Raw genomic sequence first — 115343 nt, forward strand, 5'->3', positions numbered from 1 at the left:
GCCCTGATATTAACAAGAGCATTAGAGCTAGAACCGAAAAAAGATGCGCGAGAATTTAACGATATACCTAAAGACCATCTCTATTTTGGGGTAATCGATCAGGTGCAACAAGCAGGTCTGTTTGAAGGCATAGATGGGAACTTCCAGCCAACTACGAATTTGACACGCGCTCAAATGGCAAAAGTATTAGTTCTTGCCTTTAATTTAACTTCATCGAATAAAGATACTTTCGAGGATGTGCCAAAAACACACTGGGCACATAACTTTATCGCTATACTTGCAGGAAATGGGATCACAATTGGAGATAATGGCAACTTTAGACCAAATGATCCTGTAACACGTGCGGAGTTTGTAACATTTTTGTCTAGAGCTTTGCATCAATAATTAAAAACCTCACCAATGGCTATCCATAAAGCTTTTGGTGAGTTTTTTTGTTCAAATTATTAACATTACTCAATAGTGCGTAAGGATGTAAATTATTATGCTAATAGAAAAGGAAGTGTTTCTATTGAAAATCGTTCGTCTTGCCTTCTTCATATTATTCTTAAGTTTAGCTTTTGTATCGATTAAACTTTCAATTAAAACGGATGAAAGGAATTATGATTGGCGTAATAACTCTGATGGTACAGTGACAATTATTCATTATAATGGTCCACATATTGAGTTTCCCTTTCCAAGCCGTTTAAATGGCAAAAAAGTTGCTAAAGTAAGTTCAGGAATTTTTGAGAAAAGGGATATTTACAGCTTTTTACCGAAAGTTTATTAGTTAAAGACGTACCCTGTGTCAAAAAAAGAAATGTATTGTCTTTCTCATCATTTTCTAATTAGACTTTCACCACTTGTATCGTATACGATGAAAAGAAAAGGCGAAGGACGGATTCGACATGACACATCGAATTTTAATTATAGAAGATGAAGAGAATATTGCGAGAGTGCTACAACTGGAGCTTCAATTTGAAGGATATGAGGCAGCAATGGCTCATACAGGAGCAGAAGGCTTACTACAATACCGTGAGCAGCAATGGGATTTAATTTTACTTGATATCATGCTACCTGAGATGAGCGGTATTGATGTGCTAAAGCGTATTCGTGCAACAGAATCCCAAACACCTGTTATCATGCTAACTGCTAAAAGTGAAGTAGAGGATAAGGTAAAGGGCTTGGATTTAGGAGCCAATGATTACGTGACAAAGCCTTTTGAAATTGAGGAGCTACTGGCACGAATTCGCAATGCACTACGGTTTTCGCAGAAGGTAAATCCAAAGCAAGTTGCACTTACATTTGGCCATTTATCGATAAACGAGCAAACAAGGGAAGTTGTGTATTTTGATAAGGAAATTCAGCTGACACCTCGTGAGTATGATTTGTTGTTCTATTTACTAAAGCATCCTAAACAAGTACTGACAAGGGAGCAAATATTAGAGGCTGTGTGGGGCTATGATTATTATGGGGATACAAATGTTGTGGATGTTTATATACGTTATGTACGGCAAAAGCTTGAGGCTGCTAATCCAGCACCTCTTATCCAAACAATTCGAGGTGTTGGATATGTGCTAAAGGAACATAGTTATGAGACTTAAAACAAAAATTCATCTACTAACAACATTGCTTATGCTAGTTATTATAGTGGCAACAAATAGTGGAATTTATTTGTTGTATGAGAAATTTGCCTATGATACGGAATATAATCAGCTCCAGTCACGGGCAAATGATTTAAGCTCTACACTGAGTCAGTTAAATGCACAAACCAACTTACAGCAAGTATTAAGAGCTTATATGCCAACAGATGGTTCTGTTTATATTTATGATGGTGAACGCTTGAAAACAAAGGTTCAAGCTACCCTTGAAATGCAAGAAGTCCCTGCCATTACCTACACTATGCCTGCTATTTGGATCGACGGAACGGTAGTGGACATAACATTACAGCAATCTATGGAAGAAGTAGAACGGACATTAGATTTGTTAAAGGTCATCTTAGTTGTTGTATCTGTCGTGGCAACGATTCCAATTTTCCTAGCGAGCTTGGTACTTGGGCGACTTATTTTATTACCGCTAGAACGTTTAAATGAGACCATGCGCAAAAGTGCATCTACTGGGAAATATGAAAAAATAGATACTACAGAAAAAGGTGGGGACGAGTTAATAAACATTAACCGCACTTTTAATATAATGATGGAGAAGCTTGAACAACATTATCAAAAGCAACAAGAATTTGTATCAAATGCCTCTCACGAGTTAAAAACTCCTATAACTGTCATTGAAAGTTATGCAAAACTACTCCTAAGAAGGGGTTTTGATAATCGTGAGGTTGCTCAGGAATCCTTACAGGCCATTGCCAATGAATCATCTCGTATGCATGAAATGGTGTTGCAATTGCTAGAACTAGCTAAAAACAAAGAGCAATTGGACATTCATTTCGAACAACTAGAGCTTGCCCCTTTCTTAAATAAAGTAGCTTCACAAATGGAACAGGCTTATCATCGAACATTTAGAATTGATGCGCAGATACCAAAATTTATTAATAGTGATGAAAAAATATTGAAGCAACTACTTTTTATTTTGCTGGATAATGCTAGGAAATATAGTGAGGATGAAGTACGTATTCAAGCCACTGAAACAACCAACCATGTACGTATTACCATCCAAGATTTTGGTATTGGTATTCCAGTCGAGCATATTCCTCATTTGTTTGAGCGTTTCTATCGTGTAACAGAGGATCGTAATCGTAAAACAGGTGGTTCAGGGCTAGGGCTAGCAATAGCACACGAACTGGCACAACAATTAGGTATAACGATAGATGTGAAAAGTAAGCTAGGGGAAGGCTCAAGCTTTACTTTATGTATACCAAAGGAGGGACAGCAATGAAAAAGTGGATGTTAGTAATTGTTGTTATTATCCTTCTTTGTAGTGGAGTAATTTGGTTTGTTCAACATCGTTATTTTTACGTTCAACCTCTTAGTGAAGCGCAGGCTATTCGGCATATTGAGACTATCTACAATGGTCATGTTACACAGGTTGAAAAACAAGGAAATAACTTTGAAATGCTTTTTACGCGTGACGATGTCAAGTATGCAGCTATACTCGATGTTACGACACAACAGGTGACTGATCTAATCCTGAAAGAAGGACATAGTAAATTACTTTTAACAGAAAAGCAGATCAGACAAATGGTTAAAAAGGAATATGGAGATATAGAAAGCGTTATGCTTACAGACTCCATTTACACTGTACGTGTTGAAAATGAGGAAATTCAAAAGGATTTAACGTTTGATGGTTATACTGGCGAACTACTGGCTGAGAAAAAGGTTGAGCCACAAGAACAACCTATCGAAGAGCCTATTATTACTGAACAACAGGCCATTCAAATAGCTCTTAAGCAATTAAAGGGTGAAGTGGATTCAGTTGATTTTGAAGAAACCCCAGAGGGTGGTTACTATTTAGTTGAGATTGAAACGCAGGAGGACGAAGCTACATTTCAAATTCATGCTGTTTCAGGAAAAGTACTGTCTGTAACATGGGATGACGATCATTAAATCATTCTCATGAAATTCTAATGTTTCTCTTATTGTTCTATCATCTTCAATTGGTAAGCTAAGTTTAGATAAACCAAAGGAGAGATGAACATGAAAAAAATGATCATGATTCCAGCACTAGTAATTACACTGGGAGTGGGTGCAGCGATTGGCTCGACGACTTTATTATCAGGAAATGCCCAAGAAAAAAAGGTCTTATCCATGCAGGAAATTGAGAAGAAGGCTCTAGCGGTAGTGGATGGTACAGTTGCCAATATCGAATTTGACCAAAATCAGTTTAGCTCTAATTATGAAGTAGAGGTGTATACAGATACAGAAGAATATGATTTAAAATTTGATGCTTATAGTGGAAAATTGCTCAAGCAGAAAAAGGAACGTCTAGATGACGATGATTGGGATGATCATATTCCTGCTACGACTGCTACAACAAAAATAATTACAAAAGAGCAGGCTATCAAGACAGCCCAAACAAAAGCAAAGGGTAAAGTGACAAAAATTAAGCTTGATGATGGTGTATATGAAATTGAACTGAAAGACGGTCAATATGAATACGAAGTAGATGTGGATGCAGTCTCTGGGAACATTATCGACTTTGAACAAGGCTTTGATGACTAATATAATGAGCTGTCTTGAAGGTAGAATATACCTTTAAGGCAGTTTTTATTGTTTATATTGTGGGTATTGACTAGGTATTCAGGAAATTTTCTTTAAGAAGCGGTTATTTATATGTTCAAAAAAAGCCTATGCTTTTACTCAAAAAAGAGAAAAATTTTCTTCTTTACTTTTTCAATTAGCAGGCGTAATATGACATCATTATAAAAGTTTCAAATTTCTAAATCGCTGAAGCAACTAAACGCGGGGGAACCAATTTTGATGGATGGCATAGCCATTCTTGGGGTGAATCTCTTCCTTGTGGAGGAGTAGGGCTACTCAGGCCCGAATCCGACAGCTAACCTCGTAAGCGTTAAGAGCAGAAAAGTGGAGCTTGGCAGACGGATGAGCGTCTACAAGTCTTATTTAGTGATGACTTGTAGGCGTTTTTTGATGTAATTTAGAAAGGCGAAACACATTCTATGAAACTAGAAGGTGTTTATCAATGAAATCCTCATTCAAACGTTATGTAATCGGCAAACCATTAAGATCCGATGCGTTAGGGGAACAAAAGCTAAGTAAAACAAAGGCACTGGCCATATTATCATCAGATGCATTGTCATCAGTAGCCTATGGACCAGAACAAATTTTAATTGTCCTAATGACGGTAGGTACAATGGCGTTTTGGTATTCTTTACCTATTGCCGCTGGAGTGGTTATTCTACTCGTGGCACTGATTTTATCCTATCGTCAAGTTATCTTCGCCTATCCACATGGGGGAGGCGCCTATGTCGTATCACGAGAAAATTTAGGCGTGAATGCAGGTCTTGTTGCAGGGGGTTCTTTGCTTGTTGATTATATTTTAACGGTAGCAGTAAGTGTGTCGGCCGGGACAGATGCCATTACATCTGCATTTCCAAGTCTTCATGCTTATAATGTACCCATTGCTATTATATTTGTGATTTTCTTAACGATTTTAAACTTGCGAGGTGTAACAGAGTCAGCCTCTATCTTGGCGTACCCAGTTTATCTATTTGTAGGCGTTATGCTGTTGCTAATCGGGATTGGGCTCTATAATGTGGCAACTGGACAGGTGCCTGCAGAGCTACATCCAAAGATTGGCACACCAGTGGCAGGGATTAGCCTATTTATTTTATTAAAGGCATTTGCTTCAGGAAGCTCAGCGTTAACAGGAGTAGAGGCTATTTCTAACGCTATACCTAATTTTAGAAATCCTGCCCCGAATAATGCTGCTAAAACGCTTTTAGCAATGGGCGCCATTTTAGCCGTTTTATTCATCGGGATTGTTAGTCTAGCTTATTTTTATGGCGTTGCACCAACAGCAGAAGCAACAGTCGTTTCCCAACTAGCAGAAGCTAGTGTTGGTCGGAATTTTCTTTATTATATTGTACAGGGGACAACGGCAATGATTTTAGTACTTGCCGCAAACACAGGATATTCAGCATTTCCCTTGCTTGCTGTGAATTTATCGAAGGATGGTTTTATCCCACGAATCTTCCAAATTCGTGGGGACCGTCTTGGCTATTCAAATGGTATTTTAATGCTAGGTATTGCAGCCATTTTTTTAATTATACTTTTTGACGGGGCCACAGAGCATTTAATTCCGCTCTATGCAGTAGGCGTATTTATTCCCTTTACATTAGCGCAAACGGGAATGATGAGAAAATGGTGGCGCGAAAAACCTAAAGGCTGGGTAGCAAAATTTACGATCAATACAATTGGGGCTGCTATCTCTTTCATCGTGGCAATGATGTTTTTTGTGACAAAAATGCCTCAAGTATGGCCAGTGTTTATCTTTTTACCAATTATTATTTTTGTATTCCATCGCATTAAGCAACATTATCAAGCTGTTGGAGAACAGTTAAGATTAAATCATGAGGAACTGGCTACTATTGAGGGGAATGTTTTCATTGTGCCAGTAGCTGGTATAACAAAGGTGGTTGAAAACTCCCTACATTATGCCAAATCACTTAAGGTTGATAAAGTGATAGCCTTTTACGTAGCTTTCGATCAAGCAGATGCAAAAGCTTTTGAAGAGAAGTGGAACGCCTGGCAACCTGATGTACGATTAGTTACCTACTATTCACCATATCGCAGCATTACACAGCCATTAATTAAATTTATTGATAAAGTAGAACATCAATGTACGAAGACAGGTCATAAAGTTACAGTTGTTATCCCTCAATTCTTACCGAAAAAAGGGTGGCATCATATGCTACACAACCAATCGAGTCTTCTTATTCGTACATCACTGTTATTTCACAGAAATGTCGTCATTATGACAGTACCGTTCCATTTATCAAAATAATGCTAGCAAGCTAGAAAATAGTCTGTTATAATCAGTACGTTGATTGAAAACACGAACGTTTACAATTAAAAAGTTCCAGAATACCATTAAATTCCGAAAAATCAAACTTTTTTTGGTGAGAGATAGTAGCCCTTACCGAATAAAGTGATAAATTGGTTATTCTGATAGTTTCATACAAATCCACTCATATAATAGCGAGAATAGGGCTCGCAAGTTTCTACCGATTTACCGTAAATGAATCGACTATGGGTAGCAATGCTTTTAGAGAACTTCAATTTAATGATGTTTTCTATTCATTTCGACGTTTTTGCGCTGAATGCTTTGCTCCACTCGTAGCAGAATGGAATCAAAGTATTCAGCGTTTTTTTATAATTTTTTACGAAAGAAGGATATGAAAGAAATGAAGTTATTACAAGACAAAATTATGCAAGAGGGTAAAGTATTATCTTCATCCGTATTAAAGGTTGATTCATTTTTAAACCATCAAATTGATCCGATGCTAATGAAGGAAATTGGTCATGAATTTGCAAATCGTTTCTCTGATCAAGTGATTACAAAGATTTTAACAATAGAATCTTCAGGTATTGCCCCATCCGTGATGTTAGGCTTAGAAATTGGCGCGCCTGTCGTGTTTGCTCGTAAACGTAAATCATTAACTCTTTCAGATAACCTTTATTCTTCAAAGGTACATTCATTCACAAAAAATGAAACAAATGAGATCTCTGTCTCACGTAATTTCTTAAGCGAAGATGACAATATTTTAATCGTAGATGATTTCTTAGCTAATGGTGAGGCTGTCAAAGGCTTACTTGATATTGCTGCACAAGCGGGTGCGAATGTTGTAGGAGTTGGAATTGTTATTGAAAAGGGCTTCCAAGATGGCGGAAAACTATTGCGTGAGCAAGGTGTTCGCGTTGAGTCATTAGCAATAGTAGATTCTCTTGAAGATGGCAAAGTAACATTTGCTACGGAGGCTCGCGCGTAATGAATACCTTTAAATCGACTGCGCTAGCGATTCAACATTTACTTGCAATGTATGCTGGAGCCATCTTAGTGCCACTGATTATCGGTGGGGCAATTGGCTTCGATTCAACACAAATGACGTATTTAGTAGCGATTGATATTATGATGTGCGGGATCGCTACACTTTTACAGGTTTATTCAGGTAAATTCATTGGTATTGGCTTACCTGTAGTACTTGGCTGTACATTCACAGCGGTAAGTCCAATTATTGCGATTGGTACAAACCCAGAGCAGGGTATTACGGACATTTATGGTTCTATTATTGCCTCTGGTGTAATTGTAATGATAATTGCGGGCTTCTTCGGCAAGCTTGTGAAATTCTTCCCACCAGTCGTAACAGGGTCAGTTGTTTCAATTATCGGTATTTCCTTATTACCAGTAGCATTAAACAATATGGCAGGTGGACAAGGTGCTGAGGATTTTGCCTCTGCTTCTAATGTAGCTTTAGCCTTTATTACATTGGTTATCATTTTAGTCGTTTATCGCTTTTCTACGGGCTTTGTTCGTGCTATTTCAATTTTAATAGGATTAGTAGTAGGTACTGTTTTAGGTGCTTTCATGGACAAGGTGGATTTCACCCCAGTTGCAGATGCTAATGTATTTCACATGGTACAACCTTTCTACTTTGGCATGCCAACATTTGATGTAACGGCGATTATTACCATGACACTTGTAGCAATGGTATCTTTAGTAGAATCATCTGGTGTCTATTTTGCGCTAAGTGATATTTGTAATAAAAAATTAGATTCAAAAGATTTGGCTCGTGGCTACCGTTCAGAAGGTCTAGCTTCAGTAATCGGTGGTATTTTCAATGCCTTCCCATACACAACATTCTCACAAAACGTGGGACTAACTCGTATGTCAGGCGTTAAGGACCGTAAAGTCATTTACATCACAGGTGGTCTACTTGTAGCATTAGGCTTCCTACCAAAAATCGCAGCATTAACAACAATTATTCCAACGTCTGTACTAGGTGCGGCAATGCTTGCGATGTTCGGTATGGTGATTACACAAGGTATGGGAATGCTTGTACCTGTTATGAATGAATCAGCGGAAAACGCAATGATTGCAGCGATTGCAGTAAGTTTAGGTGTCGGTGTATCCGTTGTTCCTGGCATTTTTGATGCACTGCCAACAAGCGTTTCAATCTTAACGTCAAATGGTATTGTTTGTGGTTCAGTCACAGCGATTATCCTAAATATTTTATTCAACATGATTGGGCCTAAGCATAAAAAAGACCCGATGCACGGGGAAGTATAAAAAGATATAAATAACATTCATCTAAATATTTTACATATTTTGATGAAAAGAAAGTGATACCTACTTTTATCTATTGATTTAGATTTGAGGAGGTGTCACTTTTTTGTTGTTATGGATTGTATGTTTTAAACTATAGATTATGATTTTAGTTAAAATTTGTTCCGTTAAAATAACTTTAGACTGTCATAAGGAATGTTTAACATTAGACTAAAAGGGAATTTAAAATAGAGTTGTTGAAATGGCATGTAACTCTCTCTTTCAACATATACTTATATAAAACTACTCTCAGAAAGGTCTAGCACAAATGCAAAGTATTGTTTTAATTTTAATCCTACAATTAGTATATGTACCTTTTTTAACATTACGAACAATATTTTTGGTAAAGAATATCACATTCCTTGCAGCGATATTTGGTATGCTGGAGATGTTGGTGTATGTATTTGGCCTTTCACTCGTTTTCAGTGGGAAGCAAAGTATGTTATCTATGGTTGTCTATGCAGTTGGGTTTGGATTAGGTATATTTTTAGGAGCAAAAATAGAACGAAAGCTAGCGATAGGCTATGTTTATACAACCATTAATACGCAAAATAAAAATGAAGAGCTTGTGAAATTTCTTCGCCACGAAGGGTTTGCCGTCACGATTTATATAGGAGAAGGGCGAGATAGTAACCGCTATAAATATGAGATCTTAACGAAGAGGAATCGTGAAGGAGAGCTCTTTCAAATAGTAGAGCAATTTGAGCCGAATGCGTTTATTATCTCGTATGAGCCTAAATCATTTAAGGGAGGCTTTTTACTTGCTCGTATGAAGGCCAAGCAAAAATAATATTCAATATGAGAGGACCTTCGCTAAAGCGAAGGTCCCTTTTTACATTTTTGTTTCAACCCAGTTTTTGAATAAGTCATAATCTGTATAGACGGTTTCTTTGTAACTCATTGCTTGTAAAATTGTATGTTCTATAAATACATTTCGTTCTTTACCGATCGCTTTTAAAATCTCCTCCTCGCTGTGATAGGTAAAAACATGAGAATAATCGATGTCAGCTCGTGCATGTATTTTAGCGGCAATTTTCCCCATAAGTGATGTTGTTGTAAAGTAATCCTCTACATCCTGATAGTTTTTAGGCTTAATCTTCTTTTTATAAGGAGAACGTTCTCGAATATAAAATTCCTGACCATTCATTGTAATAAAGGCTAAATGTGGATCCTCTAAGTGGTGCATGGCTTTTTGAGTTCCAACTACTCGTGCTCCTTGGTGCTCATAATGAGCCCAAAACAGATCCTGGTAGGGAAGAAAGTAGGCAGGAATGGCTGTGCGTACTTCTTTCATTTCTAACACTAAATTTTCAACCCCTGATGCACCCTTTTCATCTTCCACTAAAATATAGTAACGTTTTAAACCGATTGAAGCTGTACCAGATCCATACTTATAAGCTATGTCCCTAATTTTATATGTAGAAAGTGCGTTTGAAATGGCACTGTATTCCTCAGCAGTGACTGGTTGAATTTCTTCATTCCATAAGAAAGCGCGCTCGCCGTCTTCATTGAGATACGTAATATCCTGTAAAAAATGGGATCGTTGGCGTTTCTCAAGCTTTTTCAATAACCTCTTTGCGGGTCCCTTGGTATTGTTCTTTGTGAAAATGAGTGTTAGAGGATCATCCTGTTTACGCTCAAATCGTTTTAGTTGATTGATATAACTATTAAGAAAATGTTGAATAGCCGTTTCTTGGGTTGTCTTATGTAAGCCTTGTTCTTCTATATAAAGTGCAATACTAATACTCATACGAATAATATCGTATAAATATGAACCGACATAGCCCTCATCGAAATCATTGACATCAAAAACAATGGAGCCAGCTTCATTTTGAAAAGCACCGAAGTTATCCATATGCATGTCACCTTGAATCCAAGTCGGTTTTCTATCAGGAGTATGGAAGATTGAAGCGGATTTTGTCATATCAAAATAAAAGAGATAGGCACTTCCACGGAAAAAGCGAAAAGGACTTTCAAGCATTTTACGGTATTTCTCCAAGCGCTGTACCTCTGTTAAGCGCATTCGTTGACCATCAAACTCTTCAAAGATTGTTTCCAATTGTTCTTGTCTTAAAAAAGTTCTAGTATGTTTAACTTGTTCCAATAAAGCATGCTCCATATCATAATCCCCTTTGTTAATTTAAAATTTATCTGTATATACGGAAATAAATTGAATAAGTTTCGAAGAAATTTAGCAAATGCACTCGATAAAAATGGCTAATCATCTAAGGTTATTTCATAACATGTTCAATAACCTATTTTCATACTATAAGACATGCATAGACACGGAGGGGGGTTGTATGTATTTCTTTACAAAAAGTCTAGTCATTATAATAGGAAGTATTTCATTGTCGTTAGGAATAAACTTATTTTTAACGCCCTATGAAATTTTAGATGGGGGAGTAGTAGGGTTAGCGCTAATATTACATTATTTATATAAGCTCCAAATTGGTTTAATGATTATTATCATTAGTATTCCAATTTTTATTATTGCGTGGTTTAAATATAAAACCTATTTTTACAATAGTATACATGGCTTACTAACGTCTTCCTTCATTATCGATTTTTTAAAGCCTGTCCGCAATCTTGTGCAAATTGATGCGCTCTATAGTGCCATTCTTGGAGGAATACTTGTAGGCTTTGGTATTGGTCTAATGCTGCGATTTCAGACAAGCACAGGGGGGACTGACTTGATAGCACAATTTATCTGTGATAAAACGGGTATCAATGTTGGGATATTAATATTTTTTATTGATTCCATCGTGATTGTTATAGGTGGCTTCCTCCTATCAACCTCGACCTTGCTATTATCTATAATTACAGTGCTAGTTGTGGGGATTACGACAAGCATTATTACTAGTCGAGTTTAATAAACATAAAAAAAGTTCCAGTATAAACTGAAACTATTTGGGGGTCTGATTATCGAGTGCTTTCATTAGCTTCTTTTTTGGATGTGCGGGTTTCACTTCGGCAATTAGTATAGCTAGTAAAATAAGGACGGCACCAACGACCATACGGCTTGTTAGCATTTCATGCAAGAAGATAACGGATAAAACCATGCCGAAAAAAGATTCCGTTGATAGTATAATCGCAGCCTTTGTGGCAGTTGTATATTGATTGGCCACATTCTGGAAAAGATAAGCTATTGTCGTAGAAAAAATCCCTAAATAAACAAGCGAGTAAATTGCCTCTTTTTCAAGCGACGTAGGAATTTCACCTTGACTAATGACAACAAGAACACCTATAAAGGATGCTGTGAGAAACTGAATAATAGTTAGAGCAATGGCATCTTCTTTTTGAACAAAAAGGTTTGTACAAAAGATATCAAAGGCAAAAGCAACAGCACAAGCTAATGATAGGGCATCACCTATATTCATTGTCAATGAGCCTTGTAATGATAAAAAGCCAATGCCCACAATTGCCATTATCGAACCAATGATTTCGTAGCCATCGATACGCCGTTTATAAACGGCATATGCTATTAAAGGAACAATAATGACATTAACTGCGGTTAAAAAGGCATTTTTAGAGGGTGTTGTATATTGCAGTCCGACTGTTTGAAGGGCAAACGCTATATACAAAATCGTACCTAATAAAGCTCCCTTCCAAATTACTGATCTCGAAGCCTTTTTTAAGCGGGCGCCAAATAAAACGGTTAATATGATTGAAGCTAATAAAAATCTGCCAGCCATTACTTGATATGCTGTTAAATATTCTAGAGCAATGGCCGTTACAACAAATCCACTACCCCACACGATTGCAGTAACTAATAACATGCCATCAGCTATGTAAGTTTTCATGTGTTCTTCCTCCTAACTTCAATAGAATAGCATAAGAGAGAAGAAAAGAATTTGATTTTATTTCTAAATATTCAGGCGTTTTTTTGTACTTATTCCAAAGCGATTAGTCACTGGTCATTTTGCTATGTAATAAGTACAATTTAACGGCTGTAGCTAGGCGTTCATAAAAAACATAATCATTATCTATGGGTGCTACTAGCTGACGTATTTTAGCCATACGATAGCGAATTGTATTTGGATGACAGAATTGTGCTACAGCAACTTCCTTAATATTTCCTTTTTTAATGATATAAGTTATGGCGGTCTCCATTAAGTCTGGATCAGCCTTATCATCAAGTAGAGGGACTAAAAAGGAGCTAACATAGTCCATAGCGAATGTTGCATCTTTACGGTATAACTCGATTAATAAACAATCAGACGCGAGATTCTTATAATGACAGCTAGGGAGCATATCGATTTCAGCGAAAATATTGGCAAAAAAAGCTTCGCGTAATGCCATTGGGAATCCAGTCTGGGTATCATTACAACTGCTATAGCCGAAAGTGATTGTATCAGTGGGTATGGCATATAATGCTAGCCATTCATGTAAAACCCTTTCAAATTGGAATTGCTGAGATGGATGTGTCATGATGATAAATAGACTTTTTTTATAAGAACAAATCATACCCGATTTTAATAGTGGCTCCAACGAGTAAAAGGGCTGCATCCAGTTCGGATGGATTGTGTCACCAGCTCGTAAATTTGCTATAAATACATATTTTTCAAAGGGCTTATTGAGCTGTTGTAAAATGGATTTGATTTGCTCCTGTGTTACATCTTCCTCCACTAACCTTCGTAAAATCGTTTCTATAAAATAGGAATAATCCTGTGTCTTAGCATAAGCCATCGTTTCTAAAATGATTTTTTCAAAAAACTCATCTCCACCAAAGCGCAATATAGGGAAATTATGCTGCTCTGCATATGACAAAACTTCTTCAGGTAATTCCTTAAAAATAACAGGCTTATAAGCTAAAGCACTAGCCCCAAGCTCAATTAGATTTTTAACAGCATTGAATAAATACTCAGGCTTTTGCTTAGCAAATAATAAACTACTTAACACAACACTGTTGGGTGTAAAGATAGTATCTCTGACATGGTGGATGTCAGGTGAAAATTCAAAGTCTAATATTTCTACATTTTGAACAGCTTTATTTAAGCCATTGTGACCCGCTATAACAGTGAAGTCTTTGGTAATAGGTAATTGTAAAAATTTCTCTACATTCATGAGTGGATCATTGCCTTTCCTGTAGTAAGCTTCTAGCTTCTATTATAAAATTACTTGTTCATAAAAAACCATTAGTATGAATGCTAGCAGGTTTCCCCCACAAAAAAATCTGCTCATTCAGTGGTATACCGTGAAGTGAGCAGATTTCTAGTGCTTATCGTTTAGATATTAGCAAAAATATTTGGTTTTCTATTTCTCTGTGGATTTGCTTGCTCAACAGCATAGCCTACATTTAAAATGCGTCCTTCTTTAAAGGCTGGGCCAATAATTTGTAGACCTATTGGTAAGTTTCCTTTAAAGCCACAAGGAACCGAGAGTGCAGGTAAGCCTGTTAAGTTACTAGGGCCTGTAAAGCGGATAATATTATCAATTAAATCTACTTTTTGACCGTTTAACTCTGCAAAATCATCCCCAATTGTACTAGCTACAACAGGTAGGGTAGGGGAAATGAGCACATCTACCTTATTAAAAATCTCTGTAAACTCCTGCTTGATTTGACGACGTACCTGCTGAGCCTGCAAGTAATCGACTGCAGAAGGCAATTCACCAAGCTCAAATAGCAGACGAATATCGTCACCAAAATCTTGTGGTCTCTTTTGTAAATCTGAATGGTGTATAGCTGCTGCCTCTGAAAGAGACGTCACAAGCTCTGCCCATTCTGCATATTGTAGGGAAGGAATACGCACCACTTCTACTTTAGCGCCTGAATCCACTAAGCTTTGAATACTTGCTCTAACAGCCTTCTCTACATCAGCATCAACATTATTAAAGAAATATTCTTCATTGATACCAATCACTAGATCTTTGATCTTACCAGTAAGCTGCTTCTCATAGTTGTCTACTGGAACATTCACGCAAGTAGGGTCTTGATGATCAAAACCAGCAATGACTTCGAGCAAGCCCGCTGCATCCTTAACTGTCTTTGTCATCGGACCAATATGGTCTAAGCTCCATGCTAGCGGGTAGCAGCCGTATTTACTTACACGACCGTGTGTAGGTTTTAAACCTACAATGCCGCAAGCAGACGATGGAATTCGAATAGAGCCTGCTGTATCTGTCCCTAGTGAAGCAACACTTGCTCCAGCTGCAACAGCCGCACCAGAGCCTCCACTTGAACCTCCAGGAATTTTATCTAAGTCCCATGGGTTACGAACAGGGCCGTAATGAGGGTTGTTATTTGTAATTCCCCATGCATATTCATGCATACTTAATTTCCCAGTGAAAATAACACCAGCATCACGTAGCTTTTCAACCACTGTCGCATCATAATTAGAAACGAAGTCCTTATGAATTTTTGAGGACATCGTTGTTATTTTATCTTTAAAATACAAGTTGTCCTTTAAGGCCATAGGTATCCCATGATACATACCCTTATAATGACCTTGGAGAATCTCCTGTTCAACTTCTTTTGCCCTTGCTAAGGCTTCTTCCCGATAAAAAGCCATATAGGAATTAATTTTAGGCTGACTTTCCTCAGCAAAAGCTAAAATAGCTTTCGTTAATTCCACGGGAGATAGCGACTTTGATGCAAGTAAAGGTGCCAACTCTTCAACAGATTTTAAATGTAAATCAGTTGTCAATGTGATCACCTCCAGGAATACTACGTACAGCGATGTCTGCATCATCGATCGCAATACCTTCTAAATTGCTGCGAAGTGACTGCATACCTTCCCAGCGTGTTTTTAATAGTTCAAGGTGTTCAGGTTTCGGTGTAATTCCTTTGTTCTCCAATAATTGTTGAATAGACAAGCTCATTAACAGGATCCTCCCTTGAATAATTTTTATCTAAATAGGTTTCCCTATTAAGACCAATTCAGTAAAAACACAAAAAATATAATAGGTAATATAAACCTATTATTACAATCATACACTAATATCATTTTATATCAAATAAATTATTTGTAATAGTTTTAATATTATGAAATATTAACTAGAAAAGAGTTTTGTTAAAACCTATTGCTGGAACTTGCTCTTTTTACATTCGGTTCACAGTCTGTTTACAATCAAAGCGTACAATGAACCATAATAACCAATTGAAGAGGTGCAGGAATGGAGTCTGTAGTGGGACAAAGTATAAAAACAAGTAATATATTTTCTTTTTTTAAATATTTATATGGTCAGCATCAAAGTAGTTCGTTATATATGAAACGTTTAAAGGCATTGAAACAAATTATTCAACATAACGATTTACATACATACTTTCAGCCTATTGTAGATTTACAGTCACAGCAAACAATAGGATTTGAAGCCTTAAATCGACCATTACCCTCAACATTATTTAACAGTGTGGACCAGTTTTACGAGTTTGTAGGACAAACAGATTGCGTTTTTTTATTTGAATGTTTTTGTAGAAATCTTTCCTTGAAACGTTTCAAGGAACGTTTACACAAAGACTTGGTGAATAAAAACTTTTTAGTGTTCCTTAATATACATCCGAATGTTTTATTAGATAAAAAATATCACAGTGGCGAAACACTACAATTATTGAAGGAGCTTGGAATCAAACCTCAGCAAGTGGTTTTTGAACTAACTGAGCGAAGTGCAGTAATAGATTTTGTGGAGTTTGAACGTGTATTATCGCATTATCGATCACAGGGCTATCGCATTGCCGTAGATGATGTAGGATCAGGTTATAATAGTTTAAAAACGCTCATCTATTTAAAGCCGGAATTTATTAAGCTAGACCGTTCATTAATTCAATTCATAGACCAAAATAGTGAACAACAGCAGCTCGTCACATTGTTAATGAAATATGCTGAACAAGCCAATACTAAAATCATCGCTGAAGGGATTGAAAGACAAGAAGAGCTTGATTATCTCTATCGTATTGGCATTCATTATGCACAGGGATATGCGATAGGAAAGCCTGCAAAGGAAATATATATGGGGAAAATAAGGGTGGGTGACCATGAAGATAGGGGAAGTCATTGAGAAAGTTCCATGTATTGATGAATTTGTGAAAAATAAAGAAGTAGATGTACTTTTTACAAGTAATCCATCGTTGCGTAGCGTTGTTGTTGTGCGTGATGAAAAACCAATTGGACATATTACACGCACACATTTCTATCAAAAAATCGGTACTCGATATGGCTATCATTTATTAATGGAACGTCAAAATCAGCTGATGATAAAGAAAAATCCTTTAATCGTTGATCGTAATACACCAATCACAGAGGTTAGTACATTAGCTATGGCTAGACCTCCAGAGGATTTATATGATGATGTCATTGTCACGAAAAACAATCTTTATTATGGCATGGTTAGTATTCGAGAGTTATTGTTAAAGCTTGTTGATACACAAGTAGCCATTGCAAGTTTCCTGAATCCATTAAGTAGTCTTCCAGGCAATAAATTAATCGATGAAAAATTAGAAGAAGCATTACAGCTATCGCAATATAGTTTAATCTATTTTGATTTAGATCACTTTAAATCCTACAATGACACATATGGCTTTAATAAAGGCGATAAAATTTTACGGTATTTAACAGAAATACTAAAAAGACATATCTGCGGCGTAGAGGATTTTTTAGGACATATTGGTGGAGATGATTTTGTAGCCATTCTACCTTATTACGAGGTAGAAAAGATGTGTCAAAAAATTATTGATGACTTTGATGCCAAAATACTTAGTTTTTACGAGTTAGAGGATCTAGCATATGTTCAGGTGGCTAATAGATCTGGCGAACTGGAACCTTTAACATGCACATCTTTATCTATTGCCGTTATTACGAATGAATATCAGTATTTTGACTCTGTGGAACAATTATCCAATGCGGTAACACATGTAAAAAAGCAGTGTAAAAAAATAGCTGGTAGTTGTTACCTCATTAATCAACAAAAAAATTATTTTGTTCATTAGCAAAATATGTTAGATTTGTGGATCTAATATGTAAAATATATGAAAATTTAAATAAAATTGATATATATTTTGGTTACAGGAGGTTTAGATGGATTCAAGAAAACTGCACATTTGGCAACCTGTCACTTGCTTAAAAAGAGCCCAAATCGTTAATGCCACATTGAATTATACAGATTGAGGACTATGCTTAACATTAATAGATCGAAACAATGCAATAAGATGTCACCTATTCAAGATTATGTTTGTTCTTTTCGCTATACTGGAGAAATCCCATGATCTGATTTAGTAGACATGGTCACTAAAGCCATGACCAAGAACAATCTAAAAATTCTTCAGCAGAATGGTTTGATCAACTCCAGTGGATTGGAAGCAAAGAAATTCCTACCGTAGAACATCATATCTACTGCTATAATGACGGTGTGTTTGACATCATTAGTGACTACGAACCAAGATTTGTAATTAGAAATAATGCTTAAAAGGCTGCCCCTGCACTGTTAAAAACTAACAGTATAGGGGCAGTTACTCATTTGTCACCAAATGTAGTGGCATTGATTAAACTAGCTATACATTTACAAACATTTTTTATGAGCTTTTCCATGATTAATCCTTTGCCAGAGGATGATTGTTACGCCATTTTTCGGGGTATAATCCTTAGCAAGAAAGCATTTTGTTATAGGAATTTATTAATCTTAATAAAACATACTTGAATTATAGGGATTATGGGTATATAATTCGATTACATTATTATAAAACATCTTAGGAGGCATTCCATTGTCGAATTTACAAATCATTCTTAACGTAGCAGTGTTACTTGTGTTCGTTGGAATTTTATATGTTATGAATAAAAAGCACGTTAAGTTTTCTAATCGTGTTTTTGCCGGTTTAGGCTTAGGGATTGTACTTGGTCTTGGACTTCATTTTATTTATGGTCTCGATTCTGAAGTATTAGCCAAAACAACATCTTGGTACAATATTATCGGTACTGGGTATGTGAAACTGCTCCAAATGGTAGCAATGCCATTAGTATTTATCTCCATTTTAATTGCATTTACTAAAATGAAGATTGGTAAAAATTTCGGAAAAATGGCAGCACTTATTTTAGCCATTTTAATCGGTACAACAGCCGTTTCGGCAGCTGTAGGTATTCTTTCTGCAACAGTCTTTGATTTAGATGCAACACAAATTTTACAAGGTGACGCAGAAACTGCACGTGGTCAATACCTTGAAGAAAAAACAACGGGCTTAGCAGCTCCTGATTTACCAACACAAATTATTGAGTTATTCCCAGCAAATCCGTTCCTTGATTTAACGGGTGCTCGTTCTACTTCAACGATTGCGGTTGTAATTTTCTCAGCATTCCTTGGTTTTGCTTATTTACGTGTGGCACGTAAGGATGAGGGAACAGCAGCTACAATTAAAAAAGGCTTGGATGCCATCTATGCCCTTGTTATGGGTGTTGTAACAATTGTATTACGCTTAACGCCATATGGAATTCTAGCGATTATGGCTCGTACGGTAGCAACATCTGATTTTGGAGCTATCTATAATTTAGGTAAGTTTGTTATTGCTTCTTATGTAGCACTATTTATTGTTCTAATCGTACACTTATTAATCATTACATTAAGTGGTTTAAATCCATTTACGTATTTGAAAAAATCGGCAGAAACATTATTATTCGCCTTTACATCACGTTCTAGTGCTGGTACTTTACCGATGAATATTAAAACGCAAACAGGTCGTCTTGGAGTATCTGAGGGGATTGCAAACTTCTCAGGCTCATTCGGATTATCAATCGGTCAAAATGGTTGTGCAGGTGTATATCCTGCGATGTTAGCCATTATGATTGCACCGACAGTCGGCATTAATCCACTTGACCCTGTGTTCATTATTACAGTTATTGCAGTAGTAGCAGTTAGCTCATTTGGTGTAGCAGGTGTTGGTGGTGGTGCAACATTTGCAGCTATCCTTGTATTATCAGCACTTGATTTACCAATTGCTCTAGCAGGTGTATTAATCTCTGTTGAGCCTTTAATTGATATGGGTCGTACAGCGTTAAATGTAAGTGGTTCAATGACTGCTGGTGTTACAACAGCGCGTATTACTAAAGAATTAGATACAGAAATGTATAATAATAAAGAATTAGGTGCTCAAGTAGCAGACCTATAAGGTCAAAGAAGCCCCGTTAAAGTTTTAACTTTAACGGGGCTTCAGCTGCTTTATACGATTTTTACATAAAAATCTTTACCGTTGATTAATTCGGATATCTCAATATTATAATTTTGTTTATAGTAATCATAAATATTGTAGGCTAAACCGGAGTGTCCATTCAAATAGGTTCCCTTTTTAATCTCTTTACGTGGATTATGGAAATCAAAATATAAGCGTGAATCATGACTCATTGTATTTAAAATAGCAATAAATTCTTGTTCTTCAATATGAATTCCCCGTGTATACCGACATTCTCTACGATACGTATCATGTGACACATTTACGGGAGAAGCTTCAAGAATCATTTCAATATGTTTATTCAAATGATGACAGCTCCTTTCAAATTATAGGTAAAAACCATAAGAACAATCAGCTTTTATTACTTCTAGTATATAATTGTCAGAAAATTATATCAATATTTTTCTACCAGTTTTGCTGTTGAATTTCTTCAGCTATTAATTGTAAGTCATAGGCAGTTACTGTTAAAAGATTATAATCATGGGACTCCATATATTTTTCTGCAAGCCGTTTGATATATTTGGGTGAACCCTCATTTTCTTCATCATAAATTAATAAAAGTCCATCTGTATTTTGGATAATAAATTTGTCCTTCTCAATAAATTGCCAAGGAGCTTCATAGGGTTTTTTGGTCACGCTTGTGACAAAATCAGCTTGGGCAATTAATGCTTGATACTTTTCTTTTTTATGATCTTGCCAATTTTTCTCTTGCTCTAAAAAAGGTGTGATCACGGCGTATTTTAAAAGTGGGAATTCTTTTTTTAACATTAAAACAACTTCAGCACTCCAAGTTTCTACGCCCTGCTGACCGCTGATAATAACCCATTCGAGTCCTTCATCAAGCAGTGTACGTAGATGAGCTTCCAGTGCTTTCTTTATGATGACAATACCGGGATGTTTATCATTAAAGATACCAAGCTCATGTGGTTTATAGCCAGTAATCATAATACGCTGTAACAACAAAATACCTCCTAAGCTGTATAGTTGTAATACTAGTATACAGCAAGGAGGCAAATGAAATCGATATTGTCTATGAAAAGGCAAATAGTGTTAAAATTACTGCTACAGCTGCACAAATGCCTAAAAACCACCATGAGTCTGTAAAGTCTTCTTTTGTGTCACTATTCATAAAAAATATTCCTTTCTAATTTGCTTGTTTGAGAGGTTTTATTTTACTTGACCAGTCCAAGACCAATTTGTCCATATTCGTAAAATTGTTTCAAATGGACCACGTTTAAATTTCTTTAAATAGGCAAGGCTGAAAACACATTGCAGGCTATAAACAACGATTCCGAAAAGGATTCCGCCAAAGACCCCTAATTTGCCATATAAGCCAAGGCCATAGCCATAAAAAACAGTTGTACAAATGATGGTTTGTAGTAAATAATTGGTTAGTGATAGTTTGCCAACGCTCTCAAATGCAGGAGCCAGTAGTTGAACTGGACGGGTGTTATAAATGTATGCTGCGAGGCAAACATAGCCAATTGCTAATAACTGGGAGCCGCCCATTAATAAAATAGAAGAAAATGCACTTTTACTTTCTATAAAACTTACACTTTTACATACGAGTCCTATAGGTACAAGGAGAGCACCTAGCTTATACCATTTCATTTCCTTATTCATCTCCACGAAGGCTTGCTTCTTAGCAAGCGCCATCCCAAACAGGAATAGTGGTGCGTAGAACATAGGTGCAAAAATTAATATAATGAAAATAAATGAAGAATCCTCCATTCCTGGTACTTCGGCATTAGCTCTAAAATCAAAAATTTCTAAGTAGCTGCCGTTAGCGTAAACATCATCCGCTTGCTCGATGTATGTGTCTATCTCTTTTTGTTCTTTTTTAGACGTTTCCATAGAGCCGTATGTTAACGCCGTAGTTAGTACAAATAGGATACCAGCCCAAATAAATAAAGTTTTTGGTTTACGATTAATAAATGGGATTAAAAATAACATCATACAGCCATAAGAAAATAGAATATCGCCTTCCCACAATAAAATAGAATGTAATAAGCCAAGGGCAATTAATCCTGTTGCACGCCGTAAAATAGACCAACGGCTTTTATTCTTTTTTCTGCGGATGGATTCAATTAATTTAATAAGTGAGAAGCCGAATAAAATAGTGAAGATGGGCATAAACGAGCCTTCAATCACAACTTTTACAAAATATAAAGCCCCGTTATCTAAGGTAGAAAGATTTTTTAATTCATCTTTGCCATACATCCCGAATTGGAAGATTAGCAAATTTGCCATTAAGATGCCAAATAAACTAAATCCACGCATTGTATCAATGAAAGTAACACGATTAGTTGTCATTGCGTTTTATCTCCTTAATTGGTTATCTTATACATATAATAAATAGGGAAGCTTATGGTGAAATAATGACTACCTTAAAGTAATCTTAAAAGTAGGTGAGGAAATGCAGGAAGCATCAATTTTAGTGTTAGAGGATGAACGTGCCATTGCTGAAATGATTGAAATCATTTTAAGAAAAGAAGGAATTAACAATATTACCTTATGTAATACAATTGAAGAAGCAAAAGATGAAATGAATACTAAAACATTTGATTTTTATCTATTAGATATCATGCTACCAGATGGAAGTGGGCTGGATATTGCGAATAGTATTCGAGAAAAAAGTGATGCCCCTATTTTTTATTTAACCGCAAAAAGTAGTGATGCAGATAAGCTTCGTGGTTTTATGAATGGTGCAGATGATTATATTACAAAACCATTTAACCCCTTAGAACTTGTAGCACGAGTAAAGGTGCAGCTAGTCCGTTATATGAAGAAAAAAGGTGTACCAGAAAATCACATATTTACTTGCAGCCGTTTTACATTTGACATTGATGCAGCAGAAATTGAGGTAGACGGTGTAAAGGAAATAATCAGTGGTCGCTTGTTTCATTTATTAAAATATTTATGTGACAATGCAGGGCAAGTGTTATCAAAAGAGCAAATATACGAACGTGTATGGGGTGATTGTTTATTTGATGATAATACAGTGATGGTACATATAAGAAAGCTGCGAGAAAAAATAGAAAAAAATCCTGGAAAGCCAACATGCATTATTACTGTCAGAGGCATTGGCTATAAGCTTGTTGGGGACATTTCTTCATGAAGCCTGCTGGAAAATTAACACTCCGCTTTGTTTCGTATTTCATCATATTCTATCTATTGATCATTTCAGGTTTTATTATGAGTTTGGTGTTTTTTGCTATTTTTATCAATGACCGTGTTGGTGACAACATTCATGTGATGAGCTCCTTTGAAATCGAAGATGATGCAGTTGTAGAGCAAGGGAAGACAGTTAAAATTGCTGATTATTTAGTGAAGAGAGCTGAAGAAAATGTTGGACAGCTTTATTTATTTGATCCAACCATGACGATTGTTGATTATACAGGAGATACATGTGGTCTATGTGGAAAGTCAGATAGTGAAATATTGGCATTGCAGCAACCAGGCATGCATACATGGGAATTGCCGAATTACTACTTATTATTTCTTCCAACTACTCCTGTGCAACCACTTTTTGAGGATGCGCTTGAAAACTGGACAGCGACAGGGGACATTTCAGCTGTAACACGGCAACGTCTAAAAGAAAATAAAGCTAGTGTTGAAATTTATGACGAGCAATGGAATCGGATTGAGGTCATAGGCGAACGTTATGAGAAGCTAAATAAGCCACAATTACTAGAGGAAAAATACGATATTTTCGAGCATGCGGAGCTGAAGCAAAGTACAGCCTTAGCCAACGATAGGACATTTGTTGTAAGAATGCCTAATCCATCGTATAAGCCATTTGAAGAGCCTTTTAATAAGGCAATGGTACTGTTTGTTTCTATCTTCTTTGGGGGACATATTATTTTGCTGTTGGGCGTTATTTTCTTATCTATTAGTATTTCACGTCAATTCGTACGACCACTTGTCTATGTGATATCGCGCATTGAGCGACTTACCCAATTCGATTACAGTGAGATTAGTGACAAAAAAATCCATCATAAAAAGACAGGTAAGTTGAAAAGAAAATTTAAACTGTTTCAACCAGTAGAAGAGTCACTCAATCACTTATCAGAGCGACTTGATTCAAATGAAAGGCAAATCAAGCATGCAGAGCAATTACGGGAGGAGTGGATAACAGGTTTATCGCATGATTTAAAGACCCCGTTAAGCTCAATTTACGGTTATTCAACGATGCTGGCATCGGAGGATTATGAGTGGACAAAGGATGAGATGCGTATTTTTGCACAGACCATGCAGGAAAAGGCAACCTATATGGATGCACTTATTCAGGATTTGACGTATACGTATCAATTAAAAAATAAAGCCATACAGCTAGATAAAGTGGTACTGCCGCTAGCAACATGGCTACCACAATTTGCAGACGAACAGGTGTGTGTGAAGGTGTATGGTGATGTGTTGTTACAAGCGGATGAGCTTTTACTCAAGCGAATAATGGATAATTTAATTACCAATGCGAAAAAATATACCCCTGAAGGCACGAAGGTAATTGTGGAAGCACAACATACTGGTAAAGAAGTAATGCTTACCATTGCTGATCAAGGACCTGGTATTCCACAGGAGGAGCTCGATAATCTATTCGAACGCTATTATCGAGGTACGAATACAACAGACGATATAACAGGAACAGGGCTAGGACTAGCCATAACGAAGCAGCTCATTGATTTACACAATGGCACAATTAGTGTCCGTTCAGGTCAGGATGGGACAATCTTTGTGCTAAAATTTCAATGTCATTAAGGTGAATCTCTGAGCTTTCTTAAGACTGTACAAAGGTCTGTCATAGAACTTAATTTCATTCAACAGAGTAAAGAGGTATCAAAGTGTTCATTTGATACCTCTTTTTTTATTTATTTTTCGTACATCGTTCAGCGGGCTGTTCAATTTTTACGTAACGCCATAAGTTATTGGCGATGTCACGGGCCTCTGCGATATGTTCTGTGCCGACGAAAGCCTTACGGAAAGGTGTAAGAAGTGATTCGATGATAAAAAGCTTTGGTTTTTCTTTCTGCAATTCTTCTAATAAGAATTGTGCATACTCCAAACCTTCCATTGTTTCGTTATTCGATAATCCCTTTGTAAATCCTTGTAGTTGTTCAATAACCATTCCTTTTGTAACGGTTTTATAGTTCACGACATTTTGAATGGTATTGATCATTTCAACACTTACGATAATCTCTTTTGACTCAAGCATAGTGGGTATAATTACGCTAATATTGCGCAATGCTACACGTACAATAGCTTCTCGATTGATATATTTATAATCGGCAATAAAGACAGCACGTAGAGTGAGGTTAATCATTCCAAGTGTTTGAACAGCACATTCATAGCTAATAGGGCTAATCTCTTCTCCAAAGACTTGTACTAGACGATTGGCGAGCCATTCTAGTTCTTGTAAATGGTAATTAATAATAATTTTTTTTAGTTCTTTATCTCTTGATTGGAAGATGGATTCGAATATCTGTACTAAATTATGTTCACGATTGACATACATGAGAACAGCGACTTGCTGCGTCAATACCTCTAAATCTGTAGGGTCTTTGCCATAAATGAGCTCATGGCGACGATTACTAGCTTCTTCGCGACCTTCATCTAAGATGGCGATTAAGCATTCATTTTTCGAAGTAAAATGATTATAAAATGTACCTTTAGAGATTTTAGCCGCATTGATGATGTCATTAATCGATGTATCTAGAAAGCCTTTTTCAATAAAAAGTTCACGTGCTGCTGTTATAATTTGTCTTTTTCTTTTGTTCATAACCTCACCTTTTTTATAATATTATACTCTTATTCTACACTTGAAACGCTTTTATATCAACGTTTATAAAAAATATAAACTTATTTGTTGAAAAAAGTAGACTACGAGTATAAAATAAGTTTTATCGTAAAACACAAGAAAGAATTGAGGGATATAAATGAATAGTGAGCAAACAATGAAAAAGCCCCCTTATGGCATGATAGCTATTCTATTTGTGGGTGCTTTTGTTGCTTTTCTAAATAACACATTGTTGAATGTGGCATTACCAACAATCATGAAAGATTTTGGGATCACCTATTCAAAAGTACAATGGTTAGCAACAGGGTATATGCTTGTGAGCGGTATTTTAGTGCCTGCTTCAGCATTCTTTGTGACACGCTTTAAAAATAGACATTTATTTATTACAGCGATGTCTATCTTTACAATTGGTACAATTATGGCAGGTTTCGCTCCTAATTTTGGCGTGCTGCTAGCAGGTCGTATGGTGCAAGCAGCCGGAGCTTCTAGTATGTCACCACTTTTAATGAACGTTATGCTAACAAGCTTCCCGAAAGAAAAGCGTGGGGCAGCAATGGGGATCTTTGGTTTAGTTATGATTATGGCGCCAGCAATTGGTCCTACATTATCAGGGTATATTGTGGAACATCATGATTGGCGTATGCTTTTCCAAATGATTATTCCATTTGCTTTAATTAGTTTATTATTTGGTGTTTGGAAATTAAGAAACGTGATGGAGACACGTGAAGTTCACTTAGATTTCCTTTCAGTACTTTTATCAACAGTTGCATTTGGTGGTATTTTATACGGCTTTAGTACTGCAGGAGATAAAGGTTGGTCAAGTCCATGGGTATATGGCACAATTACAATTGGCTTCATCGCTTTAATTATTTTCGTTGTTAAACAGCTGAAAATGGATGAGCCATTACTGGAACTACGTATCTATAAATATCCAATGTTTGCTTTAGGTTCTGTTATCTCAGTTATTGTCTCTATGGCAATGTTCTCAGGGATGATTTTAACACCAGCATATGTACAGTCTATCCGTGGTATCGAACCATTTGAAGCAGGCTTAATGATGCTTCCAGGAGCACTTGTCATGGGGATTATGTCACCAATCACTGGTAAGCTTTTCGATAAATTTGGTCCACGTGTGTTAGCCATTATTGGATTAACGATTACAACAATCGCAACTTTCGGTTTAACAAAGTTAGAAATTGATTCAAGCTACACATATATCGTATCGATGTATACAATTCGTATGTTCGGTATGTCGATGGTCATGATGCCTATTATGACAAACGGTTTAAATCAACTACCACAAATAATGAATCCACATGGTACAGCGATTAACAATACATTACAGCAGGTATCAGGAGCAATCGGTAGTGCGATCCTTGTAACATTTATGAATAATCGTACAAAAGTTAAAGCGGAAGAATTAATTGCAGAAGCCAAAGCGAATGCTGCACAATCAGGAGCAGCGCCTACAGCAGAGCAAATGCAACAAATGCAAGATCAGATTATGCAAACTGCCTTATTAGATGGTATTACGCATTCCTTCTTAATTGCAGCTGGTATAACAGTGATTGCAGTGGTACTTGCATTCTTCTTGAAACGCGTAAAAGTTGAAAGCGCAGCAGCGTCAATGGATTTAAAAAAACCAACTAAATAATCAAAGTAGCCCTAGTCAGTAAATATTTACTGGCTAGGGCTTTTTTTATTGAGTACACATGAAAAAAAATTTTAGGATTGGTGTTATTTTTCATCATTTTATTTTATATGATAATACTAATTTACAGAAAATTTAGATATTTAATAGTGGGGTGCTTCCTTGGTAGATGCATATATAACTGGCTTAGTGAAAGAACAGAAAATTCCAGGTGCTGTATTAATTGTTCAGCAGCAAGAAAGAAGGCTATTTTCATGCAATTATGGAGCCTATACTGCTGAGGATGGCAGCGAGCAAGCTATTTTAAGTAATACGTTGTTTGATTTAGCCTCCTTAACAAAAGTTGTCGCAACACTCCCAGCTATTTTACTCCTGATGAGTCGAAATCAAGTTTATATAACAGATCCAGTCCAAACCTATTTGCCTGATTTTAATTATCCTCTTATTACAATCCAGCATTTATTGCAGCATTGCTCAGGATTGCCAGCAGATTTAACACCTGTAGTTAAAAGACATCATAAGCGTGACATCCTGCAGGAGGTACTGGCAAGTGATGTAGTATGGCAGCCAAATGAACAAGTGCAATATAGTGATTTAGGTATGATTATTATAGGAAAGGTGATTGAGGAAGTTACTGGAATTTCATTAAAAAGTTTTGTAGAGCAAGAGGTTTTTAAGCCATGGGGCATGCATCATACATGTTTTCAACTGCCTGTGCATACAAGAAGGCTTGCAGCATCTACAGAAATGGTGGCAGGTCAATTTGTACAGGGAATAGTCCATGATGAGAAAGCTTTATTACTAGATGGTATTGCTGGTAGTGCAGGTTTATTTTCATGTGTAGAGGATTTAGCAAAGTATGCGGAAATTTGGTTGGGGATCAAGCAACAAAGTGTAATTCCATATGAATGGTTAGAGCTTGCCTATACGAAAACTTTTAAAACGAGGGGACTTGGGTTTGAAGTATGGGGAGGAGATGAAGCATCATTTTGTTTTGGTAGGAGGTGGAGCAAGGGCTCATTTGGTCATACAGGATTTACAGGCACGAGTATTTGGATGGACCCTGTAAAAAAGGCATTTGTCATTTTACTAACGAATGCTGTGCATTATGGGAGAAATACAAACATGGGAAGGATTAGAGAGAAGCTTCATACGATGATTTATGAAAAATTACTGATATGAAGGGTGGATCTGCTGGTATGAGACAAAAGAGTAAATGGTTATTGCTGCTTCTTTTATTACTCGTTGTGGGTTTAGTAGGCTGTAACACGAACGAGAAAATAACGACCTCAACAACACCTGATAATGAAGAGAAATCGAAAACTGAAGAGGTTTCGCTAACAATAGGGAGTTGGCGCACAGAAGATGTTGCCAAGTATGAAAAAGTGATTGCTTTATTCAATGAACAACATCCTGAAATACATGTTTCATTTAACCCAACTAAAAATACTGAATATAATACAGTCCTCAATACGGCATTACAGGCTGGAGAGGGTCCAGATATTTTTCACTTACGTCCTTATGCAGCTGGATTGAAGCTTGCGGAGGCAGGTTATGTTGAGAAAATAAACGGTTTAAATGGATTGAATGTATTTCCTGAAGAAGCATTACAGGCTTCTCGTGATGACCAAGGGAATCAGTACGGTGTACCAATTAACTTAAGCTCTACACAATTTTTCTATAATAAGAAGATTTTTAAAGATAATAATCTTGAAATTCCTACTACATGGGATGAATTCATAGCATTAAATGACCAATTATTAGAAAAGGGTATTACACCAATTGCAATGGGTACAAAAGAAGGTTGGCTATTATCGTTGCTACACGGTATTGTTGGTCCTGCTGTTTATGAGGGCAATGACTTTTACCAAGCAGTGCTCGCAGGAGAAAAGGATTTTACAGATCCGAAGTTTATTGAATCCATTCAAGTAATGAATGACTTGAAAAAGTATTTTCCTGTCAATTCAGAAGGCTTAGGAATGGATGATATCCGTACTTTGTTTGCACTAGAAGACGCGGCAATGTTTCCGTTAGGTAGCTGGGAAATTCCTGTTGTATTAGAAATGAATCCAGATTTAGATTTAGGTTATTTTCCTATTCCATCTAAAGAGAGTAATACAACAGTGACGACTTGGGTAGATGGCTCATTTGCGATCAATGCTAATTCGAAAAATAAAGAAGCAGCTAAAGTATTTTTAGAATTTCTAACAACTAAGGAGTTTGGCGATTTGTTTGTAAAAGAGTTTTCTATGATCAGCGCTATTCCAGGTATTACCTCTGACGATGCATTGTTAAATGCTATTAGTCATTCGACTGCAAATGAAGCAACGCCATATATGTGGGTAACTAATTTTACTGGTGGGGACCCAACAACAAAGAGCTTGCTTGAAAGTGAGCTACAAGGCATGTATTTAGGTCAAGTAACGCCTGAAGAGGTTGCCACAAAAGTACAGGAAAACGCTAAAACTTGGTTTACGCCATTTCAAAAATAATGAAAGCATCAAGTCAGTAGACCCCTGAAGTGCTATAAGGAGTTTAGGGGTCTTGTTGTTTCATGATTAGTAAAAGGAGGCTGCTCATGATAAGAGAATATACAGCTCCATCAGTAAGAAGGAGGAAATCGAGAGTAAGGTGGACTATCCATCTTTTCCCTATTCCTGCACTAATAATCTATGGGTTGTTTGTGCTTTATCCGATAATAGCGGCATTATCCTATAGTTTTTTTGAATGGAAAGGGATGGCTCGTGGTGATTTTATCGGTTTCCAAAATTTTGTGACGCTTTTTACGATAGAACCCTATGGCTCCATGTTTTGGAATGCCTTTAAACATAATGTCCTCTATTTTGTTGTGCAAATGATTGTGATGAATGGATTAGCCTTCTTTCTTGCCTTTATTATTTATCAAAAAATTAAAGGTGCAGAGTTTTTTAAGGCTGCTTTCTTTCTACCGCGATTATTATCAGTGATTGTTGTAGGTTTCTTATGGAAGCTCATTCTAAATCCAAATTTTGGTACTTTAAATGTCATTTTGGAGAAATTAGGTCTTGAAACTTTACAAAAGGCTTGGCTTGGTGATCCCAACACGGCGTTAATCGCCATTATTTTAGTCAATTGTTGGTTTGGATTAGGTTTTGGTGTCTTAATTTTTCTTGCTGGCTTTCAAGGGATCCCAAGTGAGTTAGTCGAAGCTGCAAAGTTAGATGGCGCTAAGGGTTTTACTTTATTGCGTACGATTTACTTGCCTTTAATGGTGCCATCAATTATGATCATGGGCATTTTAACATTTATCCAGTCATTTGAAGCATTTGAATTAGTATATGCAATGCAGGGCTCCATGGGAGAGCCGTACTATTCTACAGATACGTTAGCTGTGTTTTTCTATCGTTTAGCATTTGGTAGCTCTACCGCTTCTGGGGCAACAGCTATTGGGTTGGGTTCGGCGTTAGCTACAGTACTATTCTTATTTATATTAGTTTGTACCACGCTATTTTTACGCTTTGCCAATAAAAAGAATGTTCAAATGTAAGGGGTGATTATAGTGAAGCAAGGCGCTATTTGGGTTCGACCATTTTATTATCTTGTGGTGTTTACGGTGGCGACCATTAGTTTATATCCAATTTTGTTAATGATTTTATCTTCATTTAAAAAGAGCGTGGATATCTATAAAAATCCATTGGGTTTACCGACTAGCTTTAGCTTAGATACTTATCGTACATTATTAGCAAAAATTCCATTTACCACATACTTTCTAAACAGTCTAATTGTCAGTATTGTATCTGTGATACTAATAGTGGTTGTTTGTTCACTGGCTGCATTTTATATTGCTCGCTTTAAATTTTCTTGGAATCATGCATTGTTCTTTATTTTTTTATTAGGCATGATGATTCCTATAAAATTGGGGATTGTCCCGCTCTTTATATTAATGCGTGATTTAGGACTGATAAATTCCTTATGGTCTTTAATTTTGATGAACATGGCGACAGGTATTCCATTATCCATGCTGATCTTAACTGGCTTTTTTAAAACAATGCCTTATGAATTAGAGGAAGCAGCCCGTATAGATGGGGCGGGGAACTTAAGAGTTCTTTGGCATGTAATGCTACCGTTAATGAGACCTGCCCTTGGAACAGTGGTTATTATAAATTTTATTGCTTCATGGAATGATTTCTTCTTCCCGCTTATTTTTATTACAGAAAAAATGAAACGGACGATACCTGTTGGAATGATGTCACTTTTTGGTGAGCATTCGGCAGATTGGGGCTCTCTTTTTGCAGGTTTAACATTAGCTTCATTACCAATGATCCTATTATTTTTTATTGCCTCAAAGCAATTTATGGAGGGGCTGACGGCTGGTGCCATTAAATAGGGAATACATTATTGGGGTCGATGGTGGTGGGACGAGAACTCGTGCAGTGATTGGGACAAGAAAAGGGGAAGTGCTGGCTTTTGTTGAAGGAGCTGGAACGAATATAAAATCAACGCCACCTGACGAGGTAAGGCTACATATTATCAAGCTCCTTGCCACGTTACTACAAAAGATAGATGCAACAAATAATGATATTGCTGCGGTGTTCTTATGTGTGGCAGGGGGCGATCGCCAGTTAGATAAAGAACGCTGGGAGCAATGGATTAGCTTCCTTTTCCCTACTAGCTCCTGTAAGATAACCATCACCAATGATGCGGTAGCGGCACTTACTAGCGGCACATATACACAGCAAGGGCTCGTTGTGATAGCAGGAACGGGTTCCATCGTATATGCAGTTGGAAAAAATCATCAAGTTAGTCGTGTTGGAGGATGGGGTTATTTATTAGGAGATGAGGGCAGTGGCTACTATATTGGGCAAGAGGCATTGCGATTGATTACGCGACATTATGATGCTATTGGCGTGAATGAGGATCTGTTTACAGCGACTATTATGGAGCAGCTAGCATTAAAGAATCCTACTGAAATTATTACGCATGTTTATGAGCATCCACAGCCACGTGTACTCATAGCCTCCGTAGCTCGTGTGGTGTTGCGTTTAGCAGAGCAAAATAATGATAGGGCACAAAAAATTATTGAACACGCTGCTCATCATTTAACTCATTTCATCCAAATAATGTTGAAAAAAGAGCCTCAGCTAAAAGGTGACTCTATTGTCCTATGTGGAGGTTTATTCGAAAATTTTTATTTTGTTCAATGCTTTCGAGAAAAATTACAGCTTGCTAAAATACCTAATCGACTAATACAACCAGAGGTGCCACCTGTTATAGGAGCTTTCGTTAATGGACTTCTCAGTGAAGGAATTCCAATCACAGAGGCTTTACAACGAAAGGTAAAAGGAACTTGGATGAGTATCCATGAAAAATAGTGTGGAGGGATTTGATTTCAATGGAACGAATGACAAAACTGACGACTGAAGGCTATCATCCAGATACGACAAATCTAGATTTAATGTCCACTATTGAAATTGTAAAGCTGATGAATGAAGAGGATAAAAAAGTACCATTAGCCATAGCAAAGGTTTTACCTGAAATCGAGCAGGCTGTCACAGCTGTTGTGGATGCACTAAAGAAAGGCGGTAGATTATTTTATGTTGGTGCAGGGACAAGTGGGCGAATTGGTTTGCTAGATGCCGTAGAATGTCCACCTACATTTAGTACATCACCAAAGCTTGTGCAGGCAATATTGGCTGGAGGAGCAGATGCAGTAATGATTGCCATAGAAGGTGCAGAAGATGATCTTTCATTAGGAGAGGTTGAACTACAGAAACAACAGCTAACAAACCGAGATGTAGTGATAGGGATTGCAGCAAGCGGTCGAACGCCTTTTGTCAAAGGAGCATTAAATTATGCTCAACAACTAGGGGCAAAAACAATCAGCTTAGTGAGCAACGCTCATTCTATTATTAGTAAGCATGCAGATATTGCAATAGAGGTGATTACAGGACCAGAAATTTTAACAGGTTCTACAAGACTAAAGGCTGCAACAGCTCATAAACAAATATTAAATATGATTACAACGACAACCATGATTAAGCTTGGAAAGGTCTATAAAAATTTAATGGTGGACGTTCATGCTAGTAATTTTAAATTGCGAGAGAGAGCCAAACAAATCGTCTGTGAGGTAACGGGAGTTTCTTATAGTCAGGCTGAAAGTGTTCTGGAGCAAAACAATTATCAAGTAAAGCTCGCGATTGTGGTGCTACTGACGAATACAACGATTGAAGAGGCGACGGAATTACTTGCTCAATCAGAAGGGCATGTGCGGAGAGCGGTGTCTCTAAAGAAATATTGATGAAGGAGGTACATGGATAACTTCCTTTTATCTAGAGATGGAGCTGGAAAAATGGAAAAAATAAATGCGGGTTTAATTATGCTTGCTGAAATGTGCGAAAAGCTTCCACTCTCCGAAAAAAAGGTGGCAAGCTATATATTAGCACACCCAACACAGGCTATAAAAATGACAGCGGTTGAACTAGGAGAGGCAAGTCAAACAAGTAGTGCCGCAGTTATTCGGCTGTGTAAATCGTTAAATATTAGTGGTGTTCAAGAGCTGAAATTGCGCATTGCTGGTGATTTACAACATGCTAAAGTTGAAGATCGAGATATTGAGGCGAATGAAGCGCTGCCATCGATTGTAGAGAAGGTAACGATGCAAAGTAGTGAAATTTTGACACAAACAGCTAATTTAATAGATATTGCTGAATTGGAGCGTGCCGTAACGGCCTTATCACAAGCCCGTAAAATTATATTTTTTGGAGTGGGTGCATCAGGTATAGCAGCAATGGATGCGGATCAAAAATTTTTACGAATCAATAAAAATAGTAGGGCATTTGTGGATTTGCATTTAGGAGCTACAGCCGTTGTCAATGCACAGAAGGGGGATGTGGTAGTAGGTATTTCCTTCTCTGGAGAAACGCATGAAGTGGCTAAAATCCTTGAAATAGCTGGCCAAACACCAGCCACTACAATTAGTTTAACGCGCTATGGTAGTTCACTAGTGTCTAGCCTAGCAGACATTTGTTTATATGTATCTCCCAATGTTGAAGCAACTTTTAGAAGTGGTGCCACTTCCTCACGTCTAGCGCAGTTACTTGTCATTGATATTTTATTTATGGGGGTAGTGACGAGTGCCTATGAGCAAACAGTGGATCATTTAGATGAAACACGTTCAGTTATTCAAAGGTTGCATAAAAAAGTGGCTAAAAGAAAAAATAAAATAAAAACATATTAATGTTAGTATGTTCAGACTGTAGACAAAAGCTATCGAGAAGTTTTCTCTCGATAGCTTTTGACATTTTTATTCTCAGAAATAAAAACGAATTCTGGTTTTAGGTATTTAGTTTAATATTTTTATAGATGTAATATCATTACCCACTTTTATCTCTTAAATCTTTCCTATAAGCAACAACATTGTATTGATATTTTGGATTAAATGGTAGGTGGGTTAGTCCATTTTGGAAAAATATATTTTTTAACCTAATTTTAACCTTGTTATTGTAATGTGCTAGGTAAAGCAATATTTTGTAAGGAGGTTTTAAGAATGGAACAATATGTTGGAGAAATTCGATTATTTGCTGGCGATTATGCCCCAGACGGCTGGGCTCTTTGTAATGGTCAACTATTATCTATTTCCGAAAATGAAATACTTTTTTCTTTGATTGGCACAACCTATGGGGGAGATGGTCAATCAACCTTTGCATTACCAAATTTTCAAGGCAGGGTTGTAGTACATCAAGGACAGAATCCAACTACTGGTACTACCTTTGTCAATGGTCAAATGGGAGGGGTGGAAACCGTCACTTTAATCTCGTCACAGCTTCCTGCACATACACATCAGGTAAAAGCTTCTTCTCTTGATGGCACAACCCCTAGTCCAGAAAATGCTGTTTGGGCAAAAAATATACAATATTCGACACAACCACCAAATGGCACAATGAATGCCGCCATTGTTTCAAGTGTGGGAGGAAACGCTTCTCATAACAATGTAATGCCGTTTTTAACAATTAGTTACATTATTGCTCTTTACGGTATGTATCCAACAGAATAGGGGGTATGAAGGATGAGTGAACAATATGTAGGTGAAATACGATTATTTAGCTTTGGGACAGTTCCAAGCGGATGGGCGCGATGTGATGGACAAATATTACAAATTAATACAAACCAAGCGCTGTATTCAATTTTAGGAGCAACTTATGGTGGTAATGGCTCTACGACATTTGCATTACCTGACTTAAGGGGAAGAGTCCCAGTTCATGTAAGCAGTAGCATCACACGTGGACAAAAAGCAGGAGAAGAGGCACATGTGTTAACAACTAATGAGATGCCGACTCATACACATATTATTAATGGTAGTTCAGAAAGTGCTACGTTGAAAGTGGCTACTGGAAATGTGTGGGGTACATCTGCTAATAATATTTATTCTATCAATCAACCAAACACTAATATGAACTTGCAAGCATTGTCAACATCAGGAAATTCACAGCCACATCAAAATATGCAGCCATATAGTGTCGCTAATTACTGCATAGCTTTAGTCGGAATTTATCCATCAAGAGATTAGAAAAAAGGGGTGGGCAAAGTGTCAGAAGCATATATAGGAGAAATTAGAATATTTGGCGGTAATTTTGCACCAAAAGACTGGGCTTTGTGCGATGGTCAGATAATAAACATTGCCTCGAATAGTGCATTATATGCTATTTTGGGTAACAGATATGGGGGAGATGGTAAAACAACGTTTGCATTACCAAACTTAAATGGTAGGGTAGCGCTTCATCAAGGAACAGGTGTTGGATTAACACCAAGAAGTGTTGGAGCATCTGGAGGTTCATCTACTGTTACATTATTAACCACTGAAATACCTAGTCATAATCATATTGTTACTTGTAACAATACTCAACCATCAAATAATGAGCCAACTGGAGCATTATGGACCGAACAACGAGGTAGAGGTTCTCTCCCGGTATATTCAAATTCAGTGAATACATCAATGAACGCCTTTGCTATCGATCAAACTGGGGGAAGTCAACCACATAACAATATGCAACCATATTTAGGACTAAACTTTATTATTTGTTTATATGGGGAATGGCCTCCTAAGAGTTAACGATTCATTAAATGAAGGGTGTGAAACCAAGAAGGAGAATATAGAATGGGAAAAAAGATATTAACCATAACCTTGTGTTTGCTGTTAATCGCTTATAGCCAAATGGTAGGAATAGGGTTCGTGTCACCTTTAAAAGTGGAGGCGGCTGCATGCGATTCGCCAGATTTTCCAAGTTGTATACAGGATTTAAGTCAAGCTTCGTGGAAAGATGACACAAATAATGGCTTTGTAGTAAGCGGTATTCCTGGTGATAATGGTATTGATCTATTCACGTATAGCAATGGATCACAATTTCCAGCTGGTTATTATTTTGATGCAGATGAATATTCACCACCAAAATCAATTAGAATTTCTGCTGGGGAAAGCTTTGCAGGCGGGATCTTCGATTTAAAATCAATAAAAATTAATACGATTAATAAACATCTTGAAAACGATGCATTGTCCTTAACAATTCAAGGGTATGATGGGGCAGGAAACCCAAAAGGAAATCCTGTAACTTTTAAGACAGTTGCAAATCATGAGCCTATTTATGATATTCCTATTAATATAGAAGGAATCAACTCATTTGTCATTACTGCGAGTGTAAATTTTATACCTACTGTACAGGCGGGACTATGGGATTTAACGTTTACCCAATTTACGATTGATATCCCAAATAATAATCCGCCAACAATTACAAATGGTGCTATAACTCCTTCAAATATTACTACCTCAGGCGTACAGCTGGACTGGGCTAAAGCATCTGATGATATAACAGCTCAAGAGGATTTAGAATATCAAGTCTATCAATCTAGTAGTAACAATATTGATACGGTTAATACCATAGAATTGAATGGGACACCTTTAGGCGGCTATACCAAAGATAGTAACTCCTTTAATGTTACAGGCCTTGCTGCCAATACTACCTATTATTTTAATATCATTGTCAAAGATACCGATGGCAATAAGAGTGCATATACGATGCAGCAGGTAACAACCCTTGCCTTAAATAAACCACCGACATCCAGTAATGGAACCATAGATGTAAACGAGGGTCAAGTGTATACATTTAATAGTACTTCCTTCGCATTTTCTGATGAAGATGCAGGAGATACTTTGCAACAGATTCAAATCTCTACTATCCCAAATAGCGGACAGCTCTTTCTTGATAGCAATAATAATCAGCAATTTGATGGTGGGGAAGCGATTACAAATGGTATGACAATCAGTAAGGCTAATTTAGATGCAGGTAATTTAAAATATATTACAGAAAATGGATCTTCTTCATCTTTTACATTTAAGGTAAGCGATGGTATTGATTTTAGTACTGTCTATACGATGAGTCTAGTCGTCAATGCACGTCCAGCAGTGACAATTTCAACAAATAAACCTAGTCCAACAAATAGCCTTCCAATTTTTATAGCTATTGTTTTCAGTGGGTCAGTGACAGGCTTTACGGTTGGGGATATAGAGGTTACAAATGGAAACGTGACAGCTCTGTCAGGAATTGGTAACACATATACAGCCCTAGTATCACCTATTACAGATGGAGCTGTGAAAATCAAAATTCCTGAAAAGGTTGTTGCAACTAGTGGAGGTGCATTAAATAAAGCATCAAATGAATTACAAATATTCTATGATAGTACACCACCTACTGATATTGAGCTCAATAATACTACTGTACAAGAAAAGAAACCCATTGGTACAACAGTTGGAACATTGGCGGCAGTGGATACAGGAAGCTCACAAACATTCACGTATTCATTACAGTCTGGAGATACAAGCTTCTTTACGATTGATGGGAATGTATTAAAGACAAAGGCAATGTTTGAATTCGATACGAAAAATAGTTATAAGATTACGATAAGAGTAACTGATGAGGCTGGTAATACGTTGGATAAGGAGTTTACAATCCAGATTACTAAAAATCATGCACCATCAGGTTCCATCATTGTTAACGGTGGACAAATCTCGACAAGTTCTATAAATGTTACCTTAAATTTGACGGCAACAGATTTAGAAGGAGAAGCGATAGAAATGCGCTTTTCGAATGATGGTATTACTTGGTCCAGTTGGGAGTCAAAAATATCTACGAAAAGTTGGACTTTATCCCATGGAGAAGGTAGTAAAACAGTTTATATGCAACTAAGGGATACTGCTGGCAATATATCAAATACATTCTCAGATACAATTGTTCTAGATACAACTCCACCAGTCATAACAGGGGTTACAAATAACGGTGTTTATAACACTGATGTAACGATTAGTTTTAATGAAGGAACTGCTACCCTGAATGGAGCAATCTTTTCAAGTGGCACTACAGTAAGTACATCTGGAAATTATACTTTGGTAGCAACAGATAGTGTAGGGAATACCACAACCATTACATTTGTGATTGATAAAGCTCTGCCAAAAGCTGTAGAGGTGGAGATCAAATCGAATAATCTGGATCCTACAAAGGCTAAGGTAGGAGATACGATCACCTTAACAATGAAAACAGATAAAAATATACAAGCACCTATAATTACCATTTCGGGGAAAGCTGCTATTGTAACAGGAGCATCCACAAACTGGCAGGCAACATATGTTATAGATAATGGTGATTTAGAGGGAACAGCACCTTTTACAATTAACTTTAAAGATCTGTTAGGTAATTCGGCAATAGAGGTAACGGACGTAACTGATGGAAGCTATGTCATTGTCGATAGCGTAAAGCCAACAGTAAAAAAGGTGACAATGGCTTCAAATAATGCTAACCCAACAGTTGCTAAGGTAGACGATGTAATCACAATCGACTTTGAGACAAGTGAGGACATTCAATCACCGAATGTATCAATCCTAGGACAAACAGCAAATGTCAATGATAAAGGTGATGGGGATGCTAAAACATGGCAAGCAAGCTATACGTTAAAGTCCACAGACTCAGATGGACCTATCAGTTTTACAATTGATTTTCAAGATATAGCAGGGAATGAGGGCTTACAGGTAACAGAGATTTCATCAGGGACAATTGTGATATTTGACAAAATTTCTCCTGAAATAACAACCTATTTCCCAGCGCATCAGGCAATTAATGTACAGCCTGCAGATAATCTTGTATTAACATTTGATGAAAAGGTCTTACCTGTAACTAGTAAAAATATTGTCATAAGAAATGCTGCAGATAACCAAATTGTCGAAACTATTGCTGTTACACAAGCAAATGTTTCTATCACTAATGAAACTGTGACAGTAAATCCTACATTGGATTTAGCCCATAATACTACTTACAGCATTCAAATTGACGCAGGTGCATTTACTGATGTAGCAGATAATGCGTATAAAGGTATTACTAATAATACTTCCTGGAATTTTACGACTAGTGCACTGCAAACATATACGGTTACGTATGACAGTAACGGGTCTGATGGGGGGATAGTACCAACAGATTCAAAGCAGTATAAAAATCAGGACACTATTACAGTACTGGGCAATACAGGTAATTTAATGAAAGCAGGCTATACATTTGTAGGATGGAATACGAAGGCTGATGGAAAAGGTGTTACTTATAAAATTGGGCAAACGATTCAAATGGGGAAAGGGAATTTGATATTGTATGCTTTGTGGTCTAAAAACAATGTACCAGGAGATGGAGGATCTTCAACGCCTAGTCCTACACCAACACCTGATCCTGTTGCACCAAGTAATCAGCTAAAGATAAATGTTGTAGATCAAAGTATGCCAGATGATGTGCTTCTCCAAACCGTGTTAACACGTGTATTGAGTAACGGTAGCTTTCAAGATACAGTAAACTTTACAGTTGCAAATGCAAACGAGTTTCTTCGGATATTAGGGAATAAGGAAGATAAAAGATCTCGACTTGTGATCCCTAATATGGAACCTCCAGCAAGTGAAACAAAGGTGATACTTGATAGAGATGCTGCTAAGCGATTAATAGAGGGTAAATCACATTTTAGTATAGCTATGGGAATGGTCAAAATAGATGTTCCTTTTACTTCAATGAATGATTTCAATGAAGACATTTACTTCCGAATTGTACCGATTAAGGATGCATTGCGGCAAAAAGCTATTGAGGATCAGGCTAAACAAGCTGAAATAGTTTTACAACAGGGTAATGGCGCTAATGTAAAACTCGTTGGTCAGCCAATATCTATCGACACAAATCTACAAAACCGTCAAGTAACATTGCTACTACCATTACCAGCGAATCTCACATCAGCTCAACGAGAAAATATGATGGTCTATGTAGAGCATAGTAATGGAACAGTTGAAATAATACGTGGGCGTTTTGCAGAATTTACGAGAGGGCAAACAGGTATAGTCTTTGATGTAGAGCACTTTTCTACATTTTCTCTACTTTATGTAGAACAAGCGCAGGAAGAAGTGCCACCAGAGAAAGAACCAATAGAGGTAGACAGCACATTTGCTTCCTATATTCACGGCTATAGAGATGGCACTTTCCGTCCGAATGTAAATGTCACTCGTGCCCAAATGGCAGCAATGTTGGCAAGAAACCTAAGTGACAATCATGTACCAGAAGCGTCTAACCTATTTTATGCAGATACAGCTACTTCATGGGCAAAAAACGATATTGAATATATTCGTACAGAAGGAATTATGCAAGGACGTCATGATCGTTCATTCGGGCCGAATGAAATGATTACTAGAGCCCAAATGGCGGTTATTGCTGTGAGATGGATTGATAAACAATGTGTAGAAGGGGCTACAGATACCTCGTATTGCGAAATAAATACAAGTGGAGAAACATATCGTGATGTGGCGGTCACACATTGGGCAGCAAAAGAAATCAATCGCATAAGTGCGATAGGTATAATGGTTGGCTCAGGCAATGGTGAATTTAGACCTGAAGAAAAACTAACACGTGCACAGGCAGTAAAGGTACTAAATCGAATCTTTAATCGTCCAATACCAACTGAGGACACAGAACAAATCTTCAAGGATATACCTAAAGATCATTGGGCTTACTTTGAGATTCAAGCAGCGGCAAAGTAAGATTAATAGAATAAGCACGCTAGGTGGATAATGCCTAGCGTGCTTTTAATTCGTTTGAAGAAATCAATTAATTTCTTATTTAAAATACCAGATGTAGAAGTTTGAATATAAATTCGATTGCCATCAATGGTATATACAGCTGGCTTTCTCTTCCCGAACACATGGATTCGAAGCATGCATGCTTTAAAGACGTTCCTCTGTTTGAGGGTCGAAGAAATGGATCTTTTCTTCCTTCATAAATAGGAAAACCTTGTCGGATGGATGAAAATTGTTATCAGCCTGTACTCGAGCAATAAAATTCTGATTTACTAAAGAACAATAGAGATAAGTTTCTGCTCCTAGTAATTCTGCAACATCAATCGTTGCAGTGAAAGTGTAAGGGGAAATAACATCAGTCATTTGTAAATCCTCAGGTCGTATACCCATAATAATCTCTTTCCCTAAATAATTTTTTTCCTTTAACAATGGTAAATGCATGGATGGGATAGGGAAGCTTTGCTCGCCTAAAAGGATCTCGGTATCTGTTAGACGACAGTGGAAGAGGTTCATGGATGGTGAACCAATAAAGCCTGCCACAAACATGTTAAGTGGTGTATTATATACTTCTTTAGGTGTCCCAATTTGTTGTATAAGGCCATCCTTCATCACTACCAGACGGGTAGCCATCGTCATAGCCTCTGTTTGGTCATGTGTGACATAGATCGTTGTCGTTTGAATTCGTTGATGGAGCTTCTGGATTTCTGCTCGCATTTGTACACGTAATTTGGCATCCAAATTAGAAAGAGGTTCATCCATTAAAAATACCTTAGCATCTCTGACAATTGCTCTTCCCAGTGCTACACGCTGACGTTGTCCACCAGATAGAGCTTTTGGTTTTCTTTTTAAATAATCCTCTAATCCTAAAATCTTAGCAGCTTCTTTAACACGACGATCTATTTCCTTTTTATCAACCTTTCGTAGCTTTAAGCTAAATGCCATATTATCATAGACTGTCATATGTGGATATAAAGCATAGCTTTGAAATACCATTGCAATGCTACGATCTTTTGATTCCACATCATTCATGAAAACATCGTCAATGTATAGTTCTCCCTTTGATATATCCTCTAAGCCAGCAATCATACGTAAAGTTGTGGTCTTACCACAGCCAGAAGGGCCTACAAACACAATGAATTCTTTATCATGGATATGCAAATTAAAATCAGTTACGGCCTGGATATTTTTATCGTAAATCTTATAGATATGCTCTAACCGTAATTCCGCCATACATACTGCACCCCTTTACAAGTCATATTTTCATTGTAAATGACTTTAGAATAGAGTGATATGGAAAGCTTGCACAGTGTTGAAGGCATAATTTGTGCAGTTGGTCTTAAAGTGATTCTAAGAAAATAATTGCGAGATAAACTTCTAGCCGATGGGAAAATTGCCGAATATCCTTTTGCGTCATTTGTTGAAATTTTTCTAAGCGATTTTGTAAGGTATTACGGTGCATATACATTTTTTTAGAGGCTAATGTAATGTTTCCATCACATTCAATCAATTTCTTAATTGTATGGAGTAATTCTGGCTGAGAAGTGGCTCTTTTTAGGATAGAGGAGATAAAAATTTCTTTCTCTTGATAGGCTAGATGCCGCGTTATATAAGGCACTAAAAGCTCTTGCTGTGTGAGTACATGCTTTGGTGTATAAGTCCAAATGGATGGTAGAAGGTGAACATACCAGTTAAATCGTTCCTTGGTCGTGGTGATGTTGTGTATAATATCAGAAACAAAAATTTTAAAATGAGTCTCTAAGTCTGCCATTATGGGATTAACATAATGAGTCAAATCTAAAAACTCCTCATTGTAGTCGATACACTCGATTATGACAAATAATTGTGGCTGAAGCGATAGCAGAATAATATCCTTCCCAAGTAAAGCTTCGAAGACTGAACGCAATAATGTAGGTGTTGTAAAGTCTTTATCAAAATGAAGAAATAACAAACGATGCATAGGAAGATTAGTTGGAGCAATATCTGTTTTATCTGTAAAATAATCAAGCCAAATCATATCATTGTTATCGTATAAGACAGTGGGGCCTGAGAATATTCGCAATAGCTCATATTCATTTTGTGTCATTGTGTGTATGGGAATTTCGTAAAGCTGATTGTCAAAATTAAATACATAATTTCCATCAGTTTTACCTGAGAAGGGGCTTAATAATGGGAAACGTTGCTGTAATTTTTGAAGATCCATACATGCCACTCCTTATATAATGTAATAAGGTTAATTTACTATAATTATATGATGAAATGCTTATAGTATTAATATAAAAAAACACGGACATGAGCATGCATGACAATCACACCTAGCTAATGTCCGTGTTATCTATTTAGGCATCTTTTTTAAATAACTTACCTGGCCAGAAAGCATATTTACCTAGTACTGTTGTGATGGCTGGTACAAGTAATGGCCTTACAATAAATGTATCGAGCAATACACCAATGGCTGTCACAACACCAAATTGAACAAGCACTTGAATCGGTAATGTTGCCAGTACCGCAAATGTACCTGCTAGGATGAGTCCAGCAGATGTAATAACGCTTCCTGTTCGGACAACACCTTCTTCTACAGCTGATAAATGGTCAGTGGTTTTACGCTTTTTCCAAATCTCTGAGATCATAAAGATATTATAATCCTCTCCGAGAGCTACTAAGAACACAAAAGCATACAATGGAATAGCTCCAGAAATTGCTTCGGCCCCCATGATATGATGTAAGATTAACCATCCAGCGCCTAATGCCCCAAAATAAGAAATTATAACAGTTGCTAATAGATAAACAGTTGCTGTAATAGAACGTAAATAGACAAATAATAATAATGCGATTAAGGCAATCATGGTTGGCATGATTACTGTTTCATCTCGCTTAGTTATTTGTTGTGTATCATATTGACTAGCTGTTTCTCCACCAAGCCAAACATGTTTTTCAGCGTTGTTGAGACCTTGTGCCTCTAGTATTTTAATAACCTCTTTTTGTAGTTCAGGAATATGAGCTAATGACTCCTGTGCATAAGGGTTGGCATTGAAATTGAGTTCATACAAGTGTATATTCTTATTTTTTTCGCCAATTTGTACATCTGCCACACTATCAATATAAGAGATAGCTTCTAGTTGTTGCTGGATATTAATATCAGTACCCTCTGTGTCTATTACTAATTGAACAGGTGCTAGTTCTCCAGGCGAAAAATTCTCTTCTATTAATGTAAATCCTTCTCTAGACGGCATATCTTTTGGGAAGGATGAAAGCAAATCAAATGTATATTGAATTCGCGGAACAAATGCCGCCAACCCTCCAAGTAAGATTACAGTTACAGCGATAACGACCCAAGGTTTATGGGTAACAAAATGACCAATTTTATGACTAACCTTATGTGAAGGCTTATGCTGTTTCTTGCCCTTTTTATTGGCCATTTCCTCCGTTCGAGGAGTGAAGGGGAAGAACGCTACTCGCCCAATAAGGACAAGAATTGCTGGTAGGACAACAAGTGCTGCGACCCCCATGACAAGCACACCAAAACTAAATGGTACAGCAAAGCGTTGAAATGCGCCATAATGGGCAAGACTAAGGGTCGCTAAACCTATAACCACTGTTAGGGCACTCATTAAAATAGCACCACCCGATTCTTTAACAGCTAGCTTCATTGCGACCGTCTTATCCTCAACATCAAAGAGTATTTCTCTATATTTTGAAATTAAAAATAAACAATAGTCAGTACCTGCACCAAATAGTAAAACAGTCATAATGGAGACTGCCTGTGAATCTTTATCTATCCATCCCTGTTCAGCAAAAAAACCAAGTGTCGGGCTAATCACACCATAGGCAAGCCCTACAACAATTAAAGGAATAATAGCTAGCAATGGAGAACGATAAATAATAATAAGTAATACTAAAACGAGTAATACAGTTGCGATCAATAGCTTCACATCTGCTTGTGAAAATAAACTGACAGCATCAGTGGCAATTCCCACTGGTCCAGAATAGCGCACATGGAGTGCATCGCTTGATAATTTATCATCTAATTGGACTTGATAGCCTTCCATTATTTTTGTCAGCTTATCTAAACTATCCTGTAGCATATCTGTTGCGACACCTTTTTCAAAAAACACAGGTGTAACAATTGTTGAACCATTTTCGGAAGCGGAAGCCATTAAAGCCTGAGGTGGCATTTGATCAAATGGTGGAACCATTGTTTGATGGGCTAAGGGCTTTGCTTGCAGCTCGTTGTATACACCTTGTATAGCCGAAAAATCATCAGGTGTTAAGCCGTTTTCACGATGCCACACCAACAATAGAGGTGTTCCAGCATCATTAGGAAATTGCTCTGCAATAATGGACGCAGCTTGCTCAGACATTTCGGTATTAGGTAAGTTTTTGCCTGACTCACTTTCTATACTATTGATTTGTGGCCAAGCAAATGAGAATACAACTACTAATAGCACCCAAAAAGCTAGTGCTAATAATCTTCCCTTTTTACTTGCAACCATTGAGCCCCATTGCTCAAGTGGATGTTTTTTCATCAAAAGACCCCCATTCATGTAAGTGATTTAATTATATATACTAGAAGGTTAATTAATCAATCCATAAATATTAATATGTTATAATATGTGTAAAAAGAATGCTTAATTAAGGAGGCGAACTTGTTGAAACAATCACCGCGTGTTCTCGGGAGACCTCGCCATGATGAAAATGCGAAACCTACAAAAGATATTGTCCTTGAAACGGCCACAAGACTTTTTATTAAAGAGGGCTACAAAAGTATTTCAATGGATGATGTAGCAAAGGCTTGTAACGTAACAAAGGCGACTGTCTATTACTACTACCCAACTAAAGGGGATTTATATACATCTGCTTTAATCGCTATGATGGATCGTATCAAGCTATCTATTCTACAAATTTTAGAGCAGCCTAAACCATTTAAAGAACGACTCGAACAGCTCGTTGAGGTTCATTTATCAGCCACTATCGATATTGATATGAAAAATTTTATGAAAGAGGCTACCATTAATTTATCGGAATCGCAGCTGAGACAAGTTCAAGCATCCGAAAATGGTATGTATCAAACAATAGAGCAGGCTATGCAAAAAGAGATGGAAAAGGGCACAATTCGAAAAGGAAATGCAAAGTTTTTCGCTCATAACTTTATGGCATTGATGACTGTAGGGTATTTTAAAGATGGGGATGGTAAAACTTTGCTAGGCTCAGTAGATGTGACGGCAAAGGAAGTAACAAATTTCTTCTGGCTTTCTGTTGAAAAACGTTAACACAAAATAGGTTTGTAAGAGGAGCTATCTCATTCATTTGGGATACTTCTTTTTTAGTGATGTAAGTCACAGACAATTAGAGTGATTCTTCATTATAGTGGGGGTGTGGCCTAAAAAGTAGTGGAACATCGTAAATCAAAAGAACCTATAATAGCATAAAAACAGTTTAATGGAGGAATGACAATGACAATTATACCAATCCAAGCAATGCTAGAAGAAAAGTCAAAACATATTGGTAAATTAGGGAGTATCGCTGGTGCAGATATTTTGAACATTCAATTGCGTGCAGGTGAAAAAATTCCTGAGCATCGTGCGGACAATGAAGTGCTAATTATTGTTCAATTTGGTGAAGTTCGCTTTATTGTTGAAGGTGTGGAAGAAATTTTAACACAAGATACAATTTTAACTTTAAAACCATCTGAAAAGCACAGCTTAGAAGCAGTTACAGACGTTCGTGTTATTGTCATTAAACTAAATTAAAATAAAGAAAAGCTCCTATATTCTAAAATCTGCTTTGTTAGCCAAGAGTGACACATTTCTATTGACACTAACAAAAAAGATTTAGCGTCCTTATTGAATATTACTAGAGAAACCTAAAGCCGTCGTTTATTCCAAAGAGAAGGGTATATAGAGATGACAGGAAAAAGAATTGTCAATAAAAATTATGATGCGTTGGAAAATTTATTATAGCAAGACAGTTAATAGTTGATGAAATCAATGAATTTTGAAAAGATTGTCGAAATTGTGATATAGCTCATTGAAATAATGTACAAACAGTCTTATAATGAAGGTTGTAATGTCACCAAGACAAGATAAGGATGGTATTATGATGCGCTTTTTGCGATTTAAAGTAAACATTGTAATAACAAGTCATACGAATCGCTATCCAGCCCTTGTGACTGGTGATTGTGTAAGATATACGCTGTAACGACTGTTAAGTTTTACCTTAATGGTCTTTTTTACATGTAAGCAATAAAAAATAGTACTAGTGATGGCAAAGGAGAGTTCAAAATGTCAGAAACGAATAACCAAACACAGGCTGAACAAGTAACTGTGAGTAAAGAGCAATTAGATGTACTAGATCAATTATTAAAGCCTGAAGTTCAAGAATCACTTACAACTTTAGTTGAGCAATTACCGAAGTTAACTGAAATGATGACATTATTAACGAAATCATATGAGTTTGCTCAAGCTGTTGCAACAGACGAAGTGCTTAAAAACGATACTGTTGGAGCAGTAACAGAAATCGCTGGTCCTGTAGTTGGCTCTGCGAAAAACCTTGCAGCAACTGCAATTGAAGCGAAAGACCGTGCATCTGAAAGCCATGAAGTAATTGGTTTATTCGGTCTTGTGAAAATGTTAAAAGACCCTCAAGTTCAAAATGTTTTCCGTTTTGTTAATGCTTTCTTACAAGTAAGCTCAGAACGCAAAGCCAAATAAGACTCAAGGTAAATTCAATTCGTAAGGACGGAGGATTAATTAATCATGTCAAAAGAAATCGTCATCTTAGGTGCAGGTTACGCTGGCGTTTTAACTGCATTAACAGCACGTAAGTATCTATCAGCTGATGAAGCTAAAATCACTGTAGTAAACCAATTCCCAACACACCAAATTATCACTGAGCTTCACCGTTTAGCTGGTGGTACAATTGCAGAAGGTGCTGTTGCATTACCACTTAAAAAAATCTTTAAAGGTTTAGATATTGACCTACACATTGCGAAAGTATCCAAATTTAATGTTGATACTAAAAAAGTTGATCTAGATAATGGTTATACATTAACTTACGACACACTTGTAGTATCTTTAGGTAGCCAAACAGGATTCTTTGGTATCCCAGGATTAGAAGAAAACTCTATGGTTCTTAAATCAGTAAATGATGCCAATAAAATCAACAAACATATTGAAGACCGCATTGAAGCATATGCACAATCTAAAGATGAAGCAGATGCAACAATCGTTATTGGTGGTGGCGGTTTAACAGGTGTTGAGCTTGTTGGTGAAATCGTGGACAACTTCCCGAAAATCGCTGCAAAACATGGTGTTAATTTTGCTGATCTTAAAATTAAACTTGTTGAAGCTGGTCCGAAAATCTTGCCAGTTCTTCCAGATACACTTATCCAACGTGCTACTGAAAGCTTAACTAAACGTGGCGTAGAATTTATTACAGGTACACCAGTAACAGGTGTTGACGGCAACGTTATTTCTTTAAAAGATCGTGAACCAATTGTTGCAAATACACTTGTTTGGACAGGTGGGGTAGCTCCACTTCCAATCGTAGGCGAATCAGGTCTAGCTGCTGATCGTGGCAAAGCAACGATTAATGAATTCTTACAATCTACATCTCACGAAGATGTCTTTGTTATTGGTGATGCATCGGTTGCCCTACCAGCTGATGGAGGTCGTCCACTATACGCTCCAACAGCACAAGTTGCATGGCAAATGGGTGAATGTGCTGGTTATAATGTATTTGCACAATACAAAAACCAAGACATGAAAGCATTCTCAGCTGTAAACTCTGGCACACTTGCAAGCTTAGGTCGTAAAGATGCTGTTGCTACAATTGGTGCGAGCAACACAGAGCTTAAAGGCCTTCCTGCAACATTAATGAAAGAAGCTTCTAATATTCGTTACTTAACACATATTAAAGCTTTATTTGGTTTAGCCTATTAAAAAACAAAACACTCACTACTATCACGCTATGTCGTTGTTAGTAGTGAGTGTTTGTTTTTTTCTTAAAATGTATATTAATTACTTTAAATCCAGTAAAATAAATACATATTCATATTCTATTTTCTGAGGTGATGGCTGTGTTAACAATGTTTCAATCAAAAAAAGTAGATATAGAGCAATTTAAGGCTAAAATTGATGAACTGAATGCAAAGCTGGATAAGAAAGATCATGAATTTCAAATTTTTTTAAATGAGTTACATAAGGAAATCATTGAAACTATTGAACAACATAACAAGGTAAATGACCAGCATACTATTTTAGGAGAAATGGTCGCAAATATTGTAGGAGAGTTTAATAAAGTGGAGGATAGCACAATTCAATCCAATAAAATTTCTGAAAATGCCCTAGATAAAGGCGATTTATTAATCTCTTCCTCGGATCAAATGATGACATTATCGGTTGAAAGTAAGCAGGCTGTTCAGGAGGTAGAGCATTTGATTGATGCGTTAGGAGAGCAGTCTCAAAAAACATCTTTAAGCATGAGTAATTTAAGTGAGCGCTCAAAGCAAATAGCGGAAATTGTTAATGTTATTGGAGAAATATCAAATCAAACCAATTTACTAGCTTTGAATGCATCTATTGAGGCAGCAAGAGCAGGGGAGCATGGTAAAGGCTTTTCGGTTGTTGCCGAGGAAGTTCGCAAATTAGCTGAAAATACGAAAACAAGCACAGAAGATATTGCTAATTTAACAAAGAAAATAGAAGAACAAATTGGACTTGCTTACGAGGATAATAAAAATAATATGCAGCTAGTAACGGAAGGCATTGATAAAAGTGCTAAAACATCAGTAAAAATTGATCAATTGCTGCATATTATGACAAATGTTCAAACGGGAATAAATGAGCTATTAGCTTCAATTAAAGAGCAGAAGCTATCAAACGAAGACGTTATGCATAAATTTAATAGGACGACAGCCTTATTTGATGAAACAAATCGCGTTCTAACAAGCCATATTGATGAATCAGAAATGGTAACAAAAAAATTATTAGAGGCAGTTGATCAAGTAAAGCATTTCCCAACTGAAAGATAGATAATCTAACTTGAATTCTATGGAAATCTAAAAAGGAAGAACCCTGCATAGCGGCAACTTTTCAACTTCTTAGTGACTACTACAGGGTTCATTTAATTATTTCAAGTCGCCAACTTTTTCTTTTAATGCGGCTAATTGATCTGGATAGTTTTTTTCAGTGATTTCATTCCACAATTCTGCATCTTTAATTCCACATCTTTCGGGAATAAAGACTGGGTCAAGACCCAACTTCTTTTGCTCTTCATAATCTCTTAATGTAGCTATACCTGGCTTTGTTAATAAAATAATAGCAATTAGGTTTAACCATGCAAGTGTACCTACACCGATATCAGCAAGATTCCAAGCAGTTGATGAGGAACGAATTGTTCCAAAAAAGATTGAGATAACTAGTAGTACTTTTACGACAATAGCAATAGTAGCAAAGTTTTTATTGTTTCTAAATAAGTAAGCAACATTACTTTCCGTGTATACCCCAAAAGCAAGCATAGTAGTTATTGCAAAGAAAAATACAGCGACAGCCACAAAAGGACTTCCTAAACCAGGAATGAATGAGTTAATTGCTTCTTGTGCGAATGCCGTACCTGCTTCAACTCCTGGTAGATTCTCAACTAAAAATCCCCCATTAGGATGGGCAATATTGTAACTGCCTGTGGAGATGATCATAATGGCTGTAGCTGTACAAACAAGTAGTGTATCTACATAGACCGAGAATGCTTGGACAAGCCCTTGTTTAGCAGGATGAGATACTTCTGCGGTACCAGCTGCCTGTGCCCCAGTACCTTGACCTGCTTCATTTGAATAAGCCCCTCTTTTTACTCCCCACATAATTGCATTTCCAAAAACAGCACCAAATGCAGCATTTAAATTAAAGGCAGAGCTGAAAATTAAAGCAAATATTGCAGGTACTTCTTTTATATTGATCAATAAAATAATGAATGCAAGAAGTATGTAAGCAGTTGCCATAAACGGTACAGCATATTCAGCAACTTTTCCAACCCTTTTAATACCACCGAAAATAGCAAATCCAAATATTGCAGAAACAATAATACCTGTAATTATTGGTGAAATCCCGAAGGCATTTTTTGTTGAATCAGCAATATTAAAGGCTTGAACACCTGAACCAGTGAAACCAGTTGCTATAATTGTAGCGATAGCAAATAATATAGCAAATGGCTTATTTTTTAACCCTTTCTCAATATAGTATGCTGGCCCTCCACGATACTCTCCTGCGATTTCTTGTTTCCAAACCTGGGCTAACGAGGACTCAATATAGGCAGCACCAGCTCCTAAAAAGGCTATGACCCACATCCAAAAGATAGCCCCTGGTCCTCCAAAATAAATTGCAGTAGCTACACCAGCTATATTCCCAATTCCGACACGTCCACCCAATGCCATTGCAAAGCTTTGAAAAGATGAAACGCCATTTGCCGAAGTTTTTCTATTAAATAATTGTTTAATCATATCTTTGAAGAGACGCAGCTGTGGAAACCTCATAATAAGCGAAAAGTAAACGCCAGCTCCTAAGCAAAGATAAACTAATGCGTTACTCCAGATAATCCCTGCTATTTTACCTGTTAAAGCGGCAAAATCCATATAACAACCTCTTTCTATTTTGTACTGTGTCATCTTAGATTATTAGGTAACAATTTAAATGAGAGGATATGAAAGCTATTTTGAATGAAGTTTCTTTTATTTAAAATAAACTTTTAATCAATGTATCAATCATAATAGGCATCTCTTTAAACGCACTATCCACATGCAATCGCTCTGTTTTTTGATGGGCATCCTTACCAAATGGACCGACATTTAAGACAGGACCTTGTAATGCCGCCATCTCTTTGAATGGAATATGATACGTATCGCCCCATACAGGTGTGTTCCGTTCAAATGCTAGCCACTCATTGGATGCATCTGAATAATTGACATAGCTTAAATCACAAATTCCGTTAAAGTAGTGGATCTGCTCCACCTCAATATCAAATGTTTGAGCTGTTTGCTTCATTAATTCAATCGACTGTTTCACTAATGGATGGTTGGATGAATTAATGGCTGGATAGTAAGGCGGTGCATATAACAGAACTGTGGCAGGTGCTAATTCCTGACAGCGAATCATGAGCTGATCCACAATACGAATGGATTTTTCACGATCATCCCATGCACGATGCTGCTGAACCTGGTGCTTAATCGCTTGTACTTCCTCAGCTCCTAACTTATGGATCGCATGCTCCAATAATGCCTCGTAGCGTAAGACCTTTACCTTGCCCACACCCTGAACATTTTCGCGTGTACAAATGTCCTGATAGTGCGCATTGCAAGCAGCCATTGCCTGTAACGCAACTTCCTCAAAAATAGCCATCACCTCAGCCGCTGTACGTTTTAACAAAAAGACATTGTAAAGTGCCGCCGCACGGTATGGTGTTTGTGTAGAATACTCCATTTTTAAATCTTTTAATTGTAGAGAGACGGGTAGTGGTGTGCTTTCGCCTAAATCTGTTTCACGGAAAAGGGGATTCCACTCCATATGCTGTGTCATATAGGAAGCGATAAAGGGAGCCGTCATCCCTTTTAATGGCTCACCAACATGTGTCTCTTTTCCGTAGAACAAAGCAGCAGGCATGATTTTACCAATTGTACCTGAATAAATATATTCATTCGTATCCGAAGGCCCTTGTGAAAACGATGGCTCACTATTTAAAAATAATTTATAGGTTAAGCCATGCTGTTCCCGCAGTCTCACCAGTTCCACAACAGCCGCTCTCATACCAGCAGAGTTGACTTCCTCATCAGGAACCGTTGTTAAAATTAAATTAATCGGCCATTGCTCAAAGCTTGCCTTTTCAATCAACTGCATGTGTAAGGCAAGACCCATTTTCATATCCATTGTGCCGCGTCCAAATAAATAATTCCCAGACGCCAAATCAATGCGAGCTGCCTCTGGTAAATCTTTTAGGTATTTAGGTTCCATTAGCTTTTTCGTTAGTTCTTCTGGAGAAAAGGCTAACGGCTCTAGTTCACCATATTCCTCCGTATGCACGGTATCAAAGTGACTGATTAACACAACGGTTTCAGTTGCGGTTGGGTGCTTATAGAAGGCTGTCACTGCATTTCTGCCAAGTCCTGCATCATGTAATTCAATCAAGTCTGGGTGCTTTTCAAAATATGGAAGCGTTAACAATTTATCTTTTAGTCGAAAGGCAAATTTATTTTCACCCTCCGTTAATGTACGGCTTTCCCAGCTCACAAGTTCACATAATAGGGCACGTAGTTTTTCGGGTGTATCCCACATAAAAGTATTCATGATTTTTTCTCCTTTTATAGAAAAGTTTTTTATTTTCAAGATGATATAAATAGATAATTAGTAGAGAAATACATATTTTTACCGTTATATATTTTTCACTATATGAAATTAAATCTACATGGTGGAATATAAATTCATCGTAAATGCAAAACAACAAATTGTCAATTTGAATTTTTGTGAATACTCGTAATTTTCTGCGCTAATTGAGTGGAACTATGTATATATTTCATGTAGCATCTATTTATATGCATAAAAATTAGTTAAAATAAAATGAAACTACATTTAAAAGCAGGGCTACATGTAAAAAATTGAAGGTACATAAAAATTTGATAATTTGCATGAATTTTAATTTCATAATGATCCTAGTAAAAGCTAAATGGATCTATAAAAACCTTAAGATAGTGATTATATGGGGAAATGAAAGGGAGTAATTGTAATGATTCAATCAATCGAAAGAGCAATGTTAGTTATAAATATACTGGCGAAGCATCCGAAGCGTTTTTTTACTGTGCAAGAAATTTTTAATGAAACAGACTTGCCTACTAGCACAATTTACAGATTATTATATACATTAGAGAGTTTTGATTTAGTAGAGAGAAATGAGAATAAAAAAGAATTTCGATTGGGGTATACATGGCTGCAACTAGGCATGAAAATGTATCATGAGACGGATATTAGAGAAAAAGCGCATCCTCTATTAGAAAACCTTGCATATGATGTTCGAGAAACAATCTATTTAAGTATTGCTAAACAGTTTGCATCCATTATTATTGATCGAATTGATAGTCCTAAAAATGTCCGTATTATTGATATGATTGGTGAAAAAATTCCATATCCTATAGGAGCTCCAAATAAAGTATTACTTGCGTTTTCTAAAAGCGATGTACAGCAACAATTTTTCCAACAACTTGAGGAGCCTGAGAAAGAAAAATTGATAGAGAGCCTCAATGATGTAAGAGAAAAAGGCTTTGCCATAAGCGTTGGAGAAAAAACAAAGGGGACAGTATCCATAGCAGCACCTATATTTGATTCAAATAAACAAATAATTGCAGCCATTAGTGCAGAGTGCTTTGAATATGATACAGATGCTGAAAAATTAGAAAGTATAACACAGGAAGTCATTAAAACTGCACAGCAGCTATCCTTTGAATTAGGATATATATAAGATTGCTTATTACGATAAAAACCATCTGATGTCAGTAATTAGTAGACATTAGATGGTTAATTTTTATATGAAAAGTGAGATTACTGTTGCTTGCTACTTATCAACCTTTTATAATAGTGGCTTTTCGAAGGTTTTATATTTAGCCATAGTAGAATGACAGCTACAAATGCCATCATAAAGGATGCACTAATGACAACTGAGCGTATAGTAATCCATTCAGCGAAAATCCCAAAAATAGTAGTAAAAATAATAATAAAAAGTGCTTCAAAAAATCCATAAATACTTCCTATACGACCCATGCTCTCAGAGGGAATATTATTTTGATAAAATGTATAAAATCCTGTATTCGCAAAGGCAGTTGCAAAGGATAATACAAAGCAACCTATAGCAGCTATAAGAAAGGAAAAGGATGAGGTAAATATTAAATAGCCCAGTGCTGTTACGAGAGACCCCATACCTATTAACCAAGAAGTTGGTATTTTTTCAACAATAACAGAGTTGGTTAGCGAGCCAAATAAAACACCTACCCCTGCGATACTGACTAAAATCCCATATTCTCCTTCGGATAAAGCTAATATCTGTGTTGCAAAGGCAGCCTCCAAAGAATCAGTAGCTGTCATCAAGATGATGATAGCACTAAACAACAAATAGACTACCATAACATAGGAATTTTTTAAGCTAAAGCGTATGACCATTTGCCAATCCAGAAGCAATACTCGAAAAAGGGATGCTTTTTCTGTACGATTAATAAATTTTTCAAGGGCTTCAATGTTCGGCATTTTGAACGTTATACAGGCTGATAGAAATAAAGCAATCGCGTTTAAATATATGGCCATATAGGGTGTTCCGACTGTGAACAAGAAACCTGCGATTGCTGGTCCAGTTAGAAATGCACCAGAGTCGAGTAAGCTGCGTAATGCATTAAAACGTTTCCTTTGTTCGACAGGAATTAACTTAGTGATATAAGTCATAGATGTCGGCTGATACATAGAGCTAGCTACTGTAATGAGAAAAACAAGGACATACATCCACAAGAGGCTAGAAAAGCAGGGGAGTATGACAATGAGTATAGATTGAACCAAATTTAGAAAAATCATTAGCTTTTTCTTATTAAAACGATCGATTAGGCTTCCTGACCAAAAATTAGTGAACAAGGAAGAGATCGCTCTTACAATATACAATCCAGAGACAGCCAGAGCAGATTCTGTGAGGTTTAACACAATTAAATTTAAGGCGATAAAATAAATCCATTCGCCAACACTTGAAACACCAATACTACATAATAGGATGGCAGGATAACGCCAGCTTTCTAAAGCTTTTCTCATATAAATTCCTCCTTAAGCAAAGTGACGATTTGCAAAATAAAAAACCCCACCTCCAAGACGATTAGTCTTAGGGACGAGGTTGTAGAATTTATATACTCACGTGGTGCCACCCTAGTTCACTATTATGTCACCATAATAGCCTTTTCAGTACGGCATAGAGCCTATGCTTATACTGTAACTCTATAACGGGAGTTCCCGTCGCACCATCATTCAAACAAAATCCAATGCGCTACTCCGAGGCTTGTTTCAATAATTCGTTCTTACTCGTTTTCAGCAATCCGAGCTCTCTGGGAAGAACAGCCTTATTTACTCTTCTCTTCAATGTATTTTTGCTAGTGTAGCATATGTACACGATTTTGGTAAATAGTACTATAAAAATATTACTAATTATTTTGTAGGAAGATTTTTAATTGTGTTATCAGCGATTGGCAGTGCTGTATGGATAAAACAGCATTCAAAGGAATTTCAAGTGAATGATTAAGGTCCTCAAAAACAGCAAGCTGAAGGGTAGCAAGTTGCGCTAGCTTCTCCTGTGAATAATGAGGGTCCGCTGTACCAATTGCTAAAAATGCATGTTTGTCTAATAGATTTGTCATTGTATGTTGAAGAGAAAGTAATGGGGTGAAAAGTACATAACGAGCAGGAATAGAAGGAGTCTGCTGCATATAATAATCGACAATAGGCATAGTACCTAAAGATTTTCCTAGATAAACGACTTCTCTATAAGGCTTTGATTGCAAGCTATTTTCTACAATAGGGTTGGCAACACGATAGACCATTTTTGATATGGCTTGGGAGTCCTGTTCGAATTGCTGTTGCTCAAATGTATAATTGATTTGGACGACATCATAGCCAAGTTCTAACAGTAATGCCGTAGAATAATAAAGTATAGGTTTATCATAGGTATAGCCCGTGCCAGAGAGCATAAAACATATCTTATCGCTTGTTCCATCAAAAAAATTGTAGGATATACCATTGTACATGGCGTGCTTAGGTTTGATTTTCATGAATATTCCTCCATCATTTCTATATATAGTATATAATTTTACCATAGCAAGGAGGGAGAAATTTATGAAGGCTATTATTATCAATGAATTTGGTACATCGGATGTTTTAACTTTTATTGATTGTCCAAAACCGACTATTTCTGAGGGTGAAGTCTTAATAAGGACAACCCATACAAGCGTAAATTTTGCAGATATTAAAAATCGCACAGGTAATAAAGCTAAAGCAAATTTTCCGATGGTTCTTGGTTTAGATGTTGCAGGGGTAATTGAAGAAGTTTTTAATGATAGCAGTGGTTTTCAAAAGGGTGACCAAGTTATCGCATTCCCGAAAAACGGTGCTTATGCAGAATTTGTAGTAGCAAAGGAACAACTAGTTTTTAAAATTCCTAGTGGGGTACCAATCGAGAAGGTAGCAGCTGTACCGACAGTTTTATTTTTATCATATATGTTAACACATCAAATAGCGGCCATTGGTCAGCAGGATGCCGTCTTAATTCATGCTGCTTCTGGTGGGGTAGGGACAATGCTTGTCCAAATGGCCAAAAGGCTCGGAGCTAAACAGATTATAGGTACGGTGAGTAATTTAGAAAAAGCCCCAATTGTTTATCAGCTTGGTGCGGATCATGTACTTACATATGATCAATTTAGTACAAATGTCAATGAACTTACAAAGGGTCAGGGTGTTGATATTGTGTACGATTCTATTGCAGGAGCTATCACCGAGGAGAGTTTAACTTGTTTAGCGCCTTATGGCACGCTTGTCCAATTCGGGAATAGTGGAGGAAGAGCAGGAAATATAAAAACAGCAGATTTACACAATAGCTGCCGCAATATAAAAGGATTTAGCTTAGGTACGACAAGAGCTTTGAAGCCAGAACTGTTACAACAGGTGGCGCAGGATATTTTCTCTTTAGTAAACGAAGACAGTTTTCAGGTGCCAATTGCTAAAATATTTGCCTTAGAGGAAATGAAAAAGGCTCATGAATTTATGGAAAGTCGTCAGCACCAAGGAAAAATACTTATTAAAATATAAAGCACAAAAAAGATGACACCCATATTTGGAGTGTCATCTTTTGTCGATCAACAATCTAGTTCAGTAAGTTTTTCATAAATACGTCTTTTACGATAAAGCATAATACCAGTTTCGGCTACATCCTGAATCATGCCTTTATTAGCATAGGCTCCAAAAACCATCCCTGCGATAGGGATCATTTGAAACAGCTTTTTCCAGCCTAGCTGATCACGGTATGTGTAAAATACCTCCTGCCATCCTTGAAGCTGAGAAATCATGTTATCTGAAGCCTTTTTTGAGCTATTTATAGTAGAAAGCTCCTGTAAGATTGCTTCTTTACCAACAATATCAGCAGAGGTAAATTGTAGACATTTTACAATAAAAATACGTTCCATTTTATCGTTCGGATCATAGCCATGAATAATTGCTATTTCTTGCAAAGTTTTTAGTGCAGTCCCTAAAATCATTGGAATATCAATAGCTAAAGTAAAGATGCCTCCAAAGCCAGTAGAGGCTCCTTGTACAGTAGCAAATTTCACACGTTCATTTTGTAATTTGTCACTGAGGGAGATCATGTCCTCTAAAGGAACCTGACCAATATCAGATATAGTTATAATATGCTGAGTGGAAGAATGGTCACGAATTTTTTGTATCATGGCTTGTTCATTGATTAAATACTTTCCACCGGACTGAATATAATTGCCTAGTTCATCTACCAATAAAGCAATTTTATTTTGGAGAAAGGCAGGTGTCACTTTATCTAATAATTTAAATGGTATTCTCCCTAATTTCTCCCAAAACCATAAATCTTTTTGATCTTTTTCCCACACTTGAATCTCTTGTAAATGCTGCTCTAATAACTCTCGATTCTCCATTATTGTCTTATCCCCTTATGTGTCCATTTAACTTTAAATACGAAAAAAACTATATAAAGTTTCGCTTTATTTAAATGAGATTTCGACAAACTAATGAATCACATGCTATTGCCAAACGGACGCAAGGAGTGCAATTCCTTCATTTATTTGCTGAAGTGTCAGTCCACCATACCCTATAATGATCATGGTTTCATTTGTTCCATTCTGATAGGAGGTAGAGCATGGATAGACTTGAACCCCTACCTCTTGAGCAAGCTGGATCGCTCTACTCTCGGTGAGATGTTGTGGTAGCTTGATGACTATATGAAGTCCGGATTTTTCACCGATTACTTGAAATTCATTTGAAAAATGTGAAGAGATGGCGGTCAATAATGCTTGTTGTTTTTTACGATAGATTGTTCGCATTTTTGCCAAATGCTTATCGAATAGACCTTGTGCAAGAAAGTCTGCTAAGACAAGTTGGTCTACTTTGGAGACAACCGATTTTTGCTCAGAATGAAAAGTCATAAACGGCACTACTAAAGACTTTGGAAGGATCATATAACTAATGCGTAAGGATGGAAGCAATGTTTTTGAAAATGTTCCGAAATAAATGACACGCTGAAGCTGATCCATTTTTGCTAAAGACGGGATTGGTAGCCCCTTATAACGAAATTCGGAATCATAATCATCTTCAATAATAAGCCCCGCGTTCGAGTTAGCCCATTGTAACAATGCCACTCTTCTTTCTATGGTCATAATCATGCCTAATGGAAATTGATGAGCAGGTGTTGTGTATAACATGTGAATTGGTGTTGCAGGGAGTGTAACCCCTGAATAGTCCACAGGAATCGCCTCTGTGGACAATCCACATTGCTGTAAAACGGCACGCACTCTTTTAAATCCTGGCTCCTCTAACCCAACGCGTATCGCAGACCCAAGAAAATGACAAAGAGCCTGAAGCTGGCTTTGTGTACCACTGTATATAAATACCTGTGAAGCATCACAGCTAACCCCACGAGAACGCTCTACATAGCGGGCAATCTCTGTGCGTAAAGTTGTCTCTCCCTCCCAAGGGCTTGTTGATAAGTTGTTACTATTAAAATGCTTTTTTATAAGCTTGTGCCAAGCAGCATAGGGAAAAGCCTCGTTATCCACATGTCCATTTGTAAAATCAAATTGTATATTGTTAGGGATATTGTTACTTGGAACAGATACATGCCGGGGTACTTGCTGTAGCCAATCAAATTCAAAGGGCGCAATAAAATAACCAGAACGCTCTTTACTATAAATATAGCCTTCTGCAAGTAACTGCTCATAGGCTTCCTTTATGGTGTGTACACTCACATTCAATGTTAGGGCGAGAGCTCGTTTAGAAGGCAGTTGTTCATGAGCAAGTAATTTTTTAGTAATAATCTTATGCTTTATTTCTTCATAGATTTGAATGTATTTCGCTAGATTGCCTGTAAATATAATGGAGAGCTCCAGATAATTTCCTCCTCCTCTGGTATGGTTGATTTTTTAGTAATTGGTTATATATATCATATCAATTTTACCGTTAAATAAGTAAAAAGGAGTGAAGTGTAATGGAATTTATAACATTAGAAAATGAAGTGGTTAAACTAAAGCCTTTAGAATTGAGCGATTTACCAGGAATTTTAGAGACAGGAAGTTATCCAGAAATTTGGTCACATATGTCCACAACCATAGAAAAAAAGGAAGATGTGAATAAATTTGTGGAAAACGCATTAAAGGCAAAAAACGAAAAAACAGAATTTCCATTTGTGATTGTGGATAAACAATCAGGGGACATTATCGGGTCTACACGTTTTATGGATATTGATGACAAGCATCAGCGATTAGAAATTGGCTATACATGGCTAACACCCGCATACTGGCGTACAGCTATTAATACTAATTGTAAGTATTTGCTATTACGATACTCTTTTGAGCATCTTCATTTACAACGTGTACAAATAAAAACGGATCATGAAAATATTCGTTCTCAACAGGCAATTGAGCGAATTGGTGCTACAAAAGAGGGAATATTGCGTAACCATATGATTCGCAAAGATGGGACAACTAGGCATACCGTTATGTATAGCATTACAATAGAAGAATGGCCACAGGTGAAAAAGCATTTAGAAAGTCTACTAGTGCAATTGGGATGTTAATAGGTATAAAAAGGGATTTATATAACCCGTAAAACCCTTTTTTCTTATAAAAAGTGTCAAAAAATAAAGGGGAGGGTAGAGTAGAGTACCGAAAAATTGAAAGAGGGTAATCTACTTGAAACCTAAATACACGTTAAGACAAATTTATGGTGATAATGCTGTGTATACACCAAGAACACCGTATAGCGATAATCCGTGGATGATGGATGATCCTCATAAGCTAGATGCTTTAACCTCAAGAGAAGTTGCTATTGCTGATATCCCCGTGCTAGTACACCGAGCAACACAAACAGAAAAGGCGCAAGAGCTTCATCAATTAGCAGGATTACCATGGGTAGAACAGCCTTATAGCTATGAGACTCAAGAGGAATATCTGGCACAGATCCAAACTTGGTGTAAGGAAGGGAAGACCATTGTATGTCAATATATACACGACCTGGAGCATATGGATCGTCAATGTTATTGGATGGATGCGGAGAAATTTAATGAGTTGAATACAAAAGCTTATATTGATCATTTAATCGATAGTAAATATGTGCCAAGTCGTCTAAATGTGGAGACGTATAGACTTTCAGATGCCATTAAAAATTGGCAGCCCCCTGTAGTATTAAAGCCTGGTGATGATTCGCCAACCTCGGGAGGATATGGCGTTACCATTTGTCATAATAAAGATGAATTGACGGAAGGTTTACGACAATTTCGCATGACAGGAACTGAAAGTATAATTATTGAGGAGCTTTTACAGACAAAGGACAACTATAGCTGTCAATTTGTTTACTCAGAGGAGCTAGGGATTCAATACTTAGGAGCTTCCCAGCAAATTACGGATGATAACGGCATTTACGAAGGGAATATCATTGTAGATAAAGTACCCGAAAAAGTAATTGAAGTAGGAAAGCATATTATGGAACGTGGCGTTGAGGAAGGCTTTGTAGGTGTGGCAGGCTTTGATTTAATTGTCACGGAAGCTGGTGATGTTCAAGCAATAGACTTAAATTTCCGCCAAAATGGTTCAACCTCAATGCTGATGTTTCATGATGCTTTAGGAAAGCCCATCAATAAATTTAGCTCCTATTCAGCACAAAGCCCACAACAGAATGATCATTTCTATCAAACAATTAAGAAATATATAGAAAAGGGTATGTTATTTCCTTTATCTTTCTATGATGGTGATTATTTTGAGGAGTCCGTCCCTTCAAGATTTGTCGGTGTATGGTATGCAGATACGTTAGAGGAAATTGAAAAACGGGAGAAGGAATTATTACCTGAAGAAAAGAATGGTCTTTAATCGACCATTCTTTTTTTATAGATAATTGCTGCGAAAATCCAAGAAAGAAGAGACCATACAATTATCGTAATCATAGGAATAAGAACATCTGCCATAGAATACTTACCTTCTAACGCCTCTGCTAAAAGTAATAACTGTGAGCTTGGTAGCCATTCAGCTAATTTTAAGATTGGGTATGCCGAAGATAGAGCTAAGGCCAGAGGACCAAATGAGAAGATAACCATTACAGGCAACACAATAATAGATGCTTCCATAATAGATTTAGCAAATAAACCACATATTGTACCTAGAGCAATATAAAACACAGCAGAAAGCAATAATGCAATTGCTAAGATAAAAAGGTTTGCAGGTTCGTAGCCAACTAGAAAAATAGCCATTGTTACAGATACAATTGTAACAATTAGAACAAACAGGCTTTTACCAATTAAAATATCTCCAAGTGAGGCAGGGGAGAGCATAAGACTGCGAAGAGTGTTTTTTTCCTTTTCTTCTGCAATTAAACTACATTGTACGTAAGTAGTCACTATGGAAAATGTCATGTTAATTGGTAGAAAATACATGCTAATAGTATTTGCACCTAATTGATTATATAAAAACGCCATTATAAGTGGTAGTAATACCATAGTTGATACGGCATAGTTACGTGAGAATTCCTTATAATCCTTCATCAATATAGCTTGAATACGTGTCATTGAAATATTCATACTAAATCACTCCCTGTTATTTGCATAAAAATGTCACCTAGTGTTGGCTCGTTTGTATAGATACGTGTAACTTGATCGGATTGCATCCATTGAAATAACTTCTCTGCATCTTGAGAACCATTTTCTATAATTTCCTGTTCACCATTTTTAAGCTCTACTGTAATAGTGTCAGAGCCAAATTCTTTTTTTAGATCTTTTGGAGCGCCGATTGCTCGGATTTTCCCTTTATGCAGGAAAGCAACACGATCACAAAGTATTTCTGCTTCGCTCATATCGTGTGTTGTTAAAAAAATTGTTGTACCCATAGCATTTAATTTTCGTAAGCCATTATATATATGTTGTGTATTTACTGGGTCCAAAGCAGAAGTAGGCTCATCTAAAAATAATAATTCGGGCTTGTGCATAATTGCACGAGCAAGTGTAACACGTTGAATCATTCCTTTGGAAAGCTGACTGATCTTTTTCTTACGTTCTGCATATAAATTGACAAAGTCCAAAGCTTCTTTTACAGCAGATGGAGATAGCTGATATAAATTACTATAAAGTATTAAATTTTCTTCAATTGATAGTCTCGTATACAAGCCACTATTATCTGTTAAAATACCAAAACGTTTACGATTTTGACTTTGCTTCATTTCAGATGCATGCTGCCCAAATAATAGAACATTACCAGCCGATTTATCTGTTTGTGCGGTTAATATTTTAATTGTAGTAGTTTTACCAGAACCACTTGGGCCAAGAAAGCCGAATATTTCCCCTTTTTTAATGGTAAAGGAAACATCCTGTAATGCTGTTTCATTATGAAAAATTTTTTTCAAATGTTGCACATCAATCACTGCGTTCATGTGTAACCTCCTGTTTGTTGTTGATGTCTACACTATAAACAACAAGGGTAAGGCTCACAGTAAAAATCATGTGAATGGCAGAAAAAGGACCTTTAATGGAATTTTATTAAAGGTGACAGGAGTCGATTATTTCCTGGGAAATCTACTAAATTCCGAGTATTTCCTTTAAAGTGGCCAATTTATTTTTCGACAGTGGAACAACTGTCTTTTCTGTACTGTTGAGTGCTAAGCTATAGCTATTGCGTGTCCAAGTAATAATCTCTCGAACCTTTTGTAGGTTCACAATATAAGAACGATGGCTTCTAAAAAAGCCGAATGGTGTCAATTTTTGCTCTAACTCATTTAGCGATAGAGTACATGGATAACCTTCACCTGCTACATAAATAGATACTTCTCCTTCAACACTTTCAATATAATCAATTTCGGGTGGATTAAATAAAATAATCTTTTCATTTTTCTTTGTTGGGATTTTATCTAGTCGAATTGGTGCATCTTCAAGAGGCTTTGGAGCTTGCTCAAGGCTACCCTCTTTTACGTCTAAAGTATGTAAGTCTGCCCCATCTAATCGATGTATAGTTGTACTTGCAACCATTAAGTCTTCTAGATTATTTGATAATAAAATGATAATTTTATGCTCTTTTGCGAGATTTTTTAATAACTGTTGGATAGTTTGCTTTGAAAATTCATCTATATTTTGAAAGGGTTCTTCTAAAATTTGAATAGATGCCGGATGTAGGTACATATTCAATAGTTTTAATCGCTGTTTTTCACTATTAGAAAGCTTACTAATTCTATTGTTTTTTTGTTCAGTAAGTTTAAAAAGCTTCAATATGTTCTCTGATTCATTAGTTGGACGGTTAAAAAGCTTTAAAATGAACTGGATATACTCGCGCGCTGTGAGTCGCTCATATAACGAGCTTTCACGAAAAGAAGTATACGTATCATCTCGTTTCATAAACCATTGCATTAATGTATGTATTTTGGAAACATCTGTATAGATGCCTATAATCGTGCCAGGTTGTAGAGAAAGATGGAAGCTTGGATAAATAACATTGCCTGCTTCAATATATGGATCAACCTGAATATCAATATTTTGTTCCACGTTTATTCCTCCTATAGCTTGCTAGCTTGTAAAAAGTATTGAATGTCGTTGAGTGCTTGCGAGTGGCTCAACTGACAGTAGTTTGAGTTAGAGGCATCCATAAAGCCATGTAAGCCTTGAAATTGTTTGATTTGAACATTCGGTATGCTTACAAGAGTATCCTTCAATGATTGAATATCAAAGCTATCTTCATGGCTAGGTAAAACAACCAAAGTTGGACAAGATGGAATGTTATCAAGGTATTGGCGGATCCGTGAGCCATATACACAAATAACACGGTGTAGGGGGAGTGTAGTTAATCTCCAGGCTAAAGTTGCACCTACACTATATCCAATTAATATTACCTCGTTGTAGTTTTCACAAGCCTCCAATATTTTTGGTGAAAGCAACTCAAGAGGAGCATCAAAGCCAACTGTCTGTAAGAAAAAGTCATAGGCTTGTTTTTCCTGGTCATATGGAAAGGAAAGCCCTTCTGGATAAAGTGAAATAAGGGAAACGGCAGTGTCCTCATCGCTATATATTTGTATTTGTTCTTCAATAAAATGATTAACTCCATAGATTTCATGTAATATAAAGATTTTTCTTTTCATTGTGCCCTCGATCTTTTTTCCAATAGTGTATCAAAAAGTAAGTAAAACGTATAATCTGCTTTTAGAATGAATAGTGCAAAAGCATAATGATGAAAATTTTTATGGACAAATACATAAATTTAATATCATCATTTTTTATAATTTTATTTGATAATGATTATCATTATCGTATAATGGAGTTAAGGAGGATTTTCCAAAGCAATATTTACATTTAGACATTTACGATTGAACTGTATGCAGTTGAGCTAGTCCAATTGTTGAGATAGTAATGACCAAATGAAAGGTGTGTTAGGAATTGTTAGAACTAGAATTGTATGATGTAACCATTATTGGTGGTGGGCCAGCGGGTTTATATTCAAGCTTTTATTGTGGTTTACGTGAAATGAAAACCAAGCTAATTGAATCACAACCACAGCTAGGCGGTAAAATTCATGTTTATCCAGAGAAAATGATTTGGGATGTGGGAGGTGTAACGCCTATATCAGGGGGGCAACTAATTAAACAATTAGTTGAGCAAGCCTTAACCTTTAATCCTTCTATTTATACAAATGAAAAAGTGCTGTCCATTGCTAAAAATGAAGATGGTATATTTGTCATCGCAGCAGAGTCAGGGAATATTCATTATTCCAAAACAGTTATCGTTGCTATTGGTGGTGGCATCCTAAATCCTCAAAAAATTGAAATTGAGGGGGCTGAACGCTTTGAAGTATCTAATTTAAATTACACAATTAAATCCTATGAAAAATTTAAAGATAAGGCAGTAATTATTTCTGGTGGTGGTAACACAGCGGTAGACTGGGCATTAGAATTAACGGAGGTAGCATCCAAGGTCTATTTAACTTATAGAAAAGATACATTGTCTGCACATGAGGCTCAAATTACAGAGCTTGCAAATAGTTCGATCGAATGCCATTTCAATTCTGAAATTACTAAGCTGATTGCAGACGATCAAGCAGGAATGATTAAAGCTATTGCTTTAACAAATCATGAAACTGGGACTGTAACAGAAATTCCTGTTGATGAAGTTGTTATTAGTCATGGGTATGTGCGTGATAAAGAATTGTTAGATAATAGTCCATTAGCCATTGAGCGCAAAAATGATTATTTTATCGCTGGTACGATTAATAGTGAATCATCGATCCCAGGCCTTTATGCTGCGGGTGATATTTTGAGCCATGATGGTAAAATTCATTTAATTGCAGCAGCCTTTCATGATGCACTTCATGCAGTGAATAGTGCAAAGAAGTATATTCAACCTGATGCTTCTGAGGGAGGTATTGTTTCTTCACATAATGACATTTTCAAACAACGTAATCGTAAGCTATTACAGGAAAGTTTAAAATAATCAATTTTAGGAGCACTAATATATTGTTGGTGTTCCTTTCTTTTTGTCTTGAGGTATATTTTAGAAGAAATACTTCTGATGGACTATCAATAGAAAAAAGAAAACATAACGCTGATTATGGAGTATATATAAGAAAATTATACAGAGAATATGATTGTCATGGAAACATTTTAATAAAGAGTCTATCTATTAGAGAAAAAAATGTTCGTCAACTCAAAAAATCTAAAATGTACCTGAGAAACTCTCATTTATCATTAAAGAATTTGCTGAAAAATCTCCAAAACAATTCCGTAAATAGATGAATTAACAAATACCTAATGAAAAAATAACTTTCATTAGGTGTTTTTCATCTAGAAATAACATAGCTTTTCCTTTTTTGGACACCCTAAACTAGAAAAAATGACATGGGGTGATGATCATGAAAATAGAAAGGTCGTCCGAGTGGGAAGAGGGCTTTATCGATCGATTAAATCATCTTGAAAAATGGGATAGCTGGACATTGTACAAGATGAACTATGATATTGTGAAAATGAAACTAATTCCTGATTTTACAGGATTGCAGGCTACAAAGTATTTACCTAATTTACAACCTTTGAAACACCAGTTAGAAGCAGCCGAAACAGTTATTGAACGTATGAATGGGAAAGCTATTTTAGCTGATGAGGTGGGGCTAGGTAAAACAATTGAAGCGGGCTTAATCTTAAAGGAATACCTTATTCGAGGTCTTGTGAAAAGAGCATTAATTTTAGCACCTGCTTCTTTAATTAATCAGTGGATTGAAGAGTTAAATATAAAATTTCATATTCCTGCTGTCGCATATAAAAAAAATTGCCCGATAGAGCGCTATGATGTCCTCATTATGAGTATGGATACGGCAAAAAAGAGTCCACATAGAGAGCGCATTTATGAGCAGGATTATGACATGATAATTATTGATGAGGCACATAAATTAAAAAATAATAAAACACAAATTTACGAGTTTGTACAAGGCTTAAAGAAAAAATTCTGCTTATTATTAACTGCCACACCTATTCAAAATGATATCTTTGAATTGTATTATTTAATCTCCTTATTAAAGCCTGGGCATCTTGGTAACTATGATGCCTTCCAATCGGCTTTCTCTGCTAGCAAGCATGATTTAGAACATGATGATTATTTAAAAGAGTTGGTTAATCAGGTAATGGTAAGAAATCGTAGGGAAGATACGGGGATTGATTGGACAAATCGTCGTGTTCAAATTGTACCGATTACATTTACGGACGAAGAAAGAGAAGTTTACGAAATGCTTGGCAACCTTCAAAACACAGGGTCATTTTCATTAATTACGTTGCAAAAAGAAATGTGTAGTAGCAAGGAAGCTACGGCATTAACATTAACGAATATGCTAGATGATCATGTACAACCACAAGAAATTGAAGCAATTATTACTAAATTAATGACCTTGGAAGTAAATTCAAAGGCGGAAAAGACATTGGAAATTGTTAAACAAGCAAATGACAAGGTTATTATTTTTACAGAATATCGTGCTACGCAAATTTATTTACAATGGTATTTACATTCTAATGGCATATCAAGTGTGCTATTTAATGGTAAGTTTAATAAAAGTAAACGAGATTATATGAAGCACCTATTTAAAGAAAGAGCACAGGTGCTCATCGCTACAGAGGCAGGTGGAGAGGGGATAAATCTTCAATTTTGTCATCATGTAATCAACTATGATCTACCTTGGAATCCAATGAAGCTAGAGCAACGTATTGGTCGTGTCCATCGTTTGGGACAGGAGCATGATGTCCATATTTATAATCTTGCCATTGAACATACAATTGAAGAGAAAATCTTAGAATTGCTTCATACAAAAATTGATGTGTTCGAGAAGGTGGTTGGCGATTTAGATGCCATTTTAACAAACTTTAAAGAATCTGTATAAGGTAGGGAGGTGCAGCTATGTATCCACAGCAAGTTCACCACTATTTAAAGGAATTTTTTATGGAGAATGACTGTGCAATTTTAGGAGAAGAGAATCATTATCTAACCGTTCAATTAACGATAGACATAGATAAAAGAATTATGAATAGGCCATTTTATTGGCAATATGTTGAAGCAACGAATAGTGAACCAAACCCAGCGCAAGTAACCTTTATTACCAATCAAACAGCAATGGCTGGTAACCTATTTGGGGAAGCTATTCATTACGGTTCTCCACGTTTAAATCAGATATTTGTAGCTACAAGAGAACTAGGAGCTTATGTTCAATTGTTTGAAAAAGTGGATCGTGATATGGGGCAGGTTATTTTAACCCCCTGGTTAGGTATTAACTTTAAAGTTTCGTATTGCTGTGATCGTACAAAAGAAATGCTTTACTCATTTGGCATTAATTTATTGACGGGCGTCATCAAGGAGGATTTTCATGAAACGATTTGTTCTTCGGACTTTAACATAGAACCTGAAGAAAATGTATTTCATGTGCAATATATTATTAAGCCTGCCAGAGCACTGGAAAGATTGAAAGCTACAATTGAGTCAATTATTGAGCAGGATGATCATTCTTGGGCAACGGAAGCACAAAAACGATGGCAACGTGATCAACGTGTATTAGATTATTTTTATGAGGATATAGAGGATAAACCAGAGTGTTATGAAATTGAAAGAAAAGCATTAGAGGAGCAATATGAAGCAAAAATTAAAATAGAAGTCATTAATGGGGGATTATTTTATCTCTTTTAAATGAGGAGCTGTCTGACAAAGGGACAGCTCTTTTTCTGCTTTAATGATCTTCAACCATGCTTTGAAGCTGAGCCAATTTATTATCCCAAAATAAATGAAAGTATTGGAGCCAATCTTCAATCTCCTTTAAACGCTCCCTATGCAACGTATAGATTTTTTCACGACCTTTTTTTTGAGCAGAGATTAGCTCCGCCTGTTCCAATATTTTTAAATGCTTTACAACAGCCGTTCGACTAATCGTAAAATGCTCAGTAATATTGGAAATAGGTCTGTCGCTTGCTGCAAGGAGCTGTAAAACGCTTCTTCTTGTGGGATCAGCTATTGCTTGAAAAATATCATACTTTATGGCTGCTTCAGTCATTAGAATTCAGCAGCCTCTTTTAATTTATGATTAATAATCATTGTCCATCCGTTATCCATATTAGTACGTACGGCTTCAGTAGCAGTGTTTGCTTTAGGAATAATATGTGAAGCTTCCTTCCAGCCACCATGTGTTAAAGTAAATTCAGTATGCTCGCCTACTTCTTTTAACTCAAAAGTTACGAACCAGCCATCTTGATCCCAAGCAAATCGTAGAAAGTGTGGTGCATCTACACGTTCTACTTTACAGGGTGATGGGCCGAACGGTGATTGAATAGTGAATTCGTATCCTTCGATAGGTTGAAAATCATTTGGCATAAACCAAGCAGCTATTTTGTCAGCTGTTGCGACAGTCTCCCAAACTTTTTCGATAGGGGCATTTAATGTAATTGTTTTGACAATATCCTGTAATTTTTCAGTCATGTTCTATTACTCCTTTTTCAACGTTATTAAGTCCACTAGCAGAGGAATCTGTATAAAATATAACCATAGGGTGTTATGAATATATAACACCCTACGGTTATATGTCAACGGAAAAATTTTGTATCTTTCTGTTGGACTTGGCGTATGTTACAATTACTTTTATAATTTTCTGACAGAAAGGGTGGGCGTAATATGGTCAATATATCTGTATTCTTAGTTATGTGCATTTTACTTATTATTTTACCTGGCCCTGATACAGCGATTGCAACAAAAAACACACTGACTGTAAGTAGAAAGGGCGGTTTACAAACAATCATAGGTTCTTGTTGCGGTTTATTAATTCATACTTGTGCGGCTGTTATTGGACTTTCGGCGATTATTGTAAAATCCGCCTATATATTTGCTGTTTTAAAATATGTTGGTGCGGTTTATTTATGTTATTTAGGAATCAAGACCTTGTGGACACTTCGAACAATTCGAACACAATCTCCAGTTGTAGACGATGTAGGAAGTATAGAACACAAATATTCCCACCAATCTTGCTTTAAACAAGGGTTTCTCACAAATGTGACAAATCCAAAGGTCGCCGTATTTTTCCTAACATTTCTCCCTCAATTTGTAGATGGAAATAGTGGAACATTTTTTCCTTTTTTAATAATGGGTCTAATTTACACAGCATTAACAATGCTATGGTTTATCTTCTACGTGTACCTTTTAGATCGAATTAGTGCATTTATGAAAAAGCCATCAACTAAGGCAGTAATTGAAGGATTAACAGGTGCAATATTAATTGCATTTGGCATTAAATTAGCATTAGAAAAAGCTCACTAAAAAATACACCACCTTATTAGAGTTATTTTTTACTATAAAGGTGGTGTATTTTTTGTTGGCACTTAATAAGATAAGGTCATTTCTCTTTGAAAAATTTTTATTTAAGTTGGCTTATATTTGTCAGTAGAAGGTTTTTAAGTCTTTCTTGTAAAAATTTTTTCTTTTCTGCACGCTTTTTATAGAGAGAAAAAGATTTTATAACAAATAAAGCTACTAGTATGATGACAATCAATAAAATAAATGAAAATAACATCGTAAAATCCTCTATCCAATTAGTTACATAGAAAGTTCGTTAGTAACAAAAATCTTATTCGTAATAACAAACGTTAATAATATATTTAAAGCAATTAATTTTGGTATGCCTTGTTGCTGAATAATAATGTGAGAAAACTTTAAATTAGCTATACGGTTAGCTAATGTATACTCCTCGGCTCCTGTTACTTGTCTACCATCGGGTGTACACCCTAAAACAAAATGCCCAGCATAAGAATTCTTGAGCACATAGGGATGCATGGATTGATAATGAACTTCCATGATCGTATCTGCTTCAATCATATAATGATGAGTTACTAGGAATTTTTTTAATGCGCCTTTTAGGTCAATGGCAATGGCAGTATCAGCTAGAATTGTCCGGAAATAAACAGGCACGATGTTGGCATGTTTAATATAAGGCTTCACTTCAATGCAAATTTCACCAGAATGTTGTACAAATAGCTGAACAATTGCTTGATGAATTCCATCTGTTAAAGTGACCATGGTATTTCCGAAATGAGCACTTTTAAAGAAAATACTGTCATCAGCAATATAGCCAACAGCAATATGACGATTCTCAATATGTAGCGATTTAGCTTTCACTCCTAAAACTTCCTCACAGTTTTTTAATTCATAAACATGTTGCTGAAATGTAAGACCTAAATAATGCCTATTAACTATTCGATTTTCAAGCAATTGCTTCAACATCTGTTACATCTCCAATCTTTGATAAATTATGACAATATTTATAATTGATTGTAGGTCATATAACTCTCAAAAAACTCTCCAAAAGTCGAAAAGATACGTATAATGGCAGGGGTGAAAATATCTAAATTTTATAGTTCAACACATTGCAAAGGATTAAAAAGAAAGGATGGAGAATTTATTGCTAAAGGGTAGTACTTGTAGATGCTTTTATAACAAATACGAATAAATGGAGAAGATAGTGATGGAATTAAGAGATTTAAAAGCCTTTATGGCTGTTGTTGAGCATAGGAGTTTTACAAAGGCTGCACATGATTCCTTTGTATCTCAGCCTTCATTAAGCAAAAGTATCAAAAAATTAGAAGAATCATTACAAGTTGAATTGTTGAACAGATCAACGCGTAATGTAGAACTTACTGACGCAGGTAGTATTGTTTATCATCAAGGACAAAAAATAATGCATGCTGTCCAAGAACTACATATTTTGCTAGACGATTTATTAAATATTAAGACAGGTGCTATCAAATTAGGAATTCCACCTTTAATTGGAACATTATTTTTCCCAGAAATCGCTAGAGGATTTCATCAGCTATATCCTGAAGTACATTTAGCGCTTATCGAACGTGGCGCAAAAATGGTAGAAATGCTAGTTGAAAATGGTGATGTTGATATGGGCATCGTTGTATTACCAGTAGATGAAAGGAAGTTTGCTGTTCAATCCTTTATAGAAGACCAGTTTTATGTCTTTATGAATGAATCTCACCCCTATGCACACCAGAAATCCATAGCTTTACAAGATTTAAAAAATGAAACGTTCATTATCTTTGCAGAGGAGTTCACGCTTCACGACTATATAATTAAATCCTGTGAAAGTGTTGGCTTTACACCTACAATCGGCTATAAAAGTTCACAGTGGGACTTGATTGTAGAGTTAGTATCCTCCAATCTAGGGGTTACATTGTTACCCCATTCCATTGCAGCTAAGCAAACAAATACCAATGTGAAAATAATTCCATTAGATGATTTTGAAATGCCGTGGCGTTTAGGGATTATTACGAAGAAAAATACCTATCAATCTTATGCATTAAAACAGTTACTTGAAATGATAGGTAGGAATGGTGAAAATAGATTTATTCGATATAGGAATAAGTAGTATTCTAATTAATTCCTTTACTTGTAAAATAGCAATGATGTAGAATTTTCCTTAATAAACGAGCAATTTAGGGAGGTTTCGAGATGGGGAATGGCAAGGTATGGAGTTCGTTTGAAGAGGCGATTGTGGATATTAAGGATGGAGATACATTAGCTGTAGGTGGCTTCGGGCTATGTGGTATACCCGAAAAATCAATCGCAGCATTAGTGCAGCAGGGAACTAAGGATTTAACCGTTGTCAGTAACAACTGTGGTGTAGATGACTGGGGATTGGGTCTACTATTAGCAAACAAGCAAATAAAAAAAATGGTTGCTTCTTATGTAGGAGAAAATAAGATTTTTGAACAACAATTTTTAAGTGGTGAGCTAGAAGTAGAGTTGACACCGCAAGGAACTCTTGCAGAACGTTTGCGTGCAGGTGGAGCGGGAATTCCTGGTTTTTATACAGCGACAGGGGTTGGCACACCAATTGCTGAAGGAAAAGAAGTGAAGGTTTTTGATGGCAAAGAATATATTTTGGAAGAAGGTATCGTTGCTGACTTTGCGCTGGTCAAAGCATGGAAAGCCGATAAGCTAGGAAATTTAGTTTACAGAAAAACATCACGCAATTTTAATCCATTAGCTGCTATGTCAGGGAAAATTACAATAGCTGAAGTGGAGGAAATTGTAGAAGTAGGCGAGCTAGATCCTGATCATATTCATACACCAGGGGTTTTTGTACAACGTGTATTATTAGGTGAAAATTACGAGAAGCGTATTGAGCGTTTAACGGTGAAGAAGGGGGAAGCATGATGGATACAAGACAAAAAATTGTTAACCGAGCAGTAAAAGAAATAGCCAACGGTATGAATGTCAATTTAGGCATAGGTATTCCAACACTTGTGGCGAATGCGATCCCAACCGATTATGACGTACTCTTACAATCCGAAAACGGACTTCTCGGTATTGGTCCTTATCCAGTAGAAGATGCAGTAGATCCTGATTTAATCAATGCAGGTAAAGAAACAGTTACGGCAGTTCCAGGGGCATCCTTCTTTGACAGTGCAGAATCATTTGCAATGATTCGAGGTGGACATATTGACCTTGCCATCTTAGGAGGTATGGAGGTATCTGAAACAGGAGACCTTGCTAACTGGATGATTCCGGGGAAAATGGTGAAGGGCATGGGTGGCGCAATGGACCTTGTCGTTGGTGCAAAGAGAGTGATTGTCGTCATGGAGCATGTGAATAAAAATGGTGAATCTAAAATAAAAAAACAATGTGAACTGCCACTAACGGGTAAAGGTGTCGTACATCGATTAATTACAGATTTGGCTGTATTTGATTTTACGAAAGAGGGCATGCAACTGATAGAATTAGCAGATGGTGTTTCTTTAGAGGAAGTAAAAGAGAAAACAGCTGCTTCTTTTAGCGTTGCTCTTATCCAATAACTTCAGACTTAGGACTGTTTCCAGCGTTATGGTCTCATTTTACAATAGTCTAAAAAGGGGATTTCATAACAATGGAACAGCAATGGACAAATGAATTAGCAGTCGCACAGGTGCGTGTGGCAAGACCAACCGATCAGCTAAAGGAAGTAGAACGATTTTACTGTGAAGGTGTCGGATTAAAGAAAATTGGTTCGTTTACAGAACATCGTGGCTATAATGGTTTAATGATTGGTCTTCCAGATGCAGGTTATCACTTAGAATTTACTGAGCATAGTGACGGTAGCCCTTGTCCAGCACCAAGTAAGGACAATCTTCTCGTACTTTATATCCCAAACAGAGATACCATTCGTCATATTGCCGAACGTCTTGCGCTCATGGGATATCCCGAAGTTGAGCCTGAAAATCCATATTGGGCTGAGAAAGGGGTAACCATTGAAGACCCTGATGGCTGGCGTCTAGTATTCATGAATACGGAAGGCATTTAAATAGAAAATTTTAAGCACGAGCACGTATGTAGTCTCGTGTTTTTTTGCAACCTAAAATACCCCTTGTAGTATATACTCTTTTTAGGGGGTTACTAAATGCAACGAATAAAGACATTAAACAAATGGTGCGAGGTTTTAGAGCAATCGAAGTTCAAACCTTGTCTTGTGTTAAAAATTAGCATGACATGTATAAGTAGTATTTCAGCATTAAAGGAATATAAAGAATTACAAACGGAATTGCCTAAATATCTTGTCATTGTACAAATGGATCGGGTAATTTCAAATGCTATTGCCTGTGATCTTCAAGTGAAGCACGAATCTCCTCAACTAATAATCCTGCAGGGTGGGAAAGGAATTTGGCAAGCAACTCACTACAAAATAAAGCACTCTCTTTTAGAAAAAGCTATAGAACAATATGTAAAAAAAGATACTCCACAATAGGCTGTGGGGTATCTTTATGTGATTAATCTTCTAAAGCCTCATCTTCATGATAATTTGTAGCGCTAGACTCGATATCGACCTGTAGATAATTGGCCCAGTCTATTTTGTGAAAATCCTCTTCACTAAAATAAATATTCAAAACCTCGGTCATTGTTTTGTCCCCATCAGGTTCAGTGAGAGGAGCATACCAAGTAATAGCAGGTGTCTTCACATTTTTTAATTTGGACAAATCAGCGAAAATTTTAGTAGAATCCTTTAGCATCTGGCTTTTCGATCCTTCTGTTACATCTGTATCTTGAATGGAAATTGTGACAACACCGTCTTTCGATTCATCAACAGAGAATTCGTTTTTCACAATCGCGCCTACAATATCTTCAACATTCGTATTTTGATCGACTGCCACTTCCTTTGGTTCAGCGCTCTTTCCACAAGCTACTAACAGTAGTGAAATAAAAACCAATAGATAAATTATTTTCTTCAATGTCATAACCTCCCTTGTTACTCCATCTATGCGCAAAATGGGAGGGAATTATACAAAATACAAGAAGGTTGTCCTTACTTTTTATGAATGGTTAGGAAGTGATTGAATAAGGAGAAGAGGAGAAGTAGATGTTAGTAAACATATAAATGCTGGTAATCGGTTCAAAGATTATGGTGATATGGACAAACTTGTAAAGTATATTGTAGAAGATATACGTAGATCAGATCAAGATAATGTGGTAAAAGATGGTTGGGACTCGATCAAAACGTATTACGAAAAAGGAGATAAAAAATTAGAAATCCGTTTCTTTATAGAGGATGGAAAATTATTAAGTTTCAATGCTTTTCCTGATCATTCAAGTAAAGACGCAGGTAATGTGATTTGGTTAATTCCACAATAATAATCTAAATAAGAGGAGTTATTATGGAAGAAATAAAGATAAATGATTATGTTGTAAAAGTAGATAAAGAGAAAACTTTAGAATTATACATAACACTTCCGAAGGTTTCTGAAAAAGCTCATTGTGGTTGTGAAGATTGTCAACTTTACGCGAAACAAATTCAGCTCACTAGTCCAGAAATTTTGAATTTCTTTAAACAATTTGGAGTAGATCCTACAAAAGAAGCCGAAGTTTGGAGAGCAATCCCCAATAAGGATGGATATGATACTTATAGTGCAGATTATCATTTTATAGGTTTTATAGAGGGTACAGATGATATAGATTGGATTCATATAGGAGAAGCATCTTTTGGACTTGCCAATCATGATGGAGATTTGCCAAGTCCCATGATTCCAAGTACTTTCTCAAAACCAATAGTAGAATTAGCTGTAAGGATAACAATTCCTAATTTGGAGATTTAATGTGAAAAAATTTTGTTTATAAATTAAACCATGAAAGCCCAGGTACTCAATTAAGTTTGAGCCTGGGCTTTTTTGCGTTTATTATTTTTGAATCTTTACATCATTAAAACGATAGGATTCCCAACCTGCATTTAATACAACGTTAATTTTATCTGTAGATACTGGTTTGAAAAATATCACTGAACTCTCTGTTACTCCAGGTTCAATGTAACTCGCTGCTTTTGCTACGTCCTTATCATAGTATCTGGCAAAGTTAAAATCAAAGTCATATTCATATTGTTTTCCGTTAGCGATAATCTTAGAGAGACTATCCCCAGTCATAGCTTCTTTTTTTGAGTTATTTATATATGTTACAAAAACTTTAAGTGAATCTGAATCTTGGGTAATTTTATCAACTTTAACTGTAATATTACCAATTGTTTGTGTTAATCCATTCTGAGTGTTAGTTGTTCCAGTGGCATTAGATGTAACAGCATACGTTTTAGTTTTGTTATCGTAAGTCACTTTTCCCCCAAAAAGGTCTGTAACAGCATTTAAAGGTACATATGCTTGATTATTAATTACCTGCACATCGATAGATTGTTTTTTGCCATCAAAAGTAAAATTGTATTTAGTTGCAGCGTAAGCACCCATACTAAAAGTTAAAAGTAAAATTAATACACTAAATAATACAGTTGTTTTTTTCAAATTAAATTCCCCCTTTTTTAACTATAATAGGAAATTTAATGAGATTTGTACATAATAAAAAACAGACAACCAATATTAGTTATCTGTAACTTAAAACTTGCGTCCATCCTCTAAAACGAAATGAGCCTCATATTTTGCATCTAAAGCGTTTGCAATCTCCTCTAATTCATTTTCACTAAAATTAGCAACTTATAAAACATTTGAATCAGTAGCAGACATGGACACAGCAGTTGAGGAACACATTGCGGCTCATTATTATGATTTAACAAATCAGAACGTGCCATCGTTTTCAAACTTGCTTCTCATAGCTTTGAACATCCAGGGGCTTGTCATTTGAAAGCTGCCACAATTGCAGCAGCATTGGAGATCAGCACAAAGACAGTTTATCGGGCTATTTCAAAACTGGAATCGTTAGGGATCGTTAAGAAAGAAACCACTGTAAAAAGCAAAGGTGGACAAGGAGCAAGCATCTACATTATTTGCCTTACAATGTCCCAGCGTGCAAATGCTGAAAAGCCTTGTGAGAGTAAGGTTGAAGCGCAACAATCTAAAAACCAATCATCTAAATCTTTTAAGTTCTAAACAAGCAAATAATATTATGAGTCTTGGCAAATGAATTAGCTTTGCAAGCTGAAAAGAAAAAGGCATACATGAACGAGTACCAAGTAATGCTACACGATTTCATGCACTCGATGCCTATACAAGATGAATTAAAAAATCAACTTCACAAATGTATCTTGGCTACAAAAATGAACGATATACGTGATTTTGGGAACGTTAAGGACGTTTTAGCTAACATTATCAGCGATATTGTGAACGGTACATTAACTATCACTAGTACATTAAGAGCTGTATTTGTAGGGGCGTTTAACAAGGCTGTAGAACGTTCTAGTATGAAGGTGACTTATTCATCATCTATTTAAGAAACAGCAGATAGAGAGCGTCCAGTACTTTTTATAATTGGCTGAATGAGCGTGATAGTCGAACAGAAATATGTAGTAGACCAAACTTAGAAAACTGGCTGGAATGGTGAAAGGGGAAATAGAATATGACTCATTTTGAATATATGGAACTGCAGGGGCAATTAACAATTTTTGATTTGGAAGATCAATATGAGGAAATGAAATTTAAGAAGGAATCCAAAATGTTAATAAGCCTGTTGATAAAAAAATGTATATTGAACCTCGCATGAGAGTGTATATTGTGCGGAGATAAACAAGCGTTTAATTTTAATTACCAATAATTATAATGAGGTTTAACACCAATTTAACCCCATTGGCTATTTTGGGATGAAAAAAGCACCTTAACCAATTTGGCTAAGATGCTGTAGAAACCTTGATATAACACTATTTAAGTAAAAGCCGCGTATGCCGTAGTTATTATAGAAAGTTTTAAACCACCACTCCTCAAAGTGGGTGTTCGCAGAAGTTTTCCTGCTTATCCTCATGCACCGTAGTGTGAGGCCCGTCATTCCAACTCCAATAATAAAACTCCCTTTTACAGCTTAAAGGTTAAAACTTAATATTATACGAACAATGCAGCCTTTATGGATATAATAAAGCATGATTGATAAACATGCAAGTAAGATGATAATGGCAAATTAGTCAATGGGCAAGTGTTCCAAATAGCGTTATAAACATCTTGTACTACCTTCAAAAAGGTGCTGATGTTTCATATTTTTTTCACAAATGCGAACGGAAAATACGAACAACCTTTGCTAAATAAGGTCGACTATGTAAAGATAGGAGCATAAAGAGGATTTTCCTAGTAAAAATATAAAAGGAGGAAGCAAAAATGGCAGCTTATCCAAATTGTCCAAAATGTCATTCAGAATATACATATGAGGATGGAGCAAATTATGTATGTCCAGAATGTGCGCATGAATGGAGTATGGACGCAACTGAACAGGAATCAGATGCACTTATTGTAAAAGATGCAAATGGTAATCTGTTAGCTGACGGCGATTCAGTTACTGTTATTAAGGATTTAAAGGTGAAGGGCAGTTCTTCCACTTTAAAAATTGGGACAAAGGTAAAAAGTATTCGTCTAGTGGAAGGCGATCATAATATCGACTGTAAAATTGATGGCTTTGGTGCCATGAAATTAAAATCAGAATTTGTGAAAAAGGCCTAACAAACAAAATGCACCTCAACTTTGGTAAAAAAGTTCAAAGGTGCTTTTTTGTTTATTGAAAAACCCTACGTAATAGAATGGCAAAAGCTGCGCCAATTAAAGCGAAAATGGTATGTAAAAGTGCGATGTAGCCAGCTCCAATCACAAGCGCCCCTATTTCAGTTAAAGAAAAGATTGTAATATAGAGCTCATTATTAAGATTATTAATGATAGCCCAAACGAATACAGGCAAAGAGCTTATGATAAAAACAATCCAGATGTTTTTATAGAAAAGGTAAGAAAGACAGCCGAAAAGAGCATATGAGATGACAAAGCCCTTTTGATTGCCAAGTAAGGACGAGTTAATGGCAAACATAAAGGATAATACAATAAATATGATATGAAAAAAGGATACTGTTCTTTTCATGGGTAAGTATGCGTTCTGAGTTGATGAATTGGCTACAAACTGCTGACATTGCTGACAAGTTGTTAGATGCTTTTCGACAAATTCTATTGTTGATGCTTGAAGCAGTTGTTTTTTATAAAGAGGTATTAAATCCTCTATAATTGAGCATTCCTGTGACAATACTTTCCCTCCATTCAATCTCTCCTCATTATACGACTTTTTGCGGAAAATAAAAAAAGCCTTCCGTGAATTTTTCAATCGGAAAACTTGTACATGCACCCTATTAGTTTGATGTTAATACTTCATTTGTTAATGCTTGAATATCGATATGTGTTTTTTCCTTTACTGCATCCTTTAAAATTTCTGTGCGGAAATAGTGGACGGTCGCTTCAAGTGGAATTGCCAACAGTTTTGAAAGGGCTGATTGATACATATAGACAAATTCTTTGTCAGTATTACCACGCTTTAATTCTGCGAAAGCCTCATAAAACTGGTCGAGTTTATCCGCAAATTCAAGTAGCCGACCCTCTAAAGTCTGATCCTTTCCTTCTTTCATCCGTTCAAAGAAAATAGCCTGAAATTCTTGAGGGATTTCATTGATAATGAATTTTTCCATCATCTTTTCTTCCACATGTGCGAGCATTTGCTTTAACTCTGGGCTAGCATGTTTTACTGGTGTCTTAATGTCACCAATAAACACTTCCGCAAAGTCATGATTGATTGTCTTTTCATATAAAGATTTCCAATCAACTGTTGCACCGTGCATTTCTTCTAACGTTGCGAAAAACATCGCATATTGTGACACTTTCCAAGAATGGGCTGCCACGTTGTGCTCTTCAAATTTGAAGCGACCTGGGCAACGAATAATACGCTCTAAATCATTAAGGCTTGTAAAAAATTGGTGAATACCTATAAAAATCACTCCTTTTTGTTCTATAAGTGCATGTTACTATAAACAATACCCTCTTTATACGTTTTTCAAACAATTTAACAATGATTCAGGCTGTGTTTACAAAGGATTCACAATTGCTGATAAAGTAAATTCAGCTTGAATGCTATAATGAAGGGGACTGATGAAAAGGGGAGTACACAGTATGTTTTCCATTTATACACTTCTTCTTTATATACATATTTTAAGTGCTATTCTTTCGATTGGGCCTTTGTTCGTTGTGCTAACCATTGTAAAAAAAATGCGCATAGCTTCCATGGATGACATGCCACCATATATAGAAGCCTTTAAGGGGTCCATTACGCTGGTCAAACATTCAGGGCATGTACTAGTAGCCTCTGGTATTTTGTTAATGTGGCATGCGGGCTATCATTGGAATACCTCGTGGATTGTATTAACCTTCCTCGTGATGTTTGCATCGATCGTATTTCTAGCAAGGGCGTTTAAACCGACGTTGCGTACTTTTAACACACCAGCATTTAATCATCTACAATTTGTTTCACTGTTGCATCGTAAAACCTGGATGTATATAGTATTATTGCTTATTATGCTATGGCTGATGGTAGCAAAGCCCGTTCTTTGGTAAAAAAGATAATGTCATCTGCAGAAACAGACCTTTTCACAAGGCTGAGGTTGATTTGCGTTCCGCCAGTGTCCTTTCCAGGGGGCGTCCGATGAGCCGCTTCACTCACTTACGTTCGCTCCAAGGTCTCATCTGCGACGCTAAATCCCCTAGGAGTGACGCTGGCTTCTATCCAATCAACCATTCTACAGAAGTGTTTTTCCCTTAGCAGCAGTAGCGATCAAATAGCCCATTATTTGAATTAGGGCTTTTATTTTCAATGGGGAGAAGTGATGAGTGACGACACTCCACACTAAAATGAGTAGTTAACACCTTCACTTTATTTGAAAAACTTTGTTAAAAGCCTTTCATAAAGATTCTATTAATTGGTTTGTTTTTCAACACTATGAAAAAATCGCCCCCCTTAAGGAGTGCGATTTTTTAGCTTACTAAGCGTTTAAAATAACTTTTTCGAATTAATACATAGCTAATGAGGAAAAGCACAAAGAAACAACAAGAGCTAGCTATGGAAACTTGTAAAAATGCTGTAGAAACCATTGTTTGTATAGCCAAAAGTGTAATTAGCAAGAGTGTAATAGCTATGGTGAATGGTACAAAAATAAGAATCGCCAATTCTTTAGTGATAATGGTAGCTAATTCATTTCTAGAAAGTCCTAACTTACGTATACCAATATACTTTTCCTTCTCTTGTTGTAATGTTGTTTGTAAATAGAAGTACAATATACTCATGGCTGCACTTAAGAAAATTAGACTTAACATGGAGCCGATAAAGAACATGACACTTTTAACAAACATCTCTGTGTTATATAAATCAATTTTGGATGTTACATAACGTTCTCCAGGTAAAGAGGGTAAGTCACTGGTAATAATTTTTGCCAAATCTGTGTGGGCTGTCCAATCTTCCAGTTCATAGATATACGTTTTATAAACAGGGTAGTCAATGGTTTTGTAAATGTCATCAGGTACAATGAAATAACTTTGTTGGAAGCCAGTAGATAGCAGATTTTGCTCATGGGTGCTGGCTAGTTTTAAAGATTTTATATACAGATCGCTGGCATTGTTTGTTGTAGGCGCTACATCTCGACTGCCAGCGACGGCAATAAATTCATCTTTACTTAGTTTGTTGTCCTGATGCTGGATCAGGTTATAATCCGATAACGCCATATAGCCAATGCGTTGATCTTCCTTTGATTTAAATTCAATAAAATACTTGTGGGCTTGAACCGTTGATAAAGTATCTTCAAGATAATCAAGATCAGCCTTTACCATGTTGTCATCAGCTTTTGGATCAGCAATATATTGAAAGCTATATGGATAATTTTCTTCACTAGTCTTTTTTACATTGTAATAAGAGCTAAATAAAATACTTGTACATAGAAAGACACCGCTTAATAGGATAGTAATTAGAAACAGCATATTTGCATGTGATTTCATTTTTGCATTTAAATTGGACGCCAAAAGCATATTTGTTTTTTGAAGATAGGCAGGAGACTTTTCATATATTTTTAAAAACAAACGAAATCCTTGTGTAATAACTAAATAAATCGTACTAAGAATGCTAATAAAAAATAACAGATAATAAAGGACACTTAAAGTGTCTACAATGGAATGCTCGATTTTTAGCAAGTAAGCTAAAGTGGCAGACATCAAAATACTTAGTATTAATAACACATAATGAGGCTTAATAGATTTCTCGATAACTGTATCGCTTTTTAAAAGTTGGATAGACGCTTCTTTATTAATGAACCTCGTAACAACTGTCGATATTACAACAAATAAAATCAGAAATAATCCTATGGTTATGCTGATTGCTTGAAGAGGGATGTACATACCAAATGTTTCTGCCTTTAAAATGACTTTTGCACCCATTAAGAAAAGAGGTGTAATAACAAGGCCGAGAACGATAGCCGCCAGAATAGCTAAAATGCCAATCAACAGATTTTCACGGAAGACCAGCTTACGAATCTGCTTCATGGAAGCCCCAGTAATCATAAATATTCCTAAGGTCTTGGTCTTCTTACGTAAAAATGCTGTGATTGAATAGGTAATGTAAATAAAAGAGAATAAATAAACGAGCATACTAGCTAGCATTAAAGAAATTCCAAGTGTAGAGTTTGGATCTAGGCTTTTCAGATTTGGATGAAAGACGATAACAGAAAATAGAAAGAAAATAATAATAGAAAACATACTACTCAAGAAGTAAGAAACATACGTCCATTTGTCACGTAAAATATTTTGAATCACAATATGATTAAAGCTCATGCTGTCCACCACCTAGAAAAGCAAGCGTGTCCATAATTTCCTGATAAAAATGCTTACGGTTGTTGCCTCGATGTATTTCGTTATATAATTTCCCATCTTTAATAAAAATAATGCGATTGGCAAAGCTTGCTACATAAGGATCATGTGTCACCATGAGAATAGCCGTATCAAGCTCTTGATTAATTGAGGAAAATAAGTTCATGACATCATTGACAGCCTTTGAATCCAAGTTTCCAGTAGGCTCGTCTGCTAACAATAAACTTGGCCCATGTATAACGGCACGAGCGATAGCTACTCGTTGTTTTTGTCCACCTGAAATTTCATAAATACGTTTCGACAATAGTTCCTCGATACCAAGAAATTGAGCGACATCCTTTAAACGTTGAAGCATTTTTGAAGCAGGTATGCTATCTAATGTTAATGGCAATAAAATATTTTCTTTCACTGTTAATGTATGCACAAGATTAAAATCCTGAAATACAAAACCTAGTTCAGAGCGTCTAAATTTGGCGAGCTCCTCATCATTTAATGCGTAAGGATTATGATTGTTTATGAAGATATCGCCAGCGGTAGGACGATCAATAGTGGATACACTATTTAAAAATGTTGTTTTCCCACTACCTGAAGGTCCCATGACAGCTACAAATTCCTGTTGCTGTAGCTGAAAATCGATACCGTTTAACGCTTTATAGGTGATCTCACCGATGTATTCCTTGTGCAAATTGGTTACTTGTAGTATTGTGTTACCCAAATTAAAACAACTCCTTTATGCTCATTAGATAACTTTAGTATAGAAAAGGAGCGGCACATAACCTATTTCTCTTGATGACGTGAAGATGACAACTTTGTCATCTTCATTTTTTAAGACTATTTGAAAAATTAATGGAAAAAGTAGTGACATGCTCAGAAGATTGTAAAGTGAAGGGGTGCTCTAGTGTAGTTAAAATCTTTTTCACTAAATATAAGCCTATACCTGTTGCTTCACCACTCGTTCGCCCCTTCATACCTGTATAAAATAAATCAAAGACTCGTGCTATTTCACTAGTAGGGATCGTCTCACCAAGATTTTTTATGTGCAAAGCCGTGTTGTCATAATGGATATGAATGGTGCTTGCCATTTCACTATATTTAATGGCGTTATTTAATACTTGATAAAGTACAATTTTTAACCACTTTCGATCTGAATAAATGATTTGGTCTTCAGCGAACGTCAGCTTTGGAAAAACTTCTCTTATGATAAAGAAATCCTTCAAATCATTGATGACTTCTTGCACGAGTCCTTTTAAAATAATAGGTTCAATTTTTAAATCAGCTACTAAATGAGATGTGCGCTCATACGTTAATAACTGATTGAGGGTAAATGTCAATTTATTGCACTCTTTATTGATGGTATACCATTGCTGCAATTCATCAGTGGTCTTGTTGGGTGTAGCTTGAACGATTAATTGAATAACAGATAAAGGTGTCTTCATTTGATGTGCAAAATGTGATAGAACTAGTTGCTTCTCATGTGCTTGTTCTTCCAATCTTTGCTGTTGGGTTAAAAATAAATACTGTATTTGCCTTAGTTTTTCACTATAGTATTGCTCAATAGCTGCACGTGGTTCAAATAAATGAAGATCATCCTGTGTGTTGATATTTTTTTGTAAATGATGATAAAACTTTCTTCTTCGATAATAACGACCAAGCAGCCACAGAATAAATAGAAAGCTGACAAGAAAAATAAAGTAGGCATAGTGTGAGGATAGGTCATCTAATACATGAATTATCCAAGGTAATAGGAGGAAGCTTATGCTATAGAGAATAATGATACTAAGATGATCTCGAAAGAATAGCTTCATTCACTTTCCTCCACTAATTGATATCCAAGACCACGGATCGTTTTAATCTCAAGTTTAGAGTGTACGGCTTCCAATTTTCTACGTAATCGACCAATATTCACAGACAAAGTATTTTCCTCAACAAAGGTTTCATCATCCCAAATAGCACTTAAAAGCTTTTGACGCGGCACTACATTAGGGTAAGCTTCGAATAATAACTTACTAAGCTGCATTTCTTTTAGCGTTAACAGGCTCTCTTTGGCTTTTGTTTGAAGACGAACTGTATCTGGATTTAATGTAGTATTGGCTATAGTTATGGTTGTTGTCTCGGTAAAAGCATATTCACCATAGGTACGCCGAAGTAGTCCATTTACTTTTGCCATGAGGACATCCAATGAAAAGGGCTTTGTGATAAAATCATCGGCACCATTTTCAATTCCATATACTTGATCAATATCATTTACTCTGGCAGAGACAATGATGATGGGACATGTTGAGAGTTGACGGATTTTCCGTGACCAAAAATAGCCATCGTAAGTCGGGAGATTGATATCCATAATGACCAGGTGTGGTTGTATAGTATTAAATTCTTCAATAATGTGTGGAAATTGTTGTACAGTAAAACATTCAAACTGATACTTAGCTAAGTGCTCGACAATCAGTGAAGCTATATTTGCATCGTCTTCTATTATGTATATTTTGTACATACCTATCGATCCTTCCTTTATTCTATATGTATACTGTACCCTCATTTCGAAAAATCTATATGTAATTGGAAACTTGAGAAAAGAGTCACTACAAAAATGGCGTTGTAATGACTCCGATTTTTAATCTTTAGGTATATGGAAAGTAACATTTGTACCTTGGTTTATAGTACTTTGAATTTGTAATTGTTGGCCATAAATTCTTTTAAGTCGTAGATTTGTATTTCTTATTCCTATACCAGAGCTTGTCCCTTTGTAATCTTCTTGCAATTCCTCTAATAGAGTGGGGCTAATTCCCACACCATCATCTATTACGCTAATGGATACATAAGTTGTGAAATCTTTAATACGAATATAAACAGTACCGCCTTCTTCTTTCTTTAATATACCGTGTCGAATGGCATTTTCAACTAACGTTTGTAAAGAAATTGGAGGAATTTCAATTTGTATCGTTTCATCAATATCCCATTCAATCTGAATTAATTCACCAAATCGCTGCTGTTTAATGTAAAGATACGAACGAACTAAATCGAGCTCATGCTGTAGTGGTACTACTCTTTGAAGATTTCTGACATCGAAGCTGGCATGTAAATATTCACCAAAGTGATGCATTAAATCGATCATTCTATCTGTATCAATAGTACTAAGTGAGGCAATGGTATTAAGTGTATTAAATAAGAAGTGTGGTTGGATTTGAGATTGCAGCCAAGCACTTTCTAAATGTAGACGTTGTTGAATACTATATTTTAAATCAATTAAAGCTCGACTTCTTACTTTTAGCTCTAATGCATTAATAGGTTTTGTTACATAATCATTAGCACCATAGGCAAAGCCTGTATAAACATCTTCAGGGTGCTTTCTTATCGTCAATAATAAGATAGGTAATTCCAGCAATGAGTATTGTTTTCGTATTTTTTGAATTACAGCATAGCCTGAAATATACGGAAGCATTGCATCAACAATTACTAAATCCCATGATTCTTGCTGAATCAGAGCTAGAGCTTTCTCACTGGTTGTAACAGTAGTAATTTCGTATTCAGAGATCGAAAATATACTTTTCATCGTTGCTAAATTCATAGGGTCATCATCAATCATTAAGATCCTGAAATGCTTATCTGACACCATGGATAACTCTTGTTCATTTGTGGATAGCTGAGTTTTAGCTTGTGCATTAAAGGTTGCGTATTCCTTATTTTGTCTACTTTCATCTGCAAGAGGTAATGTAAAATAAACATTCGATCCTTTGTTAGGAATAGATTGTATATTTAACGTACCTCCATGTAATTCAATCAGTTTTTTTGAAATAAGTAGGCCAATACCAATGCCTTCATCATATTCTTGGCCCTGTTCATAGGGCGAATACAAAAGACTTTGTACAAAATTGTCCATGCCTTGTCCAGTATCACGAATGTGGATAATAGCCATATGCTGTTCTTCACGAGCAATAATTTCTATAGAGCCTTCACCTGTATACTTTAGGGCATTATGCAAAATGTTAAATAGGATTTGAATAAGGCGATTTTCGTCGGCTAATACATTTGGGAAACTTGGAGGTACTAAAGATACCATATGTATTTGTTTACCATTTGCAATAAAGCGGAGGATATCGAAAACTCCATAAACAGCACCTTGAAGATTTACACTTTGTGTATGGAGATGTAAATCTCCTTCTTTTAAACGAGTAAAATCCAGTATGTTGTTTAACGTAAAGGACATACTTCTACCTATATCGATAAGGTGTTTAAGATTTTTTTCATCTTCAGTAACAAGTTTGTTCTGTGGGTTGTCATAAATGGATTGACCTAGGGTAATCATCCTATTCATTGGACTCCAAAGTTTTTCTGCATTACTTGTAAGGAATTCATCTTTTAAAGCATCCTCGTGTTGTAGTTTAGTCACTAAGTTTTGAATTTGCTGAGAGTTCTCATGAAAACGTTTGAACCAATAGCTAGAAAAACCAAGCATGATAAATAAATAATCGAATGGATAAACGGGAATATCGAATACGTAAACAGATTTAATGAAACCCCATATAATACCATTTGTGGTGCCGATAGCTGTTAGTGCAATAAAAGCAGAGCTCCTTTTTTGGTTTTCTAAATACTCTCTAAGAGCCAGTACCACTACGTAAAGAAAGGATACTAGATAAAGTACGAAGAAAATATTCTTCGTAGGTATCAGCCATGTCATTGGTAAAACAATCGTGAGTATTGCACTTAAAACATAACAAGCAAAAATCCATTGAAATGTTTTAGTGTTGTGATATTTGACTAAGAGGACTCTCATAAACTGAACAAAGAAAAAGGAGGCTCCTAGAAAAATAATAGAAGAAAGCTTATAGGACCATACATAATTCAGATGCAACCAATCCAGTAGGGAGCGATCAAACGTAATTAATTCATCTGCTAAAGGCAAAAGAAAACCAAATGTGAAAAGTAAAACGATAGATTTTCGATAGATGAACAAATATACAAGTATGCTAAAAAGAGAGAATATGATTAGCATAACTACAATAGTTGAAAGAGATAGCCCTACAATTAATTGATGATGCGTCATCGCTGACGCAGTGCCAAATAAAATCCTTTTATTAATAATAGGACTTGTAGGTGTATCAAAATTAGATACATGAAGTATGAGATTAATTTCAGATTGTGTATTAGTAAAATAAACAGTATAAGGTGCAGCTTGACCTTCATGGTCTTCTGCATTATCTGCTACTTTGCCTGATTTTCCTACTAGCTTTCCATTTATATATAAGGTTGATGCAGTTGAGATAGCAGGTATACGAATGGCATATCGATCATTATCTAAATTGTTTGGTAGCAGAATTTTTAACTGATAAGTGCCATAGGGTTGAGTCGTTCGCTCATTTTTTAACGCAGGAATATTTTGGGTATTATACGTATTGCTATGACTCTCTTTGTTACCCCCCTTATTTTCAGAATTCACAAATTGTCCAGGATAATAGATCCATCCTCCATCCAAGGAAATAACTTCTTCTTCCGATGTAGTCAAATTGTTTATGTGGACCACACCATCTTTGGCACTAGGTTGATGTGTAGAGGGGAGGAAATAGTTTAACCATAATAACCTTAGAAAAGTAAGGACTATAAAAATGGCAATTATAATAAATAGATGTTGGGTAGAAGCTTTTCTCAACACAGCAATTTTTCCCTCCTAATAATCTCTATCTACCATGCCACGAAATTGGAAAAAAGAAAATATAATGGATAATAAAAGAATGCTTTAAGCCTATATAAATAGAACAATTTGGAGTTAGTAGTACTATTGATTTTTTCCTTTTAAATTGAAGGAGGAAAAAATCATTAGTGTTTAAGTTTTCTTTAAGAGGTTTGACGTATGATGATTGAATAAGTATATCAAAATTTAAACATAGATAAGATTAACGAAAAAACATCTCAATGGGAGAAATGATCTATTGTGGGTAAATTCAAGTTAAAGTTATCGTTTCTTATTATTAGTATGACAACTATTGTTGTCCTCATGACATCTAGTATTAGTATTTGGAGTAGCTATCGTAATTTCAATGAAATTTTGAAGGAACATAAAACAAATATACAAGAAACTTATGTAATGGAAGTCTCGACAATTACGGAAAGCTATTTACAAGATGCTAAGACAGATGACCATTCATTAAAGCTGTATACGCAACAAATGGTTGATACTTTACTTGATGAAAGAATAGTGTCCTTCAATTTGTTTTTTAAAAAAGTCCTAGGCCCAATCATAATAGTTATAGCGACTATAATGGGATTTGCTATTTGGTTTGCTATTAAAATTACACAGCCTCTCAAAGAGCTATCGAAAAGAATTGAAGTAGATGAAGGAGCACAAGGGATTGAGGAAATTGCTGATTGGTATGATGAGGTAAATTTATTGAAAAAGAATATTCAAAATATGATGATCTGTTCGGAAAGTAAAATCAATGACTTAACAGAGCAGTTGAACTTAGATTCATTAACAGGGATTCTTAATCGCAGAAGAATGGATCAAATTTTACACAATTTAATTATTGATAAGGTTCCTCATGCCATTATCTTAATAGATCTAGATGATTTTAAAAGTATAAATGATACATATGGTCATACTGTAGGAGATGAAGTTTTAAAAGCCTTTGCGATTACTATGCAGAGCAGTGTCGGGGAGCAGGGGTTATGCTTTAGATTTGGCGGCGAAGAATTTATGGTCATCTTACCTTCGATGAATATAGAGGATGCAGTCCAATTAGCGGAAAGTCTCCGAATCAAACAAGCTTTACAAGAAACTGTGTGTGGAAGACCTGTGACAATGTCTGCTGGAATTACGGCTTTTACACCAAATGTCCAAAGTCCCAATCAACTGATAGAAATTGCAGATCATGCTTTGTATAAGGCTAAAAAATCTGGAAGAAACTGTTTATGTGTTGTAAGTAATATGAGACAAATGATTGTTAAATAATTAAACTATATAAGCATGCTAGCACTGGACGCTAGCATGTTTTTTCATGTCCTTAGGGGTAAACGCTTGTTTTCATGCTCTTTTTCATGTGCATGTAAGACGTTTTGAAAAAGTTCTGTGGTTTCCTGAGATGGTGACACATTTAATTCTGTTAATAGAAGGCTATTAAAAGAATGGTATATTTTTATAGCTTCTGCGCGATTTCCAATTTCAGTATAATGTTGGATTAATTGTTGCACGATTTTGTCGGAATACGGATTAAACTCTAAAGCAAATAACAATGAACGCTCTCTGTTTTTAAGGTTCTGATTTTTAGAGTAATAAAGTATCAATTCATCAAGTAGTTGACTAAATTGTTTATTCATCAAATTTGCTTTACTAGTAGTCCATGCATAGTCCATTGTTGCCATAAATTCACCATGGTAATTTTGGATGAGTTCCTCAGCTCTTTCAATATTTAATCGTCCTGTTTCAGCTTTGGTATTTAAGATATCCTCCAAATCAAAGGCATCACATTGAAAATCGTTTAGTTTCAAAATATAGCAGCCATTTGCATATTCAATGACATCCGTGTAGCCATAAGATGAAAGTGTTGTACGTAAGTAGGAGACAGTAGTATGCAATTGTACTCTGGCTTTTTTTACATCCGTATCACTCCAAAGTGAATCTAAAATGTTATCACGAGGTACGGGCATATGGAGCTGTAAAAATAGAAAGGCAAACAATTCTTTGCTTTTAATTGTTCTCCAATGAATTACTTTTTCATCAAAAGAAACGACAAACTCTCCAAAGCATCTGATTTGAAGCATAGGCTTTTGATGCGTTCGAGTTTTTTCCGATGATAGATTTTTTTGGAATAGCTTTTGTATTCTGTTAATGGTTATCTCTAAACGAGATTTTGAAACTGGCTTTAATAAATAATCAAGTGATTGTACATCAAATGCCTGAACAGCATAGTCTCGATAGGCAGTTACAAAAATGATACAGATATTTTTATCCCATGTTTTTAACAGTTGTGCTACTTCTAATCCGCTCATACCTGGCATTTCAACGTCTAAAAATGCTACTTGAAAGTCTAAGGTAGGTCCTTCTTTCAATACATCCTTTGCAGTAGTAAAAGTTCGAATGACCTCTATGTTATCAAATTCATTTAAATGTTTTTTCATACTAACCAGAGCTAATGGCTCATCGTCCACGATAATTACCCGAATCACATAAGGAACCTCCTTTCGATAAATATGGCTGTATGATCAGATTGAGATATCTATTATGGATCCTTTATATGGGTGAGTAGGAGCTGTTTGTTGCTGAGGTAGTTCTTTCAGTAATTCAATTGCAGTATTTGTGTTTAAATTAAGAGCATTTTGCATGACACTCATCTGTACTGTTTGTTGGAGTTCCATCAGCTGGGATGACATAAGTGAATTTACTTCCATTTTTAAATTCCCTCCTTTTCTTTTTTTATCGGCTAAATATAGCAAATATCTAATATAAAAAAGACCTAAACAGACCTACTAAATTATAGTTTATACGCAATAAATTGATTAAATTACTAAAAAATTAATTAAAATTGTATATTTTTCCGTTTTTATAGTAATAATTCCTAATATCAGGTAGCTAGTCCTGAGTTATTAATTTGCAAACTTATGGTTGCTTACATAATAGAGCTTTTAACTCTAGTGTGCTAGCAACAGATTTGCAACAAATAATAAAATAATGGAGGTATTACTAAACATGAAGAAAAGAGCATTAGCTTTAGCGGTAGTATTGACATTTGGTGTGAGTCTCTATGCTAGTCCTTCCTTTGCTAAGGACAAATCGCCAGGCAATATACTATGGGCACTCCCGCAAATTTATAATTTAACAGTAGGTGAGTTCCAGCAATTAAATGAAAAGGATTCATTATGGTTTTACCCAGAGCAAGACTTAGTGAAAGACACGTCAAAAGCAGAAGAACCATTGGGGGATGAATATGTCATCAAAGGTGGGGATACTTTATTTTCAATAGCTCGTATTAATAATGTAACTGTAGATGATTTGAAGAAATGGAATCACCTTGCGTCAGATTTGATTTTAGCTGGTGAATCGATAGCTATTAAAGCTTCAGCTGCAAAACCAAAACCAAAAACTTCCGGGGGGATTGCAACAGCTACTAAGCCTGCTGCACCTGCCAAAACAAAACCAGCAAGTGCTCCAGCAACTGTCTCTGGTAAAACATTAACAATGCGTGCGACTGCGTATACAGCCTATTGTGAAGGCTGTTCAGGAATTACAGCAAATGGAACAGATATAAGGTCGAATCCTAATTTAAAGGTAATCGCTGTAGATCCACGGGTTATTCCACTCGGTACGAAGGTTTGGGTGGAAGGTTATGGTGAAGCAATCGCTGCTGATACAGGGGGAGCTATTAAAGGAAATAAAATCGATGTATTTATTCCTACTGAAGGACAAGCACTTCAGTGGGGTGTCAAAACAGTAACGGTAAAAATCTTAAATTAATTATGAAAGGGGTTTCTCGAACTTTGGGAAATCCCTTTTACTTTGTTTGAGTTTCCTATTCAAGCTCAAATGAAATAGGAGCCATTATAGAATCGTAAATGATTAATTTTGCATAAGTACTGAAGAAATTGGAAATCATCAGAAAGAGAGGAGGTATTTTTATGAAAAAAATAAGCTTAATGAGTCTTTCTTTACTAATTTTTGTTGCGGGTTGCAGTTTTTTTGATAAGAAAGAGGAGAAAGTAGCTGTCAATGCATCTACCCCTTTAACAGCTACTGCAAAAGTAATTGGTGCAAATAATGAAAGCTATGGCAATGCATATCTTCAAGAGGAAGATAATGGGGTTATGATGACGCTCGCATTAACAGGCTTACCACCAGGCACACATGGTATCCATATTCATGAAGTAGGAAAGTGTGAACCACCTAAATTTGAATCAGCTGGTGCCCACTTTAATCCAACAAACAAGGAACATGGTAAATTAAATCCTAATGGTTATCATTTAGGGGACTTACCAAATTTGGAAATTGGTGAAGATGGCAATGTGGATCTTAACTTTTTAGCTGAGGGGTTAACTTTACAAAAAGATCAACCAAATTCGCTATTAGATAGTGATGGAAGTGCTATTGTCATTCATGAATCAGCGGATGATTATAAAACAGATCCTGCTGGTAATTCAGGAGCTAGAATAGCCTGTGGAGCCATTCAATAGAATAAAATGCATGACTGTATCTGTTTATTTCAGATGCAGTTTTTTTATATTCTATTCATTATTTATACAGTTAGAATGTTTAGTTTATTTTTTTAGAAAAGTAAATTAGGAGTTTATTTCAAATATAAAAGGGGTAATTAAATAAAGCTATAGTAATGTAAATTAATGGATTTAAAGTGGTTTTGTATAATTATAAAAGTCTGAATTTACTATAAACTAATTGACATTATTATACTAAGTTTGATAATTTTAAATAGATTCTTAAAAATAACCAAAGGGGGAAGGTTACTATGAGGAAGAAACAATTTAATTTATTAATGCTATTAAGTATCCTTGCGCTTATGATTTTAGCTGCATGTGGATCAGATAGTGGAAGTGGTTCGAAGGACACTGGAGATGACTCCGAATCAACTGAAAAACCTAAGTTTTTAAGTTTACTAACAGGTGGCACACAAGGTACTTACTATGCTCTTGGAGGTACATTCGCTGATTTAATAACTACTGATACAGGCATTAAAACAACTGCTGAAGTATCTCAGGCATCTGCTGCCAATATGACTGCTTTACAAGAAGGAAAAGGTGAAATTGCATTTGTTCAAACAGATATTGCTTATTATGCTACTGAAGGTAAGCTGATGTTTGATGGCAATAAAATTGATACAATTTCAGCTTTAGGTGCGCTTTATCCAGAAACAGTTCAACTCGTTACAACTGAAGCTTCGGGTATTAAAACGTATGCAGATTTAAAAGGTAAAAAAGTATCAGTGGGTGCTCCAGGCTCGGGTACTTACGCAAATGCTGAACAATTACTTGAAATCAATGGCTTAACGATGGATGATATCAAGGCACAAAACCTTGATTTTGGTGAATCAACAGATGGTCTTCAATCAGGTCAAATTGATGCAGCATTTATTACAGCAGGTACGCCAACAGGTGCTGTTGAAGCATTAAATGCTACAACGAAAGTGAATATTATCGGTTTAGATGCGGGTAAAGCAGATGAAATAATTGCTAAATACCCTTACTATGCAAAAGACACAGTAAAAGCTGGTACTTATGGTATTGCAAACGATGTGGAGACAGTTTCAGTTCTAGCTATGCTAGCGGTGAAAAAGGATCTTCCGGAAGATGTTGTTTATTCAATGACAAAAGCTATTTATGATAACACGGGTAAAATTTCCCATGCAAAAGGGGAATTCATAAAAGCAGAAACAGGTTTAGATGGTATTAGTATTGACATTCATCCAGGTGCACAAAAATACTTTAATGAAAAGAAATAGTGTGAATAGTGCTTGAAACTTTCTAAAAAATACGAAGGGGCTCGTTGCATAAAGCTTCGAGTCTCTTTCTTACTGTAGGATATAGGTTTAGGCGAATAGCTTTTAAAGTGGGGGAATAGGTCGAATGCAACAGAGAAAATTCATCATAACAGTTCTTTTAAGTATCTGTATATGTATTGTCATATTTCTTCCTCTTCAAAAGGTGTTCACCTTTACAGAGACGCGTATAGCCCATCCTGAAGTGCACTACATACCCATTTCAGTTGAGCAAACCTTTCAAATAAGATACACCCACTCCATACATAAGTCAGATGTATTGGAATCCTATCAATATATAAAAGGTAATCGTATTGAAATGCTTGAAATGGAATATGAAGACTTAGCTATTGGCATGCCAAGCTATGCAGAGGAACATCAAACACTTATTCAACGGAACGGTAAATATGTTCTCCAATTTAACAATAGTGCCATACTTGATAATTTTACGATCTATATAGGTGATTTAGATTTAGATCTGGTATTCAATTATGCAGATGAAGAATATGATTTAAAAAAAGATTTACAGAGGGGTAAATCCTATTTATTTGAAATTAAGCGATTGTCACTTTACGAACAGTGGAAAGGAGTAAGGATGAAATGACAACACAGGAAAAATCAAGGAAAGAAGAAAAAGTAGAAGAATTTGAGCAAATCTCTGCTGAAGAGCAACAAGCCATACTTGAAAAATATGATATAGAATCCAATGTAAGAACAATCTCAGGTGTAATGAAGCATGTTATTTTCTTTGGCCTTTTAGCATTTTCGCTATTCCAACTTTACACAGCTATTTTTGGGCAATTTCCTGCTCAAATTCAACGTACCATCCACTTAGGCTTTGGTTTAACATTAATTTTCTTATTATTCCCAGCAAGAAAAAAAGCACCTAAGCATAAAATAGCCTGGTTTGATTATATTTTAGCATTACTAGCTATTGCAGTAGGTTCATATTGGTCTATGAACTATACAGAACTTGTGAATCGTAATGGCTCCATTACGCAGGTAGACTTTATTGTTGGGCTAATAGCTATTGTACTAGTACTTGAGGCTGCTCGACGTGCTGTAGGGTTGCCTATTACAATTATTGCAATCGCTTTCTTGATTTACGCTTACTATGGCCCGTATTTCCCGGCATTTATGGCACATAGAGGACAGGATTTGGAGAGTATCGTCAACCTCATGTACTTTACAACTGATGGGATATTCGGCACACCAATTAGTGTATCAGCCACATTTATTTTTGTATTTTTACTATTCGGGGCATTTCTTGTTAAAACAGGGGTTGGCCAGTATTTTAACGATCTAGCAGTTGCACTAGCTGGAAAATTAATTGGCGGTCCTGCGAAGGTAGCTGTATTCTCAAGTGCACTTCAAGGTACAATTTCTGGAAGCTCTGTAGCTAACGTAGTAACGTCCGGCTCTTATACAATTCCAATGATGAAAAAACTAGGCTATCGAAAAGAGTTTGCTGGTGCAGTGGAAGCAGCTGCATCGACAGGTGGTCAACTTATGCCACCAATTATGGGTGCTGCTGCCTTCCTAATGGTTGAATTTATTGGTCGAGGGATTACGTATTGGGATATAGCAAAAGCGGCAGCTATTCCTGCTCTTTTATATTTTACAGGTATTTGGATTATGACACATTTCGAAGCAAAAAGAGTTGGTCTAAAAGGTCTGCGAGACGATCAAATGCCAAATCGTCAAGAGGTATTTAAGAAGATTTACCTTCTCTTACCGATTGTGGCGATTATCATATTAATGCTAACGGGTACACCAGTTATGCATGCGGCAATATATGGAATTATTATATCAATTGGTGTGGCTATGTTTAATAAAGAAACGCGTCTTAAACCAAAAGATGTGATTGATGCATTGGTGGAAGGTGCTCGAACTGCATTAGGTGTAGTTGCAGCTACTGCTTGTGCTGGGATTATTGTGGGTGTCGTTGTAAAAACAGGATTAGGTTTAAGTTTAGCAAATAGCTTAGTAGCTTTAGCTGGTGGTAGTATCATTTTGACACTTATTTTTGTTATGATAGCTTCGCTTATTCTTGGGATGGGTGCACCAACAACAGCAAACTATGTGATAACATCGACAATTGCTGCACCAGCAATTGTGGCTTTATTATCTCCAAATACACCACAAGAATTAGTGCCAGTAGTTGTATTACTATCTGCTCATTTCTTTGTGTTCTATTTCGGTATTATTGCTGATATTACACCACCTGTAGCACTGGCGGCGTTTGCGGCATCAGGTATTTCTGGTGGTGACCCTATCAAAACGGGTGTGAATTCAGCGAAACTTGCGATTGCGGCATTTATTATACCGTATATGATTGTTTTCTCTCCAGCATTATTAATGATTGATACAACCATTCCGCAAATTATTTGGGTAGTATTCACTGCTATCACTGGAATGGTGGCAATTGGTGCTGGTGTGATCGGCTACTGGTATCGTAAACTTTTCTGGTATGAAAGAATTATTATGATTGCTGCGGGGCTATTACTTATCTATCCTGAAAAATTCTCGGATTGGACTGGTTTAGGAATATTTATTGTGATGTTTGTGATCCAATTTTTGTCCCATAAAAAAGGAAATCATCACGATAATACGAAGGACAAAATGGGAGCTTCAGTATCTTAAATACTTGACTTGCATATAAATCTGCTCAATTAATAACTGGCTAAATATTAGTACAGATGTTAATGAGCAGCTTTTTGTTTTTTAAAGGTAAAATTTTTTAGTAATCATAAGAATCAATGGTATTTTTAATCTGATTTTGAGATAGGTTTTATAGTTATAATGCATAATGTATATAATTTATTGCAATTTACTAAAAATCTATTGTATAATCCTTTTATCAGAAAATTCAATTAATAAGGAGTGGTACAATGGGGAAGTTGTTAAATTCAAAGTTTGAAACGTATTTAATGGATCAAGAATTCGATTTACGTGAAGAAGAAGAGAAAAATGAGGAGCAAATGGTGAATATTCAGTATGAAGAGTATCCAGAAGGGTTTTTTACAAGTTTATAATGAAAATTTGATGGGCTATGTTGAAAGTATACTAACTTTTAGCATAGCCCATTGTATATTATACCTCTATTGATAAATGGCTTTTCCAGTGCATATGAATGTAATATATGATTAAAATAAGTGTATTAGGTCTGAAGACATATGTACTTTTCTGAAAAAGATTCATGTATAATGGGAAACAAAAATGCGTATAGAGGTGTAGTTATGTCGAAAGCTTTAACAGTAGAAGAAACGATTTATCAATGGTTTGATCATTTTCATCAACATCCCGAAGTAAGTTGGAAAGAGTTTGAGACTACTAAAAAAATTGCTTCCATACTGGATGAATTGCATGTTAGTTATCGTTTATTAGGTGATATACCAGGATTAATAGCTGAAATTGGGACTGGTAATGAAATTGTTGCAGTACGTGCTGATATTGATGCCTTATGGCAGGAAGTTGATGGGAAATGGCAAGCAAATCATTCGTGTGGACATGATGCGAATATCTCCATGGTTCTTGGTGCATTATTACTACTGAAAGATCGCACCTTACAACATCGTATTCGTTTCATCTTCCAACCTGCTGAAGAACTAGGAAATGGCGCATGTGCAACGTTTGATAGAGGCGCGGTTGATGGAGTATCGCATTTATTTGGTGTTCATTTAAGACCAATAGAAGAATTACCACTTGGCAAAGTTTCGCCTGCGATTCATCATGGCGCTGCTTATTTTTTAGAGGGATCTATTCAAGGTATAGATGCACATGGTGCTAGACCACATCAAGGTAAAAATGCTATTGATGTTATTATGGCCGTGCAACAAATGCTACACAGCATTCATTTATCACCATTTGAACCACATTCTGCTAAGTTAACAAAAATCATTGCGGATGGTGGTAGTACAAATATTATTCCAGGTAATGCTAGTTTCTCAATGGATGTTCGCGCACAGCATAATCAACAACTTGAATTGCTGCGCAGTAAAATTGAATCTGGCCTGAAATCAATACAGCAACAATTTGAAATTGATATGAGTTGGAAGTGGATAGATTTCACACCAGGTGCTGAAGTTTCCCCAACTGCTGCGAACATGGCAAAGAATGCCATCATTGAGGCTTTGGGAGAAGGGCATTTAGCAGATGAAATAACTACACCAGGTAGTGATGATTTCCATTTCTATACAGTTAAAAAGCCAGAATTAAAAGCGGCAATGATTGGAATTGGTGCAAATTTAACACCAGGATTACACCACCCTAAAATGACATTTGATCGTAGTGCCTTAATTGATGCTGCGAAAGTACTTGCATGTGTATTAGAAAAAAAGCCTGAATAAAAAAATATTAAAAGCTATATGAAAAAATGTAACCTTTTTTTCATATAGCTTTTTTGCATGAACATTTTTAATGATGCATGGATATTCAAGGGTTTGCATTGTTTTTTATTGCTACTTGAAAGCGTTTTATTACGCTAAAATAAAGGGATTTGCTAGGGAAGCATAAATTTTTTGCGTTGACTTTTAATTTTTTGAATATTAAGCTAAAAAATGTAAAAAATTATTTGCGTCTTGAAAAAACCGAAAAGGGATTTGGTGCAAAAAAAGGGGATGGAAAAATGAAAAAGGATATTAATGCGGGCTGGGCACTACTAACTTTTGCAATTATGATTATTACTATGTTGATTACAGTAGTTGTTTTAGAGCAAAGTCCTCACGTACCTCTTCTTGTTGGCACAACTGTAGCAGCAATTGTTGCCAAAATGCATGGATATAAATGGGCAGAAATTGAAGAGATGATGTATAAAGGGATACGTCTGGCATTACCTGCCATTGTTATTATTATTTTAGTAGGTTTGACAATTGGGGCATGGATTGGCGGCGGTGTCGTAGCAACAATGATTTTCTACGGTCTAAAGTTAATTTCTCCAGCGTGGTTCCTTGTGACAATCATGTTGTTATGTTCAATTGTGTCATTAGCTATTGGTAGTTCATGGTCTACAATGGCTACAATTGGTGTCGCGGGTATGGGTATTGGTTTAAGTATGGGTATTCCAGCGGCTATGATTGCTGGTGCTGTTATTTCGGGTTCATACTTTGGAGATAAGATGTCACCATTATCAGATACAACAAATCTAGCAGCAGGATTAACTGGTACAGATCTGTTTGCACATATTAAGCATATGCTTTATACAACGATTCCAGCGTTGATTATTTCACTTGTTGTTTTTGGATTCATGGGTAGAAAATTTGCAGAAGTTTCAATGCAATCTGAAGAAATATTAACAACTTTAAAAGTGATGGAAGAAAGCTTCGTTATTTCTCCTTTACTATTACTTGTTCCTGTGGGGGTTATTGTATTAGTAGCTAAGAAAGTACCAGCAATTCCAGCTTTAATTATAGGGATTGTTTCAGGTTTCTTACTACAGATTTTTGTACAAGGTGGTTCAGCTGCAAGTGCTGTACAAGCATTACAGGCAGGCTTTGAAATCTCAACAGGTAATCACATGGTGGATGATTTATTTAACCGTGGTGGTCTAGACTCGATGATGAATACGGTTTCAATGACGATTGTAGCGATGACATTTGGTGGTATTTTAGAGTATTCAGGAATGTTAAAGGCATTGATGAATGTAATTGTGAAGTTTGCTAAATCTACAGGAAGTCTTATTGCTTCAACGATTGCAGCTTGTGTAACAACCAACGCAACATGTTCTGAGCAATATATCTCAATTGTTGTTCCTTCACGTATGTTTGCGGGTGTCTATCAACAACGTGGTTTACATTCTAAAAACCTCTCTCGTGCATTAGAGGATGGGGGAACATTAACATCTGTTTTCTTCCCTTGGAATACTTGTGGTGTGTTTATTTTAGCTACTTTAGGTGTAAGTGCAATGGAATATGCACCATATGCAATTCTTAACTTTACTGTACCGATTATTTCTATTATCTATGGATATATTGGATTTGCTATTGTTAAATTAACGCCAGAAGAAATAGCAGAAGCTGAGAAGCGTAAAAAGGCGCAAGAAGCTGAAAATACGGATAATTTGGTAATGGTTGACTAAAATAAAAATTCTCGTAGATTCATGTGTATCTACGAGAATTCTTTTATGAGGCAGTTTAGTAAGTTGCAAAATTCAATTGATAAATTTTACGAGGACGTCCTTGTTGATGGGTCATTTCTTCACCAACAATATTTACATAGCCATTATCAACTAATTTTTTAATAATACGCTCTGTAGTACGTCGTGTTACTTGGAGGTATTCAGAAAGATTTTGAGATGTAAATTGAGCTGACTGTCGTTCGTTACTGAAATTGATTATTTTAGAAATATTTAATGGACTTAAACTTGTAAGCTTAGCCATTTGTAAAACATAAGGATCATCGGTTTTTAAAGAAATTTTACCTTCTGTATTAGGGAAAGGCCCTAATAAGTTTTTATGTTCATCAAGAATATAAATCTCAAAAGGTTTAGTAAACGTTAAAGCATGCTGAGCATTTTGTGTGGCCTCCAAAATGGAATAGCCATAGCCAAATGCTAGCTTAAAAGGTTGTTCAACTTGCTGTATGAGCTGCTCTAAGTTTTCCTTTTCGAGAGCATTTTGAAGATGTCCAGCAGTTGTGTATAGCTCAAAGGAATGCGTTGAAATTTGCTTAAAAGTTGAAAAGGTAGCTTTCGCAATTTGACTTAAAACAGCTGATTCAATGGAAGTATTTTTAGGGATTTCTAAGAGACCCACTACAGCCTTGAAAGCTTCTGACTTGGTTAATAGTGATTTTGATTTTGTTTCTTCAAGGCATTGAATAATAGATTTGGTAGCATCTAACATACGCATTGACGGTATTTGAAGTGCTTGTAATTCATCAAATACACTATGAATACTGGTAATGACAAAATCAATACTTTTTGAATTCCACAGGGCGATATGGCGTTTTAAAATATTCTCAGTTGGCTCAGTAATCGAAATATGCTGAACATGTGGCTTTTGACCATGAAATTCTATTTCTGCTAAAACATTATCAACGAATGCAGGATTCATTACATCAATGGATATCCTGTCGATAGCTACAGCATGTTTGGCTACTAATGATAACAATGTTGTAGAAATGGTTGTTTCATCTTGCTTAATATAATTCCAAGGTATTGGAACTTCTGAAAGTAATGATTGAGTGTGTAGATAAGGTAACGTTCCTCCAAATAATATTGCATCACACGGTTTTATTTGCTTCATTAAAGTAGGCGCTTCAGAGGGGTGGCTGTAAAGATAAAATTCTAATTGAATATCGGTTATGTTTTGTGCGATACTAATAATACGTTTCATAAATGCTTTTGAACATATAATCGCTATTTTGGTAGACATGGACATCACTCCTTTTCTATTTTTTTAAACATTTAGCGACGTATTAGCGACAACTTTAACGACAGAGGAGACTGATTACGATGAAAATTAAACAAGTAGAAATTTTTGCTATACATTTACCGCTAATTGATCCATTCATCATTAGTTATGCTACATATGATACAATGCCTTCCATTATTTTAAAAGTAACTACCGATACAGGTGTGGTAGGGTATGGTGAAGCTGTTCCTGATGAACATGTAACAGGTGAATCATGGGAAAGTACATATGCTGTACTAAAACATCAGCTTGTCCCAGCTATTATTGGGGAAAGTCCAATGGCCTTTGAAAAACTACACGATAAAATGAATAAAGTTGTGAAAGATGTACCAGCAGCAAAAGCAGCGATCGATATTGCTTGCTTCGATATTGCTGGAAAAGCCTTAGGGGTGCCTGTATACCAACTTTTAGGTGGACGTTATCATGAAAAATTCCCAATCACACATGTACTAAGCATTGGAACACCTGAAGCAATGGCAGAAGAGGCAGCTAATCGAGTAGAATTGGGCTATCGCTCTTTTAAAATGAAGGTAGGTACAGAGGTACTTCGTGATGTAGCCCGTATAAAAGCGGTACGTGAGCGAGTAGGCGAAGACATTGCTATTCGAGTGGATGTAAATCAAGGTTGGGGTAATGCAGCCACTACTTTACAAGGTTTACGTGCTATGAAAGATTTAAATATCGATTGGCTAGAGCAACCTGTCGATAGCGAAGACATTGATGGAATGGTAGAAATTAAATCAAAGTCTGATGTGACATTAATGATTGATGAAGGACTACGAGGCGTACGTGAAATGCGTGAAATTATTGCCAAGCGTGCAGCAGATAAAGTAAATATTAAATTAATGAAGTGTGGTGGCATCTATCCTGCTATGAAGCTTGCTGTTATGGCGGAAATGGCAGGAATTGAATGTCAAGTTGGTTCCATGGTAGAGTCGTCAGTTGGTTCTGCTGCAGGCTTTCATGTAGCATTTTCTAAGAAGATAATGACGAGTGTAGAACTAACGGGTCCATTAAAATTCTCAAAGGATGTTGGGAACTTACATTATGATGTACCATTTATTTGCTTAAATGAAAAACCTGGATTAGGGGTAGATGTAGATGAAGCTGTCATCCAGGAATTATGTAAGTTTTCAACTGTTGTCACAGCCTAAGGAGGCGTAATATGGAAATTATCTATGATGGTATGCTTGGTGAGACACCGTTTTTTGTTATAAAATTAACACTCCAACATTTACAACAAATTGAAGAGCTACAAGTTGAGGTTTATGAAGCTTTAGCAGACCAAAGTATCCTACAACCCTTAAGCACAGAGGAATTTGAGTATATTTTAAATGGTCATGGAATGATGATAGGGGCTTATGTAGGGGAAGAATTAATCGCCTTTCGTGCACTGTTAAACCCGCCAATTGATGAAGAACACCTTGGCTATGATTGTGGGATTGCAGAAAACGAATTTCAACGTGTTTTATATCAGGAAATATCGAATGTTTCACCAAAATATCGAGGTTACGGATTACAGAAGACATTAGCTACAGTAGTGATGGAAAATATCGATTTAGAAAAATACGATTATGTTTGCTCCACTGTAAAGCCATATAATATTCCGAGCTTAAAGGATAAATTCTCGCAAGACCTCGTTATTAAAAGATTAAAAATTAAATATGTAGATAAGCTTCGTTATATTTTTTATAAAGACTTACGACAAGAGATGTCCCCGAACTTTACTGAAAAACAAGTGATATCGATGGGAGACACAACTGCGCAACAGCAACTTTTAAAACAAGGTTTCCTTGGCACGTCTATGTTTGAAGAAAACAACGATTGGTTTGTAGTATACGAAAAATAAAGCACAAAGCCTTACCTTTCACATGAATTTGTGGAGGGTAAGGCTTTTTTTTTAAAAGGCTCTATTATTTTTTCATTGGGCAAAAACCACAAGCCATTAAACCAGGGATATCTTTAGAAAAACAGCATGATTTTCTTACAGGAACGTTGACTAAATTAGTCGGGCTAAGACCACCTGTATATTGTGCCCACCAAGATTTATTGGAGAAGCGTGCCCATGTTTTTGGGTCCTCTAAAGCCTCAATATCCTCCATGGCTTGATCGGCTAAGCCAGGATTAGATAATAATATATGATAATGCCATAGCAAATAGCCGAAGAAATTTTCCCAAATGGTAAGGGGGGAGATGGAGGTTACTTTACGAAGCTGTTGGACAATGACATGGCCATCGTAAAGAATTTTCTCAATAACAGCTTGGCGTTCATCTTCATCAACGTAGCGCCAATCATTTGGATTGGCAAACATGGCAACAGTAAAGCTATTAAATTCCTTTGCAGCATCAAAACGCAATTCAAGTGGCTTACCATCCCATACTTCGTCATAAGCGGCAAGCATATAAAATTGCATAGCAAAAAACATCCCATAACGGCGTGCAAAGTGAGAAATAGCTGCTGTTTCTGTTGCTGCATCTGTTATACCCATCATAAGGTTTAAAAAATCAGGATGGTAAAAGTCTTTATGTATATCAGCTAAAGTAAATAAAGTCCGCTTAGGTTCAGTTGTATAAATACTGTACGAGTTTAATTGTTGAACTTGATCCATTGTTAAAGCTGGCATAGTTATCCTCTTTTCCTTAGAACATCTGTTAACTTCATTATAAAGTAATCATTTTTGCTTCACAAATGGAATATCATGTAGTAAAATACATTAAACATATCAGAAAGGTGGGTTTTAGGGTGTCGCAACTTCATACAATTCCAAGACCACTTGTTAGACTGAACCAGTGGACTATTCTTCTGAGTGTCATTTTATCATGGGTAACAGGAATTACCTGGATATTAGTAATTCCACTAGCTGCAAATTTACTAGGTATTTTATGCAACTATAACCCGATACTTCGTGTAGGGAAGCTCTTTTTAACAAAGGCTCCATCTACATATATACCAGAGGATGCTCAGCAGCAAAAATTTAATTCAAGTATTGCTAGCCTTTGTTTAGCAGCTGGTTTATTAGGTTATCTGTTACATTGGCAGGTTGTTGGTCATATCTTTACTGGCCTGGTTGCAATTGCATCGGCCATCGCAATAGCAGGCTTTTGTATAGGCTGTTTTTTACATTTTCAGTTGAAGCAATGGCAGTACCGACGCTCATTAAAAAAATCTTTTTGAAAAAGTAAAAAAATTATAAGATTATGATTGACATTTTAATTGATAATGATTATCATTATCGTATAAAGATTATTCCTCGTCTACAATACAGTGTAGAGAGGATGAACTTTAGCTACTTTTCTCCAGAAGTTTGCTAGTTCATGATTACGCTCCTAAAACCCCCCTCATTTTTTGGGAACGTGAAAATCTCAGACGACTTATTCTAAATTTAGAATAGAGTCGTCTTTTTTTGTAAAAAAACAGCCCATAAAATGGACTGTTAAGAAGTTGTGTTTTGTTGCACAGCATTCTTTTTCCCGATAATCATTGTATAGTAACTATGTAATAGCATACCAACAATGATAACTCCGAGACCTGCAAGTGCAATAGGGCTAGGGAAGGCAATTCCTAATAGTAATACCTCACCTATAATAACGAAAAGAATTTCTGTTGACTGAGTTGCTTCCACAGCAGCTAGCTTGCCTTGATGGTCTCTTACGCGATCCGTTGCTATGAAAAATAAAACTGTTGCTATAACGCCTGAGCTAATTCCAACAAGCAATGATTGAAACATTTGACTTGCTGAGGGAAGTCCTACTGTAAGAACGGCATAAATAGCTATGATGATCCATGCTGGCATTGAAGCAATGGTCATTCCTAACACCCGCTGAAAAGTATCGATTCGGCCCCCACAAACTTCCATCATTTTACGATTGCCGAGAGGGTAAGCAAAAGCTGCAACGATGACAGGTAAAATACCAAGCATTAAACTTCTAAACGATACTGATTGTGCATGAGGTATTTGTATAAGCAAAATACCTACTAAAATGACGCATGAAATAAGCAAGGATATGAAAGGTATTTTTTGTCGCACTGTTTTACCAGCAATGATCGATACAAAAAGAGGAGCTAATAATACACCAGCAACGATTGTAAACTGCCATGTACCTGAAACCAACCAACCTGGACCAAAAGCAGCAGCAAATGTTAATGGCGCGTAAAATAAAACAAATCCAACAAAGCTCCAAAGTAGCCATGCTATAGGCTGTGCTTTTATTTCACCAGAAAGCTGTGAAAAGCCCTTACGATAAAAGACAATGATAAGCAAGAAAGGGAGCATAAAAAAATAGCGTAATGATGCACTCCATAGCCAACTACCACCTTGCATTTCCATTGCGTGATTTAAAATAAATGTCACGGCAAAGAAAAGGGAAGCTAAAATACCTAATGCAATTTCTTTCATAAACATCACCTCAATTTGAGTTTATAACCTCAAACCCTTTATGTAATTTGAAAATTCAGTAATTATGGCTGAAAAAATTACGAAGAGAGGAAAAACCCCTCTTCGTAGCTATGAAAATTTTTCATGATTCCTTAGGTAAATGCGTATAGAAATAAGTTCACTCAAAATTAAAACTATTATTTTGCTTGCTGTTCAAAAAGCTGAACGATTTCTATGATAACTTGAGTTGCTTTTTCCATTGTTTCAGCGGATACATATTCGAATTTGCCATGCATGTTTTCGCCACCAGCGAAAATATTTGGTGTCGGTAGGCCCATATAAGATAATTGTGAGCCATCTGTACCGCCACGAATTGGCAGGGTATTCGGTGTAATATCTAATTTTTCCATTGCAGTACGTGCAATGTCAACAATTTCTTTTACAGGCTCAATTTTTTCACCCATATTGTAGTATTGATCTTCAATGGTAATACTTAGTGCATGCTCACCAAATTGTGCTTGAATTTTAGCTGCAGCATCACGCATTAATTGTTTTTTCTCTTCAAACTTTTGGCGATCATGGTCACGCACGATATAAGATAGCTCAGAATGCTCAAGAGCCCCTTTAAAGCTCATTAAATGAATGAAACCTTCATAACCTTCTGTCTTTTCAGGAACTGCGTCAGCAGGCATTTCATTTTGGAAGGCAATAGCCATTGTAATAGCATTCACCATTTTATTTTTTGCTGAACCAGGATGGACGCTAGTGCCTTTTGTAATTACTTTTACGCCAGCGGCATTGAAGCTCTCGAATTGTAGTTCGCCAAGTGGTCCACCATCCATAGTATAGGCATAGTCTGCACCGAAAGCGGCGACATCAAATTTATGTGGTCCACGACCGATTTCTTCATCTGGCGTGAAGGCTACACGGATTTTACCATGCTTAATAGTAGGATTTTTAATGAGGTACTCCATTGCCGTCATAATTTCAGCAATCCCTGCCTTATCATCAGCGCCTAATAAAGTAGTACCATCTGTTGTAATAAGTGTTTGGCCTAGATAGTTTTTAAGCTCTGGGAAGTCAGTCGGAGACATAACTAAGTTTTCGTTTAACTGAATATCTCCACCATCATAATTATCTACACGCTGTGGCTTCACATTTGTGCCTGTATAGTCAGTAGCTGTATCAACATGGGCTAAAAAGCCGATAGTTGGTACTTCTTTTTCTGTATTAGCTTCTAATGAGGCAAATAAATAGCCATTTTCATCTAATGTAATGTCTGTTAAACCAATTTCGGCAAGTTCGTCTTTTAAAACATGTAATAGGTCAAATTGCTTTTGTGTAGAAGGAGTTGTTTCGCTTGTGAAGTCTGATTGTGTATCAATTTTTGCATAGCGTATTAATCGCTCAATTACTTGTTCTTTCATAAGTATGGCCTCCTAATGTATATATGTTAAAATTCTTTGTGCTTTCACAAAGCCGATTCCAGGCGCAATTATGCCTTGGCATAATCGATATTATTGTAACACTTTACTTCGGATTTCGGAATATTGAAGGATACTTAAAGCAATAAGTAATTGGGCGCTATAATAAGTCAGCATGATAATTTCATGAGAAAATGCTAGTGGCATGACAAATTTGTTAATAGCTAAATAAGAATCAGATGCAATAAATAATATTGCACCACTTGTTGCCAGAGTAGATCCAGTTTTAATAGCTGTCCATCCCATTGTGAGTATCACAGAAATGTAGGCGTTTACTGCAATACCAAGTATGGTTTCACCTGTTTTAAAGACGGATCCCGCAATCCATATAGCCATACTTGCTCCATAGAGTAATAATAGTATTTTAGCCCAAGTTGGTACATGCCGCTCATTTGCAGTAGTGAAAGCAAAAATATAAAAGATATGCCCGATAAGAAAGCTAGTTAGACCGATTAAAAACCACTGCAATGTATAGTCTCCAATCATGCAGAATACAAGCCCAGCAATAATCAAAAGTTGGTATTTTTTAATATGTAATGGCTTCTGAATCGCAGCTAAGATAATGATGAGCAACATTGGAATCACTTTAAAGATGAGTTTTAAACTTTCAGCAATATGGGAAAAGAGAAAAATATAATAAAGACCCAATAAAATAATGACACTGATTAATATTTTTTTAAACAAATTTTTCAGCTCCTTTCCTTTTGAAATTCAATATTTATGGTAGAATTCCTTTCTGTACAACGTATGTATGAAACTTTTTTTAGTATGTAACCGTAAAGTAAGTAGTGAGAAAGAAGAAGAGAGGATGAACCAAATGACTAAGCTACTGATAGCTTCAGCAGTCATTGCATTGATCGCAAGTGTGCTAGTGACACCGCTTATTACGAAAAAGCGAGAAGATGGACAATCGAAAAAGGTAATAGGATACTTTTTTATTGGAGTCTTTGTACTAGGGTTTTTAGCCACAGGGATTACGTTATATGTAACAAAAATTGATGTAAATTGGCTTGTTTTTTGGCCTGCTATTATTTTATTAACGTTAGTGGGTGCTCTGCTAGCAAGTGGTATCGAAAGGAAAATAAAAGGTGTTTTATTTTTAGCAAGTCTAGGTGTAGCTGTGTATGTTTTATCAGCACCTTTATGGAATGCTAATGAAAAATTTAAGTCATCCGAAATGAAGGAAGAAGTTGAAATAAAACCATTCGATGAGACACAAACACCTGCAAGTGTACCACCGAAATTTGCTCGCAATAAAATGAAAAAGGCTTTCGGTCAAGTGCCAAATACGAGCTACTATGAATTAGGACGCTTACAAATTCAAAAAGTGAAGGGCGAATATGTTTATATCGCACCAGTTGAATTTTCTGGATTCTTTAAATGGATGAACGGTGGTACAACACCTGGTTACTTCATAATGAGTGCTACAGATTCTGCGGATAATCCTAAATTTATAAAAGAGGAAATGAAATATGTACCTTCCGCATATTTAAATGCTAATTTAGAACGTCATATTCGTTTACAACACCCATTCCTTATTTTTTATGGTGACGTACAGCTGGAAGTAGATGATGAAGGAAAGCCATACTATATTCGCTCATATGGGGAATTTATTTCTGCGCGTAATGGCTTTGATGTAAAAGGAATTGTCTTGGTTGATGCGCTGACGGGGAAATCAGAGGTCATTAAACTGGATCAAATACCTGAATTTATTGATGGTGCTGTATCACCAGAGACAGTAAGTTTACAAAACAGTTATTTCGGTAATTATGTACATGGTTTTTGGAATAGTATGTTTGGTAAAAAGGATGTAAAGATTCCTTCTGATGAAGGAACAGAATCGAATGTTAGCCCGATTTTCGATGAGAAGGGTGATATGTATTACTTTACAGATTTTACAAGTCCTAAAGAAGGTGTAGATTCAATGTTAGGCTATTCACTAACAAACGCACGAACAGGGGATGCAACATACTATACAGGGAATCAAGACTCAAGTTATATGGATTCACAAGGTAATTTACAAATAATAGAGAAGAAATTTATTGAGAAAAAGTGGAATGGCGAAATGCCAGTGTTGTATAACTTTTATGGAGAAGCGAGCTGGCTGACAGCGGTGCTAGATTCCAATGGTTTCTTACAAAACTATTTTATTGTTTCTGCAGCCAATCCTGAAATTTCCGTTTACGCTACTACTCCTAAGGAGGCGTTGAAATTATATAAAACAGCCTTAAGTCGAGGAGGAAATACTGTAGATGGTAGCTCAAGTGCTGAGGAAAAACAAATAAGTGGTAAGGTATTACGTGTATATAAAGAACGTCTAGGCGATTTTACAACTGTATCTTTCTTATTAAACAATGGTGAAAATTATTTAGTGAGTGCCGAAACAGAACCTTTAGCAATTTATTTACAGGAGGGTGATGAGGTAATACTCACTTATGGAGATACAGGAGAGCAGTTCCTACCAGTTCGCTCTCTTATAATTAGAGGACTACAATAAAAGAACAAAAGACGATCTTGTTATTACGAAGATCGTCTTTTTTATGTAGCTTGCCCTTGAACATAGGTAAGCATCTTTTCTCTATGGTTCATAAATAGTCTTTTTGCATGATCATTTAGTGTAAAGATTTCTTGTATATACCCCTGTAACAATTTATCTTCATATTCAAAAGCATGGCTTTGAGTGTTTTCTAAAATATAGGATAATAAAAGAGCATGCAAGACAACTACTTCTAAATTCTGTGTATTCGTAACGAATTTTAAATTGAGTATAGTAGTGTGAGAAACGAACTGATTGACATAATCAATGGGTTTTTTATATACATTCAAATCAATATGTGGCTCGAGTCTTTTTCTTAATTGGGTGCATTCATTATTTAAGTCTTCAATTTTTAAGAATAAACCTCTTACACTTCTCTTATGCTGTTGTTCTAAGGTGCGAGCAAGATGTTTATTGATATTGGACATTGTTTCTATAACTCCTTTCTTTAATAGGTATCATTTATTAATATGAATGGAATAGCTGGAAAAGGAAAGAGTCTTTTCGTTTAATTTAAGGTTAGATTTATAGAAGTAATTGTGGCAATATCCCTAGATTGAATATATATAGGTAATATTTTTATGTAAAAAATGGAATTATTATCATACGATAGTAACTCCATTCTCGTTAATTTATTTCCAATTAAACCCTTTAGTTGCTAAAAACTCTTTGATATGCGGACGTCGTTGTTCAATTAAAAAATCAGCCATCTGTTTTGTCCAGTTATCAATTTTTCTGTTAGACGAACGGCTGTTATAATATATTTCCATTTCCTCGTTGTAGGCTGGTAAAAGTTCTTCATATTTTTCAACATTGTATTCATTTTCATGTAATACAGCAGATACAGGTAAACGAGGTTTTACCTCATTGCGACGTGCAGGAACGCCGATTGTTAGCCCGAATAATGGGAAAACATGGTCAGGCAGATTAAATAATTCACTGATTTCAGAAGGTTTATTGCGTACACCTCCAATATAGCAAATGCCATAACCCATTGACTCTGCCGCAATAACAAAATTCTGTGCAAACAATGATACATCTGCTACCCCGACAAGGACATTTTCAGCTGAATCAGCTACAATATCCACTCCTTCTAGTTTCCCAGCCATTTGAAGTCGCTTGAAATCTACGCAAAAAACAAATGCCCCACCTGAAGTTTCATATTGACGTGGATTACCAGAGAGTAAGCCTAATTTTTCCTTTTTATCTGCATCTGTTACCCATATTACACTATAGGCTTGCACAAAATGTGATGTTGCAGCCATTTGTGCTGTTCCAATTAAATCTTCAATGATTTCTTTTGAAATCGGTTCTCCATCATAGATGCGTACCGAGGAATGGCTACGTAATAGTTCTTTAACCATTAAAAACTCTCTCCTTTGTGTCTGTTCTATACCTTGAGCATAGCACGCTTTTCTAGCAAAATCGAATAATGAGGAACAAAAAGTTATTTATAAATAATTTATAAATGACGAAATTATCTCGTAAAGTAAAATATTTCATTTGATATAGATTAAATATTCTAAATAGTATAAAATTATAGAAGCGACTGTTTATTTGGTTGTGCTACCAAAAAATTACATGATCTTTATTCACAAATGTTTAGACAGCATTAGCTATTAGGTAATGAAATCCTCCTGGAATAAAGATACATTCTCTGACGGATGTCACAGATTTACTGGAACCAAATATGCAAGTTGAACAAAAATAAAGTGGAATGGAGGAATAGGGAATGGAAGAAAAGTTAGCGAAAAAGCTTCGTCATGAACAATTACGAAGCAAGGTTGTAACAGCAGAAGAAGCAGCTTCTTGGATTAAGGATGGCATGGTATTAGGGATGAGTGGATTCACACGTGCTGGTGATGTAAAGGTTGTACCTCTTGCACTTGTAGAGAAAGCAAAAAAAGAGGATTTTCAAGTAGATGTCTTTACAGGTGCATCACTTGGACCTGAGGTAGACCAATATTTAGCAGAAGCAGGGGTCATACGTAAGCGCGGTCCTTTCCAAGCAGATGCTGGCATTCGTAATAAAATCAATAGCGGTGATATCACATTTGTCGATGCCCATCTTTCCCATAATGCTGAGCTTGTTCGTCAAGGCATTATTGGACCAATTGATTTTGCGATCATTGAAGCGGCGGCTATTACAGAAGAAGGCTTATTAATTCCTACAACTTCAGTTGGTAACTCTCCCATTTTTGTGCAAGAAGCAGACCAAGTCATCATTGAATTAAACGTAGCACAGCTTGATGCATTAGAAGGTATACATGATATTTATGTACCTGCACAACAAGGAAAACGTGATCCAATTCCTTTACAGAATGTCTCTGATCGTCTTGGTATAATTGGAATTCCACTAGATTTAGATAAAGTAAAAGGCATCGTCATTTCGGATATATTAGATGCGCCATCAACGATTGTCCCTGCAGATGAAGAGACAGATGTTATGGCTAATCACTTATTAAATTTCCTACGTGAAGAGATTAAAGTAGGTCGCTTAACAACAAGTTTGCGTCCAATTCAATCTGGGGTAGGTTCAGTAGCAAATGCTGTATTGCTAGGCTTTAAAGACTCTGAGTTTGAGAACTTAGAAGTTTATTCAGAAGTTCTCCAAGATGCAGTATTTGAATTAATGGATGCAGGGAAAGTGAATTTTGCATCTGCTACTTCTATTACCCTTTCTGAGCAAGTAGGAAACCGTGTTTATGGGAATTTTGAAAAATATGCTGATAAATTAGTGTTGCGCCCTCAAGAAATTTCAAATCAGCCTGAAATTATTCGTCGACTCGGATTAATTTCAGTGAATACGGCATTGGAATTAGATATTTACGGCAATGTGAATTCCACACATGTTTCTGGTACAAAGATGATGAATGGTATCGGAGGGTCTGGTGACTTTGCTCGTAATGCACGTTTAGGAATTTTTGTAACAAAGTCTTATGCTAAGGGTGGAGATATTTCGAGTATTGTCCCAATGGTCTCACATGTGGATCATACGGAGCATGATGTTGATGTCATTGTAACTGAACAGGGCGTAGCAGATTTACGAGGACTTGCTCCAAAAGAACGAGTGGGACTTATCATTGATAATTGTGCACATCCTGATTATAGGGAGCAGCTGTGGCAGTACTTTAATGATGCCAATGAGGCAACGGGTGGACATCACACACCACATGACCTAGAAAAAGCACTATCATGGCACGTTAACTATGCGAAAAACGGTACGATGAAGGACCCTGCTTTTACGAAACAATAGTCTTATCTTAAAAGCCTTGAAGGACAGATAGTCTGTTTCTTCAAGGCTTTTACGTTTTAATTTAATGAAAGTTCTATAATAATCCAATCCATTTCCAATAAGTTGCAGAGAACAAAAGTACGAGAAGGAAACCGATAATGGTTAAGGGAATTCCAGATTTCAAGAAATCCTTTGTTGTAAAGGAGCCTGTACCATAGGCAAGCATGTTTTGTGGTGCACTAATTGGTAACAGGAAGCCAAAGCTTATGACGAATTGTTGCACAATAACAAAACCAACTTGATCAACATTAGCCGTTAATGTGGAGGCTAAAACGATAAACACAGGTATAAGTGCTGAGGCTAAGCTAGTTGCGCTTGCAAAACCTAAATGAATCAAAATGTTAAATAAAGTTACGAGTGCGATGGT

Annotated in this window: 112 protein-coding genes, 1 other RNA gene, 2 riboswitches and 1 other annotated feature (2 of these 116 only partly in view); of the genes, 67 read left to right on the forward strand and 46 right to left on the reverse strand. The window is 36.2% G+C overall.

The window, feature by feature from the left end; genetic code table 11:
- The 10 genes from NYE73_RS01395 to NYE73_RS01440 form a co-directional block, all read left to right on the forward strand.
- On the forward strand, positions 1-384 hold the end of the coding sequence (locus tag NYE73_RS01395; protein WP_259951193.1) for a leucine-rich repeat protein. Its footprint begins 2652 nt before the window's first position; 384 of the gene's 3036 nt are visible here — the last part of the coding sequence; the start codon falls outside the window, past its left edge; the stop codon is at positions 382-384.
- Positions 385-481: 97 nt separating this feature from the next.
- Entirely contained in the window at positions 482-766 is a 285-nt protein-coding gene (locus NYE73_RS01400) for a hypothetical protein (protein ID WP_048391923.1), read from the forward strand.
- Between the two features lie 118 nt (positions 767-884).
- Positions 885-1580: a response regulator transcription factor gene (locus tag NYE73_RS01405; RefSeq protein ID WP_048391922.1), complete on the forward strand. Its 696-nt coding sequence runs from the start codon at positions 885-887 to the stop codon at positions 1578-1580.
- Complete coding sequence (locus NYE73_RS01410; protein ID WP_259951194.1) at positions 1570-2865, forward strand: HAMP domain-containing sensor histidine kinase; 1296 nt, start codon at positions 1570-1572, stop codon at positions 2863-2865. The genes NYE73_RS01405 and NYE73_RS01410 overlap by 11 nt, the downstream gene beginning before the upstream one ends.
- Positions 2862-3533, forward strand: a complete 672-nt coding sequence (locus tag NYE73_RS01415) for a PepSY domain-containing protein (protein ID WP_066038373.1) — start codon at positions 2862-2864, stop codon at positions 3531-3533. Before NYE73_RS01410 ends, NYE73_RS01415 begins: the two co-directional genes overlap by 4 nt.
- Before the next feature lie 90 nt (positions 3534-3623).
- Entirely contained in the window at positions 3624-4148 is a 525-nt protein-coding gene (locus NYE73_RS01420) for a PepSY domain-containing protein (protein ID WP_259951195.1), read from the forward strand.
- A 213-nt stretch (positions 4149-4361) separates the two neighbouring features.
- A riboswitch (cyclic di-AMP (ydaO/yuaA leader) is annotated at positions 4362-4511 on the forward strand.
- Positions 4512-4629: 118 nt separating this feature from the next.
- Positions 4630-6453: an APC family permease gene (locus tag NYE73_RS01425; RefSeq protein ID WP_054548693.1), complete on the forward strand. Its 1824-nt coding sequence runs from the start codon at positions 4630-4632 to the stop codon at positions 6451-6453.
- Between the two features lie 164 nt (positions 6454-6617).
- A riboswitch (purine riboswitch) is annotated at positions 6618-6719 on the forward strand.
- Positions 6720-6853: 134 nt separating this feature from the next.
- Entirely contained in the window at positions 6854-7438 is a 585-nt protein-coding gene (locus tag NYE73_RS01430; protein WP_048391917.1) for a xanthine phosphoribosyltransferase, read from the forward strand.
- Entirely contained in the window at positions 7438-8736 is a 1299-nt protein-coding gene (locus NYE73_RS01435; RefSeq protein WP_036075370.1) for a nucleobase:cation symporter-2 family protein, read from the forward strand. Before NYE73_RS01430 ends, NYE73_RS01435 begins: the two co-directional genes overlap by 1 nt.
- Before the next feature lie 304 nt (positions 8737-9040).
- Positions 9041-9562, forward strand: coding sequence for a DUF2179 domain-containing protein (locus NYE73_RS01440; protein WP_048391915.1), 522 nt, complete (start codon positions 9041-9043; stop codon positions 9560-9562).
- A gap of 42 nt (positions 9563-9604) precedes the next feature.
- Here the strand turns inward: NYE73_RS01440 and NYE73_RS01445 are convergent, their stop codons facing one another.
- The gene (locus NYE73_RS01445) at positions 9605-10891 is read right to left on the reverse strand and encodes a DUF2252 domain-containing protein (RefSeq protein ID WP_259951196.1); all 1287 of its coding nucleotides are present in this window, start codon (positions 10889-10891) and stop codon (positions 9605-9607) included.
- A gap of 181 nt (positions 10892-11072) precedes the next feature.
- Between NYE73_RS01445 and NYE73_RS01450 the strand changes: the two genes are divergently transcribed.
- A complete protein-coding gene (locus NYE73_RS01450) occupies positions 11073-11642 on the forward strand; it encodes a YitT family protein (RefSeq protein WP_048391911.1) in 570 nt (189 codons plus the stop codon).
- A 33-nt stretch (positions 11643-11675) separates the two neighbouring features.
- On the opposite strand, the gene NYE73_RS01455 is transcribed toward NYE73_RS01450, so the two are convergent.
- The 4 genes from NYE73_RS01455 to NYE73_RS01470 all read right to left on the reverse strand — a co-directional run bounded on the left by NYE73_RS01455 (position 11676) and on the right by NYE73_RS01470 (position 15591).
- The gene (locus NYE73_RS01455) at positions 11676-12572 is read right to left on the reverse strand and encodes a DMT family transporter (RefSeq protein WP_066038376.1); all 897 of its coding nucleotides are present in this window, start codon (positions 12570-12572) and stop codon (positions 11676-11678) included.
- 103 nt (positions 12573-12675) lie between these two features.
- Positions 12676-13836: a PucR family transcriptional regulator gene (locus NYE73_RS01460; RefSeq protein WP_259951197.1), complete on the reverse strand. Its 1161-nt coding sequence runs from the start codon at positions 13834-13836 to the stop codon at positions 12676-12678.
- A gap of 161 nt (positions 13837-13997) precedes the next feature.
- Positions 13998-15416: an amidase gene (locus NYE73_RS01465; protein WP_259951198.1), complete on the reverse strand. Its 1419-nt coding sequence runs from the start codon at positions 15414-15416 to the stop codon at positions 13998-14000.
- Positions 15406-15591 carry a hypothetical protein gene (locus NYE73_RS01470; RefSeq protein WP_009373346.1) on the reverse strand — a complete coding sequence of 62 codons (186 nt, stop codon included), beginning with the start codon at positions 15589-15591 and terminating at the stop codon, positions 15406-15408. The genes NYE73_RS01465 and NYE73_RS01470 overlap by 11 nt, the downstream gene beginning before the upstream one ends.
- A 294-nt stretch (positions 15592-15885) precedes the next feature.
- Between NYE73_RS01470 and NYE73_RS01475 the strand changes: the two genes are divergently transcribed.
- The 3 genes from NYE73_RS01475 (at position 15886) to NYE73_RS01485 (ending at position 19861) form a co-directional block, all read left to right on the forward strand.
- A complete protein-coding gene (locus NYE73_RS01475; RefSeq protein ID WP_259951199.1) occupies positions 15886-16767 on the forward strand; it encodes an EAL domain-containing protein in 882 nt (293 codons plus the stop codon).
- Positions 16745-17695, forward strand: coding sequence for a GGDEF domain-containing protein (locus NYE73_RS01480; RefSeq protein ID WP_259951200.1), 951 nt, complete (start codon positions 16745-16747; stop codon positions 17693-17695). The genes NYE73_RS01475 and NYE73_RS01480 overlap by 23 nt, the downstream gene beginning before the upstream one ends.
- A gap of 771 nt (positions 17696-18466) precedes the next feature.
- A complete protein-coding gene (locus NYE73_RS01485) occupies positions 18467-19861 on the forward strand; it encodes an L-cystine transporter (protein WP_004227708.1) in 1395 nt (464 codons plus the stop codon).
- A 50-nt stretch (positions 19862-19911) separates the two neighbouring features.
- Here NYE73_RS01485 and NYE73_RS01490 read toward each other — a convergent pair whose 3' ends face one another.
- The 3 genes from NYE73_RS01490 to NYE73_RS01500 all read right to left on the reverse strand — a co-directional run bounded on the left by NYE73_RS01490 (position 19912) and on the right by NYE73_RS01500 (position 22234).
- Positions 19912-20226, reverse strand: a complete 315-nt coding sequence (locus NYE73_RS01490; RefSeq protein ID WP_048391899.1) for a hypothetical protein — start codon at positions 20224-20226, stop codon at positions 19912-19914.
- Positions 20227-20326: 100 nt separating this feature from the next.
- Complete coding sequence (locus NYE73_RS01495; RefSeq protein WP_369700611.1) at positions 20327-20866, reverse strand: SLOG family protein; 540 nt, start codon at positions 20864-20866, stop codon at positions 20327-20329.
- 222 nt (positions 20867-21088) lie between these two features.
- Positions 21089-22234, reverse strand: a complete 1146-nt coding sequence (locus NYE73_RS01500) for a DUF418 domain-containing protein (RefSeq protein WP_237899135.1) — start codon at positions 22232-22234, stop codon at positions 21089-21091.
- Between the two features lie 103 nt (positions 22235-22337).
- Here NYE73_RS01500 and NYE73_RS01505 point away from each other — a divergent pair, with 103 nt between their 5' ends.
- Together NYE73_RS01505 and NYE73_RS01510 are read left to right on the forward strand one after the other, a co-directional pair.
- Entirely contained in the window at positions 22338-23039 is a 702-nt protein-coding gene (locus NYE73_RS01505) for a response regulator transcription factor (protein WP_048391893.1), read from the forward strand.
- Entirely contained in the window at positions 23036-24679 is a 1644-nt protein-coding gene (locus NYE73_RS01510; protein ID WP_259951201.1) for a sensor histidine kinase, read from the forward strand. The genes NYE73_RS01505 and NYE73_RS01510 overlap by 4 nt, the downstream gene beginning before the upstream one ends.
- Before the next feature lie 106 nt (positions 24680-24785).
- Here the strand turns inward: NYE73_RS01510 and NYE73_RS01515 are convergent, their stop codons facing one another.
- Positions 24786-25697 (reverse strand): TetR/AcrR family transcriptional regulator, encoded by a 912-nt coding sequence (locus tag NYE73_RS01515; protein ID WP_066038385.1) that lies wholly within the window; start codon positions 25695-25697, stop codon positions 24786-24788.
- 157 nt (positions 25698-25854) lie between these two features.
- Here NYE73_RS01515 and NYE73_RS01520 point away from each other — a divergent pair, with 157 nt between their 5' ends.
- The 12 genes from NYE73_RS01520 (at position 25855) to NYE73_RS01575 (ending at position 41446) form a co-directional block, all read left to right on the forward strand.
- A complete protein-coding gene (locus tag NYE73_RS01520) occupies positions 25855-27369 on the forward strand; it encodes a DHA2 family efflux MFS transporter permease subunit (protein WP_115673860.1) in 1515 nt (504 codons plus the stop codon).
- 159 nt (positions 27370-27528) lie between these two features.
- The gene (locus NYE73_RS01525) at positions 27529-28548 is read left to right on the forward strand and encodes a serine hydrolase domain-containing protein (RefSeq protein ID WP_048391885.1); all 1020 of its coding nucleotides are present in this window, start codon (positions 27529-27531) and stop codon (positions 28546-28548) included.
- 17 nt (positions 28549-28565) lie between these two features.
- Entirely contained in the window at positions 28566-29858 is a 1293-nt protein-coding gene (locus tag NYE73_RS01530) for an ABC transporter substrate-binding protein (RefSeq protein ID WP_257962285.1), read from the forward strand.
- An 86-nt stretch (positions 29859-29944) separates the two neighbouring features.
- Positions 29945-30892: a carbohydrate ABC transporter permease gene (locus NYE73_RS01535; protein WP_259951202.1), complete on the forward strand. Its 948-nt coding sequence runs from the start codon at positions 29945-29947 to the stop codon at positions 30890-30892.
- Positions 30893-30904: 12 nt separating this feature from the next.
- On the forward strand, positions 30905-31732 hold the full coding sequence (locus tag NYE73_RS01540; RefSeq protein WP_066038438.1) for a carbohydrate ABC transporter permease: 828 nt from the start codon (positions 30905-30907) through the stop codon (positions 31730-31732).
- Positions 31719-32717 (forward strand): N-acetylglucosamine kinase, encoded by a 999-nt coding sequence (locus NYE73_RS01545; RefSeq protein WP_259951203.1) that lies wholly within the window; start codon positions 31719-31721, stop codon positions 32715-32717. The genes NYE73_RS01540 and NYE73_RS01545 overlap by 14 nt, the downstream gene beginning before the upstream one ends.
- 20 nt (positions 32718-32737) lie before the next feature.
- Entirely contained in the window at positions 32738-33643 is a 906-nt protein-coding gene (gene murQ, locus NYE73_RS01550; RefSeq protein ID WP_259951204.1) for an N-acetylmuramic acid 6-phosphate etherase, read from the forward strand.
- 51 nt (positions 33644-33694) lie between these two features.
- Complete coding sequence (locus tag NYE73_RS01555; RefSeq protein WP_208644733.1) at positions 33695-34582, forward strand: MurR/RpiR family transcriptional regulator; 888 nt, start codon at positions 33695-33697, stop codon at positions 34580-34582.
- 309 nt (positions 34583-34891) lie between these two features.
- A complete protein-coding gene (locus NYE73_RS01560) occupies positions 34892-35398 on the forward strand; it encodes a phage tail protein (RefSeq protein WP_054548699.1) in 507 nt (168 codons plus the stop codon).
- Positions 35399-35410: 12 nt separating this feature from the next.
- On the forward strand, positions 35411-35911 hold the full coding sequence (locus NYE73_RS01565) for a phage tail protein (RefSeq protein ID WP_103117333.1): 501 nt from the start codon (positions 35411-35413) through the stop codon (positions 35909-35911).
- Positions 35912-35929: 18 nt separating this feature from the next.
- A complete protein-coding gene (locus NYE73_RS01570; RefSeq protein ID WP_103117334.1) occupies positions 35930-36454 on the forward strand; it encodes a phage tail protein in 525 nt (174 codons plus the stop codon).
- Positions 36455-36499: 45 nt separating this feature from the next.
- On the forward strand, positions 36500-41446 hold the full coding sequence (locus tag NYE73_RS01575; RefSeq protein ID WP_259951206.1) for an S-layer homology domain-containing protein: 4947 nt from the start codon (positions 36500-36502) through the stop codon (positions 41444-41446).
- Positions 41447-41448: 2 nt separating this feature from the next.
- Here the strand turns inward: NYE73_RS01575 and NYE73_RS01580 are convergent, their stop codons facing one another.
- From NYE73_RS01580 to NYE73_RS01595, 4 genes are all read right to left on the reverse strand, one after another.
- Positions 41449-41622 carry a hypothetical protein gene (locus NYE73_RS01580; RefSeq protein WP_259955592.1) on the reverse strand — a complete coding sequence of 58 codons (174 nt, stop codon included), beginning with the start codon at positions 41620-41622 and terminating at the stop codon, positions 41449-41451.
- 7 nt (positions 41623-41629) lie between these two features.
- Positions 41630-42712, reverse strand: coding sequence for an ABC transporter ATP-binding protein (locus NYE73_RS01585; RefSeq protein WP_066038392.1), 1083 nt, complete (start codon positions 42710-42712; stop codon positions 41630-41632).
- A 106-nt stretch (positions 42713-42818) separates the two neighbouring features.
- The gene (locus tag NYE73_RS01590) at positions 42819-43682 is read right to left on the reverse strand and encodes a PucR family transcriptional regulator (RefSeq protein WP_259951207.1); all 864 of its coding nucleotides are present in this window, start codon (positions 43680-43682) and stop codon (positions 42819-42821) included.
- A 136-nt stretch (positions 43683-43818) separates the two neighbouring features.
- Positions 43819-46005, reverse strand: a complete 2187-nt coding sequence (locus tag NYE73_RS01595) for an MMPL family transporter (RefSeq protein ID WP_048391861.1) — start codon at positions 46003-46005, stop codon at positions 43819-43821.
- 123 nt (positions 46006-46128) lie between these two features.
- Between NYE73_RS01595 and NYE73_RS01600 the strand changes: the two genes are divergently transcribed.
- The 6 genes from NYE73_RS01600 (at position 46129) to NYE73_RS01625 (ending at position 50510) form a co-directional block, all read left to right on the forward strand.
- Positions 46129-46749, forward strand: coding sequence for a TetR/AcrR family transcriptional regulator (locus NYE73_RS01600; RefSeq protein ID WP_259951209.1), 621 nt, complete (start codon positions 46129-46131; stop codon positions 46747-46749).
- A 183-nt stretch (positions 46750-46932) separates the two neighbouring features.
- On the forward strand, positions 46933-47229 hold the full coding sequence (locus NYE73_RS01605) for a cupin domain-containing protein (protein ID WP_066038395.1): 297 nt from the start codon (positions 46933-46935) through the stop codon (positions 47227-47229).
- 304 nt (positions 47230-47533) lie between these two features.
- A complete protein-coding gene (locus tag NYE73_RS01610; RefSeq protein WP_175400799.1) occupies positions 47534-47677 on the forward strand; it encodes a hypothetical protein in 144 nt (47 codons plus the stop codon).
- Between the two features lie 83 nt (positions 47678-47760).
- Positions 47761-48189: a DUF1641 domain-containing protein gene (locus NYE73_RS01615; protein ID WP_004227758.1), complete on the forward strand. Its 429-nt coding sequence runs from the start codon at positions 47761-47763 to the stop codon at positions 48187-48189.
- A gap of 45 nt (positions 48190-48234) precedes the next feature.
- A complete protein-coding gene (locus tag NYE73_RS01620) occupies positions 48235-49419 on the forward strand; it encodes an NAD(P)/FAD-dependent oxidoreductase (protein WP_257521016.1) in 1185 nt (394 codons plus the stop codon).
- Between the two features lie 131 nt (positions 49420-49550).
- Complete coding sequence (locus NYE73_RS01625; RefSeq protein WP_255601754.1) at positions 49551-50510, forward strand: methyl-accepting chemotaxis protein; 960 nt, start codon at positions 49551-49553, stop codon at positions 50508-50510.
- 96 nt (positions 50511-50606) lie between these two features.
- Here NYE73_RS01625 and NYE73_RS01630 read toward each other — a convergent pair whose 3' ends face one another.
- Positions 50607-52103 (reverse strand): alanine/glycine:cation symporter family protein, encoded by a 1497-nt coding sequence (locus NYE73_RS01630; RefSeq protein ID WP_259951211.1) that lies wholly within the window; start codon positions 52101-52103, stop codon positions 50607-50609.
- 100 nt (positions 52104-52203) lie between these two features.
- Positions 52204-53808: a M20/M25/M40 family metallo-hydrolase gene (locus tag NYE73_RS01635; RefSeq protein WP_340815014.1), complete on the reverse strand. Its 1605-nt coding sequence runs from the start codon at positions 53806-53808 to the stop codon at positions 52204-52206.
- A gap of 436 nt (positions 53809-54244) precedes the next feature.
- Between NYE73_RS01635 and NYE73_RS01640 the strand changes: the two genes are divergently transcribed.
- Entirely contained in the window at positions 54245-54973 is a 729-nt protein-coding gene (locus NYE73_RS01640) for an IclR family transcriptional regulator (protein ID WP_259949191.1), read from the forward strand.
- 80 nt (positions 54974-55053) lie between these two features.
- Here the strand turns inward: NYE73_RS01640 and NYE73_RS01645 are convergent, their stop codons facing one another.
- Together NYE73_RS01645 and NYE73_RS01650 are read right to left on the reverse strand one after the other, a co-directional pair.
- On the reverse strand, positions 55054-56298 hold the full coding sequence (locus tag NYE73_RS01645) for an MFS transporter (protein ID WP_048393177.1): 1245 nt from the start codon (positions 56296-56298) through the stop codon (positions 55054-55056).
- Between the two features lie 66 nt (positions 56299-56364).
- Positions 56365-56629: a binding site (T-box leader), on the reverse strand.
- A 52-nt stretch (positions 56630-56681) separates the two neighbouring features.
- Entirely contained in the window at positions 56682-57305 is a 624-nt protein-coding gene (locus NYE73_RS01650; protein WP_259949198.1) for a hypothetical protein, read from the reverse strand.
- 64 nt (positions 57306-57369) lie between these two features.
- On the opposite strand from NYE73_RS01650, the gene NYE73_RS01655 reads away from it, so the two are divergent.
- On the forward strand, positions 57370-58338 hold the full coding sequence (locus NYE73_RS01655; RefSeq protein WP_103117341.1) for a quinone oxidoreductase family protein: 969 nt from the start codon (positions 57370-57372) through the stop codon (positions 58336-58338).
- A 47-nt stretch (positions 58339-58385) separates the two neighbouring features.
- Here NYE73_RS01655 and NYE73_RS01660 read toward each other — a convergent pair whose 3' ends face one another.
- On the reverse strand, positions 58386-59192 hold the full coding sequence (locus NYE73_RS01660; RefSeq protein WP_259949201.1) for an EcsC family protein: 807 nt from the start codon (positions 59190-59192) through the stop codon (positions 58386-58388).
- A gap of 105 nt (positions 59193-59297) precedes the next feature.
- Positions 59298-60659: a MocR-like pyridoxine biosynthesis transcription factor PdxR gene (gene pdxR, locus NYE73_RS01665; protein WP_048393185.1), complete on the reverse strand. Its 1362-nt coding sequence runs from the start codon at positions 60657-60659 to the stop codon at positions 59298-59300.
- A gap of 98 nt (positions 60660-60757) precedes the next feature.
- Between pdxR and NYE73_RS01670 the strand changes: the two genes are divergently transcribed.
- The gene (locus NYE73_RS01670; RefSeq protein ID WP_066038404.1) at positions 60758-61345 is read left to right on the forward strand and encodes a GNAT family N-acetyltransferase; all 588 of its coding nucleotides are present in this window, start codon (positions 60758-60760) and stop codon (positions 61343-61345) included.
- Between the two features lie 115 nt (positions 61346-61460).
- A complete protein-coding gene (gene ldmS / locus NYE73_RS01675; RefSeq protein WP_066038405.1) occupies positions 61461-62633 on the forward strand; it encodes an L-aspartate--L-methionine ligase LdmS in 1173 nt (390 codons plus the stop codon).
- On the opposite strand, the gene NYE73_RS01680 is transcribed toward ldmS, so the two are convergent.
- The 4 genes from NYE73_RS01680 to NYE73_RS01695 all read right to left on the reverse strand — a co-directional run bounded on the left by NYE73_RS01680 (position 62630) and on the right by NYE73_RS01695 (position 65874).
- Positions 62630-63337, reverse strand: coding sequence for an ABC transporter permease (locus NYE73_RS01680; RefSeq protein WP_048393188.1), 708 nt, complete (start codon positions 63335-63337; stop codon positions 62630-62632). The genes ldmS and NYE73_RS01680 overlap by 4 nt on opposite strands.
- The gene (locus tag NYE73_RS01685; protein ID WP_259949204.1) at positions 63334-64182 is read right to left on the reverse strand and encodes an ABC transporter ATP-binding protein; all 849 of its coding nucleotides are present in this window, start codon (positions 64180-64182) and stop codon (positions 63334-63336) included. Before NYE73_RS01685 ends, NYE73_RS01680 begins: the two co-directional genes overlap by 4 nt.
- 145 nt (positions 64183-64327) lie before the next feature.
- Positions 64328-65284: a LytTR family transcriptional regulator DNA-binding domain-containing protein gene (locus NYE73_RS01690; protein ID WP_259949206.1), complete on the reverse strand. Its 957-nt coding sequence runs from the start codon at positions 65282-65284 to the stop codon at positions 64328-64330.
- Positions 65285-65295: 11 nt separating this feature from the next.
- The gene (locus tag NYE73_RS01695; RefSeq protein ID WP_115673880.1) at positions 65296-65874 is read right to left on the reverse strand and encodes a dienelactone hydrolase family protein; all 579 of its coding nucleotides are present in this window, start codon (positions 65872-65874) and stop codon (positions 65296-65298) included.
- A gap of 295 nt (positions 65875-66169) precedes the next feature.
- Here NYE73_RS01695 and NYE73_RS01700 point away from each other — a divergent pair, with 295 nt between their 5' ends.
- The 3 genes from NYE73_RS01700 to NYE73_RS01710 all read left to right on the forward strand — a co-directional run bounded on the left by NYE73_RS01700 (position 66170) and on the right by NYE73_RS01710 (position 69943).
- Entirely contained in the window at positions 66170-67219 is a 1050-nt protein-coding gene (locus tag NYE73_RS01700; protein ID WP_259949209.1) for an NAD(P)/FAD-dependent oxidoreductase, read from the forward strand.
- Between the two features lie 412 nt (positions 67220-67631).
- On the forward strand, positions 67632-69146 hold the full coding sequence (locus tag NYE73_RS01705) for a DEAD/DEAH box helicase (protein WP_048393198.1): 1515 nt from the start codon (positions 67632-67634) through the stop codon (positions 69144-69146).
- 17 nt (positions 69147-69163) lie between these two features.
- A complete protein-coding gene (locus tag NYE73_RS01710) occupies positions 69164-69943 on the forward strand; it encodes a YqhG family protein (RefSeq protein ID WP_259949212.1) in 780 nt (259 codons plus the stop codon).
- A 40-nt stretch (positions 69944-69983) separates the two neighbouring features.
- On the opposite strand, the gene NYE73_RS01715 is transcribed toward NYE73_RS01710, so the two are convergent.
- Both NYE73_RS01715 and NYE73_RS01720 read right to left on the reverse strand, forming a co-directional pair.
- A complete protein-coding gene (locus NYE73_RS01715; RefSeq protein ID WP_054549042.1) occupies positions 69984-70304 on the reverse strand; it encodes an ArsR/SmtB family transcription factor in 321 nt (106 codons plus the stop codon).
- Positions 70304-70726, reverse strand: a complete 423-nt coding sequence (locus NYE73_RS01720; protein WP_048393204.1) for an SRPBCC family protein — start codon at positions 70724-70726, stop codon at positions 70304-70306. Before NYE73_RS01720 ends, NYE73_RS01715 begins: the two co-directional genes overlap by 1 nt.
- Before the next feature lie 192 nt (positions 70727-70918).
- Here NYE73_RS01720 and NYE73_RS01725 point away from each other — a divergent pair, with 192 nt between their 5' ends.
- On the forward strand, positions 70919-71557 hold the full coding sequence (locus NYE73_RS01725) for a LysE family translocator (protein WP_066038411.1): 639 nt from the start codon (positions 70919-70921) through the stop codon (positions 71555-71557).
- Between the two features lie 276 nt (positions 71558-71833).
- Here NYE73_RS01725 and NYE73_RS01730 read toward each other — a convergent pair whose 3' ends face one another.
- Positions 71834-72517 carry a hypothetical protein gene (locus NYE73_RS01730; RefSeq protein WP_054549044.1) on the reverse strand — a complete coding sequence of 228 codons (684 nt, stop codon included), beginning with the start codon at positions 72515-72517 and terminating at the stop codon, positions 71834-71836.
- A gap of 241 nt (positions 72518-72758) precedes the next feature.
- Here NYE73_RS01730 and NYE73_RS01735 point away from each other — a divergent pair, with 241 nt between their 5' ends.
- The 5 genes from NYE73_RS01735 to ytxJ all read left to right on the forward strand — a co-directional run bounded on the left by NYE73_RS01735 (position 72759) and on the right by ytxJ (position 76022).
- Entirely contained in the window at positions 72759-73667 is a 909-nt protein-coding gene (locus tag NYE73_RS01735) for a LysR family transcriptional regulator (RefSeq protein WP_259949217.1), read from the forward strand.
- A gap of 83 nt (positions 73668-73750) precedes the next feature.
- On the forward strand, positions 73751-74458 hold the full coding sequence (locus tag NYE73_RS01740) for a CoA transferase subunit A (RefSeq protein ID WP_054549046.1): 708 nt from the start codon (positions 73751-73753) through the stop codon (positions 74456-74458).
- Entirely contained in the window at positions 74455-75096 is a 642-nt protein-coding gene (locus NYE73_RS01745) for a 3-oxoacid CoA-transferase subunit B (protein ID WP_279493741.1), read from the forward strand. The genes NYE73_RS01740 and NYE73_RS01745 overlap by 4 nt, the downstream gene beginning before the upstream one ends.
- Before the next feature lie 71 nt (positions 75097-75167).
- Positions 75168-75581, forward strand: coding sequence for a VOC family protein (locus NYE73_RS01750; RefSeq protein ID WP_054549048.1), 414 nt, complete (start codon positions 75168-75170; stop codon positions 75579-75581).
- A gap of 96 nt (positions 75582-75677) precedes the next feature.
- Entirely contained in the window at positions 75678-76022 is a 345-nt protein-coding gene (ytxJ, locus tag NYE73_RS01755) for a bacillithiol system redox-active protein YtxJ (RefSeq protein WP_259949222.1), read from the forward strand.
- Positions 76023-76044: 22 nt separating this feature from the next.
- On the opposite strand, the gene NYE73_RS01760 is transcribed toward ytxJ, so the two are convergent.
- Entirely contained in the window at positions 76045-76509 is a 465-nt protein-coding gene (locus tag NYE73_RS01760; protein ID WP_259949224.1) for a hypothetical protein, read from the reverse strand.
- 172 nt (positions 76510-76681) lie between these two features.
- Between NYE73_RS01760 and NYE73_RS01765 the strand changes: the two genes are divergently transcribed.
- Both NYE73_RS01765 and NYE73_RS01770 read left to right on the forward strand, forming a co-directional pair.
- Complete coding sequence (locus NYE73_RS01765; protein WP_048393221.1) at positions 76682-76903, forward strand: hypothetical protein; 222 nt, start codon at positions 76682-76684, stop codon at positions 76901-76903.
- A 23-nt stretch (positions 76904-76926) separates the two neighbouring features.
- On the forward strand, positions 76927-77364 hold the full coding sequence (locus NYE73_RS01770) for a hypothetical protein (protein WP_259949227.1): 438 nt from the start codon (positions 76927-76929) through the stop codon (positions 77362-77364).
- An 81-nt stretch (positions 77365-77445) separates the two neighbouring features.
- Here NYE73_RS01770 and NYE73_RS01775 read toward each other — a convergent pair whose 3' ends face one another.
- Positions 77446-78051, reverse strand: coding sequence for a stalk domain-containing protein (locus tag NYE73_RS01775; protein ID WP_115673884.1), 606 nt, complete (start codon positions 78049-78051; stop codon positions 77446-77448).
- Positions 78052-78333: 282 nt separating this feature from the next.
- Here NYE73_RS01775 and NYE73_RS01780 point away from each other — a divergent pair, with 282 nt between their 5' ends.
- Both NYE73_RS01780 and NYE73_RS01785 read left to right on the forward strand, forming a co-directional pair.
- On the forward strand, positions 78334-78633 hold the full coding sequence (locus tag NYE73_RS01780; RefSeq protein WP_082148150.1) for a helix-turn-helix domain-containing protein: 300 nt from the start codon (positions 78334-78336) through the stop codon (positions 78631-78633).
- A 23-nt stretch (positions 78634-78656) separates the two neighbouring features.
- The gene (locus NYE73_RS01785; RefSeq protein ID WP_259949230.1) at positions 78657-78974 is read left to right on the forward strand and encodes a hypothetical protein; all 318 of its coding nucleotides are present in this window, start codon (positions 78657-78659) and stop codon (positions 78972-78974) included.
- A 431-nt stretch (positions 78975-79405) separates the two neighbouring features.
- Here NYE73_RS01785 and ssrS read toward each other — a convergent pair.
- A non-coding RNA gene (gene ssrS / locus NYE73_RS01790) (6S RNA) lies at positions 79406-79598 on the reverse strand.
- Positions 79599-79845: 247 nt separating this feature from the next.
- On the opposite strand from ssrS, the gene NYE73_RS01795 reads away from it, so the two are divergent.
- Positions 79846-80184 (forward strand): zinc ribbon domain-containing protein YjdM, encoded by a 339-nt coding sequence (locus tag NYE73_RS01795; protein ID WP_048393229.1) that lies wholly within the window; start codon positions 79846-79848, stop codon positions 80182-80184.
- Between the two features lie 52 nt (positions 80185-80236).
- Here NYE73_RS01795 and NYE73_RS01800 read toward each other — a convergent pair whose 3' ends face one another.
- On the reverse strand, positions 80237-80749 hold the full coding sequence (locus NYE73_RS01800) for a zf-HC2 domain-containing protein (protein WP_259949233.1): 513 nt from the start codon (positions 80747-80749) through the stop codon (positions 80237-80239).
- A 103-nt stretch (positions 80750-80852) separates the two neighbouring features.
- Positions 80853-81491: a YfbR-like 5'-deoxynucleotidase gene (locus tag NYE73_RS01805; protein WP_081010946.1), complete on the reverse strand. Its 639-nt coding sequence runs from the start codon at positions 81489-81491 to the stop codon at positions 80853-80855.
- A gap of 172 nt (positions 81492-81663) precedes the next feature.
- Here NYE73_RS01805 and NYE73_RS01810 point away from each other — a divergent pair, with 172 nt between their 5' ends.
- A complete protein-coding gene (locus NYE73_RS01810; protein WP_112117181.1) occupies positions 81664-82104 on the forward strand; it encodes a hypothetical protein in 441 nt (146 codons plus the stop codon).
- Between the two features lie 417 nt (positions 82105-82521).
- On the opposite strand, the gene NYE73_RS01815 is transcribed toward NYE73_RS01810, so the two are convergent.
- The 5 genes from NYE73_RS01815 to NYE73_RS01835 all read right to left on the reverse strand — a co-directional run bounded on the left by NYE73_RS01815 (position 82522) and on the right by NYE73_RS01835 (position 89836).
- Positions 82522-84363: an FtsX-like permease family protein gene (locus NYE73_RS01815; protein ID WP_259949238.1), complete on the reverse strand. Its 1842-nt coding sequence runs from the start codon at positions 84361-84363 to the stop codon at positions 82522-82524.
- Entirely contained in the window at positions 84353-85114 is a 762-nt protein-coding gene (locus NYE73_RS01820) for an ABC transporter ATP-binding protein (protein WP_054549053.1), read from the reverse strand. Before NYE73_RS01820 ends, NYE73_RS01815 begins: the two co-directional genes overlap by 11 nt.
- A 103-nt stretch (positions 85115-85217) precedes the next feature.
- Positions 85218-86204, reverse strand: coding sequence for a sensor histidine kinase (locus NYE73_RS01825; RefSeq protein ID WP_054549054.1), 987 nt, complete (start codon positions 86202-86204; stop codon positions 85218-85220).
- Positions 86201-86890, reverse strand: a complete 690-nt coding sequence (locus NYE73_RS01830) for a response regulator transcription factor (RefSeq protein ID WP_259949243.1) — start codon at positions 86888-86890, stop codon at positions 86201-86203. Before NYE73_RS01830 ends, NYE73_RS01825 begins: the two co-directional genes overlap by 4 nt.
- Before the next feature lie 120 nt (positions 86891-87010).
- Positions 87011-89836 carry a hybrid sensor histidine kinase/response regulator gene (locus NYE73_RS01835; RefSeq protein ID WP_340815020.1) on the reverse strand — a complete coding sequence of 942 codons (2826 nt, stop codon included), beginning with the start codon at positions 89834-89836 and terminating at the stop codon, positions 87011-87013.
- A 492-nt stretch (positions 89837-90328) separates the two neighbouring features.
- Here NYE73_RS01835 and NYE73_RS01840 point away from each other — a divergent pair, with 492 nt between their 5' ends.
- A complete protein-coding gene (locus NYE73_RS01840; RefSeq protein WP_048393244.1) occupies positions 90329-91345 on the forward strand; it encodes a GGDEF domain-containing protein in 1017 nt (338 codons plus the stop codon).
- Positions 91346-91389: 44 nt separating this feature from the next.
- Here NYE73_RS01840 and NYE73_RS01845 read toward each other — a convergent pair whose 3' ends face one another.
- Both NYE73_RS01845 and NYE73_RS01850 read right to left on the reverse strand, forming a co-directional pair.
- Positions 91390-92559 (reverse strand): response regulator, encoded by a 1170-nt coding sequence (locus tag NYE73_RS01845; RefSeq protein ID WP_048393245.1) that lies wholly within the window; start codon positions 92557-92559, stop codon positions 91390-91392.
- Between the two features lie 36 nt (positions 92560-92595).
- Positions 92596-92781: a putative motility protein gene (locus tag NYE73_RS01850; RefSeq protein ID WP_259949250.1), complete on the reverse strand. Its 186-nt coding sequence runs from the start codon at positions 92779-92781 to the stop codon at positions 92596-92598.
- Between the two features lie 298 nt (positions 92782-93079).
- On the opposite strand from NYE73_RS01850, the gene NYE73_RS01855 reads away from it, so the two are divergent.
- The 8 genes from NYE73_RS01855 (at position 93080) to nhaC (ending at position 101949) form a co-directional block, all read left to right on the forward strand.
- Positions 93080-93844 carry a 3D domain-containing protein gene (locus NYE73_RS01855; RefSeq protein ID WP_103117358.1) on the forward strand — a complete coding sequence of 255 codons (765 nt, stop codon included), beginning with the start codon at positions 93080-93082 and terminating at the stop codon, positions 93842-93844.
- Between the two features lie 161 nt (positions 93845-94005).
- Positions 94006-94557: a superoxide dismutase family protein gene (locus tag NYE73_RS01860; RefSeq protein ID WP_054549059.1), complete on the forward strand. Its 552-nt coding sequence runs from the start codon at positions 94006-94008 to the stop codon at positions 94555-94557.
- A gap of 290 nt (positions 94558-94847) precedes the next feature.
- Positions 94848-95837, forward strand: coding sequence for a TAXI family TRAP transporter solute-binding subunit (locus tag NYE73_RS01865; protein ID WP_048393251.1), 990 nt, complete (start codon positions 94848-94850; stop codon positions 95835-95837).
- Between the two features lie 124 nt (positions 95838-95961).
- On the forward strand, positions 95962-96477 hold the full coding sequence (locus NYE73_RS01870) for a DUF1850 domain-containing protein (protein ID WP_054549060.1): 516 nt from the start codon (positions 95962-95964) through the stop codon (positions 96475-96477).
- On the forward strand, positions 96474-98516 hold the full coding sequence (locus NYE73_RS01875; protein ID WP_259949255.1) for a TRAP transporter permease: 2043 nt from the start codon (positions 96474-96476) through the stop codon (positions 98514-98516). Before NYE73_RS01870 ends, NYE73_RS01875 begins: the two co-directional genes overlap by 4 nt.
- Before the next feature lie 248 nt (positions 98517-98764).
- On the forward strand, positions 98765-98908 hold the full coding sequence (locus NYE73_RS01880) for a hypothetical protein (protein WP_167444843.1): 144 nt from the start codon (positions 98765-98767) through the stop codon (positions 98906-98908).
- Positions 98909-99112: 204 nt separating this feature from the next.
- Positions 99113-100222: an amidohydrolase gene (locus tag NYE73_RS01885; RefSeq protein WP_257961688.1), complete on the forward strand. Its 1110-nt coding sequence runs from the start codon at positions 99113-99115 to the stop codon at positions 100220-100222.
- Between the two features lie 278 nt (positions 100223-100500).
- The gene (gene nhaC / locus NYE73_RS01890) at positions 100501-101949 is read left to right on the forward strand and encodes a Na+/H+ antiporter NhaC (protein WP_048393453.1); all 1449 of its coding nucleotides are present in this window, start codon (positions 100501-100503) and stop codon (positions 101947-101949) included.
- Between the two features lie 55 nt (positions 101950-102004).
- On the opposite strand, the gene NYE73_RS01895 is transcribed toward nhaC, so the two are convergent.
- Positions 102005-103246 carry a PadR family transcriptional regulator gene (locus tag NYE73_RS01895; RefSeq protein ID WP_259949264.1) on the reverse strand — a complete coding sequence of 414 codons (1242 nt, stop codon included), beginning with the start codon at positions 103244-103246 and terminating at the stop codon, positions 102005-102007.
- An 80-nt stretch (positions 103247-103326) separates the two neighbouring features.
- Here NYE73_RS01895 and NYE73_RS01900 point away from each other — a divergent pair, with 80 nt between their 5' ends.
- Entirely contained in the window at positions 103327-104439 is a 1113-nt protein-coding gene (locus tag NYE73_RS01900) for a mandelate racemase/muconate lactonizing enzyme family protein (protein ID WP_054549063.1), read from the forward strand.
- A gap of 11 nt (positions 104440-104450) precedes the next feature.
- A complete protein-coding gene (locus tag NYE73_RS01905) occupies positions 104451-105134 on the forward strand; it encodes a hypothetical protein (protein ID WP_054549064.1) in 684 nt (227 codons plus the stop codon).
- 64 nt (positions 105135-105198) lie between these two features.
- On the opposite strand, the gene NYE73_RS01910 is transcribed toward NYE73_RS01905, so the two are convergent.
- Positions 105199-105909, reverse strand: coding sequence for a hypothetical protein (locus NYE73_RS01910; RefSeq protein ID WP_036078049.1), 711 nt, complete (start codon positions 105907-105909; stop codon positions 105199-105201).
- Between the two features lie 119 nt (positions 105910-106028).
- Between NYE73_RS01910 and NYE73_RS01915 the strand changes: the two genes are divergently transcribed.
- Positions 106029-106460 (forward strand): DUF4395 domain-containing protein, encoded by a 432-nt coding sequence (locus tag NYE73_RS01915; protein ID WP_054549066.1) that lies wholly within the window; start codon positions 106029-106031, stop codon positions 106458-106460.
- Between the two features lie 259 nt (positions 106461-106719).
- Here the strand turns inward: NYE73_RS01915 and NYE73_RS01920 are convergent, their stop codons facing one another.
- The 3 genes from NYE73_RS01920 to NYE73_RS01930 all read right to left on the reverse strand — a co-directional run bounded on the left by NYE73_RS01920 (position 106720) and on the right by NYE73_RS01930 (position 109829).
- Positions 106720-107682: a DMT family transporter gene (locus tag NYE73_RS01920; protein ID WP_048393266.1), complete on the reverse strand. Its 963-nt coding sequence runs from the start codon at positions 107680-107682 to the stop codon at positions 106720-106722.
- A gap of 176 nt (positions 107683-107858) precedes the next feature.
- Complete coding sequence (gene pepT / locus NYE73_RS01925; RefSeq protein ID WP_054549067.1) at positions 107859-109088, reverse strand: peptidase T; 1230 nt, start codon at positions 109086-109088, stop codon at positions 107859-107861.
- Positions 109089-109178: 90 nt separating this feature from the next.
- Entirely contained in the window at positions 109179-109829 is a 651-nt protein-coding gene (locus tag NYE73_RS01930) for a lysoplasmalogenase (protein ID WP_259949269.1), read from the reverse strand.
- 133 nt (positions 109830-109962) lie between these two features.
- Between NYE73_RS01930 and NYE73_RS01935 the strand changes: the two genes are divergently transcribed.
- Positions 109963-111642, forward strand: a complete 1680-nt coding sequence (locus tag NYE73_RS01935; protein WP_054549130.1) for a tripartite tricarboxylate transporter TctB family protein — start codon at positions 109963-109965, stop codon at positions 111640-111642.
- Between the two features lie 41 nt (positions 111643-111683).
- Here the strand turns inward: NYE73_RS01935 and NYE73_RS01940 are convergent, their stop codons facing one another.
- Both NYE73_RS01940 and chrR read right to left on the reverse strand, forming a co-directional pair.
- The gene (locus NYE73_RS01940) at positions 111684-112109 is read right to left on the reverse strand and encodes a hypothetical protein (protein WP_054549068.1); all 426 of its coding nucleotides are present in this window, start codon (positions 112107-112109) and stop codon (positions 111684-111686) included.
- A 204-nt stretch (positions 112110-112313) separates the two neighbouring features.
- Positions 112314-113045 (reverse strand): class II chromate reductase ChrR, encoded by a 732-nt coding sequence (gene chrR, locus NYE73_RS01945; RefSeq protein ID WP_048393273.1) that lies wholly within the window; start codon positions 113043-113045, stop codon positions 112314-112316.
- Positions 113046-113413: 368 nt separating this feature from the next.
- On the opposite strand from chrR, the gene NYE73_RS01950 reads away from it, so the two are divergent.
- On the forward strand, positions 113414-114937 hold the full coding sequence (locus NYE73_RS01950) for a succinate CoA transferase (RefSeq protein ID WP_048393275.1): 1524 nt from the start codon (positions 113414-113416) through the stop codon (positions 114935-114937).
- A gap of 73 nt (positions 114938-115010) precedes the next feature.
- Here the strand turns inward: NYE73_RS01950 and NYE73_RS01955 are convergent, their stop codons facing one another.
- Positions 115011-115343, reverse strand: partial view of a DASS family sodium-coupled anion symporter gene (locus tag NYE73_RS01955; RefSeq protein ID WP_048393276.1) — the 3' portion only. Its footprint extends 1149 nt past the window's final position; only the last 333 of its 1482 coding nucleotides appear in the window; its start codon lies off the right edge, out of view; the stop codon is at positions 115011-115013.

It is taken from the genome of Lysinibacillus sp. FSL K6-0102 (assembly GCF_038003545.1).
Taxonomy (GTDB): Bacteria; Bacillota; Bacilli; order Bacillales_A; family Planococcaceae; genus Lysinibacillus; species Lysinibacillus capsici.

What these genes read in the sequence shown, in the direction of transcription:
- NYE73_RS01580 (WP_259955592.1), bottom strand. Translation starts at nt 41,622, where the DNA reads ATGCTTCGAATCCATGTGTTCGGGAAGAGAAAGCCAGCTGTATATACC.
- NYE73_RS01715 (WP_054549042.1), bottom strand. Translation starts at nt 70,304, where the DNA reads ATGACTGAAGCAGCCATAAAGTATGATATTTTTCAAGCAATAGCTGAT.
- NYE73_RS01500 (WP_237899135.1), bottom strand. Translation starts at nt 22,234, where the DNA reads ATGACAACTAATCGTGTTACTTTCATTGATACAATGCGTGGATTTAGT.
- NYE73_RS01620 (WP_257521016.1), top strand. Translation starts at nt 48,235, where the DNA reads ATGTCAAAAGAAATCGTCATCTTAGGTGCAGGTTACGCTGGCGTTTTA.
- NYE73_RS01895 (WP_259949264.1), bottom strand. Translation starts at nt 103,246, where the DNA reads ATGTCTACCAAAATAGCGATTATATGTTCAAAAGCATTTATGAAACGT.
- NYE73_RS01410 (WP_259951194.1), top strand. Translation starts at nt 1,570, where the DNA reads ATGAGACTTAAAACAAAAATTCATCTACTAACAACATTGCTTATGCTA.
- nhaC (WP_048393453.1), top strand. Translation starts at nt 100,501, where the DNA reads ATGAAAAAGGATATTAATGCGGGCTGGGCACTACTAACTTTTGCAATT.
- NYE73_RS01635 (WP_340815014.1), bottom strand. Translation starts at nt 53,808, where the DNA reads ATGAATACTTTTATGTGGGATACACCCGAAAAACTACGTGCCCTATTA.
- NYE73_RS01810 (WP_112117181.1), top strand. Translation starts at nt 81,664, where the DNA reads ATGTTTTCCATTTATACACTTCTTCTTTATATACATATTTTAAGTGCT.
- NYE73_RS01555 (WP_208644733.1), top strand. Translation starts at nt 33,695, where the DNA reads ATGGAAAAAATAAATGCGGGTTTAATTATGCTTGCTGAAATGTGCGAA.
- NYE73_RS01730 (WP_054549044.1), bottom strand. Translation starts at nt 72,517, where the DNA reads ATGTTGAAGCAATTGCTTGAAAATCGAATAGTTAATAGGCATTATTTA.
- NYE73_RS01595 (WP_048391861.1), bottom strand. Translation starts at nt 46,005, where the DNA reads ATGAAAAAACATCCACTTGAGCAATGGGGCTCAATGGTTGCAAGTAAA.
- NYE73_RS01480 (WP_259951200.1), top strand. Translation starts at nt 16,745, where the DNA reads ATGAAGATAGGGGAAGTCATTGAGAAAGTTCCATGTATTGATGAATTT.
- NYE73_RS01575 (WP_259951206.1), top strand. Translation starts at nt 36,500, where the DNA reads ATGGGAAAAAAGATATTAACCATAACCTTGTGTTTGCTGTTAATCGCT.
- NYE73_RS01560 (WP_054548699.1), top strand. Translation starts at nt 34,892, where the DNA reads ATGGAACAATATGTTGGAGAAATTCGATTATTTGCTGGCGATTATGCC.
- NYE73_RS01825 (WP_054549054.1), bottom strand. Translation starts at nt 86,204, where the DNA reads ATGAAGCTATTCTTTCGAGATCATCTTAGTATCATTATTCTCTATAGC.
- NYE73_RS01725 (WP_066038411.1), top strand. Translation starts at nt 70,919, where the DNA reads ATGGTCAATATATCTGTATTCTTAGTTATGTGCATTTTACTTATTATT.
- NYE73_RS01615 (WP_004227758.1), top strand. Translation starts at nt 47,761, where the DNA reads ATGTCAGAAACGAATAACCAAACACAGGCTGAACAAGTAACTGTGAGT.
- NYE73_RS01860 (WP_054549059.1), top strand. Translation starts at nt 94,006, where the DNA reads ATGAAAAAAATAAGCTTAATGAGTCTTTCTTTACTAATTTTTGTTGCG.
- NYE73_RS01950 (WP_048393275.1), top strand. Translation starts at nt 113,414, where the DNA reads ATGGAAGAAAAGTTAGCGAAAAAGCTTCGTCATGAACAATTACGAAGC.
- NYE73_RS01770 (WP_259949227.1), top strand. Translation starts at nt 76,927, where the DNA reads ATGGAAGAAATAAAGATAAATGATTATGTTGTAAAAGTAGATAAAGAG.
- pepT (WP_054549067.1), bottom strand. Translation starts at nt 109,088, where the DNA reads ATGAAAGAACAAGTAATTGAGCGATTAATACGCTATGCAAAAATTGAT.
- NYE73_RS01655 (WP_103117341.1), top strand. Translation starts at nt 57,370, where the DNA reads ATGAAGGCTATTATTATCAATGAATTTGGTACATCGGATGTTTTAACT.
- NYE73_RS01430 (WP_048391917.1), top strand. Translation starts at nt 6,854, where the DNA reads ATGAAGTTATTACAAGACAAAATTATGCAAGAGGGTAAAGTATTATCT.
- NYE73_RS01535 (WP_259951202.1), top strand. Translation starts at nt 29,945, where the DNA reads ATGATAAGAGAATATACAGCTCCATCAGTAAGAAGGAGGAAATCGAGA.
- NYE73_RS01475 (WP_259951199.1), top strand. Translation starts at nt 15,886, where the DNA reads ATGGAGTCTGTAGTGGGACAAAGTATAAAAACAAGTAATATATTTTCT.
- NYE73_RS01495 (WP_369700611.1), bottom strand. Translation starts at nt 20,866, where the DNA reads ATGATTACTGGCTATAAACCACATGAGCTTGGTATCTTTAATGATAAA.
- NYE73_RS01650 (WP_259949198.1), bottom strand. Translation starts at nt 57,305, where the DNA reads ATGAAAATCAAACCTAAGCACGCCATGTACAATGGTATATCCTACAAT.
- NYE73_RS01625 (WP_255601754.1), top strand. Translation starts at nt 49,551, where the DNA reads ATGGCTGTGTTAACAATGTTTCAATCAAAAAAAGTAGATATAGAGCAA.
- NYE73_RS01875 (WP_259949255.1), top strand. Translation starts at nt 96,474, where the DNA reads ATGACAACACAGGAAAAATCAAGGAAAGAAGAAAAAGTAGAAGAATTT.
- NYE73_RS01745 (WP_279493741.1), top strand. Translation starts at nt 74,455, where the DNA reads ATGATGGATACAAGACAAAAAATTGTTAACCGAGCAGTAAAAGAAATA.
- NYE73_RS01610 (WP_175400799.1), top strand. Translation starts at nt 47,534, where the DNA reads ATGAAGGTTGTAATGTCACCAAGACAAGATAAGGATGGTATTATGATG.
- NYE73_RS01900 (WP_054549063.1), top strand. Translation starts at nt 103,327, where the DNA reads ATGAAAATTAAACAAGTAGAAATTTTTGCTATACATTTACCGCTAATT.
- NYE73_RS01565 (WP_103117333.1), top strand. Translation starts at nt 35,411, where the DNA reads ATGAGTGAACAATATGTAGGTGAAATACGATTATTTAGCTTTGGGACA.
- NYE73_RS01590 (WP_259951207.1), bottom strand. Translation starts at nt 43,682, where the DNA reads ATGGATCTTCAAAAATTACAGCAACGTTTCCCATTATTAAGCCCCTTC.
- NYE73_RS01705 (WP_048393198.1), top strand. Translation starts at nt 67,632, where the DNA reads ATGATCATGAAAATAGAAAGGTCGTCCGAGTGGGAAGAGGGCTTTATC.
- NYE73_RS01750 (WP_054549048.1), top strand. Translation starts at nt 75,168, where the DNA reads ATGGAACAGCAATGGACAAATGAATTAGCAGTCGCACAGGTGCGTGTG.
- NYE73_RS01940 (WP_054549068.1), bottom strand. Translation starts at nt 112,109, where the DNA reads ATGTCCAATATCAATAAACATCTTGCTCGCACCTTAGAACAACAGCAT.
- ytxJ (WP_259949222.1), top strand. Translation starts at nt 75,678, where the DNA reads ATGCAACGAATAAAGACATTAAACAAATGGTGCGAGGTTTTAGAGCAA.
- NYE73_RS01440 (WP_048391915.1), top strand. Translation starts at nt 9,041, where the DNA reads ATGCAAAGTATTGTTTTAATTTTAATCCTACAATTAGTATATGTACCT.
- NYE73_RS01640 (WP_259949191.1), top strand. Translation starts at nt 54,245, where the DNA reads ATGATTCAATCAATCGAAAGAGCAATGTTAGTTATAAATATACTGGCG.
- NYE73_RS01910 (WP_036078049.1), bottom strand. Translation starts at nt 105,909, where the DNA reads ATGCCAGCTTTAACAATGGATCAAGTTCAACAATTAAACTCGTACAGT.
- NYE73_RS01680 (WP_048393188.1), bottom strand. Translation starts at nt 63,337, where the DNA reads ATGAATATTTCAATGACACGTATTCAAGCTATATTGATGAAGGATTAT.
- NYE73_RS01415 (WP_066038373.1), top strand. Translation starts at nt 2,862, where the DNA reads ATGAAAAAGTGGATGTTAGTAATTGTTGTTATTATCCTTCTTTGTAGT.
- NYE73_RS01450 (WP_048391911.1), top strand. Translation starts at nt 11,073, where the DNA reads ATGTATTTCTTTACAAAAAGTCTAGTCATTATAATAGGAAGTATTTCA.
- NYE73_RS01905 (WP_054549064.1), top strand. Translation starts at nt 104,451, where the DNA reads ATGGAAATTATCTATGATGGTATGCTTGGTGAGACACCGTTTTTTGTT.
- NYE73_RS01850 (WP_259949250.1), bottom strand. Translation starts at nt 92,781, where the DNA reads ATGGAAGTAAATTCACTTATGTCATCCCAGCTGATGGAACTCCAACAA.
- NYE73_RS01685 (WP_259949204.1), bottom strand. Translation starts at nt 64,182, where the DNA reads ATGAACGCAGTGATTGATGTGCAACATTTGAAAAAAATTTTTCATAAT.
- NYE73_RS01880 (WP_167444843.1), top strand. Translation starts at nt 98,765, where the DNA reads ATGGGGAAGTTGTTAAATTCAAAGTTTGAAACGTATTTAATGGATCAA.
- NYE73_RS01815 (WP_259949238.1), bottom strand. Translation starts at nt 84,363, where the DNA reads ATGAGCTTTAATCATATTGTGATTCAAAATATTTTACGTGACAAATGG.
- NYE73_RS01830 (WP_259949243.1), bottom strand. Translation starts at nt 86,890, where the DNA reads ATGTACAAAATATACATAATAGAAGACGATGCAAATATAGCTTCACTG.
- NYE73_RS01420 (WP_259951195.1), top strand. Translation starts at nt 3,624, where the DNA reads ATGAAAAAAATGATCATGATTCCAGCACTAGTAATTACACTGGGAGTG.
- NYE73_RS01870 (WP_054549060.1), top strand. Translation starts at nt 95,962, where the DNA reads ATGCAACAGAGAAAATTCATCATAACAGTTCTTTTAAGTATCTGTATA.
- NYE73_RS01885 (WP_257961688.1), top strand. Translation starts at nt 99,113, where the DNA reads ATGTCGAAAGCTTTAACAGTAGAAGAAACGATTTATCAATGGTTTGAT.
- NYE73_RS01425 (WP_054548693.1), top strand. Translation starts at nt 4,630, where the DNA reads ATGAAATCCTCATTCAAACGTTATGTAATCGGCAAACCATTAAGATCC.
- NYE73_RS01865 (WP_048393251.1), top strand. Translation starts at nt 94,848, where the DNA reads ATGAGGAAGAAACAATTTAATTTATTAATGCTATTAAGTATCCTTGCG.
- NYE73_RS01585 (WP_066038392.1), bottom strand. Translation starts at nt 42,712, where the DNA reads ATGGCGGAATTACGGTTAGAGCATATCTATAAGATTTACGATAAAAAT.
- NYE73_RS01520 (WP_115673860.1), top strand. Translation starts at nt 25,855, where the DNA reads ATGAATAGTGAGCAAACAATGAAAAAGCCCCCTTATGGCATGATAGCT.
- NYE73_RS01920 (WP_048393266.1), bottom strand. Translation starts at nt 107,682, where the DNA reads ATGAAAGAAATTGCATTAGGTATTTTAGCTTCCCTTTTCTTTGCCGTG.
- NYE73_RS01505 (WP_048391893.1), top strand. Translation starts at nt 22,338, where the DNA reads ATGCAGGAAGCATCAATTTTAGTGTTAGAGGATGAACGTGCCATTGCT.
- NYE73_RS01405 (WP_048391922.1), top strand. Translation starts at nt 885, where the DNA reads ATGACACATCGAATTTTAATTATAGAAGATGAAGAGAATATTGCGAGA.
- NYE73_RS01795 (WP_048393229.1), top strand. Translation starts at nt 79,846, where the DNA reads ATGGCAGCTTATCCAAATTGTCCAAAATGTCATTCAGAATATACATAT.
- NYE73_RS01435 (WP_036075370.1), top strand. Translation starts at nt 7,438, where the DNA reads ATGAATACCTTTAAATCGACTGCGCTAGCGATTCAACATTTACTTGCA.
- NYE73_RS01660 (WP_259949201.1), bottom strand. Translation starts at nt 59,192, where the DNA reads ATGGAGAATCGAGAGTTATTAGAGCAGCATTTACAAGAGATTCAAGTG.
- NYE73_RS01515 (WP_066038385.1), bottom strand. Translation starts at nt 25,697, where the DNA reads ATGAACAAAAGAAAAAGACAAATTATAACAGCAGCACGTGAACTTTTT.
- NYE73_RS01670 (WP_066038404.1), top strand. Translation starts at nt 60,758, where the DNA reads ATGGAATTTATAACATTAGAAAATGAAGTGGTTAAACTAAAGCCTTTA.
- NYE73_RS01735 (WP_259949217.1), top strand. Translation starts at nt 72,759, where the DNA reads ATGGAATTAAGAGATTTAAAAGCCTTTATGGCTGTTGTTGAGCATAGG.
- NYE73_RS01605 (WP_066038395.1), top strand. Translation starts at nt 46,933, where the DNA reads ATGACAATTATACCAATCCAAGCAATGCTAGAAGAAAAGTCAAAACAT.
- NYE73_RS01445 (WP_259951196.1), bottom strand. Translation starts at nt 10,891, where the DNA reads ATGGAGCATGCTTTATTGGAACAAGTTAAACATACTAGAACTTTTTTA.
- NYE73_RS01760 (WP_259949224.1), bottom strand. Translation starts at nt 76,509, where the DNA reads ATGACATTGAAGAAAATAATTTATCTATTGGTTTTTATTTCACTACTG.
- NYE73_RS01530 (WP_257962285.1), top strand. Translation starts at nt 28,566, where the DNA reads ATGAGACAAAAGAGTAAATGGTTATTGCTGCTTCTTTTATTACTCGTT.
- NYE73_RS01710 (WP_259949212.1), top strand. Translation starts at nt 69,164, where the DNA reads ATGTATCCACAGCAAGTTCACCACTATTTAAAGGAATTTTTTATGGAG.
- NYE73_RS01720 (WP_048393204.1), bottom strand. Translation starts at nt 70,726, where the DNA reads ATGACTGAAAAATTACAGGATATTGTCAAAACAATTACATTAAATGCC.
- NYE73_RS01855 (WP_103117358.1), top strand. Translation starts at nt 93,080, where the DNA reads ATGAAGAAAAGAGCATTAGCTTTAGCGGTAGTATTGACATTTGGTGTG.
- chrR (WP_048393273.1), bottom strand. Translation starts at nt 113,045, where the DNA reads ATGGTTAAAGAACTATTACGTAGCCATTCCTCGGTACGCATCTATGAT.
- NYE73_RS01460 (WP_259951197.1), bottom strand. Translation starts at nt 13,836, where the DNA reads ATGAATGTAGAGAAATTTTTACAATTACCTATTACCAAAGACTTCACT.
- murQ (WP_259951204.1), top strand. Translation starts at nt 32,738, where the DNA reads ATGGAACGAATGACAAAACTGACGACTGAAGGCTATCATCCAGATACG.
- NYE73_RS01935 (WP_054549130.1), top strand. Translation starts at nt 109,963, where the DNA reads ATGACTAAGCTACTGATAGCTTCAGCAGTCATTGCATTGATCGCAAGT.
- NYE73_RS01455 (WP_066038376.1), bottom strand. Translation starts at nt 12,572, where the DNA reads ATGAAAACTTACATAGCTGATGGCATGTTATTAGTTACTGCAATCGTG.
- NYE73_RS01645 (WP_048393177.1), bottom strand. Translation starts at nt 56,298, where the DNA reads ATGAGAAAAGCTTTAGAAAGCTGGCGTTATCCTGCCATCCTATTATGT.
- NYE73_RS01630 (WP_259951211.1), bottom strand. Translation starts at nt 52,103, where the DNA reads ATGGATTTTGCCGCTTTAACAGGTAAAATAGCAGGGATTATCTGGAGT.
- NYE73_RS01470 (WP_009373346.1), bottom strand. Translation starts at nt 15,591, where the DNA reads ATGAGCTTGTCTATTCAACAATTATTGGAGAACAAAGGAATTACACCG.
- NYE73_RS01695 (WP_115673880.1), bottom strand. Translation starts at nt 65,874, where the DNA reads ATGAAAAGAAAAATCTTTATATTACATGAAATCTATGGAGTTAATCAT.
- NYE73_RS01400 (WP_048391923.1), top strand. Translation starts at nt 482, where the DNA reads ATGCTAATAGAAAAGGAAGTGTTTCTATTGAAAATCGTTCGTCTTGCC.
- NYE73_RS01510 (WP_259951201.1), top strand. Translation starts at nt 23,036, where the DNA reads ATGAAGCCTGCTGGAAAATTAACACTCCGCTTTGTTTCGTATTTCATC.
- NYE73_RS01740 (WP_054549046.1), top strand. Translation starts at nt 73,751, where the DNA reads ATGGGGAATGGCAAGGTATGGAGTTCGTTTGAAGAGGCGATTGTGGAT.
- NYE73_RS01765 (WP_048393221.1), top strand. Translation starts at nt 76,682, where the DNA reads ATGGACAAACTTGTAAAGTATATTGTAGAAGATATACGTAGATCAGAT.